This window comes from Zwartia vadi (assembly GCF_030410375.1).
GTDB classification, from domain to species: Bacteria; Pseudomonadota; Gammaproteobacteria; order Burkholderiales; family Burkholderiaceae_B; genus Zwartia; species Zwartia vadi.
The window spans coordinates 1-115343 of the sequence record NZ_JAUHHE010000009.1 but is presented as its reverse complement, the minus strand read 5'-3'; the positions used below and the strand labels follow the sequence as shown (position 1 = coordinate 115343).

The 115343-nt window shown below is 51.7% G+C and carries 115 protein-coding genes and 1 tRNA gene (1 of these 116 running past the window's edge); 34 read left to right on the top strand and 82 right to left on the bottom strand.

All coding sequences use genetic code 11. From position 1 onward, the window contains the following. Positions 1-209, bottom strand: partial view of a DUF3429 domain-containing protein gene (locus QWY27_RS09555; protein ID WP_290197043.1) — the beginning only. It extends 271 nt beyond the left edge of the window; only the first 209 of its 480 coding nucleotides appear in the window; the start codon lies at positions 207-209; the stop codon falls past the left edge of the window. 43 nt (positions 210-252) lie between these two features. Here QWY27_RS09555 and QWY27_RS09550 point away from each other — a divergent pair, with 43 nt between their 5' ends. Continuing rightward, complete coding sequence (locus QWY27_RS09550) at positions 253-1029, top strand: ferritin-like domain-containing protein (protein ID WP_290197041.1); 777 nt, start codon at positions 253-255, stop codon at positions 1027-1029. Positions 1030-1061: 32 nt separating this feature from the next. On the opposite strand, the gene leuA is transcribed toward QWY27_RS09550, so the two are convergent. Beyond that, on the bottom strand, positions 1062-2732 hold the full coding sequence (gene leuA / locus QWY27_RS09545) for a 2-isopropylmalate synthase (protein ID WP_290197039.1): 1671 nt from the start codon (positions 2730-2732) through the stop codon (positions 1062-1064). Positions 2733-3138: 406 nt separating this feature from the next. Next, positions 3139-3777 carry a hypothetical protein gene (locus tag QWY27_RS09540; protein ID WP_290197037.1) on the bottom strand — a complete coding sequence of 213 codons (639 nt, stop codon included), beginning with the start codon at positions 3775-3777 and terminating at the stop codon, positions 3139-3141. Positions 3778-3793: 16 nt separating this feature from the next. Between QWY27_RS09540 and rpoN the strand changes: the two genes are divergently transcribed. Beyond that, positions 3794-5287, top strand: a complete 1494-nt coding sequence (gene rpoN / locus QWY27_RS09535) for an RNA polymerase factor sigma-54 (RefSeq protein WP_494338395.1) — start codon at positions 3794-3796, stop codon at positions 5285-5287. On the opposite strand, the gene QWY27_RS09530 is transcribed toward rpoN, so the two are convergent. The 5 genes from QWY27_RS09530 to QWY27_RS09510 form a co-directional block, all read right to left on the bottom strand. Further along, positions 5284-5910 carry a hypothetical protein gene (locus QWY27_RS09530; RefSeq protein WP_290197034.1) on the bottom strand — a complete coding sequence of 209 codons (627 nt, stop codon included), beginning with the start codon at positions 5908-5910 and terminating at the stop codon, positions 5284-5286. The genes rpoN and QWY27_RS09530 overlap by 4 nt on opposite strands. Before the next feature lie 24 nt (positions 5911-5934). Beyond that, positions 5935-7545 (bottom strand): peptide chain release factor 3, encoded by a 1611-nt coding sequence (locus QWY27_RS09525; RefSeq protein WP_290197033.1) that lies wholly within the window; start codon positions 7543-7545, stop codon positions 5935-5937. Positions 7546-7593: 48 nt separating this feature from the next. Beyond that, complete coding sequence (locus QWY27_RS09520; RefSeq protein ID WP_290197032.1) at positions 7594-9054, bottom strand: DEAD/DEAH box helicase; 1461 nt, start codon at positions 9052-9054, stop codon at positions 7594-7596. A 192-nt stretch (positions 9055-9246) separates the two neighbouring features. Beyond that, positions 9247-10260: a D-2-hydroxyacid dehydrogenase gene (locus tag QWY27_RS09515; protein ID WP_290197031.1), complete on the bottom strand. Its 1014-nt coding sequence runs from the start codon at positions 10258-10260 to the stop codon at positions 9247-9249. Positions 10261-10296: 36 nt separating this feature from the next. After that, the gene (locus QWY27_RS09510) at positions 10297-11085 is read right to left on the bottom strand and encodes a class II aldolase/adducin family protein (protein ID WP_290197030.1); all 789 of its coding nucleotides are present in this window, start codon (positions 11083-11085) and stop codon (positions 10297-10299) included. Between the two features lie 150 nt (positions 11086-11235). Between QWY27_RS09510 and QWY27_RS09505 the strand changes: the two genes are divergently transcribed. Next, complete coding sequence (locus tag QWY27_RS09505; protein WP_290197029.1) at positions 11236-11580, top strand: hypothetical protein; 345 nt, start codon at positions 11236-11238, stop codon at positions 11578-11580. Here QWY27_RS09505 and QWY27_RS09500 read toward each other — a convergent pair. From QWY27_RS09500 to QWY27_RS09490, 3 genes are read right to left on the bottom strand one after another with little or no spacing between them, the layout of a single operon-like run. Further along, positions 11577-12236, bottom strand: a complete 660-nt coding sequence (locus QWY27_RS09500) for an FMN-binding negative transcriptional regulator (RefSeq protein WP_290197028.1) — start codon at positions 12234-12236, stop codon at positions 11577-11579. The genes QWY27_RS09505 and QWY27_RS09500 overlap by 4 nt on opposite strands. Before the next feature lie 2 nt (positions 12237-12238). Then, positions 12239-13813 (bottom strand): gamma-glutamyltransferase family protein, encoded by a 1575-nt coding sequence (locus QWY27_RS09495; protein WP_290197027.1) that lies wholly within the window; start codon positions 13811-13813, stop codon positions 12239-12241. After that, a complete protein-coding gene (locus QWY27_RS09490) occupies positions 13806-14645 on the bottom strand; it encodes an alpha/beta fold hydrolase (protein WP_290197026.1) in 840 nt (279 codons plus the stop codon). The genes QWY27_RS09495 and QWY27_RS09490 overlap by 8 nt, the downstream gene beginning before the upstream one ends. A 108-nt stretch (positions 14646-14753) precedes the next feature. Here QWY27_RS09490 and QWY27_RS09485 point away from each other — a divergent pair, with 108 nt between their 5' ends. Beyond that, complete coding sequence (locus QWY27_RS09485; protein WP_290197025.1) at positions 14754-15092, top strand: ATPase with chaperone activity; 339 nt, start codon at positions 14754-14756, stop codon at positions 15090-15092. Here QWY27_RS09485 and ppa read toward each other — a convergent pair. Further along, the gene (gene ppa, locus QWY27_RS09480; RefSeq protein WP_290197024.1) at positions 15089-15628 is read right to left on the bottom strand and encodes an inorganic diphosphatase; all 540 of its coding nucleotides are present in this window, start codon (positions 15626-15628) and stop codon (positions 15089-15091) included. The two genes, QWY27_RS09485 and ppa, sit on opposite strands and share 4 nt — an antisense overlap. A 202-nt stretch (positions 15629-15830) precedes the next feature. Between ppa and QWY27_RS09475 the strand changes: the two genes are divergently transcribed. Then, positions 15831-17888 carry a sodium-translocating pyrophosphatase gene (locus QWY27_RS09475; protein WP_290197023.1) on the top strand — a complete coding sequence of 686 codons (2058 nt, stop codon included), beginning with the start codon at positions 15831-15833 and terminating at the stop codon, positions 17886-17888. On the opposite strand, the gene QWY27_RS09470 is transcribed toward QWY27_RS09475, so the two are convergent. Further along, complete coding sequence (locus QWY27_RS09470; RefSeq protein WP_290197022.1) at positions 17885-20599, bottom strand: bifunctional diguanylate cyclase/phosphodiesterase; 2715 nt, start codon at positions 20597-20599, stop codon at positions 17885-17887. The two genes, QWY27_RS09475 and QWY27_RS09470, sit on opposite strands and share 4 nt — an antisense overlap. Positions 20600-20809: 210 nt before the next feature. Between QWY27_RS09470 and QWY27_RS09465 the strand changes: the two genes are divergently transcribed. After that, positions 20810-21307, top strand: coding sequence for a TlpA disulfide reductase family protein (locus tag QWY27_RS09465; RefSeq protein WP_290197021.1), 498 nt, complete (start codon positions 20810-20812; stop codon positions 21305-21307). A 5-nt stretch (positions 21308-21312) separates the two neighbouring features. Here the strand turns inward: QWY27_RS09465 and QWY27_RS09460 are convergent, their stop codons facing one another. From QWY27_RS09460 to soxC, 8 genes are all read right to left on the bottom strand, one after another. Beyond that, complete coding sequence (locus QWY27_RS09460) at positions 21313-22263, bottom strand: MBL fold metallo-hydrolase (protein ID WP_290197020.1); 951 nt, start codon at positions 22261-22263, stop codon at positions 21313-21315. Between the two features lie 57 nt (positions 22264-22320). After that, on the bottom strand, positions 22321-24039 hold the full coding sequence (soxB, locus tag QWY27_RS09455) for a thiosulfohydrolase SoxB (RefSeq protein ID WP_290197139.1): 1719 nt from the start codon (positions 24037-24039) through the stop codon (positions 22321-22323). Positions 24040-24083: 44 nt separating this feature from the next. Next, entirely contained in the window at positions 24084-24716 is a 633-nt protein-coding gene (soxX, locus tag QWY27_RS09450; protein WP_290197019.1) for a sulfur oxidation c-type cytochrome SoxX, read from the bottom strand. Positions 24717-24733: 17 nt separating this feature from the next. After that, positions 24734-25534: a sulfur oxidation c-type cytochrome SoxA gene (gene soxA, locus QWY27_RS09445; RefSeq protein WP_290197018.1), complete on the bottom strand. Its 801-nt coding sequence runs from the start codon at positions 25532-25534 to the stop codon at positions 24734-24736. Positions 25535-25601: 67 nt separating this feature from the next. After that, the gene (gene soxZ / locus QWY27_RS09440; RefSeq protein ID WP_290197017.1) at positions 25602-25916 is read right to left on the bottom strand and encodes a thiosulfate oxidation carrier complex protein SoxZ; all 315 of its coding nucleotides are present in this window, start codon (positions 25914-25916) and stop codon (positions 25602-25604) included. A gap of 84 nt (positions 25917-26000) precedes the next feature. After that, on the bottom strand, positions 26001-26453 hold the full coding sequence (gene soxY, locus QWY27_RS09435; protein ID WP_290197016.1) for a thiosulfate oxidation carrier protein SoxY: 453 nt from the start codon (positions 26451-26453) through the stop codon (positions 26001-26003). A gap of 37 nt (positions 26454-26490) precedes the next feature. Continuing rightward, positions 26491-27582: a c-type cytochrome gene (locus QWY27_RS09430; protein ID WP_290197015.1), complete on the bottom strand. Its 1092-nt coding sequence runs from the start codon at positions 27580-27582 to the stop codon at positions 26491-26493. After that, positions 27566-28930, bottom strand: a complete 1365-nt coding sequence (soxC, locus tag QWY27_RS09425; RefSeq protein ID WP_290197014.1) for a sulfite dehydrogenase — start codon at positions 28928-28930, stop codon at positions 27566-27568. Before soxC ends, QWY27_RS09430 begins: the two co-directional genes overlap by 17 nt. A 210-nt stretch (positions 28931-29140) precedes the next feature. Between soxC and QWY27_RS09420 the strand changes: the two genes are divergently transcribed. From QWY27_RS09420 to QWY27_RS09410, 3 genes are all read left to right on the top strand, one after another. Beyond that, positions 29141-30040, top strand: coding sequence for a dienelactone hydrolase family protein (locus tag QWY27_RS09420; RefSeq protein ID WP_290197013.1), 900 nt, complete (start codon positions 29141-29143; stop codon positions 30038-30040). Between the two features lie 95 nt (positions 30041-30135). After that, complete coding sequence (locus QWY27_RS09415; protein WP_290197012.1) at positions 30136-30468, top strand: c-type cytochrome; 333 nt, start codon at positions 30136-30138, stop codon at positions 30466-30468. Between the two features lie 11 nt (positions 30469-30479). Further along, positions 30480-31757 (top strand): NAD(P)/FAD-dependent oxidoreductase, encoded by a 1278-nt coding sequence (locus QWY27_RS09410; protein ID WP_290197011.1) that lies wholly within the window; start codon positions 30480-30482, stop codon positions 31755-31757. A gap of 60 nt (positions 31758-31817) precedes the next feature. Here the strand turns inward: QWY27_RS09410 and QWY27_RS09405 are convergent. The 6 genes from QWY27_RS09405 to petA all read right to left on the bottom strand — a co-directional run bounded on the left by QWY27_RS09405 (position 31818) and on the right by petA (position 36083). Beyond that, positions 31818-31893: transfer RNA gene (locus QWY27_RS09405), tRNA-Thr, on the bottom strand. Between the two features lie 78 nt (positions 31894-31971). Then, a complete protein-coding gene (locus tag QWY27_RS09400; protein ID WP_290197008.1) occupies positions 31972-32409 on the bottom strand; it encodes a ClpXP protease specificity-enhancing factor in 438 nt (145 codons plus the stop codon). A gap of 15 nt (positions 32410-32424) precedes the next feature. Next, the gene (locus QWY27_RS09395) at positions 32425-33036 is read right to left on the bottom strand and encodes a glutathione S-transferase N-terminal domain-containing protein (protein WP_290197006.1); all 612 of its coding nucleotides are present in this window, start codon (positions 33034-33036) and stop codon (positions 32425-32427) included. Positions 33037-33126: 90 nt separating this feature from the next. Then, positions 33127-33984: a cytochrome c1 gene (locus QWY27_RS09390; protein ID WP_290197005.1), complete on the bottom strand. Its 858-nt coding sequence runs from the start codon at positions 33982-33984 to the stop codon at positions 33127-33129. Between the two features lie 20 nt (positions 33985-34004). After that, positions 34005-35384, bottom strand: a complete 1380-nt coding sequence (locus tag QWY27_RS09385; RefSeq protein WP_290197003.1) for a cytochrome b — start codon at positions 35382-35384, stop codon at positions 34005-34007. 57 nt (positions 35385-35441) lie between these two features. After that, on the bottom strand, positions 35442-36083 hold the full coding sequence (petA, locus tag QWY27_RS09380) for a ubiquinol-cytochrome c reductase iron-sulfur subunit (RefSeq protein ID WP_290197001.1): 642 nt from the start codon (positions 36081-36083) through the stop codon (positions 35442-35444). A 133-nt stretch (positions 36084-36216) separates the two neighbouring features. On the opposite strand from petA, the gene mscL reads away from it, so the two are divergent. Continuing rightward, positions 36217-36666: a large conductance mechanosensitive channel protein MscL gene (gene mscL, locus QWY27_RS09375; RefSeq protein WP_290196999.1), complete on the top strand. Its 450-nt coding sequence runs from the start codon at positions 36217-36219 to the stop codon at positions 36664-36666. A gap of 79 nt (positions 36667-36745) precedes the next feature. On the opposite strand, the gene QWY27_RS09370 is transcribed toward mscL, so the two are convergent. Next, positions 36746-37504, bottom strand: a complete 759-nt coding sequence (locus QWY27_RS09370; protein ID WP_290196998.1) for a Nif3-like dinuclear metal center hexameric protein — start codon at positions 37502-37504, stop codon at positions 36746-36748. A gap of 17 nt (positions 37505-37521) precedes the next feature. Here QWY27_RS09370 and QWY27_RS09365 point away from each other — a divergent pair, with 17 nt between their 5' ends. Continuing rightward, positions 37522-38733 carry a S1C family serine protease gene (locus QWY27_RS09365; RefSeq protein WP_290196996.1) on the top strand — a complete coding sequence of 404 codons (1212 nt, stop codon included), beginning with the start codon at positions 37522-37524 and terminating at the stop codon, positions 38731-38733. Positions 38734-38735: 2 nt separating this feature from the next. On the opposite strand, the gene QWY27_RS09360 is transcribed toward QWY27_RS09365, so the two are convergent. From QWY27_RS09360 to QWY27_RS09230, 27 genes are all read right to left on the bottom strand, one after another. Then, a complete protein-coding gene (locus QWY27_RS09360) occupies positions 38736-39095 on the bottom strand; it encodes a helix-turn-helix domain-containing protein (RefSeq protein ID WP_290196994.1) in 360 nt (119 codons plus the stop codon). Positions 39096-39357: 262 nt separating this feature from the next. Beyond that, positions 39358-40095, bottom strand: a complete 738-nt coding sequence (tatC, locus tag QWY27_RS09355) for a twin-arginine translocase subunit TatC (RefSeq protein ID WP_290197137.1) — start codon at positions 40093-40095, stop codon at positions 39358-39360. Positions 40096-40142: 47 nt separating this feature from the next. Beyond that, a complete protein-coding gene (gene tatB / locus QWY27_RS09350; RefSeq protein ID WP_290196992.1) occupies positions 40143-40649 on the bottom strand; it encodes a Sec-independent protein translocase protein TatB in 507 nt (168 codons plus the stop codon). 51 nt (positions 40650-40700) lie between these two features. After that, complete coding sequence (gene tatA / locus QWY27_RS09345; RefSeq protein ID WP_290196990.1) at positions 40701-40952, bottom strand: Sec-independent protein translocase subunit TatA; 252 nt, start codon at positions 40950-40952, stop codon at positions 40701-40703. 14 nt (positions 40953-40966) lie between these two features. Further along, a complete protein-coding gene (locus tag QWY27_RS09340) occupies positions 40967-41335 on the bottom strand; it encodes a histidine triad nucleotide-binding protein (protein WP_290196988.1) in 369 nt (122 codons plus the stop codon). 16 nt (positions 41336-41351) lie between these two features. Further along, the gene (locus QWY27_RS09335) at positions 41352-41714 is read right to left on the bottom strand and encodes a phosphoribosyl-ATP diphosphatase (RefSeq protein WP_290196986.1); all 363 of its coding nucleotides are present in this window, start codon (positions 41712-41714) and stop codon (positions 41352-41354) included. Further along, positions 41711-42136, bottom strand: a complete 426-nt coding sequence (gene hisI / locus QWY27_RS09330) for a phosphoribosyl-AMP cyclohydrolase (RefSeq protein ID WP_290196983.1) — start codon at positions 42134-42136, stop codon at positions 41711-41713. Before hisI ends, QWY27_RS09335 begins: the two co-directional genes overlap by 4 nt. 4 nt (positions 42137-42140) lie before the next feature. Further along, complete coding sequence (gene hisF / locus QWY27_RS09325; protein WP_290196982.1) at positions 42141-42941, bottom strand: imidazole glycerol phosphate synthase subunit HisF; 801 nt, start codon at positions 42939-42941, stop codon at positions 42141-42143. After that, on the bottom strand, positions 42938-43678 hold the full coding sequence (gene hisA, locus QWY27_RS09320; RefSeq protein WP_290196980.1) for a 1-(5-phosphoribosyl)-5-[(5-phosphoribosylamino)methylideneamino]imidazole-4-carboxamide isomerase: 741 nt from the start codon (positions 43676-43678) through the stop codon (positions 42938-42940). The genes hisF and hisA overlap by 4 nt, the downstream gene beginning before the upstream one ends. 29 nt (positions 43679-43707) lie before the next feature. After that, the gene (gene hisH / locus QWY27_RS09315) at positions 43708-44364 is read right to left on the bottom strand and encodes an imidazole glycerol phosphate synthase subunit HisH (protein WP_290196978.1); all 657 of its coding nucleotides are present in this window, start codon (positions 44362-44364) and stop codon (positions 43708-43710) included. Between the two features lie 3 nt (positions 44365-44367). After that, positions 44368-44955 carry an imidazoleglycerol-phosphate dehydratase HisB gene (gene hisB, locus QWY27_RS09310; RefSeq protein WP_290196976.1) on the bottom strand — a complete coding sequence of 196 codons (588 nt, stop codon included), beginning with the start codon at positions 44953-44955 and terminating at the stop codon, positions 44368-44370. Positions 44956-44991: 36 nt separating this feature from the next. Beyond that, positions 44992-46299, bottom strand: a complete 1308-nt coding sequence (gene hisD, locus QWY27_RS09305; protein ID WP_290197135.1) for a histidinol dehydrogenase — start codon at positions 46297-46299, stop codon at positions 44992-44994. A 49-nt stretch (positions 46300-46348) separates the two neighbouring features. Further along, positions 46349-47029 carry an ATP phosphoribosyltransferase gene (gene hisG / locus QWY27_RS09300; protein ID WP_290196975.1) on the bottom strand — a complete coding sequence of 227 codons (681 nt, stop codon included), beginning with the start codon at positions 47027-47029 and terminating at the stop codon, positions 46349-46351. A gap of 10 nt (positions 47030-47039) precedes the next feature. Then, positions 47040-48296 carry a UDP-N-acetylglucosamine 1-carboxyvinyltransferase gene (gene murA / locus QWY27_RS09295; RefSeq protein ID WP_290196973.1) on the bottom strand — a complete coding sequence of 419 codons (1257 nt, stop codon included), beginning with the start codon at positions 48294-48296 and terminating at the stop codon, positions 47040-47042. Beyond that, positions 48297-48539, bottom strand: a complete 243-nt coding sequence (locus QWY27_RS09290; RefSeq protein ID WP_290196970.1) for a BolA family protein — start codon at positions 48537-48539, stop codon at positions 48297-48299. A 27-nt stretch (positions 48540-48566) separates the two neighbouring features. Beyond that, positions 48567-49358, bottom strand: a complete 792-nt coding sequence (locus QWY27_RS09285) for an ABC transporter permease (protein ID WP_290196969.1) — start codon at positions 49356-49358, stop codon at positions 48567-48569. Next, positions 49355-50146 (bottom strand): ABC transporter ATP-binding protein, encoded by a 792-nt coding sequence (locus QWY27_RS09280; protein WP_290196967.1) that lies wholly within the window; start codon positions 50144-50146, stop codon positions 49355-49357. The genes QWY27_RS09285 and QWY27_RS09280 overlap by 4 nt, the downstream gene beginning before the upstream one ends. Positions 50147-50148: 2 nt before the next feature. Next, a complete protein-coding gene (locus QWY27_RS09275; protein ID WP_435433472.1) occupies positions 50149-50778 on the bottom strand; it encodes an MlaC/ttg2D family ABC transporter substrate-binding protein in 630 nt (209 codons plus the stop codon). Between the two features lie 14 nt (positions 50779-50792). Beyond that, on the bottom strand, positions 50793-51578 hold the full coding sequence (locus QWY27_RS09270; protein WP_290196965.1) for an MlaA family lipoprotein: 786 nt from the start codon (positions 51576-51578) through the stop codon (positions 50793-50795). A 14-nt stretch (positions 51579-51592) separates the two neighbouring features. Then, complete coding sequence (gene mlaD, locus QWY27_RS09265) at positions 51593-52096, bottom strand: outer membrane lipid asymmetry maintenance protein MlaD (RefSeq protein WP_290196963.1); 504 nt, start codon at positions 52094-52096, stop codon at positions 51593-51595. 14 nt (positions 52097-52110) lie between these two features. Beyond that, the gene (mlaE, locus tag QWY27_RS09260; RefSeq protein ID WP_290196961.1) at positions 52111-52896 is read right to left on the bottom strand and encodes a lipid asymmetry maintenance ABC transporter permease subunit MlaE; all 786 of its coding nucleotides are present in this window, start codon (positions 52894-52896) and stop codon (positions 52111-52113) included. Beyond that, positions 52893-53726, bottom strand: a complete 834-nt coding sequence (locus QWY27_RS09255; protein WP_290196959.1) for an ABC transporter ATP-binding protein — start codon at positions 53724-53726, stop codon at positions 52893-52895. Before QWY27_RS09255 ends, mlaE begins: the two co-directional genes overlap by 4 nt. Before the next feature lie 120 nt (positions 53727-53846). Next, positions 53847-54842 (bottom strand): Bug family tripartite tricarboxylate transporter substrate binding protein, encoded by a 996-nt coding sequence (locus tag QWY27_RS09250; RefSeq protein WP_290196957.1) that lies wholly within the window; start codon positions 54840-54842, stop codon positions 53847-53849. Between the two features lie 19 nt (positions 54843-54861). After that, positions 54862-56328 carry a glutamate synthase subunit beta gene (locus tag QWY27_RS09245; RefSeq protein ID WP_290196955.1) on the bottom strand — a complete coding sequence of 489 codons (1467 nt, stop codon included), beginning with the start codon at positions 56326-56328 and terminating at the stop codon, positions 54862-54864. A gap of 9 nt (positions 56329-56337) precedes the next feature. Continuing rightward, positions 56338-61074: a glutamate synthase-related protein gene (locus QWY27_RS09240; protein ID WP_290196953.1), complete on the bottom strand. Its 4737-nt coding sequence runs from the start codon at positions 61072-61074 to the stop codon at positions 56338-56340. A 144-nt stretch (positions 61075-61218) separates the two neighbouring features. Further along, positions 61219-61905 carry a hypothetical protein gene (locus tag QWY27_RS09235; RefSeq protein ID WP_290196951.1) on the bottom strand — a complete coding sequence of 229 codons (687 nt, stop codon included), beginning with the start codon at positions 61903-61905 and terminating at the stop codon, positions 61219-61221. A 21-nt stretch (positions 61906-61926) separates the two neighbouring features. Then, positions 61927-62871 carry an SdiA-regulated domain-containing protein gene (locus QWY27_RS09230; RefSeq protein WP_290196950.1) on the bottom strand — a complete coding sequence of 315 codons (945 nt, stop codon included), beginning with the start codon at positions 62869-62871 and terminating at the stop codon, positions 61927-61929. Between the two features lie 188 nt (positions 62872-63059). Between QWY27_RS09230 and rpoH the strand changes: the two genes are divergently transcribed. Both rpoH and QWY27_RS09220 read left to right on the top strand, forming a co-directional pair. After that, complete coding sequence (gene rpoH / locus QWY27_RS09225) at positions 63060-63941, top strand: RNA polymerase sigma factor RpoH (RefSeq protein ID WP_290196948.1); 882 nt, start codon at positions 63060-63062, stop codon at positions 63939-63941. Positions 63942-64019: 78 nt separating this feature from the next. Then, the gene (locus QWY27_RS09220; protein WP_290196946.1) at positions 64020-66548 is read left to right on the top strand and encodes a cation:proton antiporter; all 2529 of its coding nucleotides are present in this window, start codon (positions 64020-64022) and stop codon (positions 66546-66548) included. Here QWY27_RS09220 and QWY27_RS09215 read toward each other — a convergent pair. Continuing rightward, positions 66511-67356 carry an NUDIX hydrolase gene (locus QWY27_RS09215; RefSeq protein ID WP_290196944.1) on the bottom strand — a complete coding sequence of 282 codons (846 nt, stop codon included), beginning with the start codon at positions 67354-67356 and terminating at the stop codon, positions 66511-66513. The genes QWY27_RS09220 and QWY27_RS09215 overlap by 38 nt on opposite strands. Before the next feature lie 217 nt (positions 67357-67573). Between QWY27_RS09215 and coxB the strand changes: the two genes are divergently transcribed. The 5 genes from coxB to QWY27_RS09195 all read left to right on the top strand — a co-directional run bounded on the left by coxB (position 67574) and on the right by QWY27_RS09195 (position 71741). After that, positions 67574-68728, top strand: coding sequence for a cytochrome c oxidase subunit II (gene coxB, locus QWY27_RS09210; RefSeq protein ID WP_290196942.1), 1155 nt, complete (start codon positions 67574-67576; stop codon positions 68726-68728). Between the two features lie 108 nt (positions 68729-68836). Then, complete coding sequence (ctaD, locus tag QWY27_RS09205; protein ID WP_290196941.1) at positions 68837-70462, top strand: cytochrome c oxidase subunit I; 1626 nt, start codon at positions 68837-68839, stop codon at positions 70460-70462. Between the two features lie 8 nt (positions 70463-70470). Further along, the gene (locus QWY27_RS15380) at positions 70471-70587 is read left to right on the top strand and encodes a cytochrome oxidase small assembly protein (RefSeq protein WP_435433471.1); all 117 of its coding nucleotides are present in this window, start codon (positions 70471-70473) and stop codon (positions 70585-70587) included. Positions 70588-70608: 21 nt separating this feature from the next. Beyond that, positions 70609-70833, top strand: coding sequence for a DUF2970 domain-containing protein (locus tag QWY27_RS09200; RefSeq protein WP_290196939.1), 225 nt, complete (start codon positions 70609-70611; stop codon positions 70831-70833). 32 nt (positions 70834-70865) lie between these two features. Then, positions 70866-71741, top strand: coding sequence for a cytochrome c oxidase subunit 3 (locus QWY27_RS09195; RefSeq protein WP_290196937.1), 876 nt, complete (start codon positions 70866-70868; stop codon positions 71739-71741). Positions 71742-71839: 98 nt separating this feature from the next. Here QWY27_RS09195 and QWY27_RS09190 read toward each other — a convergent pair whose 3' ends face one another. Then, complete coding sequence (locus tag QWY27_RS09190; RefSeq protein ID WP_290196935.1) at positions 71840-72043, bottom strand: twin transmembrane helix small protein; 204 nt, start codon at positions 72041-72043, stop codon at positions 71840-71842. A gap of 35 nt (positions 72044-72078) precedes the next feature. On the opposite strand from QWY27_RS09190, the gene QWY27_RS09185 reads away from it, so the two are divergent. From QWY27_RS09185 to QWY27_RS09165, 5 genes are all read left to right on the top strand, one after another. Beyond that, on the top strand, positions 72079-72873 hold the full coding sequence (locus QWY27_RS09185; RefSeq protein WP_290196933.1) for an SURF1 family protein: 795 nt from the start codon (positions 72079-72081) through the stop codon (positions 72871-72873). 100 nt (positions 72874-72973) lie between these two features. Then, positions 72974-73630: an SCO family protein gene (locus QWY27_RS09180; RefSeq protein ID WP_494338394.1), complete on the top strand. Its 657-nt coding sequence runs from the start codon at positions 72974-72976 to the stop codon at positions 73628-73630. A 6-nt stretch (positions 73631-73636) separates the two neighbouring features. Beyond that, a complete protein-coding gene (locus tag QWY27_RS09175; RefSeq protein WP_290197129.1) occupies positions 73637-74656 on the top strand; it encodes a COX15/CtaA family protein in 1020 nt (339 codons plus the stop codon). Between the two features lie 89 nt (positions 74657-74745). Further along, positions 74746-75642 carry a heme o synthase gene (gene cyoE, locus QWY27_RS09170; protein ID WP_290196931.1) on the top strand — a complete coding sequence of 299 codons (897 nt, stop codon included), beginning with the start codon at positions 74746-74748 and terminating at the stop codon, positions 75640-75642. Then, positions 75643-76215, top strand: coding sequence for an SCO family protein (locus tag QWY27_RS09165; RefSeq protein WP_290196929.1), 573 nt, complete (start codon positions 75643-75645; stop codon positions 76213-76215). It abuts the gene before it with no gap. Between the two features lie 3 nt (positions 76216-76218). Here QWY27_RS09165 and QWY27_RS09160 read toward each other — a convergent pair whose 3' ends face one another. After that, on the bottom strand, positions 76219-76452 hold the full coding sequence (locus tag QWY27_RS09160) for a DUF3717 domain-containing protein (protein WP_290196928.1): 234 nt from the start codon (positions 76450-76452) through the stop codon (positions 76219-76221). A 130-nt stretch (positions 76453-76582) separates the two neighbouring features. Between QWY27_RS09160 and QWY27_RS09155 the strand changes: the two genes are divergently transcribed. The 5 genes from QWY27_RS09155 (at position 76583) to QWY27_RS09135 (ending at position 83192) form a co-directional block, all read left to right on the top strand. Continuing rightward, positions 76583-77230 (top strand): PhaM family polyhydroxyalkanoate granule multifunctional regulatory protein, encoded by a 648-nt coding sequence (locus tag QWY27_RS09155; RefSeq protein WP_290196926.1) that lies wholly within the window; start codon positions 76583-76585, stop codon positions 77228-77230. 47 nt (positions 77231-77277) lie between these two features. Beyond that, positions 77278-78654 carry a bifunctional UDP-N-acetylglucosamine diphosphorylase/glucosamine-1-phosphate N-acetyltransferase GlmU gene (gene glmU / locus QWY27_RS09150; RefSeq protein WP_290196924.1) on the top strand — a complete coding sequence of 459 codons (1377 nt, stop codon included), beginning with the start codon at positions 77278-77280 and terminating at the stop codon, positions 78652-78654. A 15-nt stretch (positions 78655-78669) separates the two neighbouring features. Beyond that, positions 78670-80049 (top strand): MFS transporter, encoded by a 1380-nt coding sequence (locus QWY27_RS09145; RefSeq protein WP_290196922.1) that lies wholly within the window; start codon positions 78670-78672, stop codon positions 80047-80049. A 124-nt stretch (positions 80050-80173) separates the two neighbouring features. Beyond that, positions 80174-81685: an FAD-dependent tricarballylate dehydrogenase TcuA gene (gene tcuA / locus QWY27_RS09140; RefSeq protein WP_290196920.1), complete on the top strand. Its 1512-nt coding sequence runs from the start codon at positions 80174-80176 to the stop codon at positions 81683-81685. 16 nt (positions 81686-81701) lie between these two features. Further along, positions 81702-83192, top strand: a complete 1491-nt coding sequence (locus QWY27_RS09135; RefSeq protein WP_290196919.1) for an MmgE/PrpD family protein — start codon at positions 81702-81704, stop codon at positions 83190-83192. A gap of 77 nt (positions 83193-83269) precedes the next feature. On the opposite strand, the gene QWY27_RS09130 is transcribed toward QWY27_RS09135, so the two are convergent. From QWY27_RS09130 to QWY27_RS09080, 11 genes are all read right to left on the bottom strand, one after another. Next, complete coding sequence (locus QWY27_RS09130; protein WP_290196917.1) at positions 83270-84337, bottom strand: ABC transporter ATP-binding protein; 1068 nt, start codon at positions 84335-84337, stop codon at positions 83270-83272. A gap of 26 nt (positions 84338-84363) precedes the next feature. Continuing rightward, on the bottom strand, positions 84364-86142 hold the full coding sequence (locus tag QWY27_RS09125; RefSeq protein WP_290196916.1) for an ABC transporter permease: 1779 nt from the start codon (positions 86140-86142) through the stop codon (positions 84364-84366). A gap of 74 nt (positions 86143-86216) precedes the next feature. Continuing rightward, positions 86217-87311 carry an ABC transporter substrate-binding protein gene (locus QWY27_RS09120; protein ID WP_290196914.1) on the bottom strand — a complete coding sequence of 365 codons (1095 nt, stop codon included), beginning with the start codon at positions 87309-87311 and terminating at the stop codon, positions 86217-86219. Between the two features lie 226 nt (positions 87312-87537). Then, a complete protein-coding gene (locus tag QWY27_RS09115; protein ID WP_290196912.1) occupies positions 87538-88950 on the bottom strand; it encodes an MmgE/PrpD family protein in 1413 nt (470 codons plus the stop codon). Then, positions 88950-90371 carry an amidase gene (locus QWY27_RS09110; RefSeq protein ID WP_290196910.1) on the bottom strand — a complete coding sequence of 474 codons (1422 nt, stop codon included), beginning with the start codon at positions 90369-90371 and terminating at the stop codon, positions 88950-88952. The genes QWY27_RS09115 and QWY27_RS09110 overlap by 1 nt, the downstream gene beginning before the upstream one ends. After that, positions 90368-90562: a hypothetical protein gene (locus QWY27_RS09105; RefSeq protein ID WP_290196908.1), complete on the bottom strand. Its 195-nt coding sequence runs from the start codon at positions 90560-90562 to the stop codon at positions 90368-90370. The genes QWY27_RS09110 and QWY27_RS09105 overlap by 4 nt, the downstream gene beginning before the upstream one ends. A 48-nt stretch (positions 90563-90610) precedes the next feature. After that, positions 90611-92119 (bottom strand): tripartite tricarboxylate transporter permease, encoded by a 1509-nt coding sequence (locus QWY27_RS09100; protein WP_290196906.1) that lies wholly within the window; start codon positions 92117-92119, stop codon positions 90611-90613. Between the two features lie 15 nt (positions 92120-92134). Further along, a complete protein-coding gene (locus QWY27_RS09095) occupies positions 92135-92608 on the bottom strand; it encodes a tripartite tricarboxylate transporter TctB family protein (RefSeq protein ID WP_290196904.1) in 474 nt (157 codons plus the stop codon). A 20-nt stretch (positions 92609-92628) separates the two neighbouring features. Further along, positions 92629-93606 (bottom strand): Bug family tripartite tricarboxylate transporter substrate binding protein, encoded by a 978-nt coding sequence (locus QWY27_RS09090; protein WP_290196902.1) that lies wholly within the window; start codon positions 93604-93606, stop codon positions 92629-92631. A 163-nt stretch (positions 93607-93769) separates the two neighbouring features. Next, positions 93770-95137 carry an amidase gene (locus QWY27_RS09085; protein WP_290196900.1) on the bottom strand — a complete coding sequence of 456 codons (1368 nt, stop codon included), beginning with the start codon at positions 95135-95137 and terminating at the stop codon, positions 93770-93772. Further along, entirely contained in the window at positions 95125-95328 is a 204-nt protein-coding gene (locus QWY27_RS09080) for a hypothetical protein (protein WP_290196899.1), read from the bottom strand. Before QWY27_RS09080 ends, QWY27_RS09085 begins: the two co-directional genes overlap by 13 nt. 117 nt (positions 95329-95445) lie before the next feature. On the opposite strand from QWY27_RS09080, the gene QWY27_RS09075 reads away from it, so the two are divergent. From QWY27_RS09075 to QWY27_RS09065, 3 genes are read left to right on the top strand one after another with little or no spacing between them, the layout of a single operon-like run. Further along, a complete protein-coding gene (locus QWY27_RS09075) occupies positions 95446-96819 on the top strand; it encodes an acyclic terpene utilization AtuA family protein (RefSeq protein ID WP_290196897.1) in 1374 nt (457 codons plus the stop codon). A 2-nt stretch (positions 96820-96821) separates the two neighbouring features. Beyond that, positions 96822-97127, top strand: a complete 306-nt coding sequence (locus QWY27_RS09070; RefSeq protein WP_290196895.1) for a DUF4387 domain-containing protein — start codon at positions 96822-96824, stop codon at positions 97125-97127. Between the two features lie 45 nt (positions 97128-97172). Further along, on the top strand, positions 97173-98591 hold the full coding sequence (locus tag QWY27_RS09065; protein WP_290196892.1) for an MmgE/PrpD family protein: 1419 nt from the start codon (positions 97173-97175) through the stop codon (positions 98589-98591). Between the two features lie 50 nt (positions 98592-98641). Here QWY27_RS09065 and QWY27_RS09060 read toward each other — a convergent pair whose 3' ends face one another. The 11 genes from QWY27_RS09060 to QWY27_RS09010 are packed head-to-tail and all read right to left on the bottom strand — an operon-like array spanning position 98642 to position 109018. Then, positions 98642-99337 carry a GntR family transcriptional regulator gene (locus tag QWY27_RS09060; RefSeq protein ID WP_290196890.1) on the bottom strand — a complete coding sequence of 232 codons (696 nt, stop codon included), beginning with the start codon at positions 99335-99337 and terminating at the stop codon, positions 98642-98644. 41 nt (positions 99338-99378) lie between these two features. After that, the gene (locus QWY27_RS09055; protein WP_290196888.1) at positions 99379-100422 is read right to left on the bottom strand and encodes a D-2-hydroxyacid dehydrogenase family protein; all 1044 of its coding nucleotides are present in this window, start codon (positions 100420-100422) and stop codon (positions 99379-99381) included. A gap of 28 nt (positions 100423-100450) precedes the next feature. Continuing rightward, positions 100451-100969, bottom strand: coding sequence for a zinc-binding dehydrogenase (locus tag QWY27_RS09050; protein ID WP_290196886.1), 519 nt, complete (start codon positions 100967-100969; stop codon positions 100451-100453). Then, positions 100947-101459 carry an alcohol dehydrogenase catalytic domain-containing protein gene (locus QWY27_RS09045; RefSeq protein WP_290196885.1) on the bottom strand — a complete coding sequence of 171 codons (513 nt, stop codon included), beginning with the start codon at positions 101457-101459 and terminating at the stop codon, positions 100947-100949. The genes QWY27_RS09050 and QWY27_RS09045 overlap by 23 nt, the downstream gene beginning before the upstream one ends. A 5-nt stretch (positions 101460-101464) precedes the next feature. Next, positions 101465-102241 carry an SDR family NAD(P)-dependent oxidoreductase gene (locus QWY27_RS09040; RefSeq protein ID WP_290196883.1) on the bottom strand — a complete coding sequence of 259 codons (777 nt, stop codon included), beginning with the start codon at positions 102239-102241 and terminating at the stop codon, positions 101465-101467. A 54-nt stretch (positions 102242-102295) separates the two neighbouring features. Further along, complete coding sequence (locus QWY27_RS09035) at positions 102296-103735, bottom strand: FAD-dependent oxidoreductase (protein ID WP_290196881.1); 1440 nt, start codon at positions 103733-103735, stop codon at positions 102296-102298. An 8-nt stretch (positions 103736-103743) separates the two neighbouring features. Next, positions 103744-105216, bottom strand: coding sequence for an aldehyde dehydrogenase (locus QWY27_RS09030; protein ID WP_290196879.1), 1473 nt, complete (start codon positions 105214-105216; stop codon positions 103744-103746). A gap of 42 nt (positions 105217-105258) precedes the next feature. Continuing rightward, positions 105259-106089, bottom strand: a complete 831-nt coding sequence (locus tag QWY27_RS09025; RefSeq protein ID WP_290196877.1) for an N-acyl homoserine lactonase family protein — start codon at positions 106087-106089, stop codon at positions 105259-105261. Between the two features lie 18 nt (positions 106090-106107). Continuing rightward, the gene (locus QWY27_RS09020; RefSeq protein WP_290196875.1) at positions 106108-107418 is read right to left on the bottom strand and encodes a TRAP transporter large permease; all 1311 of its coding nucleotides are present in this window, start codon (positions 107416-107418) and stop codon (positions 106108-106110) included. 6 nt (positions 107419-107424) lie between these two features. After that, complete coding sequence (locus QWY27_RS09015; protein ID WP_290196874.1) at positions 107425-107976, bottom strand: TRAP transporter small permease; 552 nt, start codon at positions 107974-107976, stop codon at positions 107425-107427. A 7-nt stretch (positions 107977-107983) separates the two neighbouring features. Then, positions 107984-109018, bottom strand: coding sequence for a C4-dicarboxylate TRAP transporter substrate-binding protein (locus QWY27_RS09010; protein ID WP_290196872.1), 1035 nt, complete (start codon positions 109016-109018; stop codon positions 107984-107986). Between the two features lie 232 nt (positions 109019-109250). On the opposite strand from QWY27_RS09010, the gene QWY27_RS09005 reads away from it, so the two are divergent. Both QWY27_RS09005 and QWY27_RS09000 read left to right on the top strand, forming a co-directional pair. After that, entirely contained in the window at positions 109251-110282 is a 1032-nt protein-coding gene (locus QWY27_RS09005; protein ID WP_290196870.1) for a zinc-dependent alcohol dehydrogenase family protein, read from the top strand. A 45-nt stretch (positions 110283-110327) separates the two neighbouring features. Continuing rightward, entirely contained in the window at positions 110328-111494 is a 1167-nt protein-coding gene (locus tag QWY27_RS09000; RefSeq protein WP_290196868.1) for an NADH:flavin oxidoreductase/NADH oxidase, read from the top strand. A gap of 113 nt (positions 111495-111607) precedes the next feature. Here the strand turns inward: QWY27_RS09000 and QWY27_RS08995 are convergent, their stop codons facing one another. Further along, complete coding sequence (locus QWY27_RS08995) at positions 111608-112678, bottom strand: TauD/TfdA family dioxygenase (protein WP_290196866.1); 1071 nt, start codon at positions 112676-112678, stop codon at positions 111608-111610. A 91-nt stretch (positions 112679-112769) separates the two neighbouring features. Next, positions 112770-113249 (bottom strand): Lrp/AsnC family transcriptional regulator, encoded by a 480-nt coding sequence (locus QWY27_RS08990; protein ID WP_290196864.1) that lies wholly within the window; start codon positions 113247-113249, stop codon positions 112770-112772. Positions 113250-113398: 149 nt separating this feature from the next. Between QWY27_RS08990 and glmS the strand changes: the two genes are divergently transcribed. Further along, a complete protein-coding gene (glmS, locus tag QWY27_RS08985; protein WP_290196862.1) occupies positions 113399-115231 on the top strand; it encodes a glutamine--fructose-6-phosphate transaminase (isomerizing) in 1833 nt (610 codons plus the stop codon). Positions 115232-115343: the final 112 nt, after the last annotated feature.

Here is a 115343-nt window from a genome sequence, read left to right as displayed (position 1 = left end):
CCCCACCAGAGGGCGCCGACAAAGCTCAGGATGATGGCGCCGTACATAATCAACGCCATCAAAGCAAGCAAGGGATCGAGACCGCTTGAGAGCTGAGTGGAAAGAGCGAGGCCCCAGAAGGGTAAAACACCCAACAGGCCGGGAATGAGGGCTGCGGCAGGCATGCGCGCAGGCTGTGGTGTATGCGTAGCGTTGAGAAGATCAGACATAATTGCAATATTACCAATTGAGTCTAAAACTGTTGAGTGAAAATTGACGGATTTAAGAGAACTAGCACTGTGCGCGCTCGGCCAGACATCCTGGGTAGACAAAGCCGCCCTTCTGGAGCAGGTGGATCCTGACTCACCGGTTGATCCCGAACGGGAACTTGTTGCGCAGCGACTCATTCCGGGTCGACCGCCTGTGGAGCTGGTGCCTCCTGCCGGTTTACGCATGCGCAGCGTTCATACGCTTGAAGGTCGCGCTGTTCTACTGCATGCTTTGGCGCACATTGAGTTCAATGCGATTAATTTGGCCTTGGATGTTGTCTGGCGCTTTCGCGGGATGCCCCCGTCGTTTTATAGACAGTGGATGGGCGTCGCAATTGAGGAGTCGAGACATTTTGAGCTGCTGGAGACACATTTAGTCACCCTTGGATATCGCTATGGCGATTTTCCGGCACATGATGGCTTGTGGGAAATGGCTGAACGTACGCAAGAGGATGTACTGGCCCGCATGGCGCTTGTTCCGCGTACGCTTGAGGCGCGTGGGTTGGACGCATCGCCGGCTGTGCGACACAAGCTTGCGAGCGGGGGCGATCCCAAAGCGGCCGCGATTGTTGACGTGATTTTGCGCGACGAGGTTGGTCACGTTGCGATTGGCAACTATTGGTATCGATGGCTATGCACGCAGCGCGGGCTTGACCCTCTTCAGACGTATGCGGATCTCTCGACGCAGTACCGGGCACCTAAACTTAAGGGCCCTTTTAATGTCGAGGCGCGATTGGCAGCGGGCTTTCAACCCGAGGAGATTGCCGCGTTGGAAAAATAAAGCGGGAACCTGTCTCGGCTCCCGCTTATTTTTTAAGCAGACTTGATATGACGGTTCAGGGCGCTCAGCACAGCCTTAAAGGAGGCTGTCACGATGTCGCGGTCGATGCCGACACCAAACCCTGTCGCGCCCTCTTGAATGCGTGCTTCGACATAGCAGGCGGCGCGAGTATCCGTACCGATGCCAATCGCATGTTCGTGGTAGTCCATGATCCGCACAGGGATGCCAAGACAGTCGACAAACGCGGAGATTGCGCCATCGCCTGAGCCCGTGAGCGTGCGGCGCTCGCCGTTGACCTCGAACTCAGCTTCGATCGTGAAGAGCTTGCCTTCCTCGGCACTTGGGTCGCCCGTGATGCGATGCTTGATCAGTTTCCATGGCTCTGTTTGAGTCAAATACTCTTTATTAAAGATCGTGTAGACATCGGCAGCAGTCACTTCACGACCGGTTTCGTCTGTGACGCGTTGAATGGCGCGACTGAATTCGATTTGTAAGCGACGTGGCAATACCAGTCCATGCTCCTGTTCGAGTAGATAGGAGACGCCGCCTTTGCCTGACTGGCTATTGACGCGGATCACCGCATCGTAGCTGCGGCCCAAATCCGCTGGATCAATGGGTAAATAGGGAACCTCCCAAATCGCATCGGCCTTTTGTACGGCAAACCCTTTTTTAATGGCGTCCTGATGGGAGCCGGAGAAGGCCGTAAAGACGAGATCGCCGGCATATGGATGACGTGGGTGCACGGGGAGCTGATTGCAAAACTCAACACAACGACGCACTTCATCAATGTCGGAGAAGTCCAGCCCGGGATGAATGCCTTGGGTATAGAGATTCAAGGCTAATGTCACCAGGTCGACGTTGCCCGTGCGTTCGCCATTGCCGAATAAACAACCTTCGACACGATCAGCGCCAGCCATCAAGCCGAGTTCGGCTGCCGCCACGGCGGTGCCGCGATCGTTGTGGGGATGCAAGCTGATGATGATGCTGTCGCGTTTGTTGAGATTGTTATGCATGTACTCGATTTGGTCGGCATACATGTTCGGTGTGGTGGCTTCGATGGTGGCCGGCAAGTTGTAAATGATCTTGCGCTGGGGAGTGGGCTTCCAGGTTTCTGTCACGGCATTACAGACTTCGAGGGCGAAGTCTGGCTCGGTCGTGCTAAAGACTTCTGGCGAGTATTCGTACAGCCATTCGGTTTGAGGATATTTGGCCATGCAGGCCATGACGCATTTGGTGCCTTCGATGGCGACTTGTTTGACCTCTTCGCGATTCATGTTGAACACGATGCGTCGAAAACCGGGCGCACAGGCGTTGTAAAGATGAATCATGGCGCGTTTGGCGCCAGCGGCTGCCTCAACGGTACGTTCGATTAACTCCGGACGTGCTTGAGTGAGGGCGATAATCGTCACGTCGTCAGGGATCAGCTTGTCATCGACGAGCTTGCGAACAAAGTCAAAGTCGGTTTGTGATGCGGAGGGGAATCCCACCTCGATTTCTTTGAATCCGATTTTGATGAGCATGTCAAAAAAACGCAGTTTGCGCTCAACGCTCATCGGTTCGATCAAGGACTGGTTGCCATCGCGCAGATCTGTGCTCATCCAGATGGGCGGATGGGTAATCCGCTTGGTCGGCCAGGTGCGTTCAGAAAAATCACGCTCGAAGGGTTTGAACGGGATGTATTTTGTAGCGGGATTCGAAAGCATTGATAACCTCAAGTCTGTTTGTCCGATGTCGCATATTCGGAGCATCGTAGAAATCTGTTACTGGCTTTTGACCAGCATCCGGTTGACCCGGAATAGATACAGTTAGTCTGTGGGGGTGTTACGAGTGGCCAAAGGCTGCCGGACTGCCACGGGACGCTAGGTCCGGCAACCGATCGCTAGTAGCAGCGGTAGTAGGCTGAGTGAAGCGGAGCGCTTGGCTGAGCGGAAAGATGATCCTGGGTGCGAGACTGTGCCACCGCCCTGAGAGGCGATTTGAGTCGAACGAGGGCAGGCTATGCCTGAAACGTGAGTACCCATGTCGTTAGTCAAACATAAATTTCGGCTAAAAGCAAGCTGTCTTGAAGAGTGACCCATCAAACAGCCCGTATTCGTCACAAAAAAGCGACTAGGCAAGCAAGGTAGGTTCGCGTTGACCGCCTCGCTCGAGGGGCTGCTCAAGAGGCGAAGCAGGTTGTTGAGTGGATTCTTTGGGGGTTAAGGCCATTTCGAGCTCGAGCTTCTGCGCACGCGCCAAGTCGAGCTTGCGCTGACGACCTGTACGAAGTTGAGAAAGGGTGGTCTGAAGATTGCCTACAGTGATTGGCTGGGATTTATCCCGCCAGACCCAATCCATCACATCGAGGGCTTCAGGACTCAGTCCTACACAGAGTTTGCGAACCTCCCCAAGCGGGACAAGCGCGGCACGACCGCGTTTGATGCTGCCACGCAGCCAACTCATCAGTCCACTCAGCACAAAAAGGACTAACAACGCGACGATGAGCCACCAAAAGAATTTTTGGTATTGCATGACGAAATCGATCACCGTTTTACCAAGGATGTCGTTCAGGCCTGAAATATGCAGTCCAAATTCAAGCCAACCTCGCCCGCGTGCAAGAATGCCTTGTACGCAATAAAGGAGTACTGCCAACACACTGAGCATCACGACCAGGCGAATAATCAGCCGTGGAAGTCCCAGGCGCAACAATGTATTGCCCAAAAGATAGGCATCTTTTCGGATATTTGAGGTGTTTGGTGTGTTCATCATGCAAAATATTGTACCTATGACTCGCAATTTTCTCGAACTTCGTCTTGGTCAAAGCTTGACACTGACCCCGGCGCTGCAACAGTCGATCCGACTTTTGCAGTTGTCGACGCTCGATCTTGAGGCCGAGGTGGCCAAAGCATTGGCTGAGAATCCCCTGCTTGAGCAGGAGGGAGAGGGCCTGCAGGACCCCGGCGCACTCGGCTCGACCATGAGGGTCGCTGATAGCTTTGAGAGCCCGGAAGCCCCTTCAGGAGAGGCCCAGTTTGAATCGGAGATTTCCGTCACCCAGGGCTCCGGGGACGAGCAGGGCCCGTTTAACGAGCGCTTGGAGTTTTCATCTGAATCACGTCAGTCGCGCGACGATGAGCTGTCAGAGCGACCTGAAGCCGCCCGAGAGAGCAATTTACGTGAATATTTGCTCGGACAGCTCGGCACGACGCGTCTGAGTGAGCGGGATGCGGCCATTGTCGGTTTGTTGATTGAGGAATTAAATGAAGACGGACTACTTGCTTCGCCCTTAGAGGACATCGTGGGCTGGATGAGCCCGGAGCTGGGCTTGGAACTTGATGACTTCCAGTTGGCGTTGACGTTTTTGCAATCGCTTGACCCACCAGGAGTGGGTGCTCGCGATTTAGGCGAGTGTCTGGATTTGCAATTGAAATTTGCGGATCCGGAGCTTTTGCCGGAAGTCAAAGACGCTGAAGTCTTGGCGTTGGCGCGCCGGTTGTGCCAACACCACCTCGGTATTTTGGCGACCGGTAACATGGCCAAGCTGCGCGAGGCGTTGCATTGTGACGCAGAGTCTTTGCGACGCGCGCATGCACTCGTGTTGCGGTTGAATCCTCGCCCAGGCAGTCGCTGGAATAAGCCTGCTGCGGATGTGGCGGTACCAGATGTGATTGTCAGGAAAACCCGCAAAGGTTGGGAGGCCCAACTCAATGAGGCGGTTATGCCTAAGTTGCGGATCAACGCGCTGTATGCCGAGGCGCTTGGGAGTGCCCGCGGGGGAGCAAATAGCGCCTTGCATGGACAATTACAAGAGGCGCGCTGGATGATTCGCAACGTGGCTCAACGCTTCGAGACAATTCTGCGTGTGTCTCAAGTCATCGTGGCGCATCAGCAAAGTTTTTTCAATAAAGGCTGGGAGGCAGTCAGGCCGCTCACACTCAAGGATGTTGCGCTTGAACTGGGCATGCATGAGTCGACGATCTCGCGTGCAACCACACAAAAATATATGGTGACCCCTTATGGCACTTTGGAACTGAAGCGGTTTTTTAGTTCAGGTTTGTCTACCGAAGGTGGCGAGGCGACTTCTTCGACAGCTGTTCAAACACGGATTCAGGCTTTGATTCGCCAGGAAGATCGGTCTCGACCACTCTCCGACAGTCAGTTGGTGACCTTGTTGGATCGAGATGGGATCACGATCGCCAGAAGGACTGTCGCCAAATATCGGGAGCAAATGAGGATCCCGACGGCGCCCTTGCGCAAGTCGCAGGCTGGCGCAGGTTAACCGCCACTATTCGCCGGGGCGTCTCGACTTGGACAATCTGCTGTTTTGCCCCATGCATTATTGGGTCCGCAGTATTTATTCTGCGCGGACTGGATGCAGTTTGGACGTTTGAAAAACCCTAAGCTGCTGCACTGGGCCAGCTCTTTTTTGAGTGCGTCTTGCCAATTTGTGGGTGGCGAGATAGCAGTGCCACCGGGGCGAGCAGATTGAGCATTCGCAGTCTGCTGGGCTCGCACGTCAACGGTGCGCACACCGTCAGTGTCTTGGCCGTTTGAGGGCGAGTCTGCATCTTGTTCTGTCTCTTCATCCTCCTCGTTTTCTTCCCCATCCTTTTTGTAGGAGTTGGCATCGGCACGCGAGGCAAGCACCGGGGTAATGCTCCATTCGATAGGCTCCATTTCCTTCGGTACGCCGAGCGTTCCATCAATGCGAGGTTGAGGAGGCTGGGGTGCGAGGGGTTTACCATCCGCATCCAGAACCTGTCCCCTGTCCTCTGAAGAGCTGGAGGCTGAGGCAATGGAATCTGGGGCTTGTTCGACAAGCCAAAGGCCGAGGTGACGCCCACCCTGCCATGAGGCAATAACGGCTAGCAACAGAAACAGGATGAGGGCGCGCCAGGACATAAGGTATCTCTGAATTGCGTGGGGTCAGACTTTGTCGGCAAACACTTGACCGCCGTGTTCACGCATCGCATGAAAACGAATCGCCGGATAGCGTTCTTCGGCGACCCGAAGTTGCGCAGTCGACGAGACAAGGAAAGCCGGTGCTTCGACGACATCATAGGCGATATGCGAGGCGTTCGCATCGATGAATTTGCGCAGTTCTTTGGGATCTTCGGAGGTAATCCACCGTGCCATGTTGTATCGCGAAGGCATCAGGCGCGCCTCGGCACCATACTCTGCCTGCAGTCGGTGCGCAACGACTTCGAACTGAAGTTGACCAACGGCCCCAAGCAACAAGGCACCACCGGCAGCAATCGGTTTGAAGACCTGAATTGCTCCCTCCTCACCCAATTGGAGTAGACCTGTGCGCAGTTGTTTGGTACGAAGCGGGTCTTTGGTTTCAACGGCCTGGAAGAGCTCGGGTGCAAAAAATGGCAGGCCAGTGAAATGCAGGGACTCGCCCTCGGTCAATACGTCGCCAAGATGGAGGATGCCGTGGTTGGGGACTCCAATGACATCGCCTGCATAGGCTTCGTCCACGAGTTCACGACGTTGAGACAGGAAAGACACCACATTGTTGGGGCGAATTTCTTTGCCGTTGCGAGACACTTTGAGACGCATGCCGCGTTCAAATTTGCCTGAGCTGACGCGGACAAAGGCAACGCGATCCCGATGTGCGGGATCCATGTTCGCCTGAACCTTAAACACGACACCGGTGAATTTTGGCTCATCAGGGTATACGATCCGTTCGAGTGCCTGGCGTGAACCGGGTGGCGGTGCCTGATCGACCAAGGCATCCAAGACTTCTTGCACACCAAAGTTATTGATGGCGGAACCAAAAAAGACAGGGGTTTGTTTGCCGGCTAAAAAGGCGTCACGGTCAAAAGCGGGAGCGGCTGCTTGGATGAGTTCGATCTCGCCTTTTGCTTGATCGAAAGCCGAGCCGAAGCGTGTTGCGATTTCAGGGTTATCCAGTCCGTCGATAAAGTCGTCCGTGCTGTCGTTGCGTCGTTCCTGACCGGGACGAAAGAGGCGCATACGGTCGCGCTGGATATCAAAGACACCACCAAAAGCCTTGCCCATGCCAACGGGCCAGGAAAAGGGGACAGCGTCCATGCCGATGTGCTGTTCGATTTCAGAGAGCAGCTCAAGGGGATCGCGAACTTCGCGATCCATCTTATTGATGAAGGTGATGATAGGTGTATTGCGCGCCCGACAAACCTGGAGCAGACGGATGGTTTGCGGCTCGACACCGTTCGCGGCATCGATGACCATCAGCGCTGCATCCACGGCGGTCAGAACGCGATAGGTGTCCTCTGAGAAATCCTGGTGACCCGGGGTGTCCAGCAAGTTGATGACGCAATCACGGTATTCCATTTGCATCACGGAGGAGGCAACCGAAATACCACGTTGTTTTTCGATTTCCATCCAGTCCGAGGACGCATGGCGAGAGGCTTTGCGTGCCTTGACACTGCCGGCGATCTGAATCGCACCCGCGAACAGCAGAAGCTTTTCGGTGAGTGTCGTTTTACCGGCGTCAGGGTGGGAAATAATGGCGAACGTTCTGCGTCGCGCAACTTCAGCTTGAATACTCATGGTGGCGCATTTTACAGGCTGGACGCGCCAGCCTGTGAACAGACATGATTACTTGTTAAATAAGGCAGGACGACGGGGGCGATTCGCCTGGCTCGGGGCATTTGGGCCTGAGCCAGAACGAACCGGCCCGCCCGTACCCGTGCGGGTGGGGGAATGACTGGTCGTTGAGGCGGTTCGGCCACTGCCCTGACCTTCGCGGCGAGGGGCCTGGCCCGTGCCTTGACTGGTGCGGGCCGGACGGGCTGAACCGAGTCCCGAGGGACCTCCGGGACGCGCGCTGCGCTGGGGAGGCCGGCGCTGTGCATCGCGACGGCCTTCGGCACGTGCATCATCATCTGCGCCATGGGAGGAGGCAGGCGAGGCAGTCCAGCCGGTCGGGGCGGGAAGCTGTGGAATCTGCTTTTTAATAATCCGTTCGATGGCTTTGAGGTATTTGATCTCGCTCGAATCCACCAAAGACACAGCAGAACCTGCAGCGCCTGCTCGACCGGTGCGGCCAATGCGGTGCACGTAGTCTTCGGGGACGTTGGGCAACTCAAAGTTTACGACTTGCGGCAACTGATCGATATCCAGGCCGCGCGCGGCGATATCGGTGGCAACCAGGACCGCAACTTTGCCTTTTTTGAAGTCATCGAGTGCGCGGGTGCGCGCGGCCTGGCTCTTGTTGCCGTGAATCGCCGAAGCGGATAGGCCATCTTTGACAAGTTTTTCAGCGAGGCGGTTTGCGCCATGTTTGGTCCGCGTAAAAACCAAGACCTGATGCCAGCCGCTTTCACGGATGATATGGCTCAGAATGTCGCGTTTGTGCGCCTGATCCACCATGTGAACGGTTTGATCGACCCGCTCGGCGGTCGTGTTCCGTGCGGCAACTGACACCTCTGAGGCGTTGTTTAGTACGCCTTTGGATAATTCACGGATCTCGTCAGAGAAAGTGGCCGAGAACAGCAGGTTTTGACGCTGTCTTGGCAGTAAGGCAAGAATCTTGCGGATGTCGCGAATAAAACCCATGTCGAGCATGCGATCAGCTTCGTCGAGAACTAGAATTTCGACGCCTGACAAATCAACGTTGCGCTGTTGGCAATGATCCAGCAGACGACCGGGTGTGGCCACCAGGATGTCGATAGGTTTACGCAACGCTGAGGTTTGGGGGTTGATATTGACGCCGCCAAAAATCACCATTGAGGAGATTTTCGTATGCGTGCCGTACGTTTTAACCGACTCTTCGACCTGAGCGGTCAATTCGCGCGTCGGGGTCAGAATAAGAACGCGCGGACGGCCTGGTTTGCGAAGCTCGAGTGGTTTGGCGAGCAACATATGCAGGATGGGCAAGGTAAAACCTGCGGTTTTACCCGTACCGGTTTGAGCAGCGGCCAGCAAGTCACCACCAGCGAGGACGCGGGGGATGGCTTGTGCTTGAATGGGAGTGGGTGCGGTATAGCCAGCATCGGCAATCGCACGCAAAAGAGGATCGGCCAACCCGAGGTCAGCAAAAGTAATCGAAGTAGACAAGAGAACAGCTCCATCGTCATGCCGGCCCACAAGTGAATGTGGACTCCAATCGGGGCAGACGAACAGGGAGTAAAAACGCCTTGGAGGCGAGCGCCCACAGAGTTGGGGCTTAGCGAGGCACGAGGACTGGAACGTTGTGCCGTGGTGATATTGTACGCTAAGCGAGCCGAATGCGTGTGCCTGAATGTGAAATTAGCTTAAGCGCGCCACATTAATGAAGTTTTCGCCACGTGCATAGTGCCGGAGATTTTCTAAAAATTTATCTGCCATGCGCTTGAGAATCGCATCTGAAAACCCTGCGGTATGGGGTGTTGCGATGACGTTTGGCATATCCCATAGCGGCGAATCGGCCGGCAAAGGTTCTTGCGCGAAAACATCCAGATATGCGCCTTCCAAGCGTCCATTTTTAAGGGCGTCAATCATGGCGGGCTCGTCAATGACGGCACCACGCGAGATATTGACGATATGCGCCGAGGGCTTCATCAGACTCAGCGCGTGTGCGCTCACCAGATTAGTCGTTTGCGCAGTCAGCGGACACGCGAGCACGAGCCAGTCTGTTTCCGGCAGTATGTTGTTGAAGTCATCAAAGGAAATGACGCGTGTATCTGGAATCGTTGAGCTGGCGGACTGCCGCACCACGACAATATTCAAGCCAATTGCTTTGAGCCAGCCAGCAAGCTTTTGACCGATCGGTCCCCAGCCAACGATTGTGGCAGTTTGCCCTTCGAGATCCGGCGGCAGTCCAACTTTGAAAAAGGGCTCCCAGGCGTGGGCACGTTGCGCGGCGGCGAGCTGGGGAAAGCGACGCGCCAGACTCAGCAAACCAGTCAGCGCGGTTTGAGCAACCAGACTGGCGCTGGCTCCTGAGGAGCTGGTGACCATGACACCTCTTGACATCAAGTCGATGAAAATTTGCCGGTCCACACCTGCGGAGTGGATGTGGACCCATTGCAGTGCTTTTGAATGTCTTAAGGCATCGTAGACGTACTGTGTGTCGGGCAGAATGTTGTGTTTGGTCGATGCGCCAGTGATGTCGCGCGAGACAAAACAAAAGTCCGCATCGGCCGTACCTTCATGCATTTGTTGCGCGGTGACACGCACATAACCATCCGGCCCCAGAATTTCCGCGATTTTTGGAGCAAGTTCTGTTGCTGTTTTATCAGAGAGCAAAATACGTGGGGGACGGCTGAGTTTCTGGATAGACACGATGTGGACCTTGGTCAATGCATGAATTAGGAGTGTTTAGTTGCGATACGAAGTGTCCGTTCGATCGAGCTTGCGCAGCAGCGCAGGCCACTCCATCACACCATAGGGGCGACGGGTGCCAGGCTGATAGTTGTTCCAAGTTTCTTCTAAAACCTTTTCAGAAACTTTGGCGAGTGGCGTATTGCAAGACATGGCGCCAATCTGAGCACGGCATGCGAGTTCAAGACGATGCATCCAATTAAAGGCTTCGCCGATCGTGCGACCAACGGTCAGCGCGCCATGGTTGCGCAAAATCATGGCTTCGCTGTTGCCCAAGTCCTTGCACAGGGACTCTTGTTCTGCCTCGTCGAGCACGACACCCTGATAGTCGTGATAACTGATTTTCAGGAAGCGCATGGCGGTCTGGGTCAAAGGCAGGAGTCCGCACTCAAGCGAAGAAACAGCCATGGATGCCCAGCTGTGCGTATGGATCACGCAGCCAACATCCGGACGTGCATGGTGGACTGCGCTATGAATCACAGCGCCGGCTTTGTTGATACCGTAATTGAGATCGCCAAAATCTGGTTTGGTCAGAATGTTGCCGTGATGATCGACCTTGAGCAGGCTAGAAGCAGTGATTTCCTCGTACATCATGCCGTAGGCATTGATCAGATAGGTGCCCTCTTCGCCTGGTACACGCGCCGAGATGTGATTGGCGATCATGTCGGCCATGCCATACATCTCGACTAGTCGATAGCAAGCCGCCAAGTCGACCCGCGCTTGCCATTCCGCATCGGAGACCTTGCCTTTGAGAGAGGGAATCTGAAGTACGCCTTCTTTTGACATGGGAGTGTGTTCCTTAAGCATTTGAGAAAATAATTTACAAGAATAAAGATAACAAGTCGCGAGCGATTGGGCGAGAGGTTCAGTGCGAAATATGAAAAAATAGCGTTATGCTTGGTGTCACGCTGTTCGTGTCCACACCAGAGAATATAGATGAAAATGTTGCCTTTTGTTGCCTGCGTGGCGGTTGCCGGGACTCTTGCTGGTTGTCAGGGTAGCGCGGTCTACTATCACCGTGATCCCGCCCGCCAGATTGTGGTGCTGGATCAGCGCGAAATCAGCATTCTTGCGCTTGGCAATGACAAGTGGGAGGCTTACGGCGGCAAACAGGGTGGATGGATTGGTACGGATTACGATAAGCAGAAGGCCCGACAGATCGAAGCGATAGAAAAAGTCACGGGTTGTCGCGTCGTATCAACAGAGTTTCCTGACAAAAATAATGACAACAAGCTGTTGATTCACGCAACGGTTGATTGCACCGCGCAACTCGGTCGCTAATTTGTCGGTTCGATGCCAATGCCTTTTCCGTGTTGAACGATCACGCCCATCAGCTTATCCCTTGAAGAAGAGTCTGCAGAGGAGAGTCCACGGGCAACACCCTCGCGATCCGCGGCATCGCGATTTTGGCTGACTTTCCATTTTGCCTGAATTCGGGTGATGGTCAGTTCAATCCCCACGATGGCATTGAGCATTTTTTCAATGTAGTCATCGGGCGCATCTGACACGCGCCACATGCTTTGTCGGGCTTGCTCCATTGAGGTGGTGAGCGATTCTACGATTCGCCTTTTGGCGGCCTCGTCATGCGTCACGGACAGCGTACCGTACACGTGCAACACGGCATAGTTATAGGTGGGTACGACCTGATGGTGAACCTGTTTTGAGGGATACCAGTTGGGTGTGATGTACGCTTCCGGTCCTTGGAAAATAATGAGTGATTCCTGAGCGCTTGTGATGTCCTTCCAGACAGGGTTTCCTTTGGCGACATGACCGATAAGTTTGCCGCCGGTTGCGAGTGTGCCTTCGAGTAAAAAGGGAATATGGTTGGCCTCGATCGTCCCCTCCAGCTGTGTGACGAGCGTGCCGAGCGGATAGGCTTTTACCAGGGCGGTTAGAGACTCAAGATCCTGCTGTTCGAAATGTTTGGGTAAATACATGCCTAGCCTCCCGAAATGGCATCGCCATAAGGAGACATGATTTCTGTACAGCCCATATTCATCTCGCCATCCCGCATCACGCCTGCCGGACAAGCGAAGGAGTATGGATAAATATTTCGGCGGGTTTGAATCACGGGCATTTCTTTTTCCAGGGCAGCGATCACGTCTGCAGGCAGCGTTTGATCAGCAGTGATTTTTCCGCCTCCACTCACATCAATCCGCGGTGTATGGAAAGCTTCTTCCAGGCTGAGCCCATGGTCAATCATGAAAGAGCTGAGCTGCATGACCGCACCAAGAATTTTGCGCCCGCCCGAGGCGCCAATCGCAAAGCGTCGACCTTGCGAATCCTCGCCAATGACCGGGGAGTAGTTGGCCAGGCATCGTTTGTTTGGTGCAAGGGAGTTGGGTTTGCCTGGCTCTGGATCGAACCACATGATGCCATTGTTGAGCAACATTCCTGTGGACGGCGATACAACACGTGAACCAAAAATTGAAAGCAAGGTTTGGGTCACTGCACACATATTACCCTCGCGATCGACCACACTGAAATGTGTCGTCGATCCCGGGGCTTTCGGCGACTCGTGATCGCCCATATTTTCAAGGCGTAGCTTGAACGCGGCATCGAGTGCGCGAGCGAATCCCGCATAGGTCGCGGCGCCAGGCTTGCCTTGCGTTGGCTGTAACTCGCGAGCGAGAATTTCAAGTGCTTTGCCAAACGTCGGACCGCCAGTCAGGCCGGGTGTTGCATACACACGACCCCCGCGATAGTTGATCGTAAGGGGCTCAACCATAGAGGCTTGGTAATCGTGAAGATCTTTCACACTCAAGCAGCCACCTTTTGCGCGCACATCCTTTGCCAATTGCTCGGCAATATCACCTTTGTAAAACGCGTTGGCACCACCTTCGGCGATTTGCATCAGTGTTTGCGCAAAGGCTTTTTGATTGAGATGTTTTTCGGCGAGCGAAGTCCATTCGCCGGCGATCGGCCAATGTCCTTCGTCCAGGAACATCTTGGCGGTGTCAGGGTCCTTGCTCAGCACGCGCGCGTTGGCCGCGGTCACGAGTGTTGTATACCAGTCGACTAACAAGCCTGCTTCGGCTAGCTTGGCGGCTGGGGTGACCAAATCCTTCCAGGGCATGCGTCCAAAATGCTTGTGGGCGAGATCCATCCCCGCAACAGCGCCAGGCACGGCGACCGCCGTCGCGCCCATGACGTTGCGGTCTTCTACAACGGAGGGCCATGGAAACAAATCAGAGGATTTACCGGCTCCGCTCAGGGGATAGTCAGCGGGGTTGAGTTCGCGCGGAGATCTGCATCCAAAATCAATAACGTGGGCCTTGCCTTCCTTGGCTCGCCACAACACCATCGTGCCACCTGCGGCCGGCCCGCTCATCCAGGGCTCAACCACCCCAATGGCGAAGGATGTTGCGATGGCCGCATCGACAGCGTCACCGCCTGCGTTGAGCACGGCTGCACCAACCTCCGCAGCCCTGCGATGCTGAGCGGCTACAACACCTGCCTTGGTGGAGACAACTGTTTTACGAGTAGTTTGTGAACTGGAAAAGTTTTCAAGCATGAGAGATCCGTGTGGAATGTGTGCGTAACCAATCTAAGACGATTGGAATAAAAATTTGTGTACGGGTAACTGGAAAAAAATGACCGCCGCTCTCGAATAGATGTATATCAGGATCTTTGAGCAAGGTGGCGAGCTCTTCTTGAAGAAATGAAGGGACGATTAAATCATCCTGCGCACCAAGAATCAGTGTCGGGGCGGATACGCGATGAATGTCCGCGCTGCGATCGAAGGCAACCAGGGCATCGAGACGTTCAGCGGCGATGCGCTGAGCCTCTGGTGTGATTGGGGCATTGGCTCGAGCGTTTTCCAGTACGTTCCAGTTTTGGTTAAGCCAATGCGCATCGTGACCCATGAAAACCGAAGAGCACGCATAGCCGACAGGATCTCGAAAAAGCATGTCGCGTCGTGTGGCAAAGAGCTCCTTTCTATGACGGCTTGGTTTACCCCATGTCGCACTCAATATGCAGGCACGCACGCGCTCTGGCGCAAGTAAAGCCATAGTTTGCGTGATGCAGCCACCTGTGGAGTGGCCGAGCACAATGGCGTGGTCGACCTTGCAATGATCTAAAACGTCCAGACAATCTTGGGCCAGTTGATCAATCGTGCAGGGTGCTGACCCTCGTGAACTCTTTGCGATCCCGCGCTGATCGAGTCTGATCACACGAAAGTGTTTCGCCAGCGCAGGAATGCAAGGATTCCAGAAATTCGCTGTACCACCCAGGCCGCTGATGAGTAAAAGAGCAGGTCCTGCACCATCTTCCAGCACCCGTAGTGCTGCGCCATCGGGGAGCGAAACAGTACGATCAAGTGAGGGGCTGTTGATGGAAGACATGGTGCGCGCCTAAAAAATCACATATGCTGCGTAGTATCGTGTAAAGACCAGCAGTTGCCAACCCAGGATTCAAGATGACGCACCAATACGTACTGTTGCAGCGCAGCGATGAGTGACGGCAATCAGATTATTATCCCGCCATCGTTTATCGCCCTGTTTGTGGAGCCTGGCCGAATCAAGCCTAGCGCTTCACGCGAGCATATCTATGCGCGTTACGACTTGTGTGAGGATTTAGCGAATTTACTGACCGAGCAAGCGACCAACAAGCTGTGGGAGCTTGGCATCACGGAGGATGATGTGCTGGAGAGGATTCACCAGGGACTTGGCGCAGTGGATATCGGACTCTCCTCTGCGGAGGCCCAGTGGGTGATTTGCAGGCTTGCCGAAATCCTTGGCTGGCAGCAAGCGAATCCGCGCAGCCAAGGTGAAACGCGCGAAAGGTCTTAGGCTTTGTTTTCTTCTTGGTAACGCTTGATGCCTGTCAGGATTTCCTGATGCGCATCGGCCACGCCACCCCAGCCCTGCACTTTGACCCATTTGCCCTTTTCGAGATCCTTGTAGTGCTCAAAGAAGTGCTGAATGGCATTCAGGCGCATGGGATGGATATCTGAAGCTTGTTTCCAGTGGCTGTAAATCGGGAGGATTTTGTCTTCGGGCACGGCGAGAAGCTTGGCGTCTTCGCCGCCCTCGTCTTCCATGTTTAAAACACCCAAGGCCCGGCAGCGCACGACCACCCCGGGAATGACGGGAAAGGGCGTAATCACCAAGACGTCGACCGGATCACCATCGCCCGCGATGGTTTTGGGGATATAGCCGTAGTTACAGGGGTAGTGCATGGACGTACCCATAAAGCGATCGACAAATAGCGCACCGGAGTCCTTGTCCACCTCATATTTGATTGGGTCAGCATTCATTGAGATTTCAATGATGACGTTAAAAGACTCGGGAAGGTTTTTACCCGGGCTGACTTTGTCGAGACTCATTATGACTCCAGATGGACGAGGTTAACTAGTAAATACCCTAATCTTAACAAAAATAGACAAAATCATTCCTATTCAGCCCTTTCTGATGGATACTAGAAAGGCTGCATGACTATCTGCTTCATGACTACCTGGTTCGCGAGCGAGCCTTGGCGGGCGCTCGATATCAACAATAAAGAGACAAACCAATATAGGAGTTCATCAGATGAGCAACGTCACATTGGGCCTTTACTTTGCCCTGAGCTGTGGAGTTTTAGCAGTCTTGTATGGTTTTTTTGTCCGTTCCTGGATCCTTCAGCAGGGTACCGGCAATGCCCGGATGATTGAAATTGCGGAAGCGATTCAGCAGGGCGCAAGCGCCTATCTGTCTCGGCAATACAAAACGATCGCTGTCGTTGGCGTTGTGTTAACTATTTTGATTGCTGTGTTTATCGATTATTTGACAGCGGTGGGTTTTGTACTGGGTGCTGTATTGTCTGGTGCGTGTGGCTTTATCGGAATGAATGTTTCTGTGCGTGCCAATGTGCGCACCGCCGAAGCAGCGACAAAGGGATTGAATGAAGCGCTCAATGTCGCGTTTAAAGGTGGCGCCATTACCGGCATGTTAGTGGTGGGTTTGGGACTGCTTGGCGTAGGTTTGTTTTTTCTTTATTTGCAGGCAAGCGGCAAAGAGCAAAGTATGTCAGTGATGCTCCATCCACTGATTGGCCTTGCGTTTGGCTCCTCACTGATTTCTATTTTTGCCCGACTCGGTGGCGGTATTTTTACCAAGGGTGCAGATGTCGGTGCCGACTTGGTGGGAAAGGTGGAGGCTGGCATTCCAGAGGATGATCCGCGCAATCCTGCAGTGATTGCCGACAACGTGGGGGATAACGTTGGCGACTGTGCGGGGATGGCGGCGGATCTCTTTGAAACCTATGCCGTCACGCTGATCGCCACAATGGTGCTCGGCGCATTGATGATCAAAGTCGCCACAGCAGAAGCTGTGGTGTATCCCCTGGTGTTGGGCGGTATCTCCATCATTGCCTCGATCATCGGGTGTTCGTTTGTCAAGGCAACGCCAGGCATGAAAAACGTGATGCCCGCGCTTTACAAAGGCTTGGTGATCGCGGGCGTGATTTCGCTGGTCGCGTTTTATTTCGTAACGGACTGGATGCTGCCCGATAATATGCTTGCGGACGTCGGCTTTGCAACAGACGGAAAGCTCCGCATGTTTGGCGCCACGGTTGTAGGCTTAGTGTTGACTGCGTTGTTGGTGTGGATTACGGAGTACTACACAGGGACAGATTACGCACCCGTCAAACACATCGCCAAAGCATCGAGTCAAGGTCATGGCACGAATATGATCGCAGGTCTCGGCGTCTCCATGCGATCGACAGCCTGGCCCGTTTTGTTTGTTTGCGCAGCAATTTACAGCGCGTATTGGCTGGGCGGGATTTATGGTATCGCGATTGCCGCCACTTCGATGTTGTCGATGGCCGGTATTGTGGTGGCACTCGATGCCTATGGTCCGATTACAGACAATGCAGGAGGTATCGCGGAGATGGCTGGCTTACCCCAGTCGGTGCGTGATATTACTGATCCTCTGGATGCTGTCGGCAATACAACGAAGGCCGTGACAAAAGGCTACGCCATTGGATCCGCAGGCTTGGCCGCCCTCGTCTTGTTTGCGGACTACACACATACGCTCGAAGCGAATGGTCTAAAGGTCACATTTGATTTGTCAGACCATCGTGTAATTATCGGTTTGTTTATTGGCGGCTTGATTCCGTATTTGTTTGGCGCGATGGCGATGGAGGCGGTCGGTCGCTGTGCGGGTTCTGTCGTGGATGAAGTGCGACGACAATTTCGCGACATACCGGGCATTATGGAAGGCACGGCCAAGCCGGAGTATGACAAGGCAGTCGATATGCTGACCTCTGCAGCGATCAAAGAAATGATCATTCCCTCTTTGTTGCCGGTCGTCGCGCCGATCGCTGTCGGTTTGATCCTTGGACCGGAGGCTTTAGGTGGTTTGTTGATGGGAACGATCGTTACTGGCCTATTCGTCGCGATTTCCATGTGCACTGGTGGAGGCGCTTGGGATAACGCTAAAAAGTATATCGAGGAAGGCCACTACGGAGGTAAAGGTTCGGAGACGCACAAAGCCGCGATTACAGGCGATACGGTCGGCGATCCTTATAAAGACACCGCCGGACCTGCTGTGAATCCGCTTATAAAAATCATCAACATTGTTGCCTTGTTGATTGTGCCTTTGATCTAAACACACTGTTCAATTGGGACCGGCTTGCCGAAAAAATAGCCCTGATAAAGCGTACATCCAAGCTCAAACAGACGTGCGCGTTGCGCGTCTGTTTCGACCCCTTCAGCAATCACGGATAACCCCAGACTTTGACCCAAGGTCACAATCGTCTGGGCAATCGCAGCATCACTAGAGCTTGTGACAATATCCGAAATGAAGCTTTGGTCGATTTTCAGCTGATCGAGAGGTAAACGTTGCAAGTAAGACAGAGAAGAAAAGCCTGTCCCAAAATCGTCAAGTGAGAAACCAATGCCGTGACCTTTGAGCGCTGTCATTTTAGTGACGATATTGTCAATCTCACTGACCAGTACGCTTTCGGTGAGTTCGAGTTTTAAACGATAACCGGGTGCCCCTGTTTTTTTCAAAATCGATAGCACCTGCTCGACATAATCGGCTTCATGGAACTGCGTCGCACTGACGTTGACTGAAATAGTCAGGTGGGATTTCTGTGGGTCGCGAGACCAAGCCGTCAGTTGATTGCAGGCCGTTTCAAGGACCCAGCGCCCAAGCGGTAAAACAAGCCCACAGTGCTCAGCGGCTAATATAAACTGCCCCGGGGAAACGATGCCGCGAGTGGGATGATGCCAGCGGATCAGTACTTCATAGCCCACCACACGATTGTTTTGATCGACTTGGCGCTGATAATAAAGAACAAATTCATTATTTTTCAGGGCTGCGCGCAAGTCCGCTTCGAGAGCCACGCGTGTACTGACAAGTTCCTGCATGGCAGGATCAAAAAAACGCAGCGCGCCACGGCCCATTTTCTTCACTTGATACATGGCGAGCTCTGCATGTTTGAGAAGCGTATGACCATTTTCTTCATTGCTGGTAAAAAGCGCAATGCCGATGCAACAAGAACTCTGATGGACCGCTTTGTCGATTTGAAACGGAAGATGGATGGCATCGACAATTTCACGCGCGATATTTTCGACAGTGCTCGCGGCATCTTCGGGGATCACACTGAGTCCGCTAATTAGAACAGCGAATTTATCACCACTGATTCGCGCGACAAAGTTGCCCTCGGGGATTGTGCTTGAGAGTCTTTTGGCAACTTCTTTGAGCCAGAGATCGCCTTTGTCGTGACCGTATGAGTCATTCAGGGTTTTGAAATCGTCCAGATCAACATGCAGTAAGGCCCCCAAGTAATGAAGATTGTTTCTTTCTTCGAGGGCAAGATTCAATCGTTGAAGTAAAAGACGCAGGTTCGCCAGGCCCGTGAGAGAGTCGAAATATTCCAAGTATTCAATTTGATCCGAGGCGTCTTTTGTAGCGGTGATGTCTTGCGTCACTGACAGCAAACAAGGCTCTCCATTCAGGACAATAGAGTTGGCAGAGACGAGTCCGTAAACAACTCGACCGGTTTTTGCGATAAAGCGTGACTCAACGCGTTCACAAGAGCCGTGCGTTTGAATCAAGTTTCGGAAATGATCACGCTCGGACTGGGCAGCCCAGATCCCGATATCCATTGCTGTCTTGCCAATAATCTCATCCCGTTGCCAATCGAAAATTTTCGAATACCCATCGTTGATTTCAATAAACGTGCTGTCAATCAAGCGAGTGATACTGACTGCATCCGGGCTTGTCCGAAAAATCGTACGGTAACGTTCTTCGTTTTCTTTGAGCGTTTCTTGTCTTGCACTGAGCTCTTCCAGTAGTCTGTTAAAGCCGCTTATTAATTGACCGATTTCATCTTTTCTGTGAATGGGTAAAGGTTCGAGCGTCGATTCAGGGTTGGCAAGTTGAGCAAGTTTGCTCGCGGTGACTTGGAGTGGCCTAAGTTGTTTCACGAGTACCCACCATGTGAGCCCCCCGGATAAAAAGGTCAGCAGTAGCGTCATGATGAAAATACGGCGCTCCATACTGTCGATGGGCGCGAATGCGATACTGGTAGGCAGTGAGACAGCAACATACCAATTTGCATTGTTCAAATGCTTGACGCCGGAAATCACTTCGAGGCCGCGAGGATTGATGAAAATCTCGCTGCCTTCAAAGCCACCAATAAACTTGTCAAGTACCGGGTTGATCAGCGGTCCCGGTAATCTTTCCATCAATCGCTCCTTATCAGAGCTGGCGACAATCACGCGATGTGTTGCATCGATCAAGAGGTAGTTTGCGGCGCTGCTCACATAACTACGTTCAATCCGATCCATGAAATTTGATTCGCTGAGATTGATGACTCCTGCCAGTGCTCCAACGATTTTGCCGTCTTTATTTTTAATCGGCACACCAATCCCAAAAATGGGAGTGTTCAACTGACGTCCAATGACGGGACGACCAATGGTGGCATTGCCGTCCCGTAAGGTATTCGCGATGTAATCTCGATCGATAAAGTTGATGCCAACCCTCCCAAGAGTGACAGGAAGGGAAGCGATTGTGTCGCCGTTGGCATTCGTGATGAACGTTCCACCATTGAAAAGGCTCTGGAAAACAGGCAACTCCTCCAGGACGCTTTGTAATTCGGGGCCTATTTTGATATTTCTTTTTTCTATAGACTCGGCCACGCGATAAAGCGCCGTGATTCTGGTCTCAATTTGATCACTGATATCAGCGGCCATGTGCGAGGCCATGGTGTGCTGTTGTGCACCCAATACGCGTTGCATGTCTTCGCGCAAGCTGTGACTGACTGTGTAGCCAAGTGTCCACAAGCTTGCTAAAAAAATCAGAAGCGTCAAGAGTGTGATTCTTGTTTTGAGAGAGTGCCTTTGAAAGCTGCTCAACTTCATGATGTTTCTCACTTGAATCGTGCTACAAAGAATACACTTTTTGGCCTACTCGCACTATTGTTAGCACAAGATTTGTATATTTATACGAACAATATCTAGAAAGATTCAAGAATGGAATGAATACTGATCGGTGTGTGTAGAGATATGGATCACATTGTTATGAAATTAATAAAGCTCAGATTGATAGCGATTGTTTTATTGCTCATGAGTCTGTTTGCGGTGACGCAGGCCCATGCTCTCAATGTTGGCGATCATTTGAAAATTGACTCGCTCACTATGATTGACGGACAACAACTTTCCGCAGCGCAGTTAAAAGGTAAATATTTAGTGGTGCAAGTTTGGGCAACATGGTGTCCGTACTGCCATCGACAGAATGCGAACCTGAAAGAGCTTGTTCGAAAAACACAAGGTGGTAATTTGGAGGTGATCGGTCTGTCTATCGACAAAAGAATTGAGACTGTTCAAAAATACGCGAAAAACAACGATATTAATTTCAATCTCGCCATGATGACACCTGAACTTGAACGAATGTTTGGCAAGCGTCGCGGTATACCTGAGCTCTACGTGATCGATCCGTCAGGTCGAGTTTTGCAAAAAGATGTTGGACAGATGGTCGATCTGGATGTTTTTGAACTCGCGCGCTTTAATCGCCGCTAGTCAGACTATTCATTCTGAATGGAAAGATAGATGTTGTAGGCATTCATACGGTTGGCCGCATTGAAAAGGGGGACTTTTTCATACAGTGACCAATCTGTTGCGGCATAGGCTTCGTCAAAGGGATCGAGATCGCGAGCAGCTTGTTGCATTGCTTTGCGCACATAAATTAGATAATCCCGTGTGAAGGCCAAATCCTCTTTGGCTGAGGTTGAAGCGGGACCGTGACCTGGCACGATTATTTTTGATGGTTTGCCCAACAGTTTCTCCAGGGATTGAATCCATCCCAAGCTATCTGCCTGACCAACATAGGGAATGCGTCCGCGAAAAACGAGGTCACCTGCAAACAGAACACCCTCGGAAGGAAAATAAATCGCCAAGTCATCAGGGGTATGTGCAGGACCCATTTTGATCAAATCAACTTCAAGCCCAGCAAGCTTTAGCCGTGTGTCTTCCGTCACCCAAGTGGAGGCAGGTACCAGCCGGGTGTCAGCGTTAATCCAAGGCGCGAGTTCCGTGCGCGATGCTTGAAGTCGAAGTTGGGCGGTATCGGAACCTAAGTAGTCTTTTGCTCTTTCTTGAGCGATGATGGTGGCGCCAATATCGATGAAACTTTGCAAACCATAAATATGATCAGCATGGTAGTGGGTGATGATCACGAATTGAATCGGTTTGTCAGTGAGCTTTCGTATCTCATTGATGAGTTGTTTACCCAGCAAAGGTGAACCCAGAGCATCAATGACAATCACTCCCTCCGGACCAATCACGACACCCGCGTTGGAGATGAAGTTTTTATTTAAAGGTGAGCCCAAGGCGGATTCGCCTTGGGCGTAGTAAGTATTTTTTCCGACAGGCGTGAGGACCAATGGGCGCTCATTTGCATGGCTATTCAATGAGAATAGTAAAAATCCCATCGCATAGAGCCAAGTTAATCGGCTCAAAAACGCGTGCAGATGCATTGAAAGCGACCTCGCGTAAAAAAGGATGCCTAGCAAACCACCGAGATATAAATATAGTTAACCTGACATTCCCGGATTGTTTGCAGCACCTTTGATGACAGGTAAGTTTGGCACTTTGGCCGGAACATTTTTAACCTGACGTAAATAGTTCGCCATCACATCCCAGATCGGTTCACCGCCTGCGTCACGAGCAGCTTCTGAAACAGGCGCCCATCCCGCTACCTTATACGTTTTGGAGACTTCGATTGCCTTGTCTCCAATACGCATGTCTGATATGCGATTGCCCGCAGATGCAGTGGGATCGATCGTGTATTGCATCCCCCCCACTCTCACCATGTCACCACCCTGCTGATAATAAGGGTCCGGGTTAAATAGGTTGTCAGCCACGTCTTCAAGTACCGTTTTAATCAGTTCCCCAGTCATAGGCGTGAGCGTGGTGTAAGGATAGGTAATCGCAGTCTGATCAAGCAAGTGTTCCATCGTAATCGCTTGTCCTGGCAGAATGGATGTTCCCCATCTGAAGCCAGGAGAAAATGCGATTTCTGCGCCTTTCATTTCAATCAAACCATCCACAATCAGCTGATCAAAGGTTCCGTTGAAATTGCCTCGACGATAAAGTGAACCTTCAGCAGTCGCTAATTTTTCATTGAGCTTGCTTTCGTAAGGTGCCCTGATCTTGTTGATGAGCGCATCCATGTCCTTGTCGGCAGGCAATAGGTCTGCAAAAACAGGCATGAGTCGATATCTGAAGTCAGCGACTTTGCCGTTTTTAACATCAAGATCCAACACACCTAAAAACTTGCTGTTAGAGCCTGCGTTCGTGACGAGCGTGACGCCGCCGGGATTTGTGACTTTGACCGGAACAGGAACACCATCATGCGTGTGTCCGCCAAGAATCGCATCAATGCCGCGCACGCGACTCGCCATCTTGAGGTCGACATCCATGCCATTATGAGAAAGCACAATGACTGCCTGGGCACCTTTTGAGCGTGCCAAGTCAACAGTTTTCTGCATGTTCTCCTCGTCGATGCCGAACGACCAGTTCTCGACAAAGTAACGTGGATTGGCGATAGGTGTGTAAGGGAAGGCTTGTCCGATAATCGCCACCGGAACGCCATTCATTTCTTTCATGACGAAGGCATCGAAAACTGGATCTTCGAAATCCGTAGTCTTGATGTTTTGTGCAATGAAATTGACCTTGTTTGAAAAGTCCTTTTCAACAATTTCTTTGACACGCGCTTCACCGAGTGTCATTTCCCAGTGGGCGGTCATGATGTCCACTCCGAGTGCCAGACAGGCATCCACCATATCCTGGCCTTTTGTCCATAAAGAGGTGCCCGAACCTTGCCAAGTATCTCCACCATCCAGTAACAGTGCGCCTGGACGGCTGGCTCTGACTTGCTTGATGAGCGTAGCGAGATGGGCAAAGCCACCCACCTTGCCGTATTGAAGCGCCGCTTTGTCAAAGTCTAAATAAGTCAATGCATGGGCATCACGGGTGCCTGCTTTGATACCGTAGAACTTCAGTAAGGCATCGCCGACTAAATGTGGCGGCTTACCGAATTGTGGTCCGAAGCCAAGGTTGACGTTTGGTTCGCGGAAATAAATTGGTTTGAGCTGCGCATGACAGTCGGTAAAGTGCATCAAGTGCACATTACCGAATTTTGGCATGTCATACAGCGAGGAAGCCGCCTGCGCACGACTGGTCCCTGATGCAAGCGAGAGACCAGCAGTCGAGGCAATCGCCATCAATTGCACAAATTCACGACGATTCATACCCATTTATGTTTCCTTGAAGCGTGTTGCTGACATTCAGGTGATTATTTATTGACAGGAGAAGCGGGATCCAACAAAAGCGCCATGACGTCTTTCATTTGTTGTTCCGTCAGCAAATTGAAGTGCGCCATGCGTGGCATATTGCTACAGGCGTTATAAGCCTTGGAGTTGCTGATACGGTTCCAGGTGTAAACCAAAATAGGTTCACTGTTTCCACGCATTTTCCCGTAAGCCAAAAGTGAAGGTCCAATCGTGCCGTAGGAGATTTCCTCCTTGGTGATTTGATGGCAGTTATAGCAGCCACCACCATTAACGGTTTTAAGCGTATCAGACCATGTCGCGCCTCGCCCGCTCTGCGCAACAACTTCACCAGCTTTCCAGTCACCTAGATATTTACCATCAGAAGGTGGTTTGATGGCGGCAAGAGCAGCTTTTTGAAGTGCTTCAGCTTTCTTTTGTCCTTCGGCACTGGCACGATATTTTTCATCTGAGCAAAGGACTTGAAATTCATCTTGTTTGATGCGGTCCAGTTTTGCAATGCCTTGCTCACGGAAACTGCGCTCCATGACTGCCTGAACAGCTGGATCGACTTGTTGTGCGTAGATTGCCGGGATGAAGCTGAATACCGACAACGTCATTGAGAGGCCAAGCCCGAGAGTTTTCAGTGTGTTTTTCATTTGTGTGCTCCCTCGAATTAGCGTTTCAGGCCGGGTGTCTGGATCGTGCCGCCATCAGCTTTGTTTGCCATAAAAACGGACAGTGCAATTGTTGCGTCAGATCCATATATCGGAAAAGGCATGCGTTGCTGACGATAGCAGTCGTTTAAGCGACGCTGCATGGTCCAAAATGAACCACTTGATACACGGTAAGCAGGCCAGCTCCCCCAGCCTTCGGCTGCGCCTTTTTGAGTGGTCAGGTTAGGTAGGTCTTGCATACGAATACGCTTGTTATCAACAGCGTGACAAGAGGCGCAAGAAAAGTCCATCGGACCGCCCTGAAGGTAGAAAATCTTCTCACCTAGTGCCAGCATTTCTTTTTCTTTCGGATGCGTTGCCGGAACGTTGACTTTCATGCCTTTTGATTGCGTCACAACGTAAGCCACAATGGCCTCTAGATTTTTACGCACGCCCTTTTCAAAAGATCCCTTCACGATGTCTGCTTCCGGTATACCTTGAAGCGTTTCCATGCAGGTCATCAGTCGCGACTCGAGGTCTTGAACACGATCAGTGTCTTTGAAATAGCGTGGTAATTGTGCGGAGGCGCCTTTCACCACGCCGGGTCCAAGACCTAGATCGCATTTTTCAAGACTCGCATTTTTAGGTCCTGCAGGTTTGGCCCAGAGCTCTTCGCCTTCGGCCTCATAGAGTTCTGAAGGGTTGCCGTCAGCCAACATGCGGCGATATTCTGCCAATTGGTCTGAAGCGGACTGCGCATAAACAATCGTTGTGCTGCCGATGAGGCTGGCAACAAGTCCGGCAAATACATAACGTTTCATTGGATGTCTCCTGTTATTCAACCCAAGATGATCACTTTAAAAGCGTCTCTGGGCTGATGACTTTTCATTATTTGATGTCGGTTTTATCTGTGCGAGTTTCGCCTTTGTTATCAACCCAAGTGACGGTCATTGAGTCGCCCTTCTTGGCTGAACCTTTTAGTTTGAAGTGAAGGAAAGGATCTTTGGAAACGGCCGGACCGAACTGTGCGCCAAAAACAAGCTTATCGCCTACTTTTGCTTCAACTGTTGAAATAAACCAAGCAGGGACGAGTTGCCCCTCAGGAGTTTTGCGCTGACCAGTTTCCATGTCGTGCTTCATTAGGACACGAACGTCAACGATGCCATCTTTTTCAGTTGCACGAATACGCATTGGGCTTGCCATGATTATTTCTCCTAGACTTTCTGTTTGCCCCATCGGGGCTGAATCATTTCAATAAATTTGATGTGCTGGTACTCAAGCGATCGATTAGCCGCCGCAGCCACCGAGGGTGACTTTGACTTCTTTTGATGCCATCAACCATTTGCCATCAACTTTTGCCAGAGCGTAAACATTAGAGGTCTGACCCATCTTGACGCGTGTCGAGGCAAAAGCGTCCGCGCCCGCCGGTACGATAAACATCGCTGCCAATGCGCTTGGGTTCTTTTCCACCAAAATGGCCATTTCAGTAGCCTTCAGATTTGTTTCAACACCGACTGGAACGACAGCACCGTTTTCCGCAATATCTGGTGCGCGCAAGATGATTGCATCGGACTGTTGAGGTGCGCCGCCACCTAAAACTTTAACGACGTCATCTATGGTTTTTCCTTCGAAAGCGGCTTTATTCCAAGTCGCGGCCTCAGCTTCGGTGATGAGTCCTGCGCTAGCCATTAATCCAACCAGTGCGGTCATTTGCAGGAGTCTGCGTCGTTGTACGTTCATGATTATTCCTTTGCGGATAAAAATTAATATTAAAAAATTAGGAGCCCGAAAGCATCCATTTGACTAGTCGGGTGATTTCATCGTCTGGGATTTGCGGATGAGGCGGCATGGGAATGGCGCCCCAAGCACCCGATCCCCCGTTTTTAACCTTTGCAGTCATCTTAGCTAAAACATCTTGTCCTTGATACTTTTTGGCAATATCTGCGATTGAGGGGCCTACACCTTTTGCAGCTGGGGCGTGGCATGCAGCACAGTTATTTTTAGTGAAAGCTTGCTTGACTGCGGCCTGATCCGCTGAGGCGGCTGGTGCAGCCTGAGGTGTTGGAGTTTGAGCCGTCGCAACTTTTGTGACATAGGCCGCCCCAGGTAGGGTCTTGAGGGGAGGCTGTGTGGAGTCGACGCCACGATAAGGACCATACGTTCGATTTTGCTCTGCGATGTTGTTATGGGCATTGCGGGCGAAATCAGGCAAGGTCGAAATGATCTTGATTTCAGTTGCGCAATTGCTCATGCACGCAGTTGCATTCACATCTGGTTTGCCTGATACAGACCACATACCATGCTCGGTAGTCATGCCGTTTCGATTTGGAATACGCTTTTGAACCTCGGCGATATTCTTATCACTCAATTCGAAATCTTCCGGAACGATTTCTCCGAGAGCAAGCATATAGGCGACTAGTGCGTAGGTCTCGTCGGCACTCAGGGAGCGCGGCGCATTCCAGGGCATCGCTCGATAGACGTAATCAAAGAGCGTTGAAATTGTCGGCACCTTCATTAATGTTGTTCGTTGAGGCTGATTAGGATCCGTCAACGATGCAACCCGACCGGTTTGAATATCCTTAGATGTCGTGCCACCTACTATCGGAGTGAAGACCTCATTGGACTCTCCAAAGGTACCATGACAGCTCGCGCATTTTGCATCCCAAAGTTGTTGACCTTGATCTGCCGTTCCCGCACCTTTAGGTAAACCCTTGAAGTCGGGCCGCACATCGATGTCCCAGGCTGCAACCTCTGCAGGAGTCGCAACGCGACCAATTCCCGCATACAGTGAAGCATCTTGCGCATGGGCCAGACTACTTGCCAATATCAAGGTAGTGAGGCCCGCAACATTCTTAACCAACTTGTACATTGCTGACCTCTCCATTGGTGTCGACTTTCCAGGATTGAATGGCATTGTTGTGATAGATGGAGCGAGTGCCCCTTACCTCCCTGAGCATCCGAATGGGCGGTTGCACATAGCCAGTCTCATCAATCGCACGGGACTGCAAGATCGCAGGCTTGCCATCCCATGTCCAGTTGATATTGAAGCGGGTGAGTGCTTTGCTCAAGATAGGAGACTCCAGCCGTGCCTCGCGCCAGTTTTTGCCGCCATCGACAGAGACATCGACGCGTTTGATTTTTCCGCGGCCTGACCAGGCAATGCCCGTGATGTTATAAAAGCCCGTTGTTAAGAGTTGCTGACCACCTGATGGGGTTGTGATGACAGACTTGCATTCCTGAATCGATGTGTATTGTCTGTGCATGCCATCAGGCATGAGGTCGACGTAATGGATCGCTTCGTCTTTGGCACCATAGGGCATATCTCCCACTTCGATGCGACGCAGCCATTTGACTGAGCTCACGCCTTGGACGCCAGGTACAACTAAACGCAGTGGATAGCCATTTTCAGGACGAAGCATTTCACCGTTCATTGCCCATACGACCAGTACATCATCGCGCGCCATTTCCATTGGTATTGTGCGTGTCATACCTGAGCCATCTCCCCCTTCGGCTAAAACGTATTTGCCTTTGGTGTAATCCGCACCAACGATGTCGAGCAGAATTGATAAAGGTACGCCGGTGAATTCGCAACAGGAGACCATTCCGTGTGTGTATTGAACCGTGGGGACCGCGACGTTACCCCATTCCATGCCTGTATTCGCACCGCATTCAATGAAGTGAATGCGTGAAACAGAAGGTAAGCGCATGAGATCGTCCATCGAGAAGATCATGTCTTTTTTTACAAGGCCATTGATCATGAGTCGATGTTGCGTGGGATCGATGTCATACCAACCTTGATGGTGACGCTCAAAGTGCAAGCCACTTGGCGTGATGATGCCGAATAAGCCTTGCAGAGGGGTAAAGGCAACAGAGGCTGCCGAGACACGAGTCAATCCGGGTGATTCGCGCCGTTGAAGGTTGGCTTCGTATTTAGAAGGCATGCCGTAAGGTTTGGCCGCAACGGGCTGTCCCAATGTGGTTTGCCAAGTTTGTTTTTCCAAGATAGCTGGATCACCCTGATTGGCGTGTACAGTCGAAGCCATGCCCGACGCCACAGCGCCTGTTGCGATTGCACCAAAAAAGCTGCTGCGTAAAAAACTACGACGCGTGTCGTCCATGCCTTTTTCGGTCAACTCGGCGGCAAAGTCGCGCGACAAAAAGTTCTCGGGTGCCTTCTGGAGTTTTCCAGGCTCAAGCGCTAAGTTTTTCGGGTTCAATATAGTCCTCGCTCAGCTCATTCATTGGTTGGTATAGGTATAACCACTAAAGACATCAATAGATTGCTTTGTTATAAACAAATGTCTTTAAGTAATAAGCAATGAAAAGTACTTAATTTTTGTCATTAAATAAACTGAGGCATACCCTAATATAGGGATTGCAAATAAAAGAATTTGTTATAAAAATAAAGTAAAATTTAGGAGAATGGAATGCATTCTGATCATGTCTCAGACGTTGAAGCTTTGAATGGAGAATCAAAGCAATCTCGCAGACAATTTTTGCGCAATACCTCTGCAATCGGCGTGGGTCTTGGATTTGCTGCGGTTGCTCAGCCCACTTTTGCTCAAGTTATTCAAACTGACTTTACGGGTATCAAGGCCGGGGAAGAAACAATTGTTGACGGAGATCTAGAACTTTTTGCCTATGTCGCTCGGCCGATTGGTGAGCAAACGAAATTACCAATTGTGATAATCGCAAGTGAAATTTTCGGGGTGCATGAGCATATCGCTGATGTTGCTCGGCGGTTTGCCAAGCGAGGTTATTTAGCGATTGCACCTGAATTCTTTACTCGGGCGGGAGATCCCACAGCACTCGGAACAATGGCCGAGATCATGTCGCAAATCGTAGCAAAGACGCCTGACAAGCAAGTAATGGGAGATATTGAGGCAGCAATCAAGTGGGCAGGTACGCACGGAGGGGACCAGGCAAGAGTGGGAGTCACTGGTTTTTGCTGGGGTGGAAGGATCACTTGGCTTGCATGCGCCAATCTGCCACAAGTTAAGGCTGGTGTTGCCTGGTATGGCAGACTCGTCGGTGATAAAAGCGAAAATTTTCCTGCTCATCCAGTTGATCTTGCAGCGCAACTTAAGGCGCCCGTGCTGGGACTTTATGGAGGTAAGGATACGGGAATTAGCCTAGAAACCGTCGAGCAGATGAAGAAGGCACTGAGCGCAGCGACAGGAAATCAGGCTGCTCAGGCAAGCAAATTCGTCATCTACCCTGATGCGCCCCATGCGTTTCACGCCGACTATCGTGCGACGTATCAACCGGAACCAGCAAAGGACGGATGGGAAAAATGCTTGAACTGGTTTGTTCAACACGGAGTTTGAAGAAAAGACCGGCAGGGTAAACCTTTATTGTCAAGACGGCGACAGACCAGTGACGATATAGGACAAAAGTTAAATAACAACTGAGGAGTATCTCAATGCGTAAAACCCTCTCTACGATAGCCTTGGCGCTATCAGGGCTCATCGGCTTGATGATGAGCGGAGCATCGCAGGCCCAAGATATACAGGCCCAGCGTTTGTATAACCAAAGTCTTGCGGCCACGTGTGCAAACTGTCATGGAACAAATGGCGTGAGCGTGCCGGGAGTCGCTGTGCCGATGATCAACAAGCTTTCTGAGTCTGTCATGTATGAGCGACTCATGGAATATAAGACCGGCAAACGGACCGGCACGATCATGCATCAGCTTGCTAAAGGCTACACCGATGAACAACTGAAAACGATTGCAAGCGTTCTCGGTACAAAAAACTAAGGGGACATAACATGAATCGTCGTCATTTTCTTGGACAAAGCGCCGCAGTCGCTGGACTGGCCTTTGGTTTAAATGGTCAAGCCAGTGCAAGCTCATTGAAGTCCGCACAAATTGTTGTGGTGGGTGCAGGCTATGGTGGGGCCACGGCAGCAAAATACCTGCGCATGATGTCAAACAACACGGCACAGGTGACCTTGATTGAGCCTAATCCCCAGTTTATTTCGTGCCCGTTGTCCAATCTGGTTGTTGGTGGTTCGCGCAAACTAGACGAACTTGCTGTTCCCTATTCAGGCCTTGAAAAAAATCACGGCGTGAAAATGGTCAAGGATTCGGTGGCCAGCATCGACAGACAAAAGAAAACCGTTCAACTGGCATCCGGTCAAACTGTCAAATACGACAAGCTCGTGCTCTCACCTGGCATTGGCATGATGATGGATAAAATCGAGGGCCTTGATGCGGCCAATAAAGCGGGCGTAACGCTCCAAGCCTGGCGCGCAGGCCCAGAGACCACGGCATTACACAAACAGCTCACAGAAATGCGAGATGGCGGGGTGTATGCGTTAAGTATTCCGCTTGCGCCATATCGTTGCCCTCCAGGACCTTATGAGCGGGTGTGCCAAGTTGCAAGTTACCTGCAAAAAAATAAGCCAAAATCAAAAGTGCTGGTGTTCGATGCCAACCAGGATGTCACATCCAAAGGAAAGCTCTTCAAAGAGGCGTGGGCCAAGCTCTATCCCGGCATCATTCAGTACACGCCTGAGCACAATGTCACCGCAATTGATGCAAAGACAAAAACAATTAAGTTTGAAGTGCAGGAAGATGTTAAAGCCGATGTACTGAATATTTTGCCACCGATGAGTGCTGGTGATCTGATCATTAAGTCTGGCCTCGCAGATGCGAACGGTCGTTGGTCAAATGTGAATTTTCTGAATTTCGAATCAGTTATTGCCAAGGATATTCATATCATTGGCGACTCGATACAGGTCGCGCCAGCAATGCCCAAATCAGGCCATATGGCGAATCAACACGCCAAGGTGACTGCTGCGGCAATCATCGCGGAGCTCAGTGGTTTCGCAGTCAATCCACAGCCGGTATTGACCAACACTTGCTATAGCTTCGTCAATGCGACGGATGTTGTGCACGTCGCAAGTGTGCATCAATACGTCCCTGCGGAAAAGACATTCAAAACAGTCCCAGGCTCTGGTGGTTTATCCGCTGAGCCCACCGCGCTCGAGGGCACGTATGCGTGGGGATGGGCGAAAAACATTTGGGCTGATAGTTTGGTGTAAAAAATCAGTGCTTAAAAGAAAAAAGCTGTCAGGTGAAAACCTGACAGCTTTTTAAATTTGTGGTGCCGGAGAAAGGAATCGAACCCTCGACCTTCTCATTACAAGTGAGCTGCTCTACCAACTGAGCTACTCCGGCAAACCAACTCTAGAGCTTAAAACTTATACAACGGACAGAATTATAAATGATTTGTGGCCATCACACTTGAGATATCGCTTATTTGACGATAGAAAGTTTTGGACGCTTGTTTTCTGGCGGTTTTGAACCATCATCATCAGGCGCTAGAGTTGCAGGTGTTTCAGCGGCCGTATGGTCGTCGTTCTTTGAATCGATAGAATCAGAGGGTTGTGCTTCGAAACCCATACCTGCTCCCGTTTCGCGGGCAAAGATCGCAGTGACAGCACCAATTGGCACGTAGATATTTTCAGTGACACCACCAAAGCGCGCCTGAAACTCAATTGCTTCGTTGCCAATCACTAAGCGATTTGTTGCAAGCGCCCCGATATTCAGCGTGATTTGCCCATCGCGAACATGAGCAGGTGGCACCAGAGTGTTGGCATCGACCTGCACAACAATCTGTGGGGTGTAGCCATTATCCGTACACCATTCGTGCAACGCACGAAGCATGTATGGTTTAGTCGATGTTTCAGCCATGAGGATTATCCGTCATTAGCGACGCATCACCTTTTCAGAAGGTGTGAGCGCCTCGATATAGGCAGGACGGGAAAAAATTCTTTCGCCGTACTTTTGAATGGGGGCGGCAGTTTTGGGAAGCTCGATACCGTAGTGGTCCAGACGCCACAAAAGTGGGGCCATGGCAACATCTAGCATGGAGAACTCCTCACCCAACATGTATTTGTTTTTGAGAAGCAAAGGTGCGAGTTGTGACAAACGGTCGCGCACGGCCGCACGAGCGATATTCAAACGCTTCTCATCACCACGAATCGAGCGGTCTTCGAGCGCAGCAACATGGATGAAGAGTTCTTTCTCAAAGTTGTAAAGAAACAGACGCGTGCGCGCACGCATGACTGGATCAGCGGGCATCAACTGAGGATGAGGAAATCTTTCATCAATATATTCGTTGATGATGTTTGACTCATACAGAATCAGATCACGTTCAACCAAAATTGGCACTTGACCATAAGGATTCATGACAGAGATGTCTTCGGGCTTGTTGTACAAGTCGATGTCACGGATTTCAAAATCCATGCCCTTCTCGAACAACACAAAGCGGCAGCGATGTGAGAAAGGGCAAGTGGTTCCGGAGTAGAGGACCATCATGATGGATTTCCGTCCTAAAAAATAAAAGCGGATAAAAAAAGCAAAAAGCCAGCGTCTACGTCGAGCAGACGCTGGCCCCAATAAAACAACTTACTTGACGTGTTTCCAGAACGATGCGTTCAAGCGCCACGCAATGACAAAAAAGATACCGAGGAACAAGAGCACCCAAACGCCAATTTGCTTGCGCTTTTGCTGAATCGGCTCGGACATCCAGGTCATAAAGCCAGTCAGGTCGGCCATGTCGCGGTCATAGGCAGCAGCGCGCTGAGGATCGAGAGACTTGAACTTATGCTCGACCGTTGGTTTGCCAGTGTAGTTTGCGAGTGGCTCAACTTTAGACGTGACGTAACCGGCTGAGTCATAGGTTGTCATGATGCGTTCCCAACCTGCTGGTTTACCATCCTTCGCGGCGGCTTTTTGCGTGGTGATGACAGTCATTTCACGTGGACCCTGACGCTCCCAAAGGACGTGAGGCATACCGGAACTTGGGAAAGCCAAGTTGTCCCAGCCTGTAATCTTGCTGGTATCGCGGTAGTAGGTGCGCAAGTAAGTGTAGATGTAATCAGAACCTGTCGGCCCAGCGTTGATAGACTTGGCGCGAGCCATCAAAGACAAGTCTGGCGGGGCGGCGCCAAACCATGCTTTTCCGTCTTTGACCGATACCGAACCCATCATCAGATCACCAACTTTTTCGCCAGTGAACAACAGGCTTTCACGGATTTGCTGGTCTGTCAGACCAATATCCTTGAGCTTGTTGTAGCGCATGGCGGAGGCGCTGTGACAGTTGAGACAGTAGTTCACAAACAGCTTGGCGCCATTTTGGAGCGAAGCAACATCGTTGATGCGGTTGGGCGCGCGCTCAAGCGGGAAATCCCCGCCTGCAGCGTTTGCGCCGGTGCATGTGATCACTAGGGCAAGAGCACAAAGCAGCTTCTTGATCATGGTCATTCCGTAATTAAAGTTTAAGCTCAATGTGCGTGGAACGTAACACGGTCGGGGACCGGTTTAAATGTTCCAAGGCGACTCCAGACAGGCATCAACAAGAAAAATGCCAGATAGATCAGCGTACCAATCTGTGACATCAAGTTAAAGACGTCTGTAGGCGCTTGCGTACCAAGGTAGCCAAGCACAATAAAGTTCACGAAGAAAATGCCGTACAGGACCTTGTGCCAGCCTGGACGATAACGAATGGACTTTACAGGGCTGTAGTCAAGCCAGGGCAGGAAGAACAACAGAACGACAGCGCCGCCCATTGCTACCACGCCCCAGAACTTGGCGTCGATCGCGCGCAACAGGACGGCAACGATGATCAACACAACAGGAACGATGAGCTTGGCTAGACCCTTGGTCTTGAAGAACATCACGATCGCGGCCAAAACGGCAGAACCTGCCAACACCCACGTAAAGTCATCAGTCGTGGCACGCAGCATGGAGTAGAACGGCGTGAAATACCAGACAGGAGCGATATGAAGCGGGGTTTTCAGCGGATCGGCGGGTAAGAAGTTGTTGAACTCCAGGAAGTAGCCTCCCATCTCAGGGGCAAAGAAAATAATCGCCATGAAGATGATGAAGAAACCAGCCACACCCAAAATGTCATGAACGGTGTAGAAAGGATGGAAAGGGATACCATCCAATGGGCGACCGTGTTTATCTTTTTTGGCTTTGATGTCGACGCCATCAGGGTTGTTTGAACCAACCTCATGCAGGGCGATGACGTGTGCTGCGACCAATCCCAACAGAACCAGGGGAATCGCAATCACGTGGAAAGCAAAAAAGCGGTTGAGCGTTGCGTCAGAGACCACGTAGTCGCCACGAATCCAGATGGAGAGCTCGGGGCCGATAAAGGGAATAGCTGAGAACAGGTTCACAATCACCTGTGCACCCCAGAATGACATCTGGCCCCAAGGCAGGAGGTAGCCAAAAAACGCTTCAGCCATCAAGCACAGGAAGATGCCGACGCCGAAAATCCAGACGAGCTCGCGAGGCTTGCGGTATGAGCCGTAAATCAGTGCGCGTGTCATGTGGAGGTAGACCACGATAAAGAACATCGATGCACCGGTGGAGTGCATATAGCGGATAAACCATCCACCTGGCACTTCGCGCATGATGTATTCAACGGACTGGAAGGCGTATTGCGCATCGGGCTTGTAGTGCATGACGAGGAAAATACCCGTCACGATCTGCAGCACGAGCACTAGCAGAGAGAGTGAACCAAAGAAATACCAAAAATTAAAATTTTTGGGTGCGTAGTACTCGGACAAATGCGCTTTGTAGCTAGACGTCAGCGGAAAGCGACGGTCTATCCATCCTAGCAGTCCGGTCGTTTCGACGGATTTTTCGCCAGCCATGAAACGGCTCCTTTACTTTAATCAGTGTCGCGATGTGCGGTGTTAATCAAAGGCCGATTAGGCCTTGTTGTTTTCGTCAACACCGATAATGATTTTGGTGTCGCTCAGGTACTGGTAGGGAGGGACTTCGAGGTTATCAGGCGCAGGTTTGTTTTTGTAAACACGACCGGCCATGTCGAAAGTCGACCCGTGGCAAGGGCACAGGAAGCCACCATCCCAGTCGTTGGGGAGGCTGGGCTGTGGACCCGTTTGAAACTTGGGAGTCGGTGCGCAACCCAAGTGTGTGCAGATGCCGACCGTTACAAACATATCAGGCTTGCGTGAGCGCCATTCATTCTTGGCGTAAGGCGGTGTGACGCCTGGGCGGTCGGAGTTGGGGTCGGCGAGAAAAGGATCGTTGCCTTTGAGTGTGGCCAATTGCTCTTTGGAGCGGTGAATCACCCAGACAGGCTTGCCGCGCCACTCGACGGTGCGCATTTCGCCTACGGGGATGGTGCTGATGTCGACTTCAACAGGAGCACCCGCAGCGCGAGCCTTTTCTGAAGGGGCAAACGTGCTTACGAAAGGAACAGCTAAAGCGGCTCCGGCGACACCACCCACAGCACAGGTTGTGCCGATCCAGAAGCGGCGCGAGGGGTCGGAGGGCAGGGTTGGGGGAACCGCGCCTTCGTCATCATGCACAATCGAATCCTGACTCATCTTCCTATCCTTATTGCAGCCAACGCGGCCGAGCGCTCGCGTTGCAGACTGGTTCACACCAAACTTGTTACAAATTTCCTAACCTCTTATTATAGCCCCACCAAGAACACACTTCCATCAGGGGAATCAAGAAATGAGTCAAGCACGTGGATTTTTAAAGGAATTTCGAGCTTTTGCGGTAAGGGGTAATGTTGTTGACCTCGCAATCGGCGTGATTGTGGGCGCTGCCTTCAGCAAAATCGTTGACTCATTGGTCAAAGATATCGTCATGCCGGTTGTGAACTTTATGGTTGGCGGTGCGATGGACTTTAGCAACAAATTTTTCGTGCTGTCACGTCCGGAAAACTATACTGGACCTGAAACCTATGCGGATTTGACTAAAGCCGGTGCAACCGTTTTTGCCTGGGGTAATTTTGTCACGATTGTGATCAACTTTATTTTGTTGGCATTTGTGATTTTCTGGATGGTCAAAGCCATCAACAAGGCACGTAGCAAAATGGATCTGGAAGCTGAAAAAGCACCACCAGCCACCCCCGAGGATGTATTGCTTTTACGCGAAATTCGCGACTCTTTAAAGAAATAGTCAACACGATGCGTGTGAGTTGACAGGGCCGTCGCCATGATTGGTTTATCCAGGGCGGCGGAGCCAAGTGTTTGAACGATCAAACGGGATTGTCTATGTCGACAAATTCAACCTTGATGCCAAACTCTTCACGAATCGCGGCACCCAGGGCTTGAACGCCGTAACGCTCAGTCGCATGGTGGCCTGCTCCAATAAAACCGACACTCGCTTCCCGAGCTAAGTGCACAGTGGGTTCGGAGATCTCTCCAGTGATAAAAATCTGGGCACCTGCGTCGATGGCGTCACCAAACATACTTTGCGCAGCACCTGTGCACCATGCCACCCTTTGTGCGGACATGGCAGCATCCCCAACGATTTGAGGGGTGCGTCCAAGTACTCGCTCGACCTTGGCCGCAACCTCTCCCAATGTAGAGGCTCCAGACATTTCACCCAGCCAGATCAACCCTCCGGGACCTGCTTTCTGCGTCGATGGGATCAGTCCGAGCATGCGTGCAAGCTGTGCGTTATTGCCGAGCTCAGGGTGCGCGTCCAAAGGCAAATGGTAAGCAATGAGGTTGATGTCACGGGCGAGCAGGCTGGCCAGTCTGGTTTTTCGCGTGCCTCGTACTCTAGAGTCCTCGCCCTTCCAGAACCATCCGTGATGAACGAGAATAGCGTCCGCGCCTCGCTCGCTCGCCACATCAATCAGCGCCTGACTAGCTGTCACGCCCGCGATAATATGGGAGACTGTGGACTTGCCTTCGACTTGTAAGCCGTTTGGGCAGTAGTCACTAAAAGCGGCAGAATTGAGTGTGGTATCAAGCCACACGCACAGTTCACGGGTTGGGATGGATTTCATATTTTCCTGGTAACAAGATGCGTCGAATTTGGCTCGTTTTCGCTCAGACAGTCACGGTTTGTTTAGCGATTTTATTCGTGGTGGTGACTTTACGCCCAGAGTGGCTGCAAAACTTAGGGACAGAAAATACGGCGATACGTCCAGATCGACTGGAGTCAAAGCGTGTTGCCGCACCGACACCACCTCTTTCAACGAACCCTGGTGTGATTGCGCAACCTTCCGTCTCCCAGTCCCAGGCACCCGGTTCCTATGCGGATGCGGTGGCGCGTGCCGCCCCTGCTGTGGTCAATATATATACAACCAAACGTGTTGAAGTTTCACGTTTGCCGTTTCCTCCGGATCCGTTGCTGAGGCATTTTTTTGAGCAAATGCCTGGCTTTCGCCAACAGCAGCAGTCGACCAACCTTGGCTCGGGTGTCATTGTTTCAGCCAATGGGCATGTGGTGACCAATTTCCATGTTGTCGAAGAGGCAGACGAGATTGTGGTGGCCTTGAGGGATGGGCGCCAATCCGCAGCAAAGATCATTGGCATTGATCCGGAGTCCGATCTCGCTGTGTTGAAGATCCCACTCGCAGATTTACCCGTGCTGCCTTTTGATGTGTCCAGTCTGCCGCGCGTCGGTGACGTGGTGCTGGCAATTGGCAACCCGTTCGGTGTCGGACAGACAGTCACAATGGGCGTGGTGTCTGCCTTGGGGCGGGGCGGGCTTGGTATCAATACCTATGAAAACTTCATTCAAACGGATGCAGCCATTAATCCGGGCAATTCGGGTGGCGCACTGATCGACACCCTTGGACGGTTGATCGGGATCAATACGGCGATTTACTCAAAGTCCGGCGGGTCGCTTGGGATCGGCTTTGCGATACCCGCTGAAGCGGCGCAAAAGGTGCTTCTCCAAATTATCAAGGATGGATTTGTCAGACGTGGCTGGTTGGGCATAGAAACGCAGGACGTTACGCCTGATTTGGCAAAAGCCTTCAAACTGGAGCGGCCTGAAGGGGTCATTGTTGCCAGCATGATGCGAGAAGGACCCGGTGCAAAGGGAGGCCTTCGCATCGGTGACATTATTCAATCGTTTGATGGTGAGCCTGTGGTGAGCACGGCTCGATTGATGGCGGCGATTGCAGCGAAATCGCCTGATTCGCGTGCGACTCTGAAAATTTATCGTTCAGGACGCACGCAAACCTTAAATGTTACGCTGGGACAGCGTCCAGTTCGACCGCGCTAGATTTACTCGGCCGACAATTGCTGCTCAGGAGCACCAGCTTCGGGTGTGCCAGTATCGGTTGGATGTGCCACAAACAGGTTTTCCGCCTGAGTCAGCAAAGGGCCGCGAATCGAGGGTTGCAAGTGATGAAAGATTTCCTGGAGTCGCGCTTCCTCATCGTTGGCGGTATAAAACCAACTGACGGGCATTTTCAGGATCTCTGCGACGCGGCACATGAGCTGGTAGTCTGGGGCGTGCTTGCCACGCTCGTACTGATTCATCCGCGCACTGGCGGACATAGGATCGATCCCGGCCAATTTGCCGAGTTTTTCTTGCGAGAGGCCTGCGCGAAGGCGGGCTTGTTTGAGACGGTGAGCGAGCACGATGGTCCCTATTGAGTTCTTGCGGCTTGAATATAGAAACAAAAAGTCGAGTCGACAACTGTAAAAACCCGAAAGACCTTAATGTTTATTTTGAAAACGCCAAAAGATATACCTTTCCACTTACATACACAAGATTTTTATAGTAAGTTAAATTAAGTGGAAATGGTATTAAAGAATATAAATATTACAAAAACGGACTAAAGAGTACGCTTTATGGTCTATATAAGGTAACTTTGCTGAAAATAACGTATTTTGTGCAATTTCATTTTGTGGAATCGGGCGCTTCTGATTCGGGTGTCTCGGTGCGCGCTTTGATGCCTCTAGCCAACAAAATGCCGACCTCATAGAGCACGCATAGCGGGACGGCGAGCAGGAACTGACTGACGACATCGGGAGGGGTCACCACTGCCGCAATGATAAATGCACCGACAATTACATAGCCGCGGGACTGCTGAAGTTGGGCAACCGTCACAATCCCCATTCTGACTAGCAAAATAACAGCGACAGGGACCTCGAAAGTAATACCGAAGGCTAAGAACATTGTCATCACAAATCCCAGATAAGCCTCGATATCTGGTGCCGGTGTGATTGATTCCGGCGCAAACGATGCGATGAAACTAAACACTGTTTTGAAGACGACAAAATAACAAAAAGCCATACCCAACAAAAACAGCAGCGAGCTTGAAACGATCAGTGGCAGCGCCAATCGCTGCTCGTGTCGGTATAAGCCTGGCGCAACAAATGCCCAAACTTGATACAACACAACGGGAAGAGATAAGACGAAAGCCGCCATCATGGTGACTTTGACGGGCACCATGAAAGGCGTAATGACGCCTGTCGCAATCATGCGCGTGCCATCGGGTAGCGAGGCAAGCATTGGTGCGGCTAGCATGTCATAAATCGCGGAAGCACCTGGGTAGATGAATAATGCAATGAAGACGACAAGCATGGTGCCAACCGCTCGTAATAGCCGGCTGCGCAACTCAACAAGGTGCGACATAAAGCTTTCGCCACCTTGAGTGGTTTCGTGTGATTTGTCTTCAGTGCTCAAGATTTTGATCCGGGCGTAGTCTCTGGGTTGGCTGCGACCGTGACTGGGGCGACCGTATCGTGCGCGGCAGGACGAAGCGCATCGATTTCAAGCTGAGTAGGTGGTTGAGCCACCGAAGCTTGGGCGGCCGCAATGGCAGGCGTTTGCGCAGAGACGGCTGGCGTGACACCAATATCGGGAGTTCCAAGCGGGGCTTTGAGCTCGTTGATCGTTGCCATCGTAGACTGCTCGAAAGCTTCGAGGGGTTCACGCATCGCAGTCTCTGTATTTTGCAGACTTGATTTGACGCTTTGTGCGGCATCCTGCATCTGATCTTTGAGTTTGCGCAACTCATCGAGCTCAACTTCACGCTGGATATCCGTTTTGACATCACTGACATAACGCTGCGCCCGCCCGACCAGATGGCCGATCGTACGCGCAACCTTTGGCAAGCGTTCAGGGCCAATCACTACAAGCGCGATCACGCCGATCACAAGCAGTTCTGTGAAACTGATATCAAACATGTTGCTCGCAGGGCCAGAGGGTCTCAGCTAAGGGGAAGCCAGAAAAAGCGCTCAATGTGTGCTGGACTTCTCTTTGGCCTGAACATCAACGGTTTCGTTTGATGCGACACGTTGCGTGGGGGCCGCCTCGGAGGCAGTCGTCGTAGCGTCCGCTTCCTTTGCGTTGGGATCTTTCATCCCGTCCTTGAAGCCCTTGACTGCGCCACCTAGATCCGCGCCGATATTACGAATCTTTTTCGTGCCGAATACTAATGCGACGATGACAAGAACAATTAACCAATGCCAAATGCTAAATGCGCCCATGACGGTTCTCCGAATCAGGCCACAGTAGGTGCAGGCCCCTTCCAGGGTCGGCTCCCACCATAAATATGAAAATGAAGGTGCAAGACCTCTTGACCACCCTCGACACCAGAGTTGGTCATCAGACGAAAGCCACCGGATGGACCAGGATTACAACCGTTGTCGAGTGCGATTTGAGGCACCTTTGATAGCATTCTACCTAACCAAACGGCATCTTCGGGATTAATCTCTTGCATTGAGACAATATGTTTTTTGGGAATCATTAATAAATGCACAGGCGCAGCAGGTTTGATGTCATGGAAAACCATGCAATCCTCATCCTCATAGACGATCTTTGCTGGCAATTCGCCCCGTACAATCTTGCAAAAGATGCAATGTTCACTCATAGAATCTTTGGATCCTTTAAGGGGTTTTCAAACGCGAAGCTTTTTCCTGCAATCCGGAGACGCCTTCACGACGCGCTAATTCTGCCACGACTTGCTCTGGCCGTAGCCCGTTTTCAGTCAACACGACCAAGCAGTGAAACCAGAGATCGGCCATTTCGGACACAATGCGCTCGGGCTTCTGGTCTTTGGCGGCCATCACAAGTTCGGTGGCTTCTTCGCCGATTTTTTTAAGTGCCGCGTCCGGGCCCTTGGAGAAGAGCTTGGCAACATAAGACGATGCGGGATCCCCTCCGCGGCTTGGCAGACGGGTTTCAAGCAGGTCTGCGATGCGGGCAAGCACGGTTTCTGAAGCGTCAGGGGTCGGGGTGTTTGTATTCATTTATAAATGAGCTCGGGGTCTTTGAGAACAGGATCAACAACGACCCACTGTGAGCTGGGCGCTGCGCCAGCACTGGCCACAGAATCTAGTCTGCGGTAGAAACAACTTGCACGACCAGTATGACAGGCGATGGCCCCGATTTGTTCAACTTTAAGGAGCAAGACATCGCCATCGCAATCTAGACGAAGCTCTAAAACACGTTGAACGTGGCCGGACTCTTCACCTTTGCGCCAGAGACGGCTGCGCGAGCGTGACCAAAATACGGCACGGCCCGTCGATACCGTCTCGGCAAGAGATTCGGCGTTCATCCACGCAACCATCAAAATCTGACCGGTTTCGGCGTCTTGGGAAATGGCGGGAATCAGCCCTTGCGCATCAAAATTCACATCACGCAACCAAGCAGGTAATTGAGGGCTATTCATTTCATCAGATCCTGACGGGAATGCCCTGACTCGCCATAAATGCTTTGGCTTGTCCAACGGTGTATTCACCGTAGTGAAAAATACTGGCGGCTAACACGGCACTGGCGCCACCGAGCGTGACACCATCAGCCAAATGTTGAAGATTACCCACACCACCAGAGGCGATGACAGGAACGGGTACGGCGTCTGAGACTTGACGGGTCAGCTCCAGGTCGAAACCCGATTTGGTCCCATCCCTATCCATGCTGGTCAGTAGGATTTCACCAGCGCCGTATTCAGCCATTTTGCGTGCCCATGCCACAGCATCGATACCCGTGCCACGACGTCCACCATGTGTGAAGACCTCCCACCGGGGCGTTTCACTGTCAGCCACGCGCCTGGCGTCAATGGCCACCACAATACATTGCGACCCGTGATAGTCGGAAGCCGCCCGGACGAGATCAGGGTTGGCGACTGCGGCACTATTCATTGATATTTTGTCGGCACCAGCGCTGAGCAAGCGTTGGATATCGCTGACTTGACGCACGCCTCCGCCCACCGTCAAGGGGATAAAAACTTGCGAGGCAACTTGTTCGATGATGGGGAGGATCAGGTCGCGACCATCGCTGGTAGCAGTAATGTCCAGAAAGGTCAGTTCGTCCGCGCCCTGCTCGTTATAGCGACGGGCGATCTCAACAGGATCGCCGGCATCGACTAATTGAACGAAGTTCACGCCCTTGACAACGCGCCCAGCGGTCACATCCAGACAGGGGATGATTCGACGTGTGAGCTCGCTATATGAAGTGGGCGTTTGGTTTGCCATCATGGCGCAAGTTCGTCCGCACGCTTTTGAGCGGCTTCGAAATCAAGCGTACCCTCGTAAATGCTGCGACCTAAAATTGCGCCCTCGATGCCTTCTTCTTCAACGGCACAAAGCGCATCAATATCACGCATATCCGTCACACCGCCCGAAGCGATCACCGGAATACGCACGTGCTGGGCCAAGCGCACAGTGGCTTCGATGTTGACTCCAGACAACATGCCGTCACGACCAATATCTGTGTAGATGATTGCTTCACAACCGTAGTCTTCGAATTTCTTGGCAAGATCGCTGACATCGTGTTTGGTGAGCTTGCTCCAACCATCGGTTGCGACTTTGCCATCTCGGGCATCGAGTCCAACAATGATGTTGCCAGGAAAGGCTCCGCAGGCATCGTGTAAAAAGCCCGGGTTCTTGACAGCAGCCGTGCCGATAATGACGTATGAGATACCAAAGTCGAGATAACGCTCAATGGTGTCGAGATCGCGAATGCCGCCGCCAATCTGAACGGGGATATCATCACCTACGGCACCAACAATCGCTTTGATCAGCGCTTCGTTCTTAGGTTTGCCGGCGACAGCTCCGTTGAGGTCGACCAGATGCAAGCGGCGTGCACCGAGATCCAGCCAGTGCGTGGCCATTGCGGTGGGGTCTTCGGAGAATATGGTCGCATCATCCAGGTCACCCTGGCGAAGTCTGACACATTGTCCGTCTTTGAGGTCAATTGCGGGGATCAGCAGCATGTCTTTTGTGATCAGTCACTTTCAGGTTGTTAAGGTTGCCAGTCTACAAAATTCCGATACAGTCGCAAACCATAATCGGCACTTTTCTCTGGATGAAACTGTACGGCAAAAATATTGTCTTGGGCGACCGCGCAGGTAAAAGGACCTCCATAATGGCTTTCACCTACGGTCAATGCGGGGTCGGCAGGAACTGCGTAATAGCTGTGTACAAAATAAAAAGGGGTCGCGTCAGGAATGCCTTCCCATAATTTGTGCGCGCGCACTTGATGAACAGGATTCCAGCCCATATGGGGGACCTTGAGGCGATCAGTATGGTCTGCAGCACCAGGTTTGGCGGCATCAAAGGCTGGTCCCTTAAAGCGACGTACTTCGCCTTTGAAAATGCCCAAACTGGGCGTGTTGCCCTCCTCGCTCCGCTCAAACAGCATTTGTTCACCCACGCACACACCGAGCAAGGGCTTGGAGGCAGCTGCACGCAAGACCGAGTCGCGCAGTCCGGCTTCGTCGAGTGTGCGAATACAGTCGGCCATTGCGCCTTGTCCTGGAAAGACTACGCGATCTGCCGCATCGATCTCTGCGGCCAGTTTGCAGAGGCGAATATTGGCCTCGGGGGCGGCGTGTCGAAGCGCGCGCTCGACTGAATGGTAGTTCCCCATGCCGTAATCGACAATGGCAATTGATGTCATGACTTACAGCACGCCTTTAGTGGACGGTACGATTCCCGCGGTACGGGGATCGAGTTCGAGTGCCATGCGCAGCGCACGACCTGTTGCTTTAAAAATCGTTTCACACTGGTGATGGGCGTTGACACCACGCAAGTTGTCGATGTGCATGGTCAGCAGCGCATGGTTGACCAGTCCCTGGAAAAATTCGATGGTGAGGTCGACATCAAAGTCGCCGACACGCGCCCGGGTAAAAGGGACATGAAATTGCAAGCCGGGTCGACCAGAAAAGTCAACGACCACCCGTGATAGGGCTTCGTCCAGAGGAACATACGCATGTCCATAACGACGAATACCGGCTTTGTCACCCACAGCCTTTGCGATCGCCATGCCAAGCGTGATACCGACATCTTCTACCGTGTGGTGCGCATCGATATGCAGATCACCTTCGGCATGGACCTCGAGGTCGATCAGACCATGCCGCGCGATTTGGTCGAGCATGTGATCCAAAAAAGGAACGCCCGTATTGAGCTTCTGGCGGCCTGTCCCATCCAGGTTGATCGCGACGCGAATGCGCGTCTCGTTGGTGTTGCGGGTTATTTCAGCAGTACGCATGTCATGTACTCGAATGTACTTGGATCGTCGGAAAGTCTATTGTATGTTGGTCAAGCGATAGCGTGCGCTTGCGGCATGAGCCTGAAGGCCTTCGCCGAGGGCCAGTTCGTTTGCCACTTTGCCTAGCGTTTGAGCCCCTGCTGCGGAGACATGGATCAAACTCGATCTTTTTTGAAAGTCGTAGACGCCCAAAGGAGAGGAAAATCTCGCCGTGCGCGAAGTTGGCAGTACATGGTTCGGTCCTGCGCAATAATCCCCAAGAGCTTCGGAGCTGTGGCGACCCATAAAAATCGCTCCTGCATGGCGCAAGAAGGGTAGCCATTCCTCAGGATGTTCACAAGACACCTCCAAGTGTTCCGGCGCGATGTTGTTGCTGATTTCACAGGCTTCTTTCAGATCGGTCACCAAAATCAACGCGCCACGCTCACGCAAGCTGGTGCGGATTATCTCAGCGCGCGGCATAGTGGGCAGGAGCTTTTCAATTGAGGCCTCCACAGCGTCTAAATACACCGCATCAGGGCACAAAAGAATCGCTTGGGCCAGTTCGTCGTGTTCAGCCTGGGAAAACAGATCCATCGCAATCCAGTCAGCAGGTGTTTTCCCGTCGCAAATGACTAAAATTTCGCTTGGTCCTGCAATCATATCGATACCAACTGTGCCAAAGACGCGCCGTTTAGCGGCGGCAACATAGGCATTTCCCGGCCCGACGATTTTGTCGACCGCCGGTATGGTTTGTGTGCCGTAAGCAAGTGCGCCCACCGCTTGGGCGCCGCCGATGGCAAAACAGCGGTCCACACCTGCGATGGCTGCGGCGGCCAAGACCATGGCGTTGCGTTGCCCTGCTGGCGTCGGTGTGACCATGATGACCTCGCTTACGCCAGCAACTTTTGCTGGAATGGCGTTCATCAAGACAGACGAGGGGTATGAGGCTTTACCTCCCGGTACATACAAACCCACACGGTCGAGTGGTGTGATTTGCTGACCGAGGCGCGTGCCATCCGTTTCTGTGTAGGACCAGCTTTCTTGACGTTGATGCAGGTGGTAGTCATGGACCCGCTGCGCAGCGACCTCCAGGGCTTCGCGTTGAGCGACAGGAAGGTTAGCGAGTGCCGATTCCCATTCGCGACGAGGAATCTCAAGAGCGGCAACTGAGTCGGCGTCCACTTTGTCGAACTGACGCGTGTAGTCAAGCAGAGCCGAATCGCCCTGGCGACGAACGTTTTGTAGGATGCTGGCTGCTGCCGCATCAATCGCATCATCCTGCTCGGCATCGAAAGCCAGCAGTTTGGATAGTTTTGTTTGAAACTCAGGATCGCGTGAGTCCAGACGAGAGATTGTGCGCATCATCAAAGAGCCCCTCTTTTGAAGGAGTCATTAAAAAGGTAGATCACTATCATGCCACAGAGCTTGCGCTCGCACGCTCAAAGGCATCCAGTAAAGGCTGTAATTCAGCGTGACGCGTCTTTAGCGCTGCGCGATTGACGACCAGCCTCGAGGAAATAGGCATGATGTCTTCGACGGCAACTAAGTCGTTGGCTTTCAAGGTGTTACCTGTAGAAACCAGATCAACGATTGCATCGGCGAGACCCACCAGTGGGGCAAGTTCCATTGAGCCATAGAGTTTGATCAAGTCGACGTAGACGCCTTTGGCAGCGAAGTGTTCACGGGCTGCTGCAGTGTATTTCGTCGCCACACGCAAGCGAGCGCCTTGTTTGACTGCCGCGGGGTAATCAAAACCATTTCGCACTGCGACAGCGAGGCGACATTTGGCGATATTTAAATCAATAGGCTGGTAGAGGCCGCCAGGATGCTGTGCAGCATGTTCGATCAAGACATCTTTGCCTGCGATGCCAAGGTCAGCGGCGCCATATTCCACATAAGTTGGAACATCCGATGCGCGAACAATAATCAGACGCAAATTCGGATCGCTGGTGCCGATAATGAGTTTGCGAGACTTTTCCGGATCTTCGTTCACGGTGATGCCGGCTGCCTCAAGCAAGGGCAGCGTTTCTTCAAAAATACGTCCCTTGGACAATGCCATGGTCAGCGGGCGCGAAGGTGCTTCAGTGCGCATGACTTTTCCTTTAACTGGATATTCTTTCTATTTGAGCACCAAGGGTGCTTAATTTGTGTTCCATGCGCTCGTATCCCCGGTCAAGGTGATAAATCCGTTCAACCACTGTTTGACCTTCGGCTGCAAGGCCTGCGATGACAAGGCTGGCGGAGGCACGCAAGTCTGTTGCCATGACCGTTGCACCCGACAGACGTTCGACGCCCCTGACCACAGCGGTGTGACCATCGATGTCGATGTTGGCACCCAAGCGTAAAAGTTCTTGCACATGCATGAAACGGTTTTCAAAGATGGTTTCAGCGATCACGGAAGTCCCATCGGCAATGGTGTTGAGCGCCATTAACTGGGCTTGCATGTCGGTGGCAAAGCCAGGGTACTCGTGCGTACGAAAGTCGACGGCTTTCGGTCGTTTGCGCATGCTGGCCCGAATCCAGTCATCACCAGTCTGGATGGCCAACCCAGCCTCTTGCAGTTTGGAAAGGGTGGCACCCATCGTTTCGGGAGCGGCGCGTCGCAGGGTGATATCACCTCCCGCTGCACCGACTGCACATAGAAAGCTTCCGGCCTCGATGCGATCCGGGATCACATCGTGGGTTGCGCCGTGCAGGCTTGGAACGCCCTCGATTAGGATGCGATCGGTACCATGACCCTTGATGCGCGCACCCATTTTTATCAGTAGCTCCGCAAGATCCACGACTTCTGGTTCGCGCGCGGCATTTTCGAGGATGGTTTGGCCCTCGGCTAATACGGCGGCCATCATCAGGTTTTCAGTACCCGTGACGGTCACCATGTCTGTTCGAACAACAGCGCCTTTGAGTCTTTTGGCTTTTGCGACCACAAAACCGTGTTCAATCTTGATGTCTGCACCCAGCGCGGCAAGGCCTTGAATATGCTGGTCCACCGGTCTCTGGCCAATGGCGCAACCGCCAGGCAGACTGACTCGCGCCTCGCCAAAGCGTGCCAGTAGTGGTCCGAGAACGAGTATCGATGCCCGCATGGTCTTGACGAGCTCGTAGGGCGCTTCGAGTGCGGTGAGTTGGTCGGCTGTAATGCTGACAGTGTCATCACTGGCTCGTTCACAGCGTACGCCTAGTTGTCCAAGTAGTTTGAGGGTGGTCGCAATGTCATTGAGTTTAGGTACATTGGTGAGCGTGACAGTATCGGCAGTCAACAGCCCCGCGCACAAGATGGGCAGGGCGGCATTTTTAGCGCCTGATATGTTGATTTCACCGTTTAGCGTACGGCCACCCGTGATACGAAGCTTGTCCATTTAGCGGCTTCCGTTGAACTCTTCTGGGGTCAATGTGCGCATGGAGAGCGCATGAATCTCTTGTTTCATTCGGTCACCCAAGACGCTGTAGACGAGCTGATGCCGTGCGATGGGACGTTTGCCTACAAATGCGGCGCTGACGATCACAGCTTCGAAATGTGAACCATCGCCTGTGACTTCAAGATGTTCGCAAGGTAACCCAGCAGCAATGTAAGTGCGGATATCTTCTGGAGTGGGCAACATGTTTGGGTCTTTCCTTGATTGAAATAATTAGCTTCTGAGTTTGTAACCTGTCCCGAGCAGGCGCAGCGCGAATATCGTGAGCACAACGAACACGCCGCCTACTACCGCCAGGCTATGCCAAGGGGAGACATCAGCCACCCCGAAAAAGCCATAGCGAAAACCGTCAATCGTATAAAAAAGCGGGTTCCAGTGTGAGACTGCCTGCCAGAAGGGCGGCAAGGTATGTACTGAATAAAAAACGCCTGACAAAAAGGTCGCAGGCATGATGAGAAAGTTTTGGAACGCCGCGAGCTGATCAAACTTTTCTGAGGTCAGTCCTGCGATTAAACCCAGGATGGCCATGATGCCACAGGACAGTACCGCAAAGACAAATGCCCAGAGCGGTTGCTTGATGCCGAGCGGGACGAAATACAAAGATACCAGCCAGACGCAGCCACCCACAGCGATGCCACGCAAAATACCCGCCAGCATGTAGGCGCTAAAAAATTCCCGATGGGAAATCGGTGGCAGCAAAACAAATACAAGATTCCCGGTCACCCTGCTTTGAATCAGCGAAGACGATGGATTGGCGAAGGCGTTTTGCAACATGCTCATCATCATCAGGCCCGGGATGAGGAAGGCGGTGTAGGGCACGGTGCCGTAAACCTGTATGCGATCCTGAAGCACTTGAGCAAAGATCACCAAGTAAAGCAAGGCGGTAATGACTGGCGCAGCGATCGTTTGAAAACCGACCTTCCAGAAGCGCAGGAGCTCTTTGCCTAGAAGGGTTGGAAAACCGGAGCCTGCCCCTGGGCGGGCGGTGAGTAAGGCGCGTGTCATGGTTGTGTCTCCAGCGCATTGTTGCTCGGAGTATTCATAATGTTGACGAAGGCTTGCTCAAGACTGCCGCCAGTCCGCGCAAGAAGCGCTTGGGTTGACTCGAGCGCAACAATACGCCCTCTTTTGAGCATTGCGATTCGACCGCAAAGCGCTTCGGCTTCTTCAAGATAGTGCGTGGTTAGCATGATCGTGTGGCCTTCGCGATTGAGACGGGAAATGAATTCCCACAGGCTGCGACGCAAGTCCACATCCACACCCGCAGTCGGCTCGTCAAGTACGATGACGGGGGGGCGGTGTACCAAAGCCTGTGCAACGAGCACCCGTCGCTTCATGCCCCCGGAAAGGGCGCGCATGTTTTCATCTGCTTTGTCAGAGAGACCCAGATGAGCAAGGATCTCGTCAATCCAGTCATCATTTTTACGAAAACCAAAATAGCCCGATTGAATACGGAGTGTCTCGCGTACGGTAAAGAAGGGATCGTAGACAAGCTCTTGAGGAACGACACCCAGAGAGCGTCTGGCTGCCTGGTAATCGTTGACCACATCATGCCCGCAAACACTCGCGCGGCCGGAGGTGGCACGGCACAGTCCTGCCAGGACAGAGATCAGCGTTGTTTTACCAGCACCGTTTGGTCCAAGCAGTCCAAAAAACTCGCCATGATCAATAGTCAGGGAAACGTCACTAAGTGCTTGAAAGCCAGGGCCCTCGGGCTTTGTAAACAAACCACGCCAACCAGTGGTACGAGGAGGAAATACTTTTGAAACGTGTTCAAGTGAAACGGCGGACATGGTTATTGTTTTGCGCGTTGGTTAAGTGCGGCGATCAGTCCGTCAATACCGCTTTGATTGATCTGCTGCGTAAACTGTGTACGGTAGTTCTCGATCAGCCAGACATTTTCCACATTGATGTCATAAATCTTCCAGCCTTGGGGAGTTTTTTCAAGGCGATAGTCAAGGGCGAAGGGTTGGGAGTTGGCACGCTGCATGACTTGGGATTTCACGACTACGTCATTTGCGTTCGCATCACCTCGGAAAGGCAATGTTTTGATACTGGTTGAATCATTGACTTTCGTGAATGCGCCACTGTACGTGCGTGCGAGTGTGCCACGAAACGCGTTACTGAGTGCCACCCTTTGCTCGGGCGAGGCTTCGCGCCAGTTCCGACCTGCTGCGAGGCGAGTGGTTTTTTCAAAATTAACATAAGGCAAGATCATCTCGTCGACGATTTGATTGATCCGTTTGATATCGCCCGAACGTGCAGCCGTATCGCTTTTGAGTGCGGCTAAAACTTGGTCTGCGACCTGTTGAACAAACTCGTTTGGGGGGGCATTCGGGTTTGGTTTTTGTTGAGCGCTCACACTAGTGGTGAGACCCAGCATTAGAGCGACGAGTAGATGAAATCGTGCAATAAAGGCGAGCATTGATCTGTTTCTCATTAGTTTTTAGGAGGAATACCAAGGGCTTTGCGGTCTGCCGGAGCAGCTTCGTCATCGTCATAGTTCGGTAAATTTTCAGCATCACTGAGAGGGCCGTTGACCTGGACGGCACGGCGCTTGAGGTATGCATCCCGAATAAAGCTATAACGATCCAAGGCGGTACGATCGACGGTGTCTGTCACGTCAAGGAGTGCTTCCCGGCGTGAGACGACTTCCAAACCATAAAGCGAATTACGCACTGCGATATCATTGATCATGTGACCCCAGCCGACTTGATTCACGTAGGCGTCCGCAATTAAACCCGTCCCATCCCGTACCGTGCTGGCACCAATTAATGGCAATACGATATAAGGTCCTGAACTGATTCCCCAGACCCCCAAGGTCACCCCAAAATCGTTTGGAATGCGTTTCGCACCTGTTGTACTAGCCAAATCCAGACACCCACCCAGTCCGAGCGTGGTGTTCAGCATGACGCGACCGAATGTGTTGATCGCATCAATGTGGCGCCCCTGCAGAGAGGAGTTTAAACCGGACCAGATATCACCAAGGTTCATGAACATGTTGTGGATACAGGTGCGAATGGGCTGAGGTGTGACAAAAGCATACGCACGCGAGACGGGTTGAAAGATCGCGCGGTCAACGGTGTCGTTAAACTCGAACATTGCGCGGTTGGAGCTCTCCCATGGATCTCCAGCGATCGGTGTTTTGACAGGTTGTGTTGCACAGCCACCGAGAACGGCGAGCAAAACAATCAGCAGAAGCTTGTGAAAAGAGTGTGTGTTCATGAGTGCGGCCATGGTTATTGTTTGGGCGTACCCGTCTCTTGCGCGGGAGGTGCCTCACTGCCTTGCTTTTCAGCAGTATTAAAAAGGAACTGGCTGATCAGGCTTTCCAGAACAATTGCGCTTTGGGTGTATTGGATCGTACCGTTATTGGCGAGGTTCTTATCATCGCCACCCGCTTCGAGGCCGATATATTGTTCACCGAGCAGTCCGGAGGTTAGGATTTTCGCCGACGAGTCGAGCGGGAAAAGGAATCCTTTTTCCATATCCAGGCGCACGACGGCTTTATAAGTTTCCTTATCCAAGGAAATCGAGGCTACGCGCCCAACCACCACCCCGGCACTCTTGACCGGCGCTCTCACTTTAAGTCCGCCGATATTATCGAAGTTGGCCGATAGGGTGTAGGTCTGTGCAAAGGAAAAGCTGCTGAGATTGGCTGCGCGCAGTGCTAAAAAAGCGAGCGCTACCCCCCCAAGCAACACAAAGAGCCCTACCCACCAGTCTGTTTTTTCAGTAGACATTTAGATTCCAAAAATCAGTTGCTGAACATCAATGCGGTCAGCAGAAAATCAAGACCCAAGACAGCGAGTGAACCTGCGACCACAGTGCGGGTCGTCGCACGCGACACGCCCTCTGGGGTAGGTCGGCACTGCCAACCTTCGTAGAGCGCAATCAAGGTGACTGCCACGCCAAAAACAAGGCTTTTAATGACACCGTTCATGACGTCTTTCCAGACATCGACGCCACTTTGCATCTGAGACCAGAACGCACCGGTATCAATACCGATCATCAGCACGCCAACGATCCAGCCACCCAGAATACCGACCATCGAAAACACCGCAGCTAATATTGGCATGGCAATCACGCCACCCCAGAAACGAGGTGCCAACACTCGGCGAACCGGATCGACGGCCATCACTTCCATCGCGGCCAATTGCTCACCTGCTTTCATCAGGCCGATTTCGGCAGTCAGAGAGGTGCCGGCTCGACCAGCAAAGAGAAGCGCGGTCACGACGGGTCCGAGTTCGCGCGTCAGTGAGAGTGCGACTAACAGACCAAGCGCCTCTTCGGAGCCGTAGCGATTAAGTGTGTAGTAACCCTGTAAACCAAGAACGAAACCAACAAAAAGTCCTGAGACAGCAATAATCAGCAGTGAATAGTTGCCAATGAAGTGTATCTGTTGCGAAACGAGACGCGGACGAGAAAAAACAATACCACTGCGTTGTAATAAAAGACAGAAAAAGCGCGTGAAAGTCCCAAGTCCGCTGATCCGAGTCCGGACGCTATGACCGATCGCTGACAGATAGGTGTGTACGCTCATCGCTTGGCCTCTTGCTGTTTGAGCCAAGCGTCGAATTTAGGTGTAGTAGGGTAATCAAAGGCGACGGGCCCATCGGGCTCGCCCTTTAGAAATTGCATGACATAAGGGTCTGTGGAGTTGCCAAGTGTGTCAGGCGTACCATGCGCCTTGATGACGCCTTGCCCAATCAGATAGACGTGGTCGGCGATCGCGAATGATTCGTTGATGTCGTGGGTGATCACGACGCTCGCACAGCCCAATCTGTCTGACAAACTCCGGATCAGACGCGCGGTAATCCCCAAAGAGATTGGATCGAGACCGGCGAAAGGCTCGTCATAGAGCACAAGCTCTGGTTCAAGCACGACTGCACGCGCGAGCGCTACCCGGCGAGCCATGCCGCCGGAAATTTCTGAGACACGCAAGTGCGCAGCTGCGCGGAGTCCGACCGCCTCGAGTGCATCAAGCACGCGCGTGAGCAACTCGGGCTGCGCAAGCCTTGTGTGTTCCCTGAGGGGAAAGGCCACATTTTCAAAAACATTGAGATCGGTAAATAAGGCACCCTGCTGAAACAGTACGCCCATTTTTTGGCGTAAAGCCTGCAGTTCAGTGACATTGATTTGAGCGAGGTCTTTATTAAAAAGAGAGACTTCTCCAAGACGCGCGCGAATCTGACCTGTCGCAGCCCGCAGCAGCGTGGTTTTGCCTGAACCTGAGCCGCCCATCAGGGCCACGACTTCGCCGCGCCGGACACACAGGGAGATATCACGCAATATATCGATATCTCCATAGCCAAGCGATACGCCAGTCAGGCGCAGCACGAAGTCGTCAGGGTCGGTTGAAAGCGATGACATTGGCAGGCGTTGGGATCAAGGCTAATTAAGCCAAAGCGGGCATTCCTACCCGGACCCCTTATTGTACCGCCCGCTTACAGCCAGTCTGCGCGGCAAGGGCGCAATGACAAGGCTAATTTCTCAATTCAGCTTAATATCCGCAGTTTTGATGACTTTTGCCCATTTGGCTGTTTCATCGGCGATAAACTTTCCAAAATATTCAGGCGTACCCCCTACAGCCTGGCTGCCGACGCTGGAAATTGCCTTGGCGACATCAGGATCTTTGAGTATTTCATTGAATGCCTGGTTCAGCTTTGCGATAACAGGGGCGGGCGTGCCTGCTGGTACGACAATACCTTGCCAGTTGTAGGACTCAAAACCTTTGACACCGAGTTCGGACATGGTGGGCACGTCAGGCAGGATGGCAATGCGTTCGGCGGATGTCACGGCGATTGGACGCACGCGACCTCCTTGAATTGAAGGCAGCGCTGCATAGCCCATTTCAAACATCATGTTGAGGTGACCTGCCATCAGGTCTGTTGCGGCGGGAGATCCGCCTTTATAAGGAACATGGGTGATATCGATTTTTGTCGCATCACGAAACATTTCGCCTGAAAGGTGATGCGCGCCACCCACACCAGAGGAGCCAAAAGTCAGTTTGCCCGGATCCTTTTTGGCAAGAGCAATGAGCTCATCCAGCGTCTTGGCTGGCAAGTTATTGGCTACGCTCAAAACAAGCGGGCTATTTTCGATCAAAATGACTGGCGCCAAATCGCGAGAAACGTTGTACGGGATTTTTGGCATGAGCGTTGGATTCACGGCCAATGGCGCAAGGTTCCCGGACCCCAGCGTGTAACCATCGGGAGCCGCTTTTGCCACAAGAGCCGTACCGATCACACCGCCTGCGCCGCCTTTGTTTTCTACGACAACAGGTTGACCCAGTTTTTCGGAGAGCTTGCGTGCCAGCAGACGCATCCGGGTATCGGAAAATCCGCCTGGCGCGTAAGGCACGATGAGCGTCAAGCCCTTATTCGGCCATTGATCGACGGCTTGCGCGCGAGCAGCGATGGGCGAAGTAGCTAAGACAGTCAAAGTACTAGCTAAAGCGAACTGAACAATACGTTTCAAGTTTTTCATATAAACGACCTGTCGGGAGTTAACGTGGCAACTCACTATAGCCCATCAGATATTCATCGACTGAGCGTGCGCACTGCCGTCCTTCGCGGATCGCCCAAACGACCAGAGACTGGCCGCGGCGCATGTCACCTGCCGCAAACACCTTGTCGACGTTGCTCTTGTAGTCATCAGTATTGGCACGCGCATTGCCGCGAGGATCCTGATCGATACCAAACGCTGTTAAAACATTGCTCACGGGGGCCACAAAGCCCATCGCAAGCAGAACCAGATCGGCTTGAATATCGAATTCAGATCCTTTGATTTCTTGCATGCGCATCTGTCCGGTCGCTTCGTCTTTGATCCATTCGACGCGTGCGGCAACCAGCTTTTCAACTTTACCGTTTTTGCCTACGAGTGCTTTGCTGGTAATGGCCCAGTCACGTTCGGCACCTTCTTCATGCGAAGAGGATGTACGGAGCTTGGCGGGCCAGTAGGGCCAGGTCATTGCCTTGTTCTCAGTCTCAGGCGGGCGCGGCATGAGTTCAATCTGTGTCACAGACTTGGCGCCATGTCGATTGCTCGTGCCCACGCAGTCCGAGCCTGTATCACCACCACCGATCACCACCACATGCTTGCCTTTCGCAAGAACTTGGTTGTTTAGTTTGTCACCCGCGACGACTTTGTTCTGGGGACGCAAAAAGTCCATGGCATACATCACACCATCGAGTTCGCGGCCAGGAATGGGTAAGTCACGGGGTGTTTCACAGCCGCCAGTCAACACGATCGCATCAAATTCTTTTTGGAGCGCCTCGGGAGTTTTGACTGTCAGACCCTTTTCAGGCGCGTCATTGACTTGCCCGACATAATGGGAGGCCTTGAAGGTCACGCCTTCAGCTTCCATTTGGGCAATTCGCTGATCGATCAATTTCTTTTCAAGTTTGAAATCTGGAATTCCATAACGCAACAAGCCACCGATGCGATCGTTCTTTTCAAACACGGTGACGTCATGGCCCACGCGTGCCAACTGTTGAGCACATGCCAAGCCAGCTGGACCGGAGCCGATGATGGCGACTTTCTTGCCTGTTTTTTGCGCAGGAGCTTGGGGAACGACCCAGCCCTGTTCCCAGCCCTTGTCGATGATCGCATGTTCAATGGATTTGATGCCAACTGCATCATCATTGATGTTTAGCGTGCAAGCAGCTTCGCAAGGTGCTGGACAAATCCGCCCCGTGAACTCGGGAAAGTTATTGGTCGAATGCAGCACATCCAATGCGCCTCGCCAGTTTTGGCGGTAGACCAAATCGTTCCAGTCAGGAATGATGTTGTTGACAGGACAGCCGTTATTACAAAAGGGAATGCCGCAATCCATGCAGCGCGCTGCCTGTTTGCCCGCTTGTTCGTCGCTCAGGTGCACGACAAACTCTTTCCAATGCTTGAGTCGATTTGCGGGGGGCTCGGAGGCTTCTTGCAAGCGTTTAACTTCGAGAAATCCAGTAATTTTTCCCATGATGCTTCCTTAAGCTGCTTTAGGCTGAGGGTTGGCGGCGCGCCACATTTCTCCGAGCGCGCGCTTGTAGTCGACAGGCATGACTTTGACGAATTTGCTTCGTGCGCTGTCCCAGTTGCTGACGAGATCACGTGCGCGGAAGCTACCTGTGTAGCGGAAATGATTTTCAACCAGACGTTTCAAAATCGCTTCGTCTGTTTCGCGCTCTCCACCACGCGTCATGCTGTGCCAAATATCGATGGCTTGCTCTTTAGATTGCTCTGCAGAGGACAATACAGGCTCGAGTGCAACCATTGACGTATTGCAGCGATCGGCAAAAGACCCTTCCGGATCCCAGACATACGCAACGCCGCCTGACATGCCTGCTGCGAAGTTGCGACCGGTATCGCCCAGCACAACGACAGTACCGCCTGTCATGTATTCACAACCGTGATCGCCCGTGCCTTCAACGACCGCGGCGGCACCAGAGTTGCGAACAGCGAAGCGTTCACCGCCCACACCATTGAAGTAGGCTTCGCCACCCGTCGCGCCGTACAGTACGGTATTGCCAACGATGATGTGATCAGGGCCAAAACCGCGGAAATCATTGGGAGAGCGCACGATGATGCGACCCCCCGAGAGGCCTTTGCCCACGTAGTCGTTGGCCTCACCGACAAGGTCAAGCGTTACGCCGCGCGCAAGGAAAGCGCCAAAACTTTGGCCGGCAGTGCCGTTACACTGGATGTGAATGGTGTCATCCGGCAGGCCCTCATCACCGTAGCGTGAGGCGATGCGCCCTGACAGCATGGCGCCGATTGTGCGATTGCGGTTGCGGACCGGCACAATGAAGGAGACTTTTTCGCCGCGTTCGATTGCGGGGATGCTGCGCTCAATCAACTGATGGTCGAGCGCGGCATCAAGGCCATGATCTTGTCCTTCTGTGTGTCTGCGTGGGCTGTCGGTGGCTGGCTGATAAAACACGCGTCCAAAATCCAGTCCGTGCGCTTTCCAGTGCTCAATGCCCGAACGTGTATCCAGTAACTCTGCACGTCCAACTAAATCATCAAAGTTGCTGATACCAAGCTGCGCCATGATTTCACGCACCTCTTCTGCAACAAAGAAGAAGTAGTTTACGACGTGTTCGGGTTTGCCTTGGAATTTTTGACGCAGCACGGGGTCTTGGGTGGCCACGCCAACGGGGCAGGTATTGAGGTGACACTTGCGCATCATGATGCACCCTTCGACCACCAAGGGTGCTGTGGCGAAACCAAATTCATCCGCACCGAGCAGTGCGCCAATGACGACGTCGCGGCCGGTCTTCATTTGTCCGTCTGCCTGAACACGAATGCGGCTGCGCAGTTGGTTGAGCATCAGTGTTTGCTGTGTTTCGGCAAGACCAAGCTCCCAAGGCGTTCCCGCGTGCTTAATGGAGGAGACGGGCGAGGCGCCTGTGCCGCCATCATGACCTGAGATTGTCACGTGGTCGGCTTTGGCTTTCGCCACACCTGCGGCAACGGTTCCAACACCTACTTCTGAGACCAGCTTGACGGAAATCGAGGCACGGTCATTCACGTTTTTGAGATCGTGAATGAGTTGGGCCAGATCTTCGATAGAGTAGATGTCGTGGTGAGGCGGGGGTGAAATCAATCCTACCCCAGGCACCGAGCAACGCAGCTTGGCGATGTACTCTGAGACCTTGTGTCCGGGTAACTGTCCGCCTTCACCAGGCTTGGCGCCTTGGGCCATTTTGATTTGGATTTGATCGGCGCTTGAGAGGTATTCGGCGCTCACACCAAAGCGGCCAGAAGCGACCTGTTTGATTTTGGAGCGCATGGAGTCGCCCTCTTGCAGGGGGATGTCAGCGGCAATGCGATCAGCACCAAGTTCGCTTGCAAGCGTCGCCCCCGCTTGAATACCGCTCTTGCCGGTGCGAAGCTCACTGCGATAGCGTAATTCGTCTTCGCCACCTTCACCGGTATTTGATTTGCCGCCAATACGGTTCATTGCAACCGCAAGCACGGAGTGTGCTTCAGTCGAAATAGAGCCCAGCGACATCGCGCCTGTGGCAAAACGTTTGACGATTTCTTTTGCCGGTTCGACTTGATCCAAAGGTATGGCACGCGCAGGATCGACTTTGAACTCGAATAGTCCGCGCAAAGTCATATGACGGCGGCTCTGATCATTAATCAGCTGCGCGTACTCCTTGTATGTGCGGTAATTGTTCGCACGCGTCGCGTGTTGGAGCTTGGCGATGGAGTCGGGGGTCCACATGTGGTCTTCGCCACGCACGCGGAAGGCGTATTCGCCGCCCGCGTCCAGCGCGTTCGCCAACACGGGATCGTTGCTGAAGGCTGCCCGATGGGTGCGCAAGGCTTCTTCGGCCACTTCAAAAATACCGATACCCTCGATGGTGCTGGCGGTACCGGAGAAGTATTTGTTGACTAGATCCGTACGTAAACCCACAGCTTCGAAAATCTGCGCGCCGCAATAGGACATGTAGGTTGAAATGCCCATTTTGGACATCACTTTGTTGAGACCTTTGCCGATTGCCTTGACGTAGTTTTTGACTGCTTTTTCCGGATCTTTGCTGATTGCAGCAATGCTTTCCATCGCGAGGAAGGGATGGATGGCTTCGGCGCCATAGCCACCAAGCAGCGCGAAATGATGGACTTCTCGCGCGGAGCCGGTTTCAACGACCAAACCTGTGTTTGTGCGCAGGCCTTCGCGAATCAGATGTTGATGGATCGCTGAGGTAGCGAGCAGCGCAGGGATCGCCACATGTTCGCTATCTACGTTACGGTCAGTCAAGATCAGGACGGTATAACCGCTTTTGACTGCATCGACAGCGCGTGCGCACAAAGCGGCCAAACGTGCTTCAATGCCGTGCGCGCCCCAAGCGGCAGGATAGCTAATGTGCAGTTCGAAGCTGCGGAACTTGTCGCCCGTCAATTCGGAGATGCCGCGGATACGCGCCATTTCTTTTGCATCCAGAACAGGCTGGTTGACCTCAAGGCGCAACGGTGGATTGACATTGTTGATGTCGAGCAGGTTTGGCTTGGGCCCAATAAAGGAAACCAGAGACATCACCATTTGCTCCCGGATGGGATCAATCGGTGGGTTAGTCACTTGAGCAAAAAGCTGACGGAAATAGTTGTAGAAGGGTTTTGCACGACTTGACAGCACGGCGAGGGGCGCGTCATTACCCATCGAGCCAATTGCCTCTTCGCCGGTGTCGGCCATCACTTCGAGAACAAATTTAAAGTCCTCTTGTGTCCAGCCAAAGGCTTGCTGCCGATCGAGCAGGCTTGTGCTGACTGCTGGCAGGGTGTCGGAGGTGGGTGTGGGTAAAGACTCGAGCTTGACGCGCAAGCGGTCGATCCACTGGCGATAAGGCCGAGAGTTTGCGAGTTGCGATTTGATTTCGGCGTCGTCGATGATGCGGCCTTGCTCAAGGTCGATCAAGAACATTTTGCCGGGCTGCAAGCGCCATTTTTTGACGATGCGGTTTTCCGGAATGGGGAGGGTGCCCGCCTCGGAGGCCATGATGACCATATCGTCATCTGTGATTAGATAGCGTGCAGGGCGCAGGCCATTGCGGTCCAGCGTCGCACCGATCTGACGACCATCTGTAAATGCGACAGCGGCGGGACCATCCCATGGCTCCATCATTGCGGCGTGGTACTCGTAGAACGCGCGACGGCTGGGATCCATGTGGGTATGTTGTTCCCAAGCTTCGGGAATCATCATCATCATGGCGTGGGCCAGCGAGTAGCCTGAGTTAACAAGCAGCTCAAGGCAGTTATCGAAGGTTGCCGTGTCGGACTGACCTTCGTAAACAATCGGGTACAGTTTTTTCAGATCGTCACCCAAGACGGCTGATTGCATCATGCCTTCGCGCGCGCGCAACCAGTTGAAGTTGCCTTTGACGGTATTGATTTCACCGTTGTGCGCAATCATGCGATAGGGGTGGGCAAGCGGCCAGGCGGGGAAGGTGTTGGTCGAAAAGCGCTGGTGGACAAGCGCGACGGCTGAAACAGTCAAAGGATCTGCCAAGTCTCTGTAATAGCGACCCACTTGGTCTGCGAGCAGCAAGCCTTTGTAAACCACAGTGCGCACTGAGGCTGACGGAACGAAATATTCCTTGCCGTGAGCAAGCCCCATCGCCTGAATGGCATGGCTTGCAGTTTTACGGATGACATAAAGCTTGCGCTCAAGTGCATCCGGGACCATCACGTCGGCGCCGCGACCGATGAATAACTGTCGAATGACGGGTTCACAGGCGCGGACGGCTGGCGACATGGGCATGTCCGCATCGACAGGCACATCACGCCAGCCTAAGACGACCTGGCCTTCTGCGCGAACTGAACGATCAAGCTCCTGCTCACAAGCCAGGCGCGAGGCGATTTCTTTAGGTAGAAAGACCATTGCAACCCCATATTCACCAGGGGCTGGCAAGGAGATGCCTTTTTTAGCGAGATCCTGTCGGTAAAACGCGTCGGGGATCTGGATCAGAATGCCGGCACCGTCACCCATGAGCTTGTCGGCGCCGACTGCTCCGCGGTGATCGAGATTTTCAAGAATTTTGAGACCCTGCTCAATGATGGCGTGACTTTTTTGGCCCTTGATGTGAGCAACAAAACCCACGCCACAGGCATCATGCTCATTGGCGGGGTTGTAGAGTCCCTGAGCCTTTGGTAGCCCGGCAGCAGGCAGGGCAGCGGCCTGTGAGGCCTTTGAGGGATGAAAATTTAGAGGAAAAGTCGACATGTTGAGCTCCAGGGACTGGACTGCTATGTTGCAGCGCAAGAGCGCAACAATACCCTTGAAAATCAAGCCTTGCAAGAAAATAAAGAAGGGTGCGTCCCCAATTAATAGGATGCACTACTAAGGTGCAAAATAAATGGGGACGGATCAGTATTTTCTTGGGCGGCCGCGCGGTTTTGGCGTAACACGCCGCGTCGCACTTTTTTGCAACTCCAAGACGAACGCCTCATCACCTAGCGCCCACTGGCCTCTCAGGAATTGTTTGATTTGTAGCTCGGATGCCGCTGACAGACCTTCGGTCAAGCGCTTGCGATAGTTTGCCTGTCGATCGAAAGGGGTATTTCCACATTGCCAGTAGTCGGGATGGGGCTGCAGCCAGGCAGGAAGCTGACCGGCTACGCCAGCATGCAAGGGTGCCGATGACCACGGCCAAGCCTCCGCATCGGTGACGAGTTTTTCTCGAATCGGTTGTTGCTCCAGCCAAAGCAGTGAAGGTAAAACCCAAAGCCCCGGTTGGGGAATCATGGAGTGATAGCGACCGGAAAAGACGCTACCCAGACCGAGTAGAGGGGCGAGTTTGCGACCAATACCTTGCACGAGGCTGGGTAGACTTTTGTCATGTTTAGGCGTCGCGAGCAACAAAATGTATTGTGGGGTGACAGACCAGCCGTGAATCGTCGTCTGACATACTGAAGAAAGCTGGCCAAGCCAATAGACCAAGTCACGATAATAGTGATGTGGAGGCGTTTGCAGGGCTTGTTGTGCGGAGCTGGTGAACTGGATCGACACCAACTGTGCGTAACCCGATGCGTAGAGTCGGGGTTGTCTGGCCATTACCGGAGCGAATGCCTCGTATCAGGGTTTTTTAAGCCGGTAAAAAAGATTGGGTTCGCTGACAATATAAAGGTTGCCGGAGTCATCGGTTGCGATGCCTTCCGGACGCGGCATTGGCTTTGAACCCTTGGGTGAGAGGGACAGCATACCGCGCCCTTTTCCACTGTCACCATCGAGTTGCACGATCATTTGAGATTCTTCGCTTAATAAAAACACCCTACCATTACTTGGATCCGCCTCAACTGAAGATAAATCTGTCGCAAAAGGCACCTCATCGAGCCAGTGGCTGATGTTTTCGATCCTCAAGCCGCGCGAATCAGGGGACTGAAGATAATTGAGTCCACTGACACGATAAAGCGTTCTGGGACTGTGTTCTTTGGAAATGTAGAGACGATCACGCTTGAGGTCGTAACCTAAGCCGTTAAAGCCTTGGTTCGCGTCTTCACCCTCGCCAAAGCGCAGTAATAGAGCAAAAGCGCGCGTAACGTCTAGTGTCTGTGGGGTAGAAGGTATTTCAGTCAGCACAACCCTATTGCGCTTACCGTTCACAAGCGCCACGCGGTTACCGCCCATCCACGCAATACCGTTGATCTCGGACATTCCCTTGACAGGGAAGGTGGCGAGCAGCTGACCTTCCGTAGAGAGCACAACGATAGAGGTGGGTTTATTTACAACAGCCAAGAGGCGTTTTTGCAACGGATCGTAGGCGAGCCCGGCGAACTTTCCTTCGAGTCCTTGAACGGCACGGGGCGCATCTGGTTTGGCAAAACCGGTCAGCGTATTGCCGCCTTCGGCAGTAATTTTCTTTTCCCACTCGGCTTGTTTCGCCGCAAGACCCGAAATCCAACGGTAAGCGACCTGTTCAGCGTGGTAATAACGCACGCCGATGTAAGTCGCCCAGCCCACGGCGATGACGAGTAGGCAGGCAAGCAAAATTTTGGAAAGAAACTTGACTAAGTCGGACATACCCAAATCCAGGGACAAACAAAAGCATCTCAGACTCGACAGGCTATCTGAAGGACGCCTCTCAGATTAACACTCTGACGAGTAATACGGAACTTTCCTCTGATAAAACCGTCATATTGGCACTCGGGGAGTTCGAGTGCTAAAATTAAAACTTGGATGACGCCTCGTTAAAGGGAGTCTTTCTCATTATGACAAATACGGCAGCTTTGACCTTGCAACCTAGTCAACTCGCAATGGCTATTTCGAATCCCGGCTCGCTCGGGACGATTGAGGCCTATATCTCTACGGTAAATCGCTTGCCTGTGCTGACGCCAGAGCAAGAGAGTGAGCTTGCCCGTCGCTTGCGTGACAGTCAAGATATCGATGCCGCAAGAGAGTTGGTTTTGTCACATCTGAGACTGGTTGTTTCGGTGGCGCGTCAGTATCTTGGCTATGGATTGCCTCATGCTGATTTGATTCAAGAAGGTAATGTCGGCCTCATGAAGGCTGTCAAGCGTTTTGATCCCGAGCGTGGGGTCAGGCTGGTTTCGTTTGCAGTGCATTGGATCAAAGCTGAAATACACGAATACATTGTCCGCAACTGGAGGATGGTCAAAGTCGCCACGACAAAGGCGCAGCGTAAGCTTTTCTTTAATTTGCGCAGCATGCGTCCTGACGGCCAGACACTCGACTCCAAGCAAGTCGATGACATCGCGGCACAACTCAATGTTCGCACTGAAGATGTTCGCGAGATGGAAGTCAGACTGTCCGGCCGCGAAATGTCGCTTGAAAATCAAGATGACGATGAGGACGCCTACGCACCGATTGCTTATTTGTCCGATGAGGGTCATGATGATCCGACTCAGGTGCTTGAGCGACGCGCGGAGGACATGATGCGTGGCGCAGGCCTTGATCGTGCACTCGATGCCTTGGATCCACGCTCACGGCGTATTGTGCAGGCGCGCTGGCTTCAGGACGATAGTGGCGCGACGCTGCATGACTTGGCCGAGGAGTTTGGCGTATCGGCTGAGCGTATTCGCCAGATCGAAGTGGCCGCCATGAAAAAAATGCGTTTGGCTCTGGCGCATTAAGGTCAATATTTACAAACTTCACGTACCATAGGGTTCTGTTATCAGGCGTTGTTCAGGGCGCCTACGGAATCCTTCGGTATGGACATTCATTCATTCGTTTTCGGCCTCACGGGCTTGCTTGCTCTGGTGTGCTTCATGCCGCCTCTTGCAGGACGAGTCAAGCTTCCGTATTCTGTTTTCTTGGCAATCGCAGGCTGTGTGCTTGGATATGTTTCTCATGTCCATCAGTGGGCGCCTCCAGTCTTGGGCGAGTTCTTGACGATCCTCAGCACTTTTGAAATATCGTCAGATACATTTTTAGTCGTATTTCTACCTATCCTGTTATTCGAGGCTGCTCTTGCGATGAACGTGCGCAGGTTGCTCGATGACCTCGGTCCCATATTGATGATGGCGGTGGTGGCCGTCATTATCAGTACAGTGTTTGTGGGAGTGATGCTTTCACAGGTCTCAGGATTCAGCCTGGTTGTCTGTCTTTTACTGGGGTCGATCGTTGCCACGACGGATCCTGCGGCGGTGATTGGTATTTTCAAGGAAGTCGGTGCGCCAGCCAGACTTAATACCTTAGTAGAGGGTGAGAGTTTGTTAAACGATGCGGCTGCGATCGCGCTGTATGCGGCGCTCATGGGTGTGTTATCTCATACCGCAGAGTTGGGTTTTGGCTCTTTGTCACAAAATTTCCTCTACCTCTTTATCGGTGGTGGCGTGACGGGGTTTGTGCTGGCGCGCCTCGCCTGTTTGTCCTTCCCTTTATTGCGTGGTTGGCCGGCTGCAGAGATTTCATTAACGATTTCAGTTGCGTATCTTTCCTATTTTGTGTCTGAACACTATCTTCATGTGTCAGGCGTGGTGGCGACGGTTGTCGCGGGTTTAGTGGTGGGTTCAACAGGACGCACCAGAATGGCTCCAACGACATTTGTGACGTTGTCACAGTCCTGGCACCAGTTTGGTTTTTGGGCAAATTCTCTCATCTTTTTATTCGCGGCGATGCTGATTCCAAAGGTGATGGCTAATGCGACGTGGATTCATTTTTTCTATGTTTTCATTGTGTTCGCGGGCACACTCATGGCGCGTGCAATCGTGGTGTTCGGACTTGTACCGCTCCTTTCTTTTTCTGGTTTGGGTGCGCGGATCGGTACACGCTTTCGCGTTGTATTGTGGTGGGGAGGGCTCAGAGGCGCATTGTCTCTTGCGCTTGCGCTTGCGGTGACTGAGCGGACGAGTTTGCCAATTGAGGCACGCGAATTTATTGCGATTACGGTAACCGGTTTTGTACTGGCCACTCTTTTTATCAATGGCTTGTCCTTGCAGCCGATGATCAAAATGCTGGGGCTGAATTTGCTCACCAAAAAAGAGAGTGCGCTACGCAATCAGGCTGTGATTGTCGCGACTGCGATGATTCAACAAGAAACGGATGAAATCGCGCGTTCAGAGCAGGTGTCCGGCGCAGCACGCGATCGAGTGTATGCCGCGTTCAGTAAAAGTATAGAAGAGGGGAGTGAGCTTCACATCGAGCATTTCTCTATCAAGGAGCGTGTTGATCTGGGTCTGACGATTCTCGCGCGACAGGAGTATGAGCGATATTTTGATGTGCTTAAGCATCAGATTATCGATCGTAATATGGCGGAGCGGTTGCTCGGTCGCGCTGAGCGGCTCGAGGAGGCCGTTCGTTTAAGAGGTGTAAAAGGTTTTGAAACAAGTACAGCACGTGCCATGCGTTACCCCCGACGTTTCAGGCAGGCAATGCGTGTGTATGAGATATTTGGCGTGCAGCGTTGGCTAGCGTATGAATTGAGTCAGCGCTTTGTCGCGCTCATGTGTATGCGCTCGATCTCCCAACAATTATTGGATTTCATCTCCAGCAAGTTGCCTGATATTTTGGGAGCGGAGGCTTGCGAGCGGCTTAGCGAATTACATACACAACGTTTGTCTTTCATTAGAGAAGCGCTGCATGCCCTGGAGTTGCAATATCCAAATTATTCTCTGTGGATGCAGGAGCATTATCTTGGTCGTATCGCCAGACGTCTGGAGAGAGAGCGTTATGGCGAAATGTTCGATCAGTCTCTAATTAGTGGAGAGGTCTACGAAAACCTGTCGACTCAAGTCACCAAGCGCTGGGCGTTTCTAGATAAAGACGCAGCCTTGGATATTGAAATGAATGCAACCGAACTGGTTGCGCGCGTTCCCCTGTTGACGGGTCTGCCTTTTGATGCGCAGCGCTCTGTCACTAGAATGCTAAAACCTCGACTTTTTTTACCTGACCAGCTGATTTGGGGTAAAAAAGTCCCGCCGTTTGGTCTTTATATTGTCGCCTCGGGGGCGGTCACGATTTTGTTGCCTGATGGCACCCATGTTGAACTAGGCTCGGGTGAGTTTTTTGGCGAGATGTATCTGCTTGATCATGACGTGCCGGAAAACTTCGAAGTCCGGTCTTTAGGCTATAGCAAGGTGCTTTGTTTGCCAGCCAAGGATTTTGACCAGTTATTGTCCAAAGATCCCGCCATTCGAGAGGCGATTGAACAGGTTGCCAAGCAGCGGATGCGTGCCCTTGAAGTCTGGCGCGCCCAGCAAACTAGTCCGCTGCCCGTTGCCACAAGTCCTCAGCAATGACAATCGATGCTTCGAGGGTAAAGGCGTCTTCCAGCAACATTTTGTAAAGGGTCATGGTATCCAACAGCTGGATGTCCATCACTTCGCCATCACGATTTGTTGGTTGAATACGATCTGGTAGTATGCACTCACATGTCAGAACAGCCTCTGTTTGAAAGCCTTCTGGAATACGACGCTTCATATGGGCGATGGTGCGAAGGGGGGTCCGTGTCGCAATATCCGGCGCATCCAGACCCGCCTCTTCGTCAGCCTCTCTAACCAACGCTAATTCAGCGTCCTCCAGATTGCCCACGAGTCCTCCAACGAGGGTATCCCACATTCCTGGATCGGTTGCCTTGGTCAGGGCCCGTCGAGCCACCCACAGGCGCCCATCTTTAGACCAGCCGCTTAGGTGTACGGCTCGCGTGGTGAGCCCGAGCGGTCGCATGACGCCCCGCTCGATGGCAGCAATCCGGATGGGGGATGACAGAGAGGGTTCGTTTGGAGTCGTCCAGACATCGAGCAACTCATTGCGCCATCCTGGCGCACAGCCGGCGGCCTTCAGTTTCAAGGCTATTTCGGCTAGCAGTGCGTCCAGAGGCTCGCCCAGAGGAACATTTTCACCAATATGTGCTGCAGTAGCACTCAAACATAGTCCATTGGTACCCATCAGAGCCTGCGCTGCGTCCGGGAAAAGCCAGCCGCAGCGTTGGCCTGCAATATATAGAGGCATGGACCCTTGAACAGGTTCTTGGGTGGCACGCTTCAGAAGGCTTGTTAGAAGCGTTTGAAGGCCTTGGCGTGTTGGGAAAAGCGAAGTTTTTGACATGTTTTGCATACGCCTGATGGGGTAAAGGGATTGTAGTGCAGCATGGATGCCAAGGCTGCGCTACAATCACCACCGTTTCTTTGCGATACGTGCTAATACGTGGAGGATTTCCTCCTATGATTGGCCATACAATAATTCTGCGCAGGGTGTTCGAGCGGGGCGGTTTTTTGTCGCCAATCGTTGGATTCGCCTAGGTGCGATGTGTTTAGAGGTCAGCATGAAGAAGTTGAGAGGGTTACTGGGCGCCTGTGCCATGCTTTTTGCAGGCATCGCGAGTGCGCAAGTACAAGACATGCCCGGTGGGCCGCGCGTCAATCAGCTCAATCTCCCCGAGGGAGTGAACCAGATCGCGCGCGATGTGGCTTGGTTGCATTGGTTCATGTTGATCATCTGTCTGGTGATCTTCGTAGCAGTTTTCGGTGTCATGTTCTACTCGATTTGGGCACACCGTAAATCACGCGGTCACAAACCTGCCACATTTCATGAGCACATGGGTGTCGAAGTCGCTTGGACTGTTGTGCCATTCCTTATAGTGATTGCGATGGCGTTGCCGGCGACCCGTACCGTTGTCGCCATGAAGGATACGAGTGGTGCGGATATGACTGTCAAAGTCACTGGTTACCAATGGAAGTGGGGCTATGAGTACATCGACGGCCCTGCCGCAGGCGTCAAGTATTTGTCCAACCTCTCCACTCCTCGCGCACAGATTGAAAACAAAGAGCCCAAGGGTCCCTTTTATCTGATGGAAGTGGATAATCCGCTGGTAGTGCCTGTCGGCAAAAAGATTCGCGTGGCTGTCACGGCTGCCGACGTGATCCACTCGTGGATGGTGCCTGACTTGGCCGTCAAGCAGGATGCGATCCCTGGTTTCGTGCGCAATACTTGGTTCCGCGCCGACAAGATCGGCGAGTTCCGTGGTCAGTGTGCCGAGTTGTGCGGTAAGGATCATGCATTCATGCCGATTGTCGTGAAAGTCGTCTCCGAAGAAGACTACGCCAAATGGGCTGCTGAACAGAAAAAACTGCTGCTTGCGGCAGCCGATGATCCAAATAAAGAGTGGACGGCTGCAGAGCTGATTTCTCGCGGTGAGAAAGTTTACGCAGCGAACTGCGTGGCCTGCCACCAAGGTAGCGGCAAAGGTGTCATGGGCGCTTTTCCAGCGCTTGATGGCAGCCCATTGGTCATGGGCCCCAAGGCTGCAAACATCGAAATTTTGTTGAAAGGCAAGCCCGGTACGGCGATGGCTTCTTTCGCGCAGCTTAATGATGTCGAGATTGCTTCTGTCATCACTTATACGCGTTCGGCATGGACAAATGCAGGCAAGGGTAAAGACCCGGTTGTTTCGCCTGCTGAAGTCAAGGCTGCGCGCTAAGCAAGCACGTAGTTGGCATTGTGTTGGTTAAGTCAAACGGATCATTTCGTATAGATCGTTGTCCTCTCCTACAAAGAGAGGGCGGCCTAAGCAGGATAGGAGTTCGCCATGAGTAGCATTCCAGCAGATCACATTGGTGGCCACGGCCACGGTCATGACCACGATCATGCGCACGATCACGACCACCACGGTCCATCGCTGCATGGTTGGCGTCGTTGGTTGTTCGCAACCAACCACAAAGATATTGGTACGATGTACCTGATTTTTTCTTTTGCGATGCTTCTCGAGGGTGGCCTGTTGGCGCTCTTGCTGCGCACAGAGTTGTTCGAGCCAGGCTTGCAGTTTTTCCGTCCCGAGTTGTTCAACCAATTCACGACCATGCACGGTCTGATTATGGTGTTCGGCGCGATCATGCCCGCCTTTGTTGGCTTTGCAAACTGGATGATTCCTTTGCAAATCGGCGCGTCAGACATGGCATTCGCCAGGATGAACAACTTCAGTTTCTGGCTGTTGCCCGTCGCAGGTATCTTGCTGACCGCCTCGTTCTTTGTGCCCGGTGGCGCAACGGCAGCCGGCTGGACCCTTTATGCTCCGCTCACGGCGCAGATGGGTCCTGGCATGGACTTGGCGATTTTTGCTGTTCACATCATGGGTGCTTCATCCATCATGGGTGCAATCAACATCGTCGTGACGATCTTGAACATGCGCGCACCTGGCATGACACTGATGAAAATGCCTTTGTTCTGCTGGACATGGTTGATCACCGCCTACCTCCTGATTGCTGTGATGCCCGTCTTGGCTGCTGCAATCACCATGGTGTTGACCGACCGCCATTTCGGCACGGGCTTCTTTAATGCCGCAGTGGGTGGCGATCCAGTTCTGTACCAGCACATTTTCTGGTTCTTTGGTCACCCCGAGGTCTACATCATGATTTTGCCGGCTTTCGGCATTATCTCCGCCATTGTTCCGGCTTTTGCCCGCAAGCAGTTGTTTGGCTATGCCTCGATGGTTTACGCGACAGCGTCGATCGCGATCCTGTCGTTTATCGTTTGGGCGCACCACATGTTTGCAACAGGTATGCCTGTGACAGCGCAGTTGTACTTCATGTACGCCACGATGTTGATTTCGATCCCGACTGGCGTCAAGGTGTTTAACTGGGTTGCCACAATGTGGCGTGGTTCCATGACCTTTGAAACGCCAATGCTTTTCTCTGTTGGCTTCATTTTTGTGTTCACGATCGGCGGCTTCACCGGGCTGATCCTGTCAATGGCGCCGATTGATATCCAGGTACATGATACGTATTACGTTGTGGCGCACTTCCACTATGTGCTGGTTGCAGGCTCCCTGTTCGCACTGTTCGCAGGTACCTACTACTGGCTGCCAAAGTGGTCAGGCTACATGTATGACGAGCGTCTGGGCAAGTGGCACTTCTGGATGAGCATGATCTCTTTCAACATCACTTTCTTCCCGATGCACTTTATGGGTTTGGCCGGGATGCCACGCCGTTATGCCGACTATGCCGCGCAGTTTACTGACTTCCATATGATTGCTACGATCGGCGCTTTCTGGTTCGGTTTGTCGCAGTTGTTGTTCCTCTACATCGTCTTGAAGGCTTATGCCGGAAAGGGTGAGCGCGCACCTGCCAAGCCATGGGAAGGTGCCGAGGGTCTGGAGTGGACAGTTCCATCGCCCGCACCGTTCCATACTTTTGAGACTCCGCCACAGGTTAAGTAGGATTACGGATGACTCCTGAGCAACGTCGCAAGAACAAGCGGGCCGGATTGATATTTCTGGTGCTTGTGCTTGTGATGTTTGGCTGGACAATAGGAAGACAGTTTTACGTGCATTACTTTTCCTGATTCAGGTGAGGAGTTGTACACATGAGTCAGGATATAAAAGAACTATCTCAGCGCAAGCTGAACTTTTTCCAAACGCTCAAGGCTATTTCATGGGCCATGTTCGGAGTAAGAAAAGGCAAGGGGTACGAAGAAGATATCGCCAAGCTTAATCCTGTGCATCTTGTGGTTGCCGGTTTGTTGTTTGGCGTGATATTTGTGGTGAGCCTTGTGTTGATTGTCCAATGGGCCGTCGCAAGTCTCAGCTAGAAAATTTAATTATTTGTAGTTTGGAGAACAATATGAGTGCATCCCACTCTGGTCACGTTAAAGAGGCACCTTACTATTACGTGCCCGCAGATTCGTCGCACCCAGTCAGTGCCAGTATCACGCTGCTTGTCGTGATGCTGGGAGCTTCGGCTTGGGTAAATGGCGTAGATGCTGGCAAATGGGCCGTCTTTGCTGGCTTGCTTGGCTTGTTCGTTGTGCTGTACCGTTGGTTTGGCGATGCGATTCGCGAATCCGAATCGGGCTTGAACAGCAAACGCATCGATGCCTCCTATCGCTGGAGCATGAGCTGGTTCATCTTCTCCGAAGTCATGTTCTTTGCGGCATTTTTCGGCGCCCTCTGGTATACACGTGTTGTAACCATGCCTTGGCTGGGTGACCTTGACCATAAACAGCTTCTCTGGCCTGATTTTAATGCTGTGTGGCCCAATCTCGGACCTGCTGGCGTGGTGGAAGCCTTTGAAACGATGGGGCCATTCTGGTTGCCCACGATCAACACGGCTTTGTTGTTGGCATCCGGCGTGACCCTGACAATCTCTCATCACGCATTGCGTGAAAATCATCGCGGCAAGGCAAGCTTCTGGCTATTCGCAACGATTGTTCTGGGTTTTGTTTTTGTGGCTTGTCAGGCGTACGAGTACATCTACGCGTACTCCTCGTTGAATCTGCGTTTTGATTCGGGTGCCTACGGCTCCTTGTTCTACATGTTGACAGGCTTTCACGGTTTTCACGTGCTGCTTGGCGCGACAATGTTGACTGTCATCCTGATTCGTTTGCTGAAAGGTCACTTCACCGCAGACAATCATTTTGGTTTCGAAGGCGCAGCTTGGTATTGGCACTTCGTTGACGTCGTGTGGCTTGGACTTTATATCTTCGTGTACTGGTTCTAATTTCTCTATTCAATCGCGACATAACGTCGCGTTCAAGAAAAAGGGCCAGCGCGAAGCTGGCCCAAATTTTTTAGTGTGATCGAATGTGCGTTGGGAGGCTAACGTTTAAAGCCGGTCGTCTCGATCCAACCCATCCAGTGAGAGAAAAGCAGAAAGAGAAATAGGATAACGGATAAACTGATCCGCACTGTCAGCGCATTGACGGTTTTGTTGGATGTCCCTTTATCGCGCATGAGATAGAACAGCGCCGATCCGAGGCTGCCTAAAATGCCTACGAAAGCAATGATGACCAAAATACGCATGACAGACCTCATTGAAAGAAGAGATTATCGCAGAGATGAAGCATCCAACCCCCAACAGATTGACCGTGATTGCCTTAATTCTTTTGGGGGCAGTTGCGGTGATATGTCTCCTGCTAGGGCGTTGGCAGCTCGATCGTGCGGCTGAAAGAAGGGAGGTCGCAGCCACAATAGAGGCTGGGCGACGCGCGCCTGCGCTGAAGCTTTCTGCAAATGTGCCGCCTGCCGAGTTGCAGGCTTGGCGACCTGCTGTCGCTCAGGGCGAATGGCGAAGTGAATGGAGTGTTTTGTTAGATAACAGAAACCTGGATGGACGGCCGGGCTTATGGCTAGCCACTCCTTTGATGGTGGATGCTGAAACCGCTGTGCTTGTATTAAGGGGTTGGCTGGAGAGACCAATCGCGAATCGTCCCGTTGCAAGCGTTCCGACGGAGACGACAAGCGTTCAGATAGGCGGTGAGTTGGCGGTCCGCGTGCCCAGACTCTTTGAACTTTGGACAAGCCAAGCCCATGCGGCGGCGAGTTTGCCTCAAGGGTGGAAGGGTACAAAACAGCCGGTGGAGGGTTACGTCGATCCACTGCTTTTAATTCGCCTACAAAATCTTGATTTAGATGAGTTTTCGCAAAAAACAGGATTGAAGTTTTTGCCAACTGTGTTGATGCAGACTTCTGGACATTCGGATGCCGTCTTAAAACGCGTTTGGCCCGAACCCTCCGTCGATGCTGACAAAAACATCGGATATGCCACCCAGTGGTTTGGTTTTGCTGGCATCGTATTAATAGCCTTTTTGGTGATTGTTTGGCGTCTTTTGCGCATGCGCCAATCACCGTAAAAGTGTGCTGCTATTCTTGCCAGTTCAAGGAATCGCTGTAAAGTACAACTAAGATAATCGTAGATGATTGATAGATGGAATTGCTGTGACCGAATCCCGAATTAAATCAACTGGTCCGACACATGCGGCTGCGGACCAACAGAAGCAATTACGTTCGAAGACTCCGCTTATCATTATTTTGTTGATGAGCTTGGCGCCCGTAATTGGCGCACTCCTTGTTTACTTCAATCCTGAATGGCGTCCTGAAGGAAGTGCCGCCTATGGTGAATTGGTAGAACCCCAACGCCCCATGCCCTCGGCACAAGCTTTGCCTTTGACTAGCTTGGATGGTCAGCCCTTCGATCTGAATTCCTTGAAGGGTAAGTGGATCATGATGGCAGCCGATGGCGCTGAGTGTTTAGAGGCTTGCGCACGCAAGCTTTTCATAATTCGTAATACTCACGCGAGCCAGGGTAAACATGTTGAGCGACTCGCACGAGTGTGGTTCATCACCGATGACGCGCCTGTTCCAGAGAAAGTACTAGAGGCATACAAGGGGGCCGTGATGGTCAGGGTCAATCCCGTATTGCTTCAACAGTTCTTGCTTGCCGGCGCACCAGGTTCAGTCACGCCGGAACAGGCGCGCAAAGCACTGTCAACTCCGATGTGGGTCATCGATCCTCTTGGTAATTTGATTTTGCAGTACCCTGCTGCCGCGGATCCGGAGCTCTTTCGCAAGGACATTCGCAAACTCATCCAGAATTCGAGGATTGGGTAAATGAAGCTGGATAAAACGCCCAGGAATCGCTACCGCAAACTGGTATTCCTGACTTGGTTTTTGACACTCGATTTAATTATGTTTGGTGCGTTTGTCCGCCTGACAGATTCAGGACTCGGGTGCCCGGACTGGCCTGGTTGCTATGGCAGTGTGACCCCAATCGGTGCCTTGGATTCCATACGCCAAGCGGCACAAGCGATGCCGGATGGGCCTGTGACCTTGCCTAAAGCATGGATAGAAATGATCCATCGCTATGTTGGTGCGCTGTTGGGTTTCCTGATTATTATGATTTCATGGATGGCATGGCGACATCGCACTCAGTTCGAGTATTCACCAAGGCTCGCTTTCGTCACCTTGGCTGCAGTGTGTTTGCAGGGCGCATTTGGTGCTTGGACTGTGACGATGAAGCTGATGCCTTTGATCGTTACGGCCCACTTGCTTGGCGGCATGTCTTTGCTGGCTTTGATGACCTGGCTCGCGGCGCGCGAGCGATCTTATCCCGCTTTACGAGCCGAGTCTTTGCGCTATTCACCCTGGGTAGCAATTGGTCTTGTATTGTTATTCATGCAAATCGCCTTGGGTGGATGGGTGAGTACCAATTACGCTGCATTAGCCTGTATGGATTTTCCAAAATGTAATGGCAGTTGGTACCCGCCGATGGACTTGAAGAGTGGTTTTTCTCTGGTGCGAGGCTTGGGTGAGATGCCAAGTGGCGAGATGATTTCTCAAATGGCGCTGACCGGTATTCACTGGGTGCATCGTAACTTTGCCTTTGTGATCTTCGCCTTTATGGGATTTCTCAGCTGGAAGCTCATGAAAGATCCGGGACTCAAGGGGCCGTCGCAGCTGGTGCTTGCCCTGTTGGTCGCACAATTGTTTACCGGACTGACAACAATTTTCTTTCAGTGGCCTCTCCTGATTGCGGTTTTACATAATGGCGGAGCGGCAGGCTTGGTGCTTGCGACGGTGACTTTGCTGTTTCGACTAGGACACACCGCCCGATCTTCCGCTGCTTCTCACGTATAGCTTATTCAGTTCAGACGACTGGCGGGGGTGGCTCGCCGGTTATGCGGGCTTGCCATTACAATGGCTTACGTTTCAATTAAATAGTGATCATGTCTAGTCTGACTGCCCCATCCCAAAGCCTCTTGCGTCAGTACCTTGTGCTGACCAAGCCGCGCGTGACCCAATTGGCGGTCTTTTGCGCGGTGATTGGTATGTTTCTGGCAACACCGACTTTGCCAGACATGCAAAAGGTCATCGCGGGGACGATCGGTATTTGGTTGCTCGCTGCCGCAGCGTTTGCCGTCAATTGCCTGATCGAGCAGCGTATCGATGCAAAGATGTTGCGCACGGCTCGGCGAGCGACTGCGACAGGTACGATTTCGTCCGGACAAGTCCTGTTGTTTTCCGGGCTGCTTGGCGGGTTGGGAATGGTGGTGCTGTATCGCTGGGTCAATCCTCTGACAATGTGGCTGACTTTCGCCACGTTTGTCGGCTATGCCGTGATCTACACCGTGATCTTAAAACCTCGTACACCGCAGAATATTGTGATCGGTGGTTTGTCCGGAGCAATGCCGCCCGCTTTAGGTTGGGCGGCAGTGGCGGACGCGGTGCCAGCCGAGGCGTGGTTGCTTGTCTTGATTATCTTTATCTGGACGCCGCCGCACTTTTGGGCGCTTGCATTGTATCGGACACGGGATTACGAAAACTCCGGGTTGCCGATGTTGCCCGTCACGCACGGTCAGCAATTCACCCGGCTGCATATTCTGCTCTACAGCATTGCATTGATGGCGACGACAGCTCTGCCCTATGTGATTGGGATGAGTGGTTGGCTGTATTTGTTGTGTGCGATGGTTCTTGGAGCGTTGTTTGTCTGGTATGCCTGGAAACTTTACCGCCACTACAGCGATGAGTTGTCACGTCGGCTGTTTAAGTTTTCGATTTTGTACCTTTCGCTATTGTTTGCGGCCTTGTTGGTTGACCATTGGTTGATCGTGGTGGCACGCTAGATGAGGGTTGCTCTTTTTTCCCTGTGCCTTTGGCTGTTAGCGGCATGTGGCGATGCGGGCGATCTTAAATTCAAAGGTAGCGATATTTCCGGGACAAAGCTTGGCCAGAATTGGACGTTGGTCGGGATGGATGGGAAAACCTATACCCCTGAGAGTTTTCGAGGCAAAGTCACACTGGTTTTTTTCGGCTTTACGCAGTGTCCTGATGTTTGTCCGACAGCGCTGGCCGAACTCAGCCAGGTCATGAAGCTGCTTGGGGACCGTGCATCACAGGTTCAGGTTGTGATGATTTCGGTTGATCCGGAGCGCGATACGCCCGAAGTGCTGCGCGCGTATGTTTCAGGATTTGACCCGCGATTTATTGGTATGACGGGAACAGCCGAGCAAATCAAGGCCGCCGCCGGCTCTTTTAAAGCCTACTATGCCAAGGTTCCTGCAGCAAAAGGGTCATACACGATGGATCACAGCTCGTCTTTTTACCTGTTGGACAAAAAAGGCGAGGCTCGGGTGATGCTCAATAGTACGATTGGCGCCTCGGCTGTCGCGCAGGATATTGAAACGCTGTTGCGCTAAGCTTTACTTTTGTTGGGTGGCGAGGCTTTCTTGCCAAACGCGTAACGCATTTTGGGCTTTTTCAGAGAGCTGGGCAATCTCTAGCTGGGCTGTGCGTTCGATAATCATGCGCGCATAAGGCGTCGCAAGGCTCGAAGCCTCTTGGCACAGACGCATCTCCTCCCCGACGGAAGGACTGCGCTGACGCCAAAAGTTGATGGCGGATTCAATTTCGGTAAGAGTGATGAAACTTTGCATCCCTCTATTGTCCCAGAATATCGACCGGACTTCCAAAGAAAGCCGGACTTTAAACTGATATTGTTGAGCCCTGCCCGTGGCGGCAGGATGCGAGTAATATGTCAGGGTTCACCCTCATCGCGGGCTCATCATGACAACGAATCCAAATAATCCTTTTGTGCTGCCAGGCCTGGGCCAGACCGGGGAAATGGCTTCTAATCCATTGTTTGCCAGTCTTGAAATGATGCGCCAGACTTTCACGACACTGGCGGGTAAAAATGGTTTGGCCAATGGTCTGTCCATGCAAGCGACTCTTGATCCAGTGGAGCTAGAAAAGAAAATCAGTGAACTCAAGTCTGTAGAAAGCTGGCTGAAATTAAACTTGTCCATGTTGAGTAGTACCATTCAAGGCATGGAAGTACAGCTTGCTACGATCACCACTCTCCAGCAGTTCATGACCGCGAATGCTGTTGCGCCAACGACTGCACCCCAGACAGCTCCTGCGCCAAGTGCAGCGGCTGCCTCGCCTTCAAGCTCTGCACAAGAACAAATCCCTCAAGCGGTTAACCAATCGGTCAACCAAGCGGCAGTGACTGCAGCGAGCACGGATGCGGCGCAGGCGTGGTGGAGCATGTTGACGCAACAGTTTGGGCAGTTAGCGGCAGCGACCTCCGCAACGATGGGGGAGACGACTGCAAAAAAAACGGCGACCAAGGATGCCAAGGCTTCCGCTAAACAATCCATACGCACTTCAGTTAAAAAAACGAATATTCGCTCCGATTCTTCGTCAAAAAAATAACAAATCTATATTGATCTAATTAATCAGTTTCACATCACATAAATAAAATGCTTAACATCGTGATTCTCGCGGCCGGTCAAGGCAAGCGCATGCAGTCCAGTCTACCCAAAGTGCTTCATCCGATCGCCGGTCGCGCCATGCTGTCGCATGTGCTTGATGCGGCAGAGTCTTTGGGCGCCCAGAGTATCGCCGTGGTGGTGGGCCATGGGGCAGACCAAGTCAAACAAGCCTATGCTGAGCACCCTGGTTTGCGATTTGCCTTGCAGCAGCCTCAGCTCGGAACAGGCCATGCTGTTTTACAAGCGGTGCCGTTGCTTCAGGAGGATGGCAAAGACGATGTGACGATCGTTCTCTACGGTGATGTCCCGCTCGTGCAGCCTGAGACCTTGCGAGCCTTGCTTGCTGCACGTGGAGAGGGCTTAGCTGTGTTGACTGAAATCCTTGCGGATCCTACGGGTTATGGTCGAATCGTGCGTGATGCGACAGGTCATGTCTGTGCGATTGTTGAGCATAAGGATGCTGATGCCGCACAACGTGAAATCAAAGAGGTCAACACGGGCATTGTCGCTGCACCGACGGGCAAGCTTAAAACATGGCTCTCTCGCTTGACTAATCACAATGCGCAAGGCGAGTATTACCTGACCGATATCATTGGTATGGCCGTCGTCGACGGGTTGCCCGTCAATGTGGCGCATCCGGCGGCAGCTTTTGAGACGCTCGGTGTCAATAGTCGTGCGCAGCAGGCACAGCTCGAGCGTTTGTGGCAGACGGAGTTGGCGCGGCGCCAGCTTGAGGCCGGCGTCACGCTTGCTGATCCAGCGCGCTTTGATTTACGCGGAAATTTAAGTTGTGGACAAGATGTGTTCATCGATGTGGGCTGCGTGTTTGAGGGGCGCGTCACGCTAGGAGATGGCGTGCGCATCGGTCCACACTGCGTCTTGCGAAATGTCACACTTGGTGCGCGTACTCGCATCGAGGCCTTTAGTCATCTGGAGCAGGCGCAGGTGGGTGCGGATGCTCAAATTGGACCCTATGCACGCCTGCGTCCCGGAGCTGTGCTGTCAGACCAGACGCATGTTGGTAATTTTGTGGAAATTAAAAACTCGGTCATCGGTAAGGAAAGCAAGGCGAATCATCTTGCCTATGTTGGAGATGCGGATGTTGGAGAGCGTGTCAACATTGGTGCCGGCACCATCACTTGCAATTATGATGGTGCGAACAAGCACCGTACCATTATCGAAGACGATGCCTTTATCGGCTCTGATACGCAGCTTGTCGCGCCTGTTCGGGTGGGACGCGGCGCCACTTTAGGTGCGGGCACCACGCTCACGCGTGACGCACCTGCGCACCAGTTGACTGTGACGCGGGCTAAGCAAACCTCGCTTGAAGGCTGGCAGCGTCCGGTTAAAAAAGCAAAAGCATGAGCGCAGTCCAACTAGATGAGTGAAGTCAAAGTAGACAAACCGGGCGAACCGATAGAGGGTTTGCCGCCCGGACGACGTGGTATGGCCGCCCTGGCTCTAGCGCTTGGTTTGATGCTGGCGGTATTGGATGCCACCATGATCAACGTGGGACTGCCTTCGATCGCTGAAAGCTTGAATGAGTCGGCATCTTCAGTTGTATGGGTCGTCAATGCTTATAGTCTGACAGTCGCGATGACGCTGTTGCCGATGGCTGCGATTGGTGAGCGCATCGGCTTTAAACGCTTGTTCCGCTATGGTCTGTTGACCTTTGTTTTGGCGGCACTTGCTAGTGCCTTAGCCCCAAATTTACCAGCCTTGCTTGTGAGTCGAATCTTTCAAGGCTTGGGTGGTTCCGCGATCATGTGTTTGTTTGGCGCGTTAGTACGTCATATTTATCCGCCGAGTTTAATCGGTCGCGGGATTGGTTTAAACGCCTTAACGGTGGCTGTTTCGTCCGTGATGGGGCCTTCAATAGGCTCGTTTATTTTGTCATTGGCTTCGTGGCACTGGATATTTTTCTTTAGCGTGCCCATGGGATTGTTGACGATGCTTGGTGTGCGTTATTTGCCTGATGTCGCACCGATTCGGTCGCGTTTCGATTGGCAAGCGGCGATGTTGAGCATGACGACGATTGGTTTGTTTATTATCGGCATTGATTATTTAATGGGCGCGACCTGGCATGGTATTGCTTTGATTGTGCTGGCCGTGTTAATTGGAACGGCGTTGGTGCGTCGGTCGAGCAAACAGACTGCACCACTCGTGCCAGTGGATTTATTCAGAATTCCGGCGATGCGTTATGCGCTAGCGGCCTCCGCCAGCACCTTTGCGGGTCAGATGGCGACGCTTGTCTCGCTCCCTTTTTATTTGCAGATTACGCTTGAGCGCTCACAGCTTTCCGTTGGATTTTTAATGGCGGGCTGGCCAGCGGGTGCGGCTGTTATTGCACTGATAGCTGGACGTTTGTCGGATCGATTTTCTGTCGCACTGCTGAGTGGCTTGGGTGCAGGCACAATGGCTTTGGGTTTGTTGTGTGTTGTGCTGATGCCTGCCTCGATCCCCGATGGATGGTTGTTTGCAGCAATGTTGTTGTCGGGCGTGGGGTTTGGATTTTTTCAGACACCGAACAATCGTGTTTTGATTGGTTCGGCACCTCGCCACCGTGCAGGCGCGCTCGGTGGGCTACAGGCGACGACGCGTGTGTTTAGCCAGACCTTTGGCGCTGCGATTGTTTCGCTGGTATTCGGCCTAGGCTTGAACTCAGGTCCAATGCTCGGGCTTTATGTCGCAATCTTTTTTTCAATCATTGCGTTAGCAGTGAATATTTTCAGGCACTTTAACGCTCCCAATACTCCCTGAGTAGTTATTAAGCGCTCTTTACTCTATTTGATTAATACAATAAAATACAATTGTATGCACATGTCCATGTGCATTCGGCGCTGGCGGGAGTCAAGCTAGCCCTCAACAAGATTGGAGACAAATAATGAGTAAATATGACGTGATTGTTGTCGGCGCAGGTAATGCGGCACTTGCCTCAGCAGTTTCTGCAAAAGAAAATGGTGCCCAGCGCGTTGTTGTGCTTGAAAAAGCGCCTCGTGAAATGAGAGGAGGCAATACGCACTGGAGCGGTGGCGTATTGAGGTTTGCTTTTGATGACCCGCGTGAAATAGGTCCGCTCTTGCCTGGAGTCGAAGATGAATATGAGGACTTTTACTCGGGTATTCAGCCCTACACAAAAGAGGACTTCCATGGCGATTTGATGCGTGTGACCTCTGGGCAAACTGATCCTGAATTATCCCGTTTGCTTGTCAATCAATCAAAAGATACGGTGTTCTGGATGAACACGGTTGGCAAGATCCCGATGGAGCCGTCAATCACTTTAACGGGTGTCAGAAAAGGAAATCGTATTGTTTGGGCGCGAGGCCTGGTTGTGCGTGCCGAGCATGAGGGAGTCGGGTTATCGCGTAGCTGGTTTGCAACGTGCGAACGCATGGGAATCGAAATTCGGTATGGTGCCGCAGTGGTGGGATTGCTGCAGAACGAACAAGGTGCTGTGAACGGCGTGAGAGTGCGCGAGGAACATGGCATATCTGAGCTGCATGCAAATTCTGTGGTGCTTGGTTGTGGAGGTTTTGAGGCGAACGTTCAAATGCGTACACAGCACATCGGACCTCTTGTCGGTGCCGCGAAAGTCCGCGGAACACCTCATAATCAGGGTGACGGACTCAGGATGGCCATGGGCTTGGGCGCAATGCCTTGGGGTCAGTGGAGTGGTTGTCACGCAACGCCTATTTCCGCAGACTGGGGCAATTTTGCGCCCCGTGAAATGACAGATAGAAGCAATCGCTTGAGTTATCTGTATGGCATCATGATCAATCGGATGGGCCGCCGGTTTGTTGATGAGGGTGCTGACGGTGCCATGTTTACCTACGCAAAATACGGTAGGGCGATTCTTGCCGAACCAGGGGCTAAGGCTTACCAGTTGTTTGACTCCCAAGTCGTCCATTTGCTAGAACCACGTTATTCGACAAGTGATCCCATCACATCCGATACTCTCGAGGGACTCATCGAACAACTCGATATTGATGACAAGAAACAAGCGCTTAAAACCGTCCTAGAGTACAACGCTGCGGCCAAGCATGCTTCTGAGGGGTTTGATCCATCGCAAAAAGATGGTTTATCGACAAAGGGGCTTGCCTTAGAGAAAACCAACTGGGCAACTAAGCTTGAGAAAGGGCCGTTTTATGCATATAGCGCAACGGGTGGTATCACCTTTACTTTTGGCGGGTTGCGGGTTGACGAGCAAACCCGCGTCATCGGTACAGATTGGCGGCCAATTCCAGGTCTCTATGCTTGTGGAGAAATGATTGGCGGTCTTTTTTACGACAACTATCCAGCTGGAACGGGCCTTGTTTCCGGCGCGACTTTTGGTCGTATTGCTGGACGCATGGCGGCGGCTTCAAGCAGCAATCATGTCAAGACAAAAGCGGCCTAGGGCCTAAAGGGGATTCATGATGGGAAAGTCTGAGCAGGGCCAGCCGCTTATTAATCGGTTGGCAGCATTAATTTGCAACTTCGACACTGGTTTAATCAACGAGCAGGCGATTAGCTTGTCCCGTACTGCCATTATCGATACGCTTGGTGTGACGCTCGCCGGCGTTGGGGAGCCATCTGTCGTTAACCTGCTCAAGACACCCGGTATCGGCACTTCGCCAGGTCAATCGACAATATTTGGCACTGACAAAAAAACGTCGGCGCTGGATGCTGCGTTTATCAATGGTGTAGGCTCCCATGCCCATGATTATGATGACTTTAGCCAACCTATGGGCGGACATCAATCCGCTCCATTGGTGGCGCCTTTGTTTGCCTTGGCCGAAGAGCGAGCAAAGTCTGGATTGCAACTGATTCACTCCTATGTTGTCGGGATTGAAACTGAAATTCGTATCGCGCGCGCGGTTAATTTCCATCATTACGATTTGGGATGGCATCCAACCGCCACCATTGGCATATTTGGTACGGTTGCGGCGTGCGGTCATCTCATTGGTCTGAGCGAGGAAAAAATGTCGGTGGCCTTGGGTATTGCCGCCTCACTTGCGTCCGGACTCAAATCCAATTTTGGAACAATGGTCAAACCCCTACATGTTGGACAATCAGGTCGTAATGGTCTGCTAGCAGTTCTGCTCGCCGAGTCAGGCTATGACTCCAATCCTGAAACTTTCGAGCATAAGCAGGGATTTCTGAATGTCTTCAATGGCCCGGGAAACTACAACGCAGAGTTGATGTTCGAGAACTGGGCGAACCCACTCGAGGTGCTCAGCACGGAGATGGGATTGAAGCAATTTCCTTGCTGCGGGAGTACGCATCCCGCAATCACGATGATGCTCCAGTTGCGCAAAGATTACACGATCGATCTTGATCAGGTTGAGAGCGTGCAGATACTCGTGCATAAGCGTCGATTGCCGCACACATACAACCCCAATCCTGTAACGCCCCTTGAAGCTAAATTTTCTGTGCAATATGCAGTATCCCGCGCGCTTGTCTCGGGAGCCGTACGTTTGGGTGATTTCGAGGGCGAGGCGCATTTTGATAAAAAAGTGCGTGAGATCATGGCCAAGACGACAGCCGGGCCCCATCCTGAGATGGCGGATGATTCGCCTGAGCAGTTTGGAGCTGAAGTGACCATTACGATGAAAGATGGCCAGGTATTCTCACGCAAGATTAATAACTTGGTGGGACGCGGGATCTCATACCCGATGACAAGCGATGAGATGTGGGAAAAATTTAACGACTGCGCAGAAACAGGTGGTTTGCCACGTGCGGATATTCCCCCTTTGTTCGAGCGCCTAGAAACCCTTGAAAAGGTATCCGATATTCGGGCTGTCACGCGATTGATGGTCAAGCGATCATTGCCAGGTAACAAGGCACCACTGACTGGTTATATCGATACCGCTGCGGAGAAAGGCAATCCCAACGTATTGCAGGAGACATCTTGGGTGCCGTGAGGCATTCGACTGGGAGTGTTTGAGAGGAGATCTTATTGTCGCGTGTTCTCCTCGTCTTTTCGCCAAAAGTCCTATGCCTATCTGGGTAGCAAGTGGATATCTGAGGGTCCGAAGGTCACAAGGATGTCCGTACCGGGACCAAAGTCCATGTGATGCGTCACGTTCATTGGCACGCCTCGTACGCTGATGGCGTACTCAATGTGAGGCCCCATGTATTGGACGTGCTCGATCTTTCCTTGCAATGCATTGACGTGTCCACTGGATGTTTTTTCATCCGGCAAGATAATATCGAGATGTTCCGAACGCAAGACGGCAGTGCGCTCTTCGCCTTCGTGGCCGATGATCGACTCGTCAAGCTTCAAGGCAGAACCATCGGGTGCGAACCAGTGATTGCCTTTATAAGTGACAGTGAGAAAGTTGGCGGCCCCAATAAATTCGGCAGTGAATCTCTTCTCAGGCCGACGATATAGTTTGCGTGGTTCGCCTTCTTCGATGATATGACCAGCTTCCATCACGATAATCCGATCCGACATGGAAAGTGCTTCGGCCTGATCATGCGTCACATACACTGCTGGGATGGCAAGCTCTTTTTGAATTCTGCTGATTTCCGCGCGAGTGCGATCGCGTAGACGGGCGTCCAGATTGGAGAGTGGCTCGTCAAATAAAAGAACCTTTGGTTTTCCCACGATCGCTCGCGCAAGCGCTACCCGTTGTTGCTGTCCCCCCGAAAGTTCGGAGGGCTGACGATCCCCCATACCAGTGAGTCCAACTATATCGAGCGCCCATATGACAGCTTGTTTTGTCTCTGCTTCTGAGCCTCCTCGCGCCATAAGCGGGAAGGCAATATTTTCAGCGACAGACATGTGGGGCCAAATTGCATAAGATTGAAACACCATCCCGAGGTTGCGTTCATGTGGAGGTGCGAAGATGTCCTTTTCTGGCTGTGATACGACTTGGCCATCAATCTCGATCAAGCCGCCATTCGTGCGTTCAAGGCCTGCAATACACCGAAGAGTCGTTGTTTTGCCACAGCCGCTTGGACCAAGCAAAGTGACAAACTCCCCGTCTGCAACATCGAACGAAATGCCATGAACAATCGTTGTCTTATCAAAAGTTTTAATGAGATTGCTGACCCGAATTCCCATAGTGAATCTTTCCTGGCAGTGTGATGTTATGTTGTTTGAGGTGACTTGCTGCGCTCAAGCAGTTTGAGCGATGGACGGCGCTTGGTAATTAACATGAGAAGATACATGGCGATAAAGACAACGATCATGCCCACAAGAGATAATGAGCTGGCAAGTCCCCAGTTTGCCTGTTCAAAGAAGGACCAGATAGACGTAGACAATACACTCGTCGAAGCTGTGTACAGTAGAACGGCTGAGGCAATTTCCCGGAAGAATGCCATGAACAAGAGAAAGTAGGCCCCCTGCAGCGAGGGCATAGCCAACGGTATCAGTATTTTCTTGATGCCTTGCAGTCGTGTCGACCCGGCGGTCCAAGCGGCTTCCTCCAGGCTTTTATCAATCTGTACCATTCTGCCGCCGACCGTTTCCGTCGCGTAAGACAAGAATCGAGTAATGAAGGAAATGATCAGAATGACGAGCGTGCCGTATATCGGTAAGGGGAGATAAGCATACGCCCACAACAGACCAAGACCGATGACGACTCCTGGTACGCCAAAGGGGAGGCTGGCGACAAAATCAAGCACTCTATAACCAGGAGGACGATGACGTAAAGTGAAGTAGCTGACGAAAGAGGCTAAACCAACGCCGATGATTGCTCCAAGGCCTGAAACGATCAATGTGTTCCAGAAGGAACGCAATGTGGCGCTTGATTCAAACAGGAAGACGTAATTGCGCATCGTGTAAGCCCCTTCAAAGGGGTTGGCGCTGAAGTATTTCAGTACGGATACGTAGGCAAGTATGATCACAGGCAGTATCAGGGCACAGAGAATATAGCCCCAGCACAGGGAGTTCGCAGCCCAACGCCATTTACCTAGAGATATGAGGGTCAGTCGACCTGCTTTTCCAGTGGTAACCGTCAGTCGATTGCCTCGAGCAATACGTCGCTGTACCCAAATGGCAAGCCCGGTTAATGCACTCAACGTCAGTCCGATAGCCGCAGCAAGTCCGTAATCAGGAGGAGGAAAGCTGACTAGTAGATAAAGTTGGGTGGCGAGAACGGTGATGCGACCGGGGATGCCCATCAAAGCCGGGATAGCAAACTGCTCGATGGAGAGAATAAAAGTCAACACAAGACTTGATGTGATGGAGAAGCTCAGCAATGGCAGAGTGACTCGTCTCAGCACGTTAAAAGGTGTCGCTCCAGAGGCTCTTGCCGCTTCCTCGAATGTTGCATCGATTCCTAAAATTGGGCCTCGCATCATCAAGTAAACAAAGGGTATTTGATGAAGGACCGTGACGAAAATCATGCCCGACTTGGTATAAGCATCAACTTTCAGGCTTTCGATGCCGATACTTTCAAGGACTCCATTGATTAACCCACCAGGAGAACCAATAATAATCCATGCCATAGCGAGGATAAAGGAGGGCAGAAAAAAACTCAGACTCACTAATGCGGTCACGACTGAGCCGCCGCGAAAGTCTGTGCGATGTACGACAATCGCAATGGCTGTGCCAATAACTGAAGCGATCAGGGCTGAAGCGATGCCGATGAATAGAGTGGTATAGAAAGTTCCGACGATACCGGTCGAGAAAAGAGCGATCCAGTTTTCAAATGTCCAGTGGCCCTCAAGTCCAGGGGCGGTGCTGCGGAGGCTGCCGTATATCAGCGCCACCAAGGGAATGGCGACCAGGAGCGCGACGACGACAAACGTGATCAGGTAGATGATGCCAAGAATGCGCCCACCATCAAAGATGCTGGCATTACGGTAGATCGGGACCACAGGTGCTTTCTGCACTGTATCCAATGCATGATTTGTATGATTCATCTCAACCATCCGAACAAGGTGACTTCAACCCTGCAAGTTGCATTGCAAACTTGCAGGGTTTCCACGAACAGCGCTTACTGAATGCCGAATGTGGTACGCCAGTGATCTACGATTTCCTTCTGCTTTGCGGGAGGCAAAAGCTCAAGTCCATCGATAGTGTTCGGTAAAGACGCGGTGGCTGGGATATGCGACATTGCAGGAATGCCATTGCGAGTCACGGCTAAGCCTGCAAAGTCCTGAAGATACTGTTGTCCTTTTTCACTCATCAGCCAGTTTGCGAGCACTTTACCGGCGTTAATGTTTGGTGCCTTCTCGGCGACGAACATGTAACCGAGAGAAAGCGTCGTTCCTGACTTGGGATAAACGATACCAATCGGGGCGCCATCTGCAAGTGCGACATTGACTGGCAAATCGGTGATTTCAGCTATGTGGACGTCTCCCCGTATGACAGCTTGTAAAATGCCTCCTGAACCTTCGAAGAAGCGGACGTTGTTTGCTTTAAGTTTAGCGGCGGTATCACCAAGACCAAGCTTTTCCCAATAGGCCACGATTCCTTGTATGGAAACCGAGCGCCAGGGTGGATTCATCCCGATCTTGCCTTTCCACTTGGGATCAAATAAGTCGGCCCATTCTTTTGGGGCGTCAGCTGGTTTCACGCGCTGTTTATTCCAGATAATTGCTTCTCGTGCAGTCTGAACGTTAAAAAGCATATCTTTGCCCTCGTAGTTGACAGAGGGTGGGAAAAATTTGAGTTCTGGAGGTACCCATTTGGCCATCCACCCTGCTTTCATGCCGTCAAATACGCGTTGATCGGGAAAGGTGATCAAGACATCAGCAATGTTTCTGCCGGACGAAAACTCTGTGCTGAAACGTTGGATCAGCGGGGCGCTCCCCAATCGCGTCATTTCCATTTTGATCGCTGGATATGCTTTACGAAATTCGTTGGCTAATCGCTCTGCGCCTGCGGGGTTCAGGTTGTGATAAAGCATGACCTTCCCCTCTTTGCGCGCAGCAGCTTCAATGGCCGGCCAGTCAGTCGGTTGTGCCATCGCACCGATTGGCAGGAGAAATAATGCGCCGCAGAGACTTAAAAATTTTCGCCTGAACAGCGACGTGACTGTAGTGTTGATCGAATTCTTTTCGGATGAAAGGCCATACCTTGTTCTCATTGCGTTGTCTCCATATTCCGTATCGCGTGGCTAAGTTTCGCGTCGGATTTGGTTTTTATGTGATTATGTTTTATGTCAATCAATGCCCGTATTGCGTGCGAGCAAAGTTTTAATAAACTACTAAATTGAATACAAGTGTATATTTACGAATACCACTTTGGATGTCAAGAAGTATCCGTTGCAATCGTAGGTTCTTTACGTCTGTCAAACCCTAATCTTGCTTTACTCAAGAAAGGCTGGTCTGACTGTTTTTAGAGTTCGCAAGACAGCGTAATAAAGTTGAAATTTGAATGTGTTCAGCTGGTTTCGAGAGCATGCCCCAAAAAGTCTGCTTCTCTTGAATTGAAAGTCGGGGATCCAGCAAGTCATGTGCTTTAGTTTCGATGTCTTTCGACGCAATAGGCCTGGACCAGCTGCCTAGGGGGGCGGCGCATCGTTGTCGGATCTGAGAGTCGTCGATAAGCGTGACTGTCACATCGACATGCATGGCGTCGAAACGGCCTGAAATTTCAGACGTTTGCTTCAAGTGTGTATTAGCCAATAAATCGATGGTATCCGCTGCGAATCTTCGCTCATCTGTAAACGAGGCAAGGTTGACAGTTTGATCCAGTAAAGCGACAACCGCGCAGTATTGGAGCGAAAACTTTCCATCGAGTCCTGAGTTTGGTGAGGGTCGATCGATGTACGGCATAACAGGTGTGACTATTTCGATGGATGCAATCCTTGAGGGATCAGGGATGCGACTTCGACAGTCAAGCGCGGCTGTAATGACAAAATGGGTTGCATATTGGGAGGGAAAAAGTTTCCACGCAGGACCTGGATCGAGCGCTCGAGCAATCAAGAGCGGCGCATGCAAAGGTTTGGTGTCAAAGCGCTCCCCAAAATAGGCATACCCATATCCACGCGGTCCTGCCAGAGCATCCAAGTTGGCAGAAAAACCTTTTTCCGCTAAAAGCGCTGCCTCAAGGCCGTTTCGACTCGCGTCACCGCAGTGCAGTGCTTTGGTCATCGAACCGACATTCGCTAGAATGCCACACGCTCGGGACGCCGCGATGCCGATGGCCGCCACCATCTGGCTTTCGGTTAAACCCAGGAGATCGCCGCAGGCAAGCGCGCATGCAAGTGGCCCAACGACTCCCGGTGGATGAAGGCTCAACTCCCTTGGCTCGATTTGACCCGAAGATAGACGCAATCGTCCTTGCGCCTCGATACCTTTGAGCAGTGCGCGCATTAAGGCCGCGCCTTGAGGCCCCGAGCCTTGATGCTCGCGAAACTCGGCGAGAGCGAGCAAACTTGGCAGTATGCAAGAGAGTGCGTGATTAGGGGGATTCCACATCGGCTCATAGTCCAGAACGTGCATCGACATGCCATTGATTTGAGCCGCACTGGAAAGAGAGGTGCTGAGGTTTTGGCCGATGACTGTGGCCATCGGGCTATCACATTGAAGGCGCGCAAGTTCACCGGCATAATACGGACCCGTTTCACTAGAACCCGCGAAGCTGACCGCTAAACCATCAATCAAAAATAGGCGTGCGGCCTCAATGAGCTCGGGACTGTTGGGCTCCCAATCGCGTATCAGCGCTACAAATTCGCGAGTGATATTCCCACGCGATGCGCCATCATAGTCTCGCGTTGACATTAGAGTGTCGGCTCATGCAGGTGGTAGTTTGTCACTTCCTCGAAGGTGTGCGCGATATTTAACAATTGCGCTTCGGTGAAAGGATATCCGATCAGCTGAAAGGACAGGGGAAGTCCAAGTGGATCAAATCCGCAAGGTATGCTGATGGATGGCAGACCGAAAAGATTAATTGGCCGAGTCAGCGTGGTCAGTCTGCTGACCAGGGCACGTACCTTATCACCGCTGCCATCAATGTCCGTTTCAGCAATAGACGGGACGCGGCCGCACATGACAGGCATGTGAATCACATCAACATTAGCCATTGTGTTGGATAAAAATTGATCGGTGAGCTGTTTGCGCAATCTCATCGCATCGAGATAATACGTGGCGGGAATCGTGAGGCCCGCTTCGATTCGACTGCGCACTTGTGGAGAGTAGTCTTGTGGCCTGTTTTTCAGCCACTCGCGATGCATCGTGGCAGCCTCGCACTTTACGATAGTTTCGGCAACAAAAAATACAGACCTCATATCGGGCATTTGAACAGGAACGATGACGGCACCCAGTTCACGTAAAACGGATAGGCTATGTTCAAGGCCTTTGACGACGTCAGGCTCTATTGAATGACCCAGTGTTTCGATTGAAGGTACACCTATCCGCAAACCTTTTATTGATTGACTGAGACTTGCCAGATAATCGGGAACGTGGTGAACACTCGCCGTGGAATCGTTTCTATCCGCCCCGGCAATCGCGTTCATCATCAAGGCACAGTCTGCGGCCGTCCGCCCCAAGACACCAACATGATCGAGACTCCAGGATCTTGGCATTGCCCCATAGCGACTAACACGACCGTAAGTTGGTTTGAGGCCTAGTACACCGTTGGCGGCGGCAGGAAGCCTGACGGAGCCCCCCGTGTCAGAGCCGAGTGCGCCATATACCAGTCGTGCAGCGACGGCGACTCCCGAGCCGCTTGAGGACCCGCCAGAGATATGGTCTCGGTTGTAGGCGTTGCGGCAGTGTCCGTAGTGAATATTGTGACCTGTCGGTCCCGCTGCAAATTCAGACATACTCAGTCGACCAAGTTGAATCGCGCCTTGTTGGTCTAATCTGGTCAAGACAGTGGCGGTTGTTGAGGCGATCCAGTCGCGACGGATTTCAGTGCCTCCAGTAGAGCCAACACCTGGTCGGTAAAACATGTCTTTGTGTGCAAGTGGTACACCATACATGGAACCTTGCACCTTTCCGCCTGAGGCCAAGTGAAGATCGCAAGCTCGGGCTTGCTCCAAGGCGGCCTCTCCATCGACTTCAACGAAACAATTGCGGGAGGGTTGCCAGAGGGCGATGCGGTCAAGGCAGGCTTGGACGGCTGATTCCGCAGTCACCTCTCGACTGGCAATGGCCTTGGCTAATGCGGTCAGGCTGAGATTATGAATGTCCTGGCTCATTTCCCGGCCTTTTTCTCAAGCAAAGTTACGAATCCCGAGGGTTCATCATCAAATGTGAGGACGACACTTGCGCGGCGAATCTCTTCGCGGAGTTGGCTGACTTCCGAGAAGAGTTCTCCAGCTCTTTGAATAGAAAAGTCAAAATCCTGCATGCACTGAGCATATTTTTTAATCAGTTCAGCATCGTCCACATTGTCCTCCAGAATGATTGATGATCGTTTTAAAAAATTGCCGACTGACTATTCAATTCCTTTGTTGCCAATGAATAGCTTGCGAAGCAACGAGTCCTTGATCTGAGGCACCATCACAAGTAGAACAAGGATCCAGATTCCGATGGCGATCGGGCTAGAGACATATACCAGCAAGTCGCCCCGGCTCATGAATAATGCTTCGCGCATGTGTTTTTCAATCAAAGGCCCGAGCACGACACCCACTACCAATGGAGCGAGTTGAAAATCGAGTTTTCTGAAGACATAGCCAATGAGCCCGATAAAAAACAACACATAAACATCCAGAATACTGTTGCGAACACTGTAAGAACCTATTACCGCCACTAATAAAATCATGGTCAGTAAAATATGCGAGGGGATTCTGAGCAAGCTGACCCAAACGCTGATCATTGGAATATTCAAGGCTAGAAGCATGACGTTTCCAATCAGCATAGACGCGATCACACCCCAGAAAATCTCAGGATGGTCCGTCATGAGAAGCGGACCGGGTTGGACACCATAGACCATCATGGCAGCCATCATGAGCGCTGTAATGGCTCCGAAAGGCATACCAAGCGATAAAAGAGGAACCATCGAAGAAGTCGCCGCGGCATTGTTGGCGGTTTCAGGGCCCGCCACACCTTCGATTGCTCCTTCTCCGATTTCGTCACGATGTTTAGAAACGCCTTTCTCCAGACGATAGGAGGCAAAGCTCGAGAGTGTCGCGGAAGGGCCGGGCAGCAAGCCGAAAATAAACCCCACTATCGTGCCCCGACCATACGGCGCCCAAGAGCGTCGCAACTCCTCTCTGGTTGGCAGCATGTCACGTAAACCTACGGGAACAGGTAAGGGCTGGCTTTTAATACGCTCCACCAAAAACATAATTTCGGTGACACCATATAACCCCACAACGAGAGGCACCAGATCGAAACCTTGACTCAGGTCGTTGAAACCGAAGGTGAAGCGATTCATCGCTGTCACCGCTTCTTCGCCGACCGTGCTCAAGACCATTCCCAAGGCCATCGGCAAAATACCCGCGGCAAATGAGCCGCCTGAGATGCGGGACAAGAGTAATAGACCGCCAGCGGTCAGAGCGAAAAATTCTGCCGGTCCAAACAGGATACCAAGCTGTGCGAGGGTAGGCGAAAAGAGCATGACGCCTATCACAGAGACAGTGCCACCGATAAATGAGCCAATCGCGACAATGGACAGCACCCCACCCGCACGACCTCTCTGGGTGAGTTTGTAGCCATCAATACAGGTTACGACGGAAGAGGACTCTCCCGGCATGTTGACCAGAATGGCTGTAGTCGAACCACCGTACTGCGCGCCGTAGTAGATGCCCGCCATCATGATCAGCCCTGCTGTGGGAGGCAAGGTAAATGTGATGGGTAAAAGAATCGCAACACCCGCGACGGGCCCCAGACCGGGTAGAACGCCTAAAGCCGTGCCAGCAAGCGCACCAAAAAAAGCGGCGAGCAAATTTTGAAAAGAGAAGACAACGCTAAGGCCGTGAAATAAACCGGAAAGCGGATCCATGGAGGAGGTCCTGTTTTAGAGTCCGAAAATGCCTACAGGCATGGGTAACATCAACAGGCGCACAAATAAAAGATATGCGAGACCCGCCATGATTATTGCGTACAAAATGACTCGCCAATAAGGTAGGCTAGACAGTGCGCGAATCAGCACAAAGCAAAAAATAGTGCTGCTCACAAGTTGTCCGAGGATTGGTAAAAGTATGAGATAACCCAATATTCCGCCTAAAACGGTCAAGAGTCGGTAGAGATCGCTTCCGGCAGGTAATTCGATCTCTTCACTTTTGCGTAGCTTGAAACCCTCCCAAATGGCGGAGACGCTTCCAAGGAGTAATAAAAAGCCAGAGATGACAGGGAAGACCCCGGCTCCCGGTTGACGCACTCGTCCCATTGGCATTTGAAAGGACAGCGCAAGGTAAAGGACGGATAGGCCTACGCCTATCGCGCCCACCGCGATGTACCCTTTGCTGCGACTCCATTTAACTGATTGCATAGTGTCGGCTTTGAATGAATTTATTTTTTATCCATCCAAGTGATGAGCTCGGAGAACATTTTCGCCAGATCAGATAAGTATTGGCTCGTACCGGCAGAGTCTTTTGTATCTATCACGAAACCGCTTCTGTTGGCGAAGTCGATAAATTCTTTAGACTGTACCGCCTTGAGTGAGGCATCCACTAACTTCGCATGCACCTCTTTGGGAAGCCCTTTGGGTGCGATGATGCTGTAGCTTGCAGGTAGGGTTGCGTCGTATCCGGCATCGAAAATCGAAGTGGCTTCGGGCGCCAGAACGTATTTGCCTTTCGTAAATACAGCCAGGACTCGAAGCTTTCCAGCTCGGACCTGGGCTGCGGTATTTGGACCATATCCCATCGCGCCTTCGATGCGCCCTCCCAACAGCGCGACCAAAGCCTCGCCTCCGCCTCCGGTGAACGGGATCGTGTCGAGTTTGATTTTCGCTGCGCGATTTAGTTGTTGTACAGCCAAATCAGCGATAGAGCGCACGCCCGACACACCAATTCTGATTTTGTCTGGATTCTTTCTGGCATCTGCCACAAAATCCTCGAACGTCTTCCATGGAGAGTCGGCTCTCACGACAAGCATGGCGGGCACAAAGGCCAAGTTGATGATGGTGGTGTAGTCTTGTGTAGACTTGTAAGCTAGATCTTTATTGACTAGCGGCTGATAAGCCAAGGCCGCGCTATCCCCTAGGCCGATCGTATAGCCATCGGGCGCGGCACGGACAATCGCGTTGGTTCCAATGGTGGCAGAACCGCCGGCGCGATTAATAATATTGACAGTGCCGGGTAGTGTCTTGGCAAGTTCGGCTGCGAACGCGCGTGATAAAGGGTCGGCGGAACCACCAGGGTTGAATGGAACGATAAAGGAAATATCTTTGTTGGGATAGGTCTGGGCGTTCGCCGAAAAAGCCATGGCGATTAAAGCTGTGGCGGTACATAGACTGCGAACAAGAGCGTTCAATAGTTGATTCATGTCAGCACCTTTGAGTTTGCTTGAGCGACGAGATGTTTGCGAAAAACTAAATCGAAAAAGGAACCAGTCAAACAACAGCAAGGAATTTCAACTGTTTAAAATACAGAAATATGATTTCAGCGAAAAGTAAGAAAAATTAATCGAGGTGGACAGATGTTTAGCGTTAATCTAACTGCGGATGCATCGTATGCCATGTGGTCGCCCGTTCATACGCTGCACCGGCTCTGAGCAGCGTGGCTTCGTCATAATACCGACCGACCAGTTGCATTGAGAGCGGAAGTGCAGTCTGACTCATGCCGCTCATTAAGGCGAGTGCAGGGTGGCCGGTGAGATTAAACATGGCGCGCGCTTGACGCGAATATGTCCTTAAAAGTTCCTGTTCATCGTCAATTCGACATGCCGGCTCCATTGAATTGACGCAAAGTAAAACGTCATGATCACAAAAAAGCTCGTTAATAGCTTGAATGTATTGCCTGCGTCGTTGCATGGCATGGACGTAGTCGGCGGCAGAAAAAAATGCCCCGGCAATAAGCTTGCGGCGCGAGGTTTGACCGTAACTTTTTGCGCGAGAAGATAGCCATTTGGCATGAACGGCATACCCCTCAGACATTTGAATAACTTTTTGCGTAGCAGCCATCTCGTGAAATAGTGGAAATTCTATGTCATCGACCTTTGCACCGAGTTCCCGAAAGGTGTTGGCTGCTTCATTGAGCGCAGCAGTGACTTCGCGGTCGGCGACTATGTCACGCTCATGAAAATTCCTGATAAATCCGATCCGAAGTCCTTTGGCACCCTTATCAAGATCGCTTGTGAAAGAACGTTGATGCGCACTTGAGCGCGTCGAGACAAGCGCATCGAGCGCCAGCGCGGCATCTTGCACGGAACGACTCATCGGGCCGACGTGGTCCAATGAAAACGAAAGCGGAAAGACGCCCTCTCTCGAGACTAAGTCATACGTTGGTTTCAGGCCGACGATTCCGCAAGCAGCTGCCGGATTGCGTATGGATCCGCCTGTATCGGTTCCTAGGGCAAGTGGTAGGAAACCCGCTGCCAACGCTGTGCCCGAGCCTGAAGAAGAGCCGCCGGGATGATGATCGGGATTCCAAGGATTGCGGGCTGGAGGAAACGGAAGATCAAATGAAGGCCCGCCAATGGCGAACTCGTGGAGAGAAAGTTTTCCTAAGATAATTGCGCCTGCGGCTCTCAGGTTTTTGATCACTGTTGCATCATGGGTCGCAACATGATCAAGCATGAGAGCGGAATGGCAGCTTGTCACTTCCCCCGCGACGTCGATAATATCTTTGACTCCGATTGGTACCCCATGCAGAGGGCCTCTTTTTTTTCCAGCTTGAATCTCATTTTCCGCCTGTTGCGCCGCATCAAGTGCGGCTTGTGGGTCAATGTGTATGAAGGCGTTGTATTGGCGATCGTATTTTTCAATACGCGCTAATAGATCTCTCACAAGCTCCGTCGGTGAAAATAGCTTGTCTCTATAACCTGTACTGATCTGGGACGCGGTTAGCCAGTGCATGACGTGCTCCCGACGCGCATCGCGGGCCATGGTTCAAGTGTGTTGTCTAGGGGTAGATTCAACGACGCACGAACACGCTCGGCCGCTTGGACTGCGGCCAATACATCCTCAGGGAATTGTTGAGCTGTATCAGTGAGCCCCGAAGCCAGTAAGGTGGACTCGATCCTATCCAAATCTTCATTGGCGCGCATATAAAGATTCCCCAGACGTTGTAGACGTTTGTATACTGCGGGATACAAATACAAATGTCAACCCTGCGCGGAGTACAAAAATGATGCGCAATCTGACAAACATAGGAGACTCAAGAGATGAAAGAGGTCCGCGTTTTATCCGCAACAGGAATGTTGGGATCCGGATTCAAAGAAGACACCATTCGTCGAGCGATGGCGCTTAAGCCACACTTTATCGGCGCAGATTCAGGCTCGACTGATCCGGGTCCCCACTATCTAGGTTCTGGAGACAGCATGTTTTCCAGTGCCGCATACAAACGTGATCTCAGATTAATGTTGCTTGCAGGTCGAAGTGCTGGAATTCCAGTGATCGTGGGATCGGCTTGCACATCCGGTTCGGACATTCATTTAGAGCGACTGTTAGGTATCGCGCGGGAAATCGCACGTGAAGAAAAGCTGTCATTCCGCTTGGGCGCTATTCACAGCGAACAAAATAAAGACTACCTAAAGAAAAAATTACGGGATGGTCAGATCAGGCCGCTGGAGAATGCCCCTCACCTTGATGAGACCGTTATTGAACGCAGCACGCACATAGTGGGTATGGCAGGAGCTGAACCTTTTGTACAGGCGCTAGAACAGGGATGCGATGTCATTATCGCAGGCAGATCAAGTGACACCTCGATATTTGCCGCAGTGCCAGTACTGCATGGAATCAATCCCGCTTCGGCATGGCATGCCGCCAAAATCATGGAGTGTGGTGCGGCATGCATGGTGCAAAGAAAGTATCCGGATTGCAACTTTGCGATTGTCCGTGACGATCATTTTATTATCGATGCCCCGAATCCTGATTTTTACTGTGATCCGGATAGCGTTGCGTCTCATAATTTGTATGAGAATGCCTCGCCATACGAATTGATCGAGCCGTCGGGCGTCCTAGATACAAGGTTGGCACGTTATGAAGCGATTTCTGATCGTGCCGTGCGTGTCTCGGGCAGCACATTTCGTCATTCTGATCAGTACACAATCAAGCTCGAGGGTGCCGAGCTTGCTGGATACCAGTCGATCATTATCGGAACAGTCCGCGATCCTTTGATCCTCAGGCAGTTAGATCCATGGCTGAAACAATTGCTTGTGACAGCAAAGCAGCGAATCGAAGCTGTCTACGGCGCAGAGATTGAAAAAAAATATAGACTCGATCTTAGGGTGATTGGGAAAAATGCAACGATGGGCGGTATGGAGCCGTTACATGCGATCGGTCACGAGGTAGGATTATTATTTCAAGTGACTGCGGACACTCAAGAACTCGCCACTGCATTGATGAAATCAGTGAGTCATATCGCAGTGCACTTTCCAATCCCCGAGTGGAGTGGATTGATCACATCCATTGCCTATCCTTACTCTCCGGCAGAAATACAACGTGGCGCAACGTACCGCTTCAACATGAATCATGTAGTGATACCAGCATCGCCATTAGAGATGTTCCCAATCGAATATTCAGATGTGAGATATTGATCATGAAACTATGGGAAATGACAAGGCTAATACGCAGCAAGAATGCGGGTCCGTTTGAATTGACGTTTGACATTATTTTTAAAAATCAAGCTGGTTACGAAAAAGTGAGGGATGCCCAAACGATATCAGCCCGATGGATTGCATCGACTTATGGTGTCGAGGAGGCAAAAGTCAAAGTGATTGAATACCCTGCGGCGAATGCAATCAAAGTCACAATCCCTCGGCCGGTGATTTCCGGGGACATACTGGATTCAGATGTTTATGGCGGACAGCAACACGGTCCGTTCGTGGATCTCGAAATTATTTAAAGGCATCCTATTCAACTGCATTGCTCAGGAAAATGAGAGTTCAATATGAATACAGCAACTACCGCGACAGCAAAACAAAATACTCAAACACAGTTACCCAATCCAGCCCAAAGTCTCGCCCAATTTGCGCATCAAGCTCAATATAAAAGCCTACCGGCAGAGGTCATCGAGCGTGCGCGCCTGCATATTTTGGACGGAGTGGGATTGGCTCTGGCCTCGCACACGCAAGATTACGCGCCGGTCGCACTTGCGGGTATCGAGGCGCTGAGTGGGCCGGGAATCAGCACCGTGATTGGTACGCGTAAAAAGTACGCCGCACGAGATGCTGCTTTAGCCAATGGCCTCCTGGTGCATGGATTGGATTATGACGACACGCACCCAATGAGCATCGTTCATCCAACAGTTGCGAGTCTGCCCGCAGCCCTCGCGATCGGTGAGCAGGTCAACGCGAGCTGGGAAGAGGTATTGTGTGCTTATGTTGTGGGCGTGGAGTCTGCTATTCGCTTGGGCGCAGCGGTTAAAGGAGGTTTTCATCATGTTGGATTCCATGCGACGGGAATCGTTTCGCACTTCAGCTCGTCCCTGGTCGCTGCGAAGTTGATGGGAATGGATGCTCAGGCGATGTGGAGCGCGCAAGGTATCACAGCCAGTACAGCCTCTGGTGTCCAAGTGTTTTTGGAGGAGGGTGCCTGGACCAAACGCTTTCACCCTGGCTGGGGGGCTGTTGCTGGAATAACCGCGGCGCATCTCGCGGGGAAAGGGTTTGTCGCACCCTCTCGTCCCTATGAAGGACGTTTTGGTTTATTCGACACACATTTGCATGGTGCTGCAACGGATATTGAATTAATTGGCAAAAATCTTGGCGTCGACTGGCAAATGCTGGGAACAGTGATCAAGCCCTATCCGGTCTGTCATTTCATCCATGGTAGCGCAGATGCTGCAATTGGTATTTTTGAGGAAGTCAAAGATCGCATCGAAAATATTGAGAGCATTGTGGTTTCCTTGCCAGAGCCGACATTGCATATTGTGGCCGAGCCGATCGAGGAAAAACAAAATGCCACGACTGATTACGAAGCAAAATTCAGTACGCCTTATGTCGTGGCAGTTTGCTTGCTCAGGGGTTATTTTGGTCTGCCAGAGTTGGAGGCACAGACACTTTCATCCAAGCAGGTTCAACAGCTTGCAAAGAAAGTGGTGTGTGTAGCTGATCCAAAATCCGAGTTTCCGCGGTATTTTTCCGGTGGGGTTACTGTCAAGTTCAAGGATGGAAGCGAGGTGACCCGTTATGTACCGGTCAATAAGGGCGCTGGCTCACGTGCATTGTCACGAGAGGATATTTCTGAGAAATTCATGTCGAACGCGACAATGCATCTTAAAAAAGAGCAAGCGCTTGCCGCACAGGCGCTTATCCTGGAAGGTTCTTCTGTCAAGGTAAGCGCTGTTCTTCAAGCTTTACAAAAGTAGACTGTGACAGTTGTCCTTGAGCAGGTGAAGTCCGAGGACAACTGTATGAATTATTTCGAGACGATCAGACGGCGAATCCGTAGCTTCTGGGAAGCGTAAATATGCTCGCGCAGCGCTTGTTCTGCGGCGTCTGGATCATGTTTTTTGATGGCGTTGACAACGGCTTCATGCTCTTTGACGGTATCTTTGACACGTTGTTGATCGGTGAGGGTTGTATGTCTTAAAAGTGTCAACGTATCGTGAAGGGTCTTGAGCATTTTGATCAAGTAGCGATTGTGACTGCAGTTGTAGAGCAACTCATGAAATTGGCGATTGCTTTTGGCGAGCTGTTGATCATTTCCAACAGAATTTGCATATTGTTCACACATGTCTTCGAGCAGCGAAATCTCAACATCCGACGCGTGTTGGGCCGCGAGACGCGCTGCGGTGCCTTCAAGAATTTCGCGCATGAAGTAAAGTTCGGTGATCATGTTGTAATCGAGCTCTGCGACCGTGATGCCGAGTGTCGCATCGTGAACGACCAGGCCTTCGGCTTCAAGGCGAGCCAAGGCTTCGCGAATGGGCGTACGGCTTAGGCCGATCATTTCGGCAAGATCAACTTCACGCAAACGATCTCCTGGCAATAGCTTGCGCGTCGCTAAAGCTTGTCGGATATATCGATAGGCGCGCTCGCCGCGGGGTAAATCGTCCCCTTCTTCAGCTGGCGCGGCTGTGGGTCTGGGTTTGGTAGATTTAGGCTTATTCATCAGATCATTGTATCAATGCTGGATTGGCCGTAGCGAGTTCATCACTTTTGTTTTTGAAGAGGCGTCTTGTGCATTTGTTTGGCGACTTGGGAGTCCGGGAGAAAAGGATGCTCGCTATTAATCACATTCACAGGCTTTCCAGCTAAAAAAGCTTTCAGGTTGGCAAATGATTTATTGTAAAACTCTTCCATGTTTTCTTGAGTGACGAAGCCGATATGGGGAGTCGCAACGACATTTGGCAATGTGCGAAATGGGTGACCTTGCGGTAAAGGCTCAATCGAAAATACATCGAGGCCGGCTCCTCCAATGCGTTGTTCAAACAGGCCCTTGATCAAAGCCTCCTCATCCACGATTTGTGCCCTGGAAGTATTGATCAAGAATGCACCCGGTTTCATTCTGCGAATTTCCTGCTCACCGATTAGTCCCAAGCTGCTATCGGTCAGGGGATGGTGGATCGTGATGACATCTGAACGCTCGACAAGCATTTCTTTGGTGACGCACTCCACACCGTATGGGGAAGTACGTTCTGGTGTGAGGTTTCGGCTCCACGCAATGACATGCATACCAAATAACTGACCGATTCGCGCGACGGGAATACCCATGTTGCCCAATCCAATGATCCCGAGTGTTTTGCCAGCCAAGCCTGAGCCGACAGTTGTCTGCCAGCCTCCGGCACGAAGCGAGGCTGTCTCTTGAGGGATTGCCCGAAACAAAGAGAGAATGAGTGCCCAAGTCACTTCCACGGTGGTTTGGTGCTGGGCATCGGTTGTGCTGACCACGATACCCAGTTCATCGGTCGCTTGCAGATCAAGGGATCTGGCATTGCGCATCCCGGTCGCCAAAATAAGCTTGAGCCTCGGCAAGCGACTTAAGACAGAGCGGGGAAATTCCGTGCGCTCCCTGATCCGCATCACGCAGTCAAAGCCGTACAAGCGTTCAACCAACTCGTCTTCATCGTAAACATGGTCCTTGAAGGCTACGACAGATAATCCCTGAATTTGACTCCAGTCCACAATCTTGTGCGCGACGCCTTGATAGTCATCCAAAATTGCGAGACGAAATTCGCGGGTTTGGTTATTCGTCATACATGCTCCATATAAATAAACAATTGAATCATCCAGTGCTCGACGGTGAGATTTGCAGGATAGATTTACCAATTGATTGGCGGGATTCCAGCGCCTGATGTGCCAGGCTTATCTCGCTCAGCGCATAAATATGCTGCGGAAATATCTTGATTCGATTCATTGAGAATAGGTTAAACAGAAGTTCAGAGCGATTGACTAGCTCTTCACGGGTACTGATGTAATCATTTAATCTTGGTCTGACAAAATAGAGGGAGCCCGCATTGGCCAGACGCATCGGATCAATCGAAGCGAGCCCGCCTGAGTTGGCACCATAATGAATAAAAAGACCTTTTTTTCTGAGAATGCGCAAACTTGTGTCAAAGAGCGCTGAGCCGACAGAGTCAAACAAAGCTTGTACTCCGTTGCCATTTGTCTGCGCAAAAACTGTATCGATTATGCTTTGGGGATCATCAAGTGAGACTACATCAGCACCCGCATTTTTGGCGAAATCACATTTTTCAAGGGAATGTGCGACGCCGATCACTCTAATCTGACGATCTTTCAGCATTTGAATCAGGTTTTGTGCGACCCCCCCCCGCTGCCGAATAAATCACACACGTATCGCCGGGTTGCAATCGACTCACATCATTAGCGAGATAGTGAGCAGTCAATCCTTGAAAATATGCTGTTGCTGCAATATCCAACGCCATTGAGTCGGGAAGCAGAACAAGCTTACTGGCGGGAACGACAGCATAGTCTGCGTAGCTACCCCGCGATAAACAAAAGACAACCCGATTACCTGGCTTGAAATCCTCCACACCTGCTCCGATCGCGTCAACCCAACCAGAGCCTTCCATTCCTAGCGTCAGGGGTAATTCAGACGCGTATGGAGAAGAGGATCCTGCATAGGCTCCTCTGCGTGTGTAAATGTCCATGAAGTTAACGCCTGCGAAGGCGATTTTGACCCGAATCTCACCCGGGCCGGGATCTGGCTTTCCAACCAAATTGAGCGATAGCTGTTCAGTACCGCCATATTGGGCAATCTGAACTGCACGCATTGGCTTCATTTCCAGCCGCCGCCACCGCTGACATAAACTGTATCTGCAGTCATATATTCGCAAGCGTTGGAGCACATGAAGAGCGCAAGCTCCGCGATCTCCTCTGGTTGCCCGATCCTTCCGAGCGGAATGTCGGCTGCAAATCTGTCCGACATTTCCTTTGTCGTGTTTGACGCGGCTTGAAAGGCTGTTTCAATCGGACCGGGAGAGATTGACAGGCAGCGTATTCCTCGGCTTGCGAATTCTCGCGCGACACCAAGAGTTAGGGTGTTGACAGCACCTTTTGCCGCAGCGTAGTGAACGGATGTGCCCGGCCCACCACGTTTTTGTGCCATGCTGGCCATATTGATGATGACGCCATGCTTGTTCTCGAGCATGTTTGGCAGTACTTCCTGAATAGCGTAAAACGTACCTTTGAAGTTTAGATTAAATGTTTTATCCAATAATGCGTCGTCAATATCCAGAAAACTGCAACGATTGATGGCGGACCCTGCCGAATTCAGCAGAAAACTTATTTTCCCAAAAGTCTCAATTCCTTTTGCGACGACTGCATGGATTTCTTTCCTGGAGGTGACATCCGCATGGAGATAGATTCCGTTAGCCCCAGTTTGCTTGACCAAGTTAAGTGTTTCAAGACCCAATTTATCATCGATATCAGTGCATACAACATTGGCACCTTGCTTGGCGAACAGCACGGCTGCCGCACGACCGATGCCGCTTGCTGCGCCAGTAATCAGGATGGTTTTTTTTTCAAAATAGTCGTCGAATCTTCTGCTCATCATTAAGCTCCCCTATGCATCGTTCTTAAAACTTCACATCAAGTTGCAGATGAAGTTTTAATTTTGTGCGGCATGTCTGCCAGCTAAGCGACCAAAAACCAGACCCCTCATGACTGAAGTCGCTCCGGTGTACTTACCATAGTAGAGACCCATCGTCTCGCCCGCTGCATAAAGGCCTTTTATAGGTCTTCCATCCGTATCTAGAACTTGCGCGTGGGCGTTGCAACGCAATCCGCCAAATGTGAAGCAGTTGGCCGAACTGATTGGCCAGGCGCGATAAGGCCCTTGGTCGATTGGTAGTGCCCAGTTAGATTTGGGTGGATTGAGACCTTGAGTGGATAGACCATCAAGCTCCAGCGGCTTGAAAGTTCCTTTGGTTGTGGCGCTGTTGTACTCAGAAACAGTTTTAACGAGTTGCTCTGCAGGAATCCCGAGCTTTTTGGCGAGCTCTTCGATCGTGTCGGCAGTAATGGGTTTTTGATCGCTTCGCACCGTTCTCTGCCAGTTTGGTACCAAATCAAGTTTTTGATCACAGATGACGTAAGACACTCCACCGGGTAACTCATTAATCAGTCTGGCGATATTTTCATAGATCGCGTCAACTGTATTGGATGCTTCATCAACGAAGCGCTTGCCAGAGTTTGTCACAAGGATGCCATATGGAAAAACGAATACGATCGGCTCTGGTTGTCCGGATCTTGGATCGATTGGTTCGGCATGGTATTCGGAAAAGTCGCCACAAGGTGCGGCACCGATGCCCAATGCCATCTTGATGCCCTCACCTTTGTTGTAATAACCGCCCCGGGCGATAGGACGGATATACCGACTTTTGGCGCCGTAATAGAGAGCTTGCATCTCCTGGTTACCTTCAAAACCGCCGCAAGCCAACATGACCTTTCCCAGGAATTTAGTATTTCTTGATTGATTGTCGGAGGCATGTAGACCACAAACTGTGCCATCATCGCTCTGAATCAGCTTAGTCGCCGTAGTCTCGTAAAAGAATTTGACGCCAAGTGTTTCGCCTGCTTTGACGAGGGCCTCGACCAGGGCCCAACCTCCCCCTACAGGCATGAGGCGAGTTGTCGATTGTGTGATGAGGTAGGTTGGCATATCCGAATAGGTGATGCCAAATTTTTTCAGCCAGGTAAGGGCTAGACCTGCTTCGGAAGAGAGCGTGGAGATCAGCTCCGGGTCTGTAAAGCCAAGCGAGCGAACAATTGCCGAACGATTTTCATGGCTGTCGCCCGCCTCTTGTACCAAACTCGGGTCTAGATGAAATCCGCTATTCGCCATGAAGTGATCCTCGAGATCGTCGGCCACTTCAGTTTCGTTTTTCATGCGCATCAGGGCCTCGGTCCAACGAGTATTACCACCCCGATCCTCAATCGTTGCACGTTCCAGTACCGCTACTTTTAGACCGTTTTCAGCAGCAGATACAGCTGTGGATAGGCCAGCTATACCGCAGCCCACCACAACCAGATCAAAATTATGTTCCATGTTACGCCTCAAGTTTTAATGGCGAATGGATCTCTCGCCATGTTGGAATAGTCAATCATGATGTTCTTTGGCGCTAGAAATTCATCGAGCGCCCATTCACTTCTCTCGCGTCCAAATCCGCTGTCCTTGAATCCGCCGAATGGTGCCTGCACAGCTACGGCCCTGTAGGTATTTACCCAAATGCTCCCTGCGCGTATAGCTTTGGAGACACGCATGGCGCGATTAAGATCGGAGGTCCAAATTCCGGCGGCAAGACCGTACTTAGTGTCGTTTCCAATCGATATGGCGTCTTCTTCGTTGTCAAACGGAATCACGGAAAGCACGGGACCAAAAATCTCTTCTTGCGCCAACTCCATCGAGTTGTCGACGTCTCGAAAAATCGTCGGCTCAACAAACAACCCCTTACCGAGTGTCGGGCCTGTTGCGCGTTTACCACCGGCAACGAGTCGAGCGCCTTCTTTGACACCGTTTTCGATGCATCTCATGACGCGGTTAAATTGAGGTTCATTGGCTAGCGTACCCATTTCGGTTTTTTGATCGATTGGATCACCGAGCACGATATGTGCCGATTTTTCGACCAGAGTGTTGACGATCCTTTCGTATACCGACTTTTGAACCAATAGGCGTGATCCGGCTATGCACGTTTGACCAGTTGCTGCAAATATCCCTGCGAAAGCACCAACGACTGCTTTGTCCAGGTCCGCATCTTCAAAAATAATATTTGGCGACTTGCCACCTAGCTCGAGAGTCACAGGCACCAGTTGTCGACCGCATTGCGCCGCAATTTCGCGACCCACGTTCGGACTTCCTGTGAAGCTGACGCGGTCAACGCGACCTGAACTGGTCAGCGCTTTGCCAACGCGCATGTCTCCTGTGACGACATTAATGACGCCTTTTGGAAAGCCTGCTTTTTCGACGAATTTTGCAAATTCGAGCGTAGTGGCTGAAGCATGTTCGGAAGGCTTGATGACCACACAGTTACCTGCGGCAATAGCGGGGGCGAGCTTATTGGAAAGCAAACCCATGGGAGAATTCCATGCGGTAATCAACACGGAGACTCCTAAGGGCTCTCTCGTGGCATAGTCGAGAATATCTGGTTGATCGAGCGGGATGACTTTCCCCCAAAGCTTGTCGGCGCTTCCAGCGAAAAATCGGTACTGGCGGGCTGCGAACAGCATTTGACTGCTTGTTTCCCGGATCACCTTTCCATTGTCTGTGCTTTCTAGCACTCCCATCCGGGCCGCGTCGGCCTCGAGTAATTCAGCAAGTTTGTTCAGAAGTCTTGCTCGCTCGGATCCAGAGGTTTTGGACCAGACACCTTCAAAGGCCGCACGCGCGCAATCAATTGCCCGGGTGACTTGTGTGTCACTCGCCTGTGGAATGTGTGCCCATGTCTCTTGTGTGTAAGGATTGATCGCAGGGAAATATTCTTGATTGGCATCTTTAACCCATTCGCCATTGATGAATAATTCATATTTCATGAGGTGATTCCTTTTGTTACCGGATATTCTGAATATGCGTGACTATTTAAGTGGGGGCAGATCCAGCCGTACGACTTCATTACCGAGTGGCGAGCTGGCGACAGGATATTTTTGAAGGACAAGAGGATCATGACCGGGAATCACGTGATCGGGACTGTCTGCTAATTGTTCACAGGTCTCCCAGGCCTTGATGGTGTCATGCAGGTTAAAAAATACTGGAAAGGGATTTTTTTGCTGATAGTTCAGATAGAAATGCGAAGCGTCCGAAGCAAGGACGACCCAGCCCCGTCGGGTTCTGACACGAACGATTTGCATGCCTGGCGTATGACCGCCTACAGAATGCAGAGAAACCCCATCAGTGATGTGTTCAGCCCCAGGGTGGTGATAAACCACGGCGCCCGCATACAAGCGCTTGATAACGGTGCAGACATCATCGACCAGAAAGAAATTATTGAGCGCTTTGATCGACATATCCGGACCCGTGGCATTTCTCATTTCCTCGAGTTGGATGTGTATGCGCGCGCGAGGGAGTTTGTCGATATTGCCGGCATGATCCCAGTGCATGTGTGTGATGACTACATCATCAACGTCTTCAGGTTGAATATTCAGAGCGCTCAGGGACTCAATTGGACAGCGAATAAATTGATGTCCACGGTCATTGCACTTCCAGTCCCGAGAACCTGTATCGATAAGAATGACGCGCTCTTCATTTTTTATCACCCACACAAAAAAATCCATTGGCATCTTGGACTCGTGGATATCGGGATTTTCACAAAAGTTGCAATTGTGATAGCGCTTGCGATGTTGGCTCGTGGCGTATCTTAATGCGTATATTTCAAAAACCGGCTCTGCTTGTGCGACGACATCCATCATTCGACCTTGTTAGGTGGTTTAGTTGATCATTAAATTTGGTAGTACTGTGACTAGATCAGGTACCAGGAAAAGAATACCCAGGACAATGAGCTCAAGGATGATGAAAGGCGTGACGCCTCTGAACACTTGACTGGTGGTGACAAGACCATCGGAGGAAGATTGAACCGCATAAAGGTTCAGGCCGACCGGAGGTGTGATGACGGAGAGTTCGATAAGCTTGACCATAATGATCGCAAACCAAATCGGATCAAAACCAAGGCCAACAACAATAGGATGAACGATTGGAACGGTCATCACCATCATTGAAATGGAGTCCATCACGCAACCCAAGACTATATATACAAGGATGATGACTGACATGATGACCCAGGGCGGGATGTCATTTGACTTGATGATGTCTAGCAACGCATCAACAGTACCCGTCACTAATAGCAGCCTGGAAAATGCCAATCCTCCAATTACGATAAAGAACAAGACTGCAGTGGTCGACGCAGTTTCTTTCATTGAGTCTGTAAAGTCCAGGAATTTGAACTTACGCATCGCTAATGCAATGATCAGAGCGCTCAGGGCACCAATAGCGCCTGCTGATGCGGGCGCGACTAATCCAGCGTATATGCCACCGACAATAATGATGAAAACGAGGGCGACTGGTAATAGCGTGACGAGGCTTTGGATTTTTTCTTTATTACTAAATGATCGCGTCACAGGCGGGGCCCAGTGTTGTTTGACGCGAATCATGACAAAAATCCCTGCCAGATAAACGACCGCTGTCAGGATGCCAGGCAGGATCCCGGCAACAAGAATTCTTCCTATCGATTCGTTCGTCAGTAATCCATACAGCACCATCGTAATCGAGGGCGGGATCATTGCCGAGAAAGTTCCCGCTCCGACAATACAACCTGCCGACGTTGCGCGGTCATAGCCCAGCTTGATCATTTCAGGCAATGCGATTTTGGTAAAAAGCGCTGCCCCGACGATAGTTGAACCGTTGATCGCACCAAATGCGGCGGAGGCAATAACAACGGCCATATACAGGCCGCCGCGTACTTTCGCCAGCCATATATCGGCGGCTTTGAAAAGAGATGCCGCCAACCCTGATTTACCGAAAATTATTCCCATCGCAACAAAAGTTGGGATGGCAGCGAAATTGAAGGAACTCGCCGCGGCATAAGGAAGTGTCATGAAATTTGTCAGTGCGAAGTCCATGCCCGCACTTAGCGTTAGTCCGATAAAGGATGCAGTGATCATCGCAATCGCGACAGGCACTCCGAGACACAAAAGGAAAAGCATACCTGCCAAGCAGGTGATAGCGAGAATGAGTTGTTCCATGAGGCTCTAGTGTGCGACTTGCTCGGATTCAGCGATGGTTAAACGACCAAAAATAAATAAAGCGAACAATTGTGTGAGTGATTCCAGCAGTGCGATAGCAAATCCAATCGTGACAGAAATCTTGCCGATCCATACAGGCACGCTGAGATATCCCGCGGAAGTCTCAAAGGTTGCGATCGCTTCCTTGGCACTTTCATATGACTGGACCATCAGCATAAAAAATACGAGGACGGTCAGTACGATCGAAATAAATAATAAGAACTTCTTTAATCTCGCGCTACAGCGTTGCGTGAACATGTCGATTTCGATGTGCGCTAATTTCCTTTGCGCATATGGGATCGCCAAAATGATGCACATGGCAAGAAAGAGTTCAGTGATTTCCACAGCGCCCATCATTGGTTTGTTGAAAAGCGCGCGTCCGAGCGTGTCGATTGAGTTCACAGCTATGATCGTTGCGACAGAGGCACCCGAGACAACCATGGCCGCTGTGACCATGGTTGCTGAGACTCTGTCCAACATCCTGTAAAGCTGATTGGAAGTTGGAGCAGGTTGGTTCATTTAGAATCTACTTTTTGGCAGCGGCTGTTGCTTTTCGGACATCTGCTACAACGCTCTTGGCGTCATCGCACATTCCTTTTTTGCACATTGCGTCTTCCCATACCTGCAGCATGTCCGGGAACATCGCTTTGAGTTTTGCCTGATCCTCAAATTTGACGATTGTCACTCCCGCTTTTTGGGCAGCCTCGATCCCTTGTTTCTCTAGTTTTTCGAAATTGTCCATTTCAAATTTCATCGCAACGATTGCCGCTTCATCCATGATTTTCTTCACGTTTTGCGGCAGCTTTTCGTAGCGAGAGGTGTTCATGAAGGTGGAGTATGCGGCAATCGCTCCAAAATCAATGTCACTCCAGTACTTGGCGACCTCTGAAAGCTTCAGGAAGCCCGCATTCTCGATCGGGTTGTAGCCGCAATCAAGCGTTCCTTTCTGTAGACCTTCGTAAATTTGACCCAGCGGAATATTGACTGGAACCGCCCCCAGTTTTTCCATGATGTATGGGGGCCAGTCGCCAAAGGTACGGATGCGTTTACCTTTCAGGTCCGCGAGTGTGCGAATAGGCGTCGTGCACTGTAGGCGATAGGGTGGTAAGCCATGCAAAAGAATCGGTGTCAGTTCGTTCTTTTTCAATTCGCGCTTGATAGCGTCATTATTTTTGAACAAATATTCTTGTACTTTCATGGCGGTTGGAGCATCGTCCCAAACCATGGGCAAACTGTTTGATAAACCTACCATGGGCCATTCCGAAGGGTGATAGGTTGGAACGATACTAGCGATATTCACTGCATTCTTTTTTGCTGCGCCGAATAATTCGCCAAACCCAAACAAGGAACCAGACCAAAAAAATTGGAATTTGATTCTGCCGTTCGTTTTTTCTTCAATTTGTTTGGCGTAAAGTATTTCAGCTTGAGCAGATCCCCACGCGGGAGGGGCGAAATGGGCCCAGCGCCATGTCTGGCTTGGAATTTCTTGCGCAAGTGCAAGGGGGGCCGCAGCGGCCAAGACCAACGCCGAAAGCCCTTTGGCAAAAATGCGTGATTTCATGATTTTGTCTGCTCCAGGATAAAAAAGATTAAATAATTATTTTTTTGGATTCATTTGTATGCAATTGAATCCTATACTCTTATGTGAAATCTTGTACTTAGGTGTTTACCCTAGATTGATCTGACCAAAAGGGCGACAACTTACATTCGAATACCGAAGCGAGAGCAAACTCCCTCTTTGGTAAATTTTCAAAACTGAACAAAACATAAGTTTTAAATGGAGTGAGACGAGCATGTTAGGAGCTGTTTTTCCAGGTAATCAGACCGTAGAGTTATTGCAATTTCCGGATCCCAGCCCCGGACCAAATGACGTCGTCGTTGAAATGAAAGCCTCGGGGATATGTGGAAGTGATCTAAAGAACTATCGCGGAACGTTCGCGGGTAAGTTGCCACCTGGGCCGATCATCGCTGGACATGAGCCATGTGGAGTCGTGGTGGCGAAGGGGAGTGCTGTCACATCGCATGTCGCTCGTATCGGGTCAAGAGTCATGGTGCATCACTACAAAGGCTGCGGATGCTGCTCGGACTGCACGACAGGATGGACACACATGTGCCCTGAAAAAGAAGCGAGTTATGGACTGACGGCCCACGGTGGTCATGCGCGATATTTAAAAGTGCCTGCAGACACGCTGATAGAGCTTCCCGACGACTTGTCTTTTGAAGTCGGTGCGGCGATTTCTTGTGGAAGCGGAACCGCTTGGGGCGCATTGAAAAAAATGAGCTATGCGAACTCGTCAACAGTCGTGGTGATCGGACAAGGCCCGGTCGGGCAAGCCGTCACGCAGTTTGTTGTTGCCATGGGCGGTGAAGTGATCGCGGTAGACATTCATCCCGACAGGCTTGTTGATGCGAAAAATTTAGGTGCTGCCTTTACGATTCAATCGAGTGCAGTCGATCCTTGGGAAGCAGTGCGCGAATTGACGCAAGGAAAAGGCGCGCCATATGTGGTGGAAACATCTGGGTCTGATAAAGGCGGGCTGGATGCTTTGCGCTGCGCAGGCGCTTGGGGCAAGGTCGCATTTGTTGGTATGGGAGGCAAGGTGACGATGAATGTCACCGACCATTTGATTCGGAAACAGCTGCGCGTTTTCGGCTCATGGACCTTTTCGAAAGCCTGGCAGCAAGATTGCGCGTTGTTCGTATCCAAGCATCGAGTCGACGTTGAGAGACTATTCACCAATCGCTGGGATCTTAGCCAAGTAGACGAGGCTTATCGTTTGTTTGATCAACAAGCGACTGGAAAGTCGGTCATCGTTTTTCCTTGAGTCTTAACTGATTTAAATCTGACAGTATGTAAGGAATAAGAAATAATGTCTGCACAGAAGCCTCTCTTGTTTACACCGCTTAACATTCGGGCAGTAACGTTACGCAACAGAATAGTAATTTCTCCGATGGCCATGTACTGTGCCGAGGATGGTTTTTTTAACGATTTTCATGCGCATCACTACGCCAAGTTCGCAATGGGTGGTGCAGGTATTGTCTTCGTAGAGCAGGCTTCTGTTGTACGTGATGGAAGAATAACTAACGGCTGTCTGGGTATCTGGTCCGATGCGCATGCGGATGCAATGAGGTCTCTCGTGACCTTTGTCAAATCCCAAGGTTCAACACCAGCATTGCAAATCGCGCATGGGGGACGCAAATCAAGTACGCAACGGGCATGGGAAGGCAACGGGCCCTTAACTCAACAAAATATAGATAACGGGGATGAAACATGGACTCCAGTTGGCCCGTCAAGCACGCCGTTTGCCGAAGGTTGGCTCAAGCCTCACGCTTTGGACGCCAACGAAATTGAATCATTAACGGTTGCGTTCAAGGATGCAGCGAAACGCGCTGTGGATGTTGGTTTCGAGATCATTGAAATTCACATGGCACATGGATACCTTTTGCAAAGTTTCCTGTCTCCGCTTGCGAACAAGCGAACCGATGCATATGGCGGCAGTCTGGAAAATAGGATGCGCTTTCCTCTTGAGGTGGCTCGAGGCGTCAGAGAGGTGCTGCCTCAAGGGATTCCTCTCTTTGTTCGAATTTCAGCTGTCGACTGGATCGAAGGAGGCTGGGAAATCGAGGACAGTATTGAGCTTTCGCGTCATTTGAAAAAAATAGGTGTCGATGTGATTGACTGCTCGTCGGGCGGCAATCTTGTAGCCGGAGCGACTAATTCTAATTTGAAGCGTGAGCCTGGCTATCAGGCCGAATTTGCTCGTCGAATTAAAGCGGAGGTCGACATTCAAACTGAAGCGGTTGGACTCATCAGGACACCCCAGCTAGCCGAAGAGTTATTGCAGCAAAAATTTGCGGACTTGATTGCTATCGGTCGCCAGGCACTTTTCAATCCCTTCTGGCCGCATCAAGCTGCAGAACAGATGGGTGTGAATGATTCATTCTCGGAATGGCCGCATCAATACAGTTGGTGGCTGAACAAATGGAAATCCGGCCTGAAAGCGAATGGAGAATCGCTGAATAATTGGAGCGCATAACCGTTCGGCGTTCGGCACGCTCCTCAACGGGCATGTTTCTATATATGACACATGCCCGGTTGGACAAAAGCGATATTCTGAATTGGAAAGAATCTTAATGTATGAGTGCGGCGTTAGGCGCGCATGCCACATTCTTTAGCTTGGCGTGATTCAAAAGCAATGCAGTTGGCGTCATGTTTAAATCCACGTATGCCGCCCCTGATTGTTCCAGACTCACAATTACGGTAAAGATCCCGCCAGCACTCGGGTAGTTGATCGCTATCAGGCGGAGCAATCCAGAGGCGGTATAGAAGTCTTTTTTGATCCGGATCATCATGATCCATGAATTCTGTACGCGAGTGCAATGTGACATGGCTGTTGATGATTTGAACATCGCCAGGCTCGAGCCACATCTCGAATGCGATATCGGGACGACGCATCACCTGATCAAACTGCTCGAGCGCAGCGTAGTGTTCAGGGGATAGCTTGGGTACACCTTCTATTTGTTGGGCACTACGCACGCGGTTCCAGTTCCAACGCCCAAACCACTTGCCACGGCATTCGGAGAAAACAGGCTGCATGACATAAGGCCCTTCATCGGGCGCTTGCTCACCTTGACGACTAAAGGCGATAGGCTCATAGAGCCATTTGAGTTGGTTGGGGTACTCGCGAGCCATCACATCATGTCCTGCCATAGAACTGCTTATGATCGTTTTTCCACCAGACAACGCTTTGTTGAAACAACTTAGGAAAATAATGTCGGAGGAATCAGTATGAAAATCGAGATCCGCATTCGATGAGTAGCCTCTACCAGTTCCGGTACGATAAGACATGCCAGCATCACGAACGGCTGAAATATATTGCGTCTCTTTACCCTGAGGGCGAGGCACGCCAGAATGCAATCCCAAACCCCAAGTCAGAATTTCAAACTGGTGCGCTGTCAACGCCTGTCTTGGCAAGCCCTTGATCAATGCAATCCCCCTGCGGTTTTTAACCTCTTGTAGAGCGGATTCAAGGATTTTGGTCGTATGACTCCATGCAAAATCTTCACGCCGATAATCGAACAGCGTTTTATTGGGGTCGGCGATTTCCACAATGGTCTTGATCATTTCATCGCGTGTTGGCTCGTCAACGCTAAAAATCCAGCCTTGATCATGATGCAGATCAGCGGCACGCCAATTTGAAGGATGTTGCAAGGACAGCATATTCATCACCCAAAGTATTTGATCGGTGAAATCATTCTAAACCAGTAAAAATGAAGGTGCCAATAAAGTGAAATGTGGTGCCCGATCGTTATTAAAATTTATCAAGCACAATACGCGTGTCGAATTTGCTTCGATGGACTGAAAAAAATGTCCTCACATTTCGCACGTTTGCTTCAGCTGTGAGTGCGCGATGCACCAGCGCATGATAAGCGGGCATATCGGTCACCTGCGCAATCAGCACGAAGTCTGGTCCTGTCGAGACGCGATAGCATTGCAAAATCGACATTTCGTTTTGCATCGCTTGTTCGAAGCGCTGCAACTGCTCTGCTGATTGATTATCGAGTGTGACTTCAATAATCGCTGTGAGCGAGTTGCCAAGTTTGGAGGGATCAAGAATCGCGACTTGTTTGGCAATGATGCCCGATGCGGTGAGTCGCCGAACTCTGCGCAAGCAAGTAGGCGGTGATGCATGCACCCGTTCGGCAAGCAATTGATTCGTCAGGCTTGCATCGCATTGAAGTTGATCGAGAATACGTCGATCGAGGTCGTCTAAGGTTTCGATAGCCATCATTTAGCAGAAAGGTCCTATATTATCGCTTCATTTATGAAATTATATTTCATCAGTTAAACAAGTATGCCATTAATTTCATTTAAGTTATAAAAGTAAAATAATATTTCTTACCAAATTGGGCACAATAGAGGCTTATCAGGAGAAAGTCTATGTGCGGCATCGTTGGAGCCGTCGCGTCACGCGACATCACCCCTATTTTGGTCGAAGGTCTCAAGCGTCTCGAATATCGTGGCTATGACTCCTGCGGCGTCGCCGTATACGACAACGGTGGTTTGCGACGGGCACGCAGTACTCAGCGTGTAGCGGAGCTGGCTGCCGATATCGCACACAATCATATCGCCGGCTTCACGGGCATTGCGCACACGCGTTGGGCCACACACGGGGCACCGGTGACACGTAACGCGCATCCGCACTTTTCCTCTGTGGGCAAAGAAGAGGCAAGTATTGCGCTCGTACACAACGGCATCATTGAAAATCACGAAGAGTTGCGCGCAGAGCTGCAAGCAGTCGGTTACGTTTTTGAAAGTCAGACAGACACCGAAGTGATTGCGCATCTGGTGCGACATCTTTACGCCGGTGATTTGCTCGAAGCCGTGCAACAGACTGTTCGCAGATTGCATGGCGCCTATGCGATCGCAGTCTTTTGTCGTGATGAGCCTCATCGTATCGTTGCCGCTCGTCAAGGATCGCCGCTTGTGATCGGACGCGGCAAGGGTGAAAACTTTTTGGCCTCGGATGCTCTGGCTTTGGCTGGCACGACGGATCAAATCATTTATCTCGAAGATGGTGATGTCGCTGATTTGCAATTAGGCAATGTCTGGATCATGGATCAGACAGGTAAATCGGTTGAGCGCACAATCAATACCGTACACGTGCATACGGGTGCTGCAGAACTCGGCCCCTATCGTCATTACATGCAAAAGGAAATTTTCGAGCAGCCCCGCGCTGTTGCGGATACTTTGGAGGATGTCGAGTCCATCACTCCCGAATTGTTTGGTGATCAGGCCTACAAAATTTTCAAAGACATCGATCGTGTGTTGATCCTGGCATGCGGCACAAGTTATTACGCTGGATCGACGGCGAAATACTGGATTGAGTCTGTTGCGAAAATTCCTGTCTCGGTTGAAATTGCGAGCGAGTACCGCTACAGGGACAGCGTACCCAATCCCAAGACGCTTGTTGTCACGATTTCACAGTCTGGTGAAACAGCCGATACCCTCGCGGCCTTAAAGCATGCACGTGGTCTCGGGATGGAGCAGACGCTGACGATCTGTAACGTCGCAACGAGTGCGATGGTCAGAGAATGCAAGCTCGCCTACATCACTCGCGCGGGAGTGGAGATCGGCGTTGCGTCAACCAAAGCGTTTACGACGCAGCTCACGGCGCTGTTTATGCTGACCCTCGCACTCGCGCAAGTGCATGGACACTTGACAGAAGAACAAGAGGCACAGCACGTCAAAGCTTTACGTCATTTGCCCGTCGCGATTGGCGCGGTGCTCGCGCTCGAACCTCAGATCATGGCGTGGGCCGACCGTTTTGCCACAAAAGAAAATGCGTTGTTTCTCGGACGCGGCATGCATTATCCGATTGCGCTGGAAGGTGCGCTGAAGCTCAAAGAGATCAGCTACATCCATGCGGAGGCTTACCCAGCTGGAGAGCTCAAGCATGGCCCCCTGGCGCTCGTAACAGATCAAATGCCCGTCGTCACGATCGCACCGAATGATGCGCTCCTGGAAAAACTCAAGTCCAACATTCAAGAGGTGCGCGCCCGCGGGGGCGAGCTGTATGTGTTTGCAGATACCGATACCAAGCTCGTGAGCGGAGAGGGTTTGTACGTCATTCGGATGCCAGAGCACTACGGGTTGTTATCGCCCATTCTGCATACCGTGCCGTTGCAGTTGTTGGCCTATCACACGGCTTGCTCGAGAGGGACCGATGTGGATAAGCCGCGAAACTTGGCTAAGAGTGTGACGGTGGAGTGATTGAGCAAGGACCTCTCTCGCAGAGGTCCTGTGAAAGCCCCCAGAACATCTCCTGTGTTCGTATCGGACCGCTCACTCTCGACATTCGTCCGCTGAGTGCATACCAAGAGTC

Coding starts and splice junctions, on each gene's coding strand:
- leuA (WP_290197039.1), bottom strand. CDS start 2,732: ATGCTTTCGAATCCCGCTACAAAATACATCCCGTTCAAACCCTTCGAG.
- QWY27_RS09540 (WP_290197037.1), bottom strand. CDS start 3,777: ATGATGAACACACCAAACACCTCAAATATCCGAAAAGATGCCTATCTT.
- rpoN (WP_494338395.1), top strand. CDS start 3,794: ATGACTCGCAATTTTCTCGAACTTCGTCTTGGTCAAAGCTTGACACTG.
- QWY27_RS09530 (WP_290197034.1), bottom strand. CDS start 5,910: ATGTCCTGGCGCGCCCTCATCCTGTTTCTGTTGCTAGCCGTTATTGCC.
- QWY27_RS09525 (WP_290197033.1), bottom strand. CDS start 7,545: ATGAGTATTCAAGCTGAAGTTGCGCGACGCAGAACGTTCGCCATTATT.
- QWY27_RS09510 (WP_290197030.1), bottom strand. CDS start 11,085: ATGTCAAAAGAAGGCGTACTTCAGATTCCCTCTCTCAAAGGCAAGGTC.
- QWY27_RS09505 (WP_290197029.1), top strand. CDS start 11,236: ATGAAAATGTTGCCTTTTGTTGCCTGCGTGGCGGTTGCCGGGACTCTT.
- QWY27_RS09500 (WP_290197028.1), bottom strand. CDS start 12,236: ATGTATTTACCCAAACATTTCGAACAGCAGGATCTTGAGTCTCTAACC.
- QWY27_RS09495 (WP_290197027.1), bottom strand. CDS start 13,813: ATGCTTGAAAACTTTTCCAGTTCACAAACTACTCGTAAAACAGTTGTC.
- QWY27_RS09490 (WP_290197026.1), bottom strand. CDS start 14,645: ATGTCTTCCATCAACAGCCCCTCACTTGATCGTACTGTTTCGCTCCCC.
- QWY27_RS09485 (WP_290197025.1), top strand. CDS start 14,754: ATGAGTGACGGCAATCAGATTATTATCCCGCCATCGTTTATCGCCCTG.
- ppa (WP_290197024.1), bottom strand. CDS start 15,628: ATGAGTCTCGACAAAGTCAGCCCGGGTAAAAACCTTCCCGAGTCTTTT.
- QWY27_RS09475 (WP_290197023.1), top strand. CDS start 15,831: ATGAGCAACGTCACATTGGGCCTTTACTTTGCCCTGAGCTGTGGAGTT.
- QWY27_RS09465 (WP_290197021.1), top strand. CDS start 20,810: ATGAAATTAATAAAGCTCAGATTGATAGCGATTGTTTTATTGCTCATG.
- QWY27_RS09460 (WP_290197020.1), bottom strand. CDS start 22,263: ATGCATCTGCACGCGTTTTTGAGCCGATTAACTTGGCTCTATGCGATG.
- soxB (WP_290197139.1), bottom strand. CDS start 24,039: ATGAATCGTCGTGAATTTGTGCAATTGATGGCGATTGCCTCGACTGCT.
- soxX (WP_290197019.1), bottom strand. CDS start 24,716: ATGAAAAACACACTGAAAACTCTCGGGCTTGGCCTCTCAATGACGTTG.
- soxA (WP_290197018.1), bottom strand. CDS start 25,534: ATGAAACGTTATGTATTTGCCGGACTTGTTGCCAGCCTCATCGGCAGC.
- soxZ (WP_290197017.1), bottom strand. CDS start 25,916: ATGGCAAGCCCAATGCGTATTCGTGCAACTGAAAAAGATGGCATCGTT.
- soxY (WP_290197016.1), bottom strand. CDS start 26,453: ATGAACGTACAACGACGCAGACTCCTGCAAATGACCGCACTGGTTGGA.
- QWY27_RS09430 (WP_290197015.1), bottom strand. CDS start 27,582: ATGTACAAGTTGGTTAAGAATGTTGCGGGCCTCACTACCTTGATATTG.
- QWY27_RS09420 (WP_290197013.1), top strand. CDS start 29,141: ATGCATTCTGATCATGTCTCAGACGTTGAAGCTTTGAATGGAGAATCA.
- QWY27_RS09415 (WP_290197012.1), top strand. CDS start 30,136: ATGCGTAAAACCCTCTCTACGATAGCCTTGGCGCTATCAGGGCTCATC.
- QWY27_RS09410 (WP_290197011.1), top strand. CDS start 30,480: ATGAATCGTCGTCATTTTCTTGGACAAAGCGCCGCAGTCGCTGGACTG.
- QWY27_RS09400 (WP_290197008.1), bottom strand. CDS start 32,409: ATGGCTGAAACATCGACTAAACCATACATGCTTCGTGCGTTGCACGAA.
- QWY27_RS09395 (WP_290197006.1), bottom strand. CDS start 33,036: ATGATGGTCCTCTACTCCGGAACCACTTGCCCTTTCTCACATCGCTGC.
- QWY27_RS09390 (WP_290197005.1), bottom strand. CDS start 33,984: ATGACCATGATCAAGAAGCTGCTTTGTGCTCTTGCCCTAGTGATCACA.
- QWY27_RS09385 (WP_290197003.1), bottom strand. CDS start 35,384: ATGGCTGGCGAAAAATCCGTCGAAACGACCGGACTGCTAGGATGGATA.
- petA (WP_290197001.1), bottom strand. CDS start 36,083: ATGAGTCAGGATTCGATTGTGCATGATGACGAAGGCGCGGTTCCCCCA.
- mscL (WP_290196999.1), top strand. CDS start 36,217: ATGAGTCAAGCACGTGGATTTTTAAAGGAATTTCGAGCTTTTGCGGTA.
- QWY27_RS09370 (WP_290196998.1), bottom strand. CDS start 37,504: ATGAAATCCATCCCAACCCGTGAACTGTGCGTGTGGCTTGATACCACA.
- QWY27_RS09365 (WP_290196996.1), top strand. CDS start 37,522: ATGCGTCGAATTTGGCTCGTTTTCGCTCAGACAGTCACGGTTTGTTTA.
- tatC (WP_290197137.1), bottom strand. CDS start 40,095: ATGTCGCACCTTGTTGAGTTGCGCAGCCGGCTATTACGAGCGGTTGGC.
- tatB (WP_290196992.1), bottom strand. CDS start 40,649: ATGTTTGATATCAGTTTCACAGAACTGCTTGTGATCGGCGTGATCGCG.
- tatA (WP_290196990.1), bottom strand. CDS start 40,952: ATGGGCGCATTTAGCATTTGGCATTGGTTAATTGTTCTTGTCATCGTC.
- QWY27_RS09340 (WP_290196988.1), bottom strand. CDS start 41,335: ATGAGTGAACATTGCATCTTTTGCAAGATTGTACGGGGCGAATTGCCA.
- QWY27_RS09335 (WP_290196986.1), bottom strand. CDS start 41,714: ATGAATACAAACACCCCGACCCCTGACGCTTCAGAAACCGTGCTTGCC.
- hisI (WP_290196983.1), bottom strand. CDS start 42,136: ATGAATAGCCCTCAATTACCTGCTTGGTTGCGTGATGTGAATTTTGAT.
- hisF (WP_290196982.1), bottom strand. CDS start 42,941: ATGATGGCAAACCAAACGCCCACTTCATATAGCGAGCTCACACGTCGA.
- hisA (WP_290196980.1), bottom strand. CDS start 43,678: ATGCTGCTGATCCCCGCAATTGACCTCAAAGACGGACAATGTGTCAGA.
- hisH (WP_290196978.1), bottom strand. CDS start 44,364: ATGACATCAATTGCCATTGTCGATTACGGCATGGGGAACTACCATTCA.
- hisB (WP_290196976.1), bottom strand. CDS start 44,955: ATGCGTACTGCTGAAATAACCCGCAACACCAACGAGACGCGCATTCGC.
- hisD (WP_290197135.1), bottom strand. CDS start 46,299: ATGCGCACAATCTCTCGTCTGGACTCACGCGATCCTGAGTTTCAAACA.
- hisG (WP_290196975.1), bottom strand. CDS start 47,029: ATGCGCACTGAAGCACCTTCGCGCCCGCTGACCATGGCATTGTCCAAG.
- murA (WP_290196973.1), bottom strand. CDS start 48,296: ATGGACAAGCTTCGTATCACGGGTGGCCGTACGCTAAACGGTGAAATC.
- QWY27_RS09290 (WP_290196970.1), bottom strand. CDS start 48,539: ATGTTGCCCACTCCAGAAGATATCCGCACTTACATTGCTGCTGGGTTA.
- QWY27_RS09285 (WP_290196969.1), bottom strand. CDS start 49,358: ATGACACGCGCCTTACTCACCGCCCGCCCAGGGGCAGGCTCCGGTTTT.
- QWY27_RS09280 (WP_290196967.1), bottom strand. CDS start 50,146: ATGTCCGCCGTTTCACTTGAACACGTTTCAAAAGTATTTCCTCCTCGT.
- QWY27_RS09275 (WP_435433472.1), bottom strand. CDS start 50,778: ATGCTCGCCTTTATTGCACGATTTCATCTACTCGTCGCTCTAATGCTG.
- QWY27_RS09270 (WP_290196965.1), bottom strand. CDS start 51,578: ATGAACACACACTCTTTTCACAAGCTTCTGCTGATTGTTTTGCTCGCC.
- mlaD (WP_290196963.1), bottom strand. CDS start 52,096: ATGTCTACTGAAAAAACAGACTGGTGGGTAGGGCTCTTTGTGTTGCTT.
- mlaE (WP_290196961.1), bottom strand. CDS start 52,896: ATGAGCGTACACACCTATCTGTCAGCGATCGGTCATAGCGTCCGGACT.
- QWY27_RS09255 (WP_290196959.1), bottom strand. CDS start 53,726: ATGTCATCGCTTTCAACCGACCCTGACGACTTCGTGCTGCGCCTGACT.
- QWY27_RS09250 (WP_290196957.1), bottom strand. CDS start 54,842: ATGAAAAACTTGAAACGTATTGTTCAGTTCGCTTTAGCTAGTACTTTG.
- QWY27_RS09245 (WP_290196955.1), bottom strand. CDS start 56,328: ATGGGAAAAATTACTGGATTTCTCGAAGTTAAACGCTTGCAAGAAGCC.
- QWY27_RS09240 (WP_290196953.1), bottom strand. CDS start 61,074: ATGTCGACTTTTCCTCTAAATTTTCATCCCTCAAAGGCCTCACAGGCC.
- QWY27_RS09235 (WP_290196951.1), bottom strand. CDS start 61,905: ATGGCCAGACAACCCCGACTCTACGCATCGGGTTACGCACAGTTGGTG.
- QWY27_RS09230 (WP_290196950.1), bottom strand. CDS start 62,871: ATGTCCGACTTAGTCAAGTTTCTTTCCAAAATTTTGCTTGCCTGCCTA.
- rpoH (WP_290196948.1), top strand. CDS start 63,060: ATGACAAATACGGCAGCTTTGACCTTGCAACCTAGTCAACTCGCAATG.
- QWY27_RS09220 (WP_290196946.1), top strand. CDS start 64,020: ATGGACATTCATTCATTCGTTTTCGGCCTCACGGGCTTGCTTGCTCTG.
- QWY27_RS09215 (WP_290196944.1), bottom strand. CDS start 67,356: ATGTCAAAAACTTCGCTTTTCCCAACACGCCAAGGCCTTCAAACGCTT.
- coxB (WP_290196942.1), top strand. CDS start 67,574: ATGAAGAAGTTGAGAGGGTTACTGGGCGCCTGTGCCATGCTTTTTGCA.
- ctaD (WP_290196941.1), top strand. CDS start 68,837: ATGAGTAGCATTCCAGCAGATCACATTGGTGGCCACGGCCACGGTCAT.
- QWY27_RS15380 (WP_435433471.1), top strand. CDS start 70,471: ATGACTCCTGAGCAACGTCGCAAGAACAAGCGGGCCGGATTGATATTT.
- QWY27_RS09200 (WP_290196939.1), top strand. CDS start 70,609: ATGAGTCAGGATATAAAAGAACTATCTCAGCGCAAGCTGAACTTTTTC.
- QWY27_RS09195 (WP_290196937.1), top strand. CDS start 70,866: ATGAGTGCATCCCACTCTGGTCACGTTAAAGAGGCACCTTACTATTAC.
- QWY27_RS09190 (WP_290196935.1), bottom strand. CDS start 72,043: ATGCGTATTTTGGTCATCATTGCTTTCGTAGGCATTTTAGGCAGCCTC.
- QWY27_RS09185 (WP_290196933.1), top strand. CDS start 72,079: ATGAAGCATCCAACCCCCAACAGATTGACCGTGATTGCCTTAATTCTT.
- cyoE (WP_290196931.1), top strand. CDS start 74,746: ATGTCTAGTCTGACTGCCCCATCCCAAAGCCTCTTGCGTCAGTACCTT.
- QWY27_RS09165 (WP_290196929.1), top strand. CDS start 75,643: ATGAGGGTTGCTCTTTTTTCCCTGTGCCTTTGGCTGTTAGCGGCATGT.
- QWY27_RS09160 (WP_290196928.1), bottom strand. CDS start 76,452: ATGCAAAGTTTCATCACTCTTACCGAAATTGAATCCGCCATCAACTTT.
- QWY27_RS09155 (WP_290196926.1), top strand. CDS start 76,583: ATGACAACGAATCCAAATAATCCTTTTGTGCTGCCAGGCCTGGGCCAG.
- glmU (WP_290196924.1), top strand. CDS start 77,278: ATGCTTAACATCGTGATTCTCGCGGCCGGTCAAGGCAAGCGCATGCAG.
- QWY27_RS09145 (WP_290196922.1), top strand. CDS start 78,670: ATGAGTGAAGTCAAAGTAGACAAACCGGGCGAACCGATAGAGGGTTTG.
- tcuA (WP_290196920.1), top strand. CDS start 80,174: ATGAGTAAATATGACGTGATTGTTGTCGGCGCAGGTAATGCGGCACTT.
- QWY27_RS09135 (WP_290196919.1), top strand. CDS start 81,702: ATGATGGGAAAGTCTGAGCAGGGCCAGCCGCTTATTAATCGGTTGGCA.
- QWY27_RS09130 (WP_290196917.1), bottom strand. CDS start 84,337: ATGGGAATTCGGGTCAGCAATCTCATTAAAACTTTTGATAAGACAACG.
- QWY27_RS09125 (WP_290196916.1), bottom strand. CDS start 86,142: ATGAATCATACAAATCATGCATTGGATACAGTGCAGAAAGCACCTGTG.
- QWY27_RS09120 (WP_290196914.1), bottom strand. CDS start 87,311: ATGAGAACAAGGTATGGCCTTTCATCCGAAAAGAATTCGATCAACACT.
- QWY27_RS09115 (WP_290196912.1), bottom strand. CDS start 88,950: ATGTCAACGCGAGACTATGATGGCGCATCGCGTGGGAATATCACTCGC.
- QWY27_RS09110 (WP_290196910.1), bottom strand. CDS start 90,371: ATGAGCCAGGACATTCATAATCTCAGCCTGACCGCATTAGCCAAGGCC.
- QWY27_RS09100 (WP_290196906.1), bottom strand. CDS start 92,119: ATGGATCCGCTTTCCGGTTTATTTCACGGCCTTAGCGTTGTCTTCTCT.
- QWY27_RS09095 (WP_290196904.1), bottom strand. CDS start 92,608: ATGCAATCAGTTAAATGGAGTCGCAGCAAAGGGTACATCGCGGTGGGC.
- QWY27_RS09090 (WP_290196902.1), bottom strand. CDS start 93,606: ATGAATCAACTATTGAACGCTCTTGTTCGCAGTCTATGTACCGCCACA.
- QWY27_RS09085 (WP_290196900.1), bottom strand. CDS start 95,137: ATGCACTGGCTAACCGCGTCCCAGATCAGTACAGGTTATAGAGACAAG.
- QWY27_RS09080 (WP_290196899.1), bottom strand. CDS start 95,328: ATGCGCGCCAATGAAGATTTGGATAGGATCGAGTCCACCTTACTGGCT.
- QWY27_RS09075 (WP_290196897.1), top strand. CDS start 95,446: ATGAAAGAGGTCCGCGTTTTATCCGCAACAGGAATGTTGGGATCCGGA.
- QWY27_RS09070 (WP_290196895.1), top strand. CDS start 96,822: ATGAAACTATGGGAAATGACAAGGCTAATACGCAGCAAGAATGCGGGT.
- QWY27_RS09065 (WP_290196892.1), top strand. CDS start 97,173: ATGAATACAGCAACTACCGCGACAGCAAAACAAAATACTCAAACACAG.
- QWY27_RS09060 (WP_290196890.1), bottom strand. CDS start 99,337: ATGAATAAGCCTAAATCTACCAAACCCAGACCCACAGCCGCGCCAGCT.
- QWY27_RS09055 (WP_290196888.1), bottom strand. CDS start 100,422: ATGACGAATAACCAAACCCGCGAATTTCGTCTCGCAATTTTGGATGAC.
- QWY27_RS09050 (WP_290196886.1), bottom strand. CDS start 100,969: ATGCTGAAAGATCGTCAGATTAGAGTGATCGGCGTCGCACATTCCCTT.
- QWY27_RS09045 (WP_290196885.1), bottom strand. CDS start 101,459: ATGCGTGCAGTTCAGATTGCCCAATATGGCGGTACTGAACAGCTATCG.
- QWY27_RS09040 (WP_290196883.1), bottom strand. CDS start 102,241: ATGATGAGCAGAAGATTCGACGACTATTTTGAAAAAAAAACCATCCTG.
- QWY27_RS09035 (WP_290196881.1), bottom strand. CDS start 103,735: ATGGAACATAATTTTGATCTGGTTGTGGTGGGCTGCGGTATAGCTGGC.
- QWY27_RS09030 (WP_290196879.1), bottom strand. CDS start 105,216: ATGAAATATGAATTATTCATCAATGGCGAATGGGTTAAAGATGCCAAT.
- QWY27_RS09025 (WP_290196877.1), bottom strand. CDS start 106,089: ATGATGGATGTCGTCGCACAAGCAGAGCCGGTTTTTGAAATATACGCA.
- QWY27_RS09020 (WP_290196875.1), bottom strand. CDS start 107,418: ATGGAACAACTCATTCTCGCTATCACCTGCTTGGCAGGTATGCTTTTC.
- QWY27_RS09015 (WP_290196874.1), bottom strand. CDS start 107,976: ATGAACCAACCTGCTCCAACTTCCAATCAGCTTTACAGGATGTTGGAC.
- QWY27_RS09010 (WP_290196872.1), bottom strand. CDS start 109,018: ATGAAATCACGCATTTTTGCCAAAGGGCTTTCGGCGTTGGTCTTGGCC.
- QWY27_RS09005 (WP_290196870.1), top strand. CDS start 109,251: ATGTTAGGAGCTGTTTTTCCAGGTAATCAGACCGTAGAGTTATTGCAA.
- QWY27_RS09000 (WP_290196868.1), top strand. CDS start 110,328: ATGTCTGCACAGAAGCCTCTCTTGTTTACACCGCTTAACATTCGGGCA.
- QWY27_RS08995 (WP_290196866.1), bottom strand. CDS start 112,678: ATGCTGTCCTTGCAACATCCTTCAAATTGGCGTGCCGCTGATCTGCAT.
- QWY27_RS08990 (WP_290196864.1), bottom strand. CDS start 113,249: ATGATGGCTATCGAAACCTTAGACGACCTCGATCGACGTATTCTCGAT.
- glmS (WP_290196862.1), top strand. CDS start 113,399: ATGTGCGGCATCGTTGGAGCCGTCGCGTCACGCGACATCACCCCTATT.